The organism is Prevotella sp. lc2012, assembly GCF_900107065.1.
Lineage (GTDB): Bacteria > Bacteroidota > Bacteroidia > Bacteroidales > Bacteroidaceae > Prevotella.
Genome location: NZ_FNUF01000001.1, coordinates 173015 through 288357, shown reverse-complemented (window position 1 = coordinate 288357; position 115343 = coordinate 173015). Strand labels below are relative to the sequence as shown.

Below are 115343 nucleotides of genomic sequence, written 5' to 3'. Positions count from 1 at the left end.
TCAGAGCCTTATCGAGATTCCAGTTGGCATATGGCTGGTTACTCTGATAAATCTCCTTGTTGTAGATCAGACGCGCATAGTTAAAATACGCATCGTCTTTTTTGTCCGACACCTTGATAGCCCGTTCCATATCTTGTTCTGCACCAGAAAAGTCACCAGCAGCACTCTCCTGTTGAGCACGATAGATATATCCATCGGGAGCATTGGGAAACTGGCGGACGAAATCATTAATCATAGTAGCATACGAGAGCGAATCTGTATGTGAGGCTGCAAGGAAGAGTAGGAGCGTGGCTTCCTTCACATCCAGGGGCAGTTCTTTCTTGATATTGGTAAGACGAAGAGTAACATCGTTGAAGCTTAGACCGCTAATCTTCAGAGAGTCAACGAAACGAGCACTTACGGCATAACTCAGAGAGTCACCAACGGAAGCCGGCTGCTGCATCATACCGATTACCTCGCCGGCATCGTTGAGAAGTGGACAGCTGACCAGTCCATCCGACATAGTCATGGCCACCGTATAATATGCATTATTGTCTTGGAATATCTCCGCCTTACGAATCAGTCCATTACGGAGACTCTTCTGTTCTCGGTAGGGGAGTAGCCAAGCCTGACTGCCGACAGGTGCTACTGTCGCACTGACGATGAGTGGTTGTGTTTTACCATTAACCCGGAACTTGACGACATCATACATATCATTGGCTCCAAGGATGCCGACCACCTCCATCTCCTTTCCCTGAGCATCGATGATAACTGCTCGTGATGCACCCTTGAACGGGGTAAAGTTACTGATGGCCTCACCATTGGATCCAATAAAGAAGCCGTTAGTGCTAGCTATCAGTGAACCGTCAGCGGCAAAAGTCTTCAAGGTGAACACCGACCGAGAGGCTTTCTTCACCCAGGCAGGCTGAGCAACGGCCATAGTCAGTGAGATAAGACAGGTCATTAAAAGTAGTATTCGTTTCATTTTCATATAATCTTGTATGATATAATTCCTTAGTATATTATTGAGTAATCTATTCTATTGTCAGAGATGGAGCAGTTGACGAGCATTCTGCATGGCGGCCTCGGACACGTTACTACCGCTGAGCATCTGAGCAATCTCCGTGATACGCTCATCGGGCGACAACTCGGTCATCCGACTAGTGGTTCCCTCGCTCGTTTCTTCTTTCTCAACCCGATAGTGGGTGGTTCCCAAGGCAGCAATCTGCGGCAGGTGGGTGATGCTGATAACCTGACGACCATGATGTCCCATCTCTTGCATGATTTCCGCCATTTTCTCCGCCATCTTACCACTGACACCAGTGTCTATCTCGTCGAAGATGATGGTAGGAAGTTTGACGGCACCACTGATCATCGCCTTCAAAGCCAGCATGACACGGGCGATTTCGCCACCTGAAGCCACTTGTGAGACAGGCTGGAGTGGGGTGGAGGTGTTAGCACTAAAAAGGAAGGACACTTTATCCTGTCCATCGGGTCCTGGCTCGGTCGGAGTGTTGGTGATAGCAAAGCGTACATTCGGCATACCCAAAGATATGAGGCGTGTCTGTATCTCTTTCTCGATCTGTCGAGCTGTCCCTTCTCTTAGTTTGGTTAGTACAGCAGCCTCTTTCTCGACCTGTACCTGCCACTGATCCACCTGATGACGGAGGACAGCAAGTGCCTCGTCGCTGTTTTCAATACTATTAAGTTGCCGTTTCAGTTCATCACGTTTCCGGATCAATGCATCGATAGTCTCCACGTGGTATTTTTTCTCCAGATCGTAGAGACGATCGAGACGCGCGTTCACCGTGTCGAGTTCTGTTGGGTCGAAATCGACACTCTCCAGATGACTGCTGATATCCTGAGCAACATCCTTCATCTCAATATAGCTACTCTCGAGCCGTTGGATTAGCTCCGACACATCAGGGAAGACACGCTCGATGCCCTTCAAAGCATGAATGGCAGTACGTAAGGAGCCCGTAACTCCTGTTTCCTCAGCCGACAGCGCCCTATCTGTCTCATAGAGGGCTCCTTTAATCTCCTCAGCATGTGACATTGTCTCACTCTTCCGTTCCAGTTCTTCCATTTCTTCGGCCACAAGGTTGGCATCGGTGAGTTCCTGACACTGAAACTGAAGAAAGTCGAGGTTCTGTCGATTCTGCTCAATCGTCTCCTGCATGAGCGTGAGCTCTTTCCGTACCGTCTGGTACTGACGGAAGGTCCGACGGTATTGTGACAAGGCCTTGGCATCATCAGCGATGATATCGACCACACTGAGTTGGAAGTCCTGTTTATTAAGCAACAGATTCTGGTGTTGTGAATGTACGTCGACCAGTCGTTCGCCGAGTTCCTTCAGCATGGAGAGTTGTACGGGTGTGTCGTTGATAAAAGCACGACTCTTGCCAGCGGATGTCAACTCACGACGTACAATACAGTCATTCGGGTCGTAGTCGATATCGTTGTCAGTAAAAAAAGCCTGCATGTCATAGCGCGCGAGGTCGAAATGAGCCTCAATGACACAACGGTCGGCTTCTGGGCGCATGACCTTCGTGTCGGCACGCTGCCCAAGCAGTAGACCGATGGCGCCCAGGATGATGCTCTTACCTGCACCTGTCTCTCCTGTGATAACCGAAAAACCCTGATGCAGTTCAATATCGAGTTCATCGATTAACGCGAAGTTCTTGATATATAAATGTTTCAGCATATCAATCAGCTATCAATTCTTAATCTTTTCCCAACTACCGTTCTGTGAGGCATTGATACTCATCAAGAGGCCATAGATACGTTCTTTCTCTTTCTGGGTTCCTTTGCCTTGGTAGATGTTTACAAGTTCATCACGCTTGTAGTCGGTCCATATCTGCGGCAACATGCTCAGTGGCTTATTACTGCGTGCAGTCTTCAGTCCATCCTCCAGAGCCTGTGATATCTCCGTCCGTCCCCGTTCGGCATTGTTAGCCATCTCGTCAAGCCCTTTACGATAGTAATCGTACTGGAACTGTCGGAATGGACGCATAGCCTCGTCAAGATAGTCATTGATAATGGAAAAACGGTTGCGATTGTCCTCGAACGATTTCCAGCCAGGGAAAGCAAGGCTCTGTGCGTTGTTCACGAGATACATGCACCGCTGGAGTATATCCGTTCCGCCCATCGGAGCGAAACTGTCAAGGTCGAGGCCTATGATCAAGTAGGCATAGTAGGCGAGGAGAGCAGTCAGTTGGTTGTCAACCTGCTCGTCACTGAAGTTCAGCTGGTCGAACTGAGCGAAGGTAAAGTGGAAATTCTCGTCTTTATTATTATATAATGTAGAGGTGTATGAGGCATTGTAAACAGGACGGTTAGCCTGTATAAGAGCCGTACATTCGAAGCGGTTTTCCTCACGGATATATCTGTCGACAGTGATGTTCAAATTACATCGGATACGTTCGTTCTTCTGGAACTGCAGTTCTGTCCAATGGCGTTCGTTAATGAACTGTTCGATAGTCTGCCGGAGGTTGTCGAAGATATCCACATCGGTACCTTGTATCTGACTGTGGTTGATGTTCACCCTAACTTGCAACTCCTGGGCACTCACAGAACAAAATGACATATGACTTATGATAATGGATAAAGCGACCAGCACCTTTCTTACTGATAGAAATCCCTGTCGCATATTCATCATCATTATCTTTGGATCATTTATCATCTATTTATATACACTCCTGCAAATCATCTATCGAAGCGCCTGAGCCTCACGCAGACGAATACGAGTCAGGACCTGCTTGGTGTTGTATGTGAAGTCACCCGCAAGAATCCAACTGTAGTAGCCCGGATCAATATGCAGTACATCGGCCACAGGCACTCCTTTGTGCTTGCCGAAGTTAAATACCTCTGTGAGCCGTGGATTCCCGTCTTTGTCGAGTAGGGGCTTGCCATAGCGGTCTTTCATCTCGCCCCAGACTATACGTCCAGCAAAGTCGATATTGTTGTTCGTCTTCGAAAACGCAGCCAACTGTTCCATATCATTCTCCAGCACCTTCTCTGGGTCTTCATTAGCACCTGGCGCATACTTGTCGAGTTCTCCCATAAGCACACGATAGGTCGCCTCAGTGTCCTGATCGGCACGATGTGCCTCGAAGTCGTCCTCCATTTTCCGTCCACAATAGAACTTATAAGCGGCTGCAAGGTTTCTGCGCTCCATCTTATGAAAGATGGTCTGAACGTCAATCAGTCGGCATCTCGAGAAATCAAAGTCGATGCCTGCACGCAGGAATTCTTCTGCGAGTAGGGGAATATCGAAGTGATTAGAATTAAAACCAGCAAAATCGCAGCCCGTAAAGGTTGTTGCCAACCGCTGTCCTATTTGCTTAAATGCCGGTTTGTCTTTCACATCGTCATCACTGATGCCCGTGAGTGCCGCCACCTCTTCGGGGATGGGGCGCTCAGGATTCACCAGTTCATTGCCTCTTATCTCCTCACCATTCGGACAAACTTTAATATAGGATATCTGGATGATGCGGTCTTTCACCAAGTCAAGCCCGGTTGTCTCCAGATCGAAGATCACCAGTGGCTTAGTCAGATTCAGTCTCATGGATTCACGGTTGTCGATTAGTCGTTGATCAGCATCGGCATCATCAGCATCAGCACATCCTGGTTCTCTGGCTGCTCAGATGGCAGTACAAGACCTGCACGACTGGGGTCTGCCAATTGGATGATTACCTCGGGGCAATCGAAATTACTGAGAACCTCAATAAACGAGGAGCCCTTGAAGCCAATACTCATAGGCTGACCGTTGTATTCGCATGTCATACGCTCCGTAGCAGTCTTTGAGAAGTCGTAGTCCTCAGCGTCGAGTTGCAGGGTCGTACCTTCCACATGGAAGCGGATAAGATTGCTAGAGTCGTTGGCAAACGGCTGTACACGACGGAGTGCTGCCAGCAGTCCGAGACGATCGGTGCGGAGCTCATTGGGATTACTCTGTGGAATGACAGAGTTATAGTTGGGGTAGCGTCCCTCTATCAAGCGGCATTGGATGGTACCGTCGCCATAGCTCACTTCGGCGTTACGTTCGTCGAAGCGGATGATCACATCACCACCGTCCTTACCCAAGAGATTACGTAGGAGGTTAGCCGGCTTCTTCGGCAGAATAAAGGCAGCAGGCTGATCGCTCTTAATGGTATAAATCTTATTACGCACCAGTTTATGACCATCGCTGGCTACCACGGCGAGACAATCGGCCGTAAGGTCGAAGTATATACCGTTCATAACCGGGCGTAACTCGTCCTGCGCTGTTGCGAAGATACTACGGTTGATATTCTCTGCGAGTATGGCATTAGGCATGGTGATGGTGTGGGCGTATTCGCTCACAGGCTGTGCCATCGGGAACTCGTCTGCGCTCTCGATTGGGAGTGAGAACAGTCCATTCTGATATGAGATCTTTACGATATTCTGCTCTTGATTGACATCAAAGGTGATCGGCTGCTCTGAGAATCCTTTCACAGCCTCTAACAGGTCATGGTTGCCAATGGCAAAACGGCTGTTGCCATCGCTCTCTGTTAATTCCATTTGTGTTTTCATCACATTCTCACTATCTGACGCTGTCAGATAAAGTACATTGTCTGTGATCTCAAACACAAAGTCGCCCAAAATCGGCAGGGCGTTTTTACTGTTAATAACTTTAGAGAGTGCAGAGAGCTTGTTGCTCAGTGCGGTGCTTGATAATGTGAAACGCATAATTTTATAGTTATTTTGTTCTTAATTACAACTTATATAATTGAGCACAAAATTACAAAAAAACGTTGTAATCAACAAAATTTTTAGGAGAAAATGATGCGATTCAAACTATTTTTAGTAATTTCGCCACGTGAAAACGAAAAAATCAACAAATAAAAACAATTGAAATGGAATTAACAGGTAGAATTATCGCCGTGATGCCTGCCCAGAGTGGTGTGTCAGCACGTACAGGCAACTCATGGATGTCGCAAGATTATGTGATCGAGGTGCCCGGTCAGTATCCTAAAAAATGTCTCTTCAGGATCTTTGGTGAGGACCGCATTAAGCAGTTCAACATCCAACAGGGAGAGGATCTTACCGTGCAGTTCGATATCGATGCCCATGAGTTTAATGGACGTTGGTTCAATGATATCCGTGCTTATAACGTGATTCGTGGTCAAGTTCAACAGCCCGTAGCTGGTGCGCCTCAGGCTGCGCCGTTCCCGCCGACAGGGGCTACAGCACCGTTCCCGCCTGCACAAGAGCCCACTGGTGAGGGCAGTGCAGATGATCTGCCATTCTAATCTACAGAATAAAAATATGATGCGTGCTACGTTGGATACGAAACAAACGTAGCACGCATTTTTTTAGGAAGGAGTAGGCATTTCAATATCCATTATTTATCATAATGCCGATTCTAATCCAAAGAAGGTTTAGTCCGTACCTTCAAAAATTATATGCCGGGGAAAGTCCGAGTTTCCTCCGAGGAAAGTCCCACTTTGCTCCGAGGAAACCTCCAGAGTCAGCTATAGGATATCGCGATCGTCTAAAACTCGGAATTTTCTACGATAATGGCGGAGCGATTCCAAATCCAGTTCAAATGATGCAACATCTGCAGTGTTTTGTCTGCAAGCAGCCAGTGTCTTTCCAATTGGACTGATAATGGCACTCAATCCGCGATAATGTCCATCAGCATCGTCACCAACACGATTACACGCAATGACATAGGCCTGGTTTTCCATAGCTCTGGCGCGAGTCAGAATCTGCCAAGTATTCTGGCGTTTTTCTGACCAGCTGGCCCCAATAACAATCGCATCATAGTTCTGAGCATCTGAATAACGGCACCACACAGGAAAACGTAGGTCATAACATGTGAGCAACAACAGTCGGAATCCCTCGTATTCAACAACCGTTGGTGTCTCGCCTGCTGTATAGAACAGGTCTTCCTTGCCATATTTGAACAGATGGTGTTTATCATAATATTCAACTGAATGATTCTTACCATTCACAAAATAATGTCTGTTTCGATAGATTCCATCGGCAGTTCTGACGGCCATACTACCCACAATGGCACAATGTCGTTCCTTTGCCGTAGTACGCATCCATTCAAGAGAGGGACTCTCACCTTCATCCTCAGCAATACCTTGGGGTTCCGTGACAAATCCAGTGTTCCACATCTCTGGCAGAACATATAGATCACTGCTGGGGGCCTTTGCCATCAGTTGCTCTACCCTGCGGATATTCTCCGACGGACTCCCCCACTCGATGTCCAGTTGTATTACAGTCACTTTCATATTAAAACATCTTAGAGATAGAATTCAGCAGTCAGACGTTGATACCAATCACTCCTAACACATGGTGCTTCTTCAATAATTCCATCTTCTATATCTATTTCATTTTTAATGTGTTTTACAAATTCAATCATGCAACGCTTCGGTGCCTTACGAGGCGTTGTTTTGACCATACAGACACGACTTAGAAATAAGCCGTTTAAGTAGGCTGCCGTTTCAAGTGCAGAGCGACTATCTACGGGTATCACCACAGAAAACAGCCCCTCTGTAGTCAGTAGTCTGGCAACCCTCTGCATAAGTCCTTCGTAAGAGAGGCTAACAGTATGACGCGCAGTGGTACGTTGCTGGTCAGGACATGTCAGGGCATTTACGAAATACGGAGGATTACAGACGATAGCATCAAATTTTCCTTCGTCGTCGAACTGCAGAACATCAGCCTGCCGAATGGTTATCCGCTGTGCGAAAGGTGATTCCTCGACATTCTCCTGTGCCTGAGCAACGGCTTCGGCATCTATGTCGATCCCCATAACTGATGATTCAGGAAAACGTTGGGCCATCATCAAGGCAATCAGACCAGTACCAGTGCCAATATCAAGGATTCGACAACGTGGCATCGGCGTCTGTGCCCAGGAGCCAAGCAGTGTCCCGTCAGTACCCACTTTCATGGCACATCGCTGTTGACGAATTCGGAATTGTCGGAATTGAAAATAATCGTTCGACATTAAAGTTTCTTACAAATGCATCTTTTTCGCCACAAAGTTACGAATAATTTGTTAATTCTTAATCCTTCATTCTTCATTCTTAATTAATTTTAGTACCTTTGCACCCAAATTCGCTAATAGAATAAGATTAAACGAAACATGAGTAATCAGAATAAAAATTCGGCATTCCAGATGATTGCTGACATTGACGGAGATTTTCAGGATTTCTTTAACGTGAAAATGCCCGAGTCAGTTCCTATCTTGCCAGTCCGTAATCTGGTTCTTTTCCCTGGTGTTGTCTCTCCCATCCTGATTGGACGAGAGTCAAGCAAGAAACTCATCAGAAAAGCAGAGAAGAAAGGCCAGATTATCGGTGTGCTCAGTCAGCGTGACCCTGACGTAGAGACACCATTACAGGATGATCTTCATGAATATGGCGTTTATGGACGTGTTGTCAAGCAGTTGACACTCCCGAATGGAAACATTACAGCAATCGTACAGGCAATGGGACGCATGCGCCTGAATACGCTTGTGAAATCGCTCCCATACCTTGAAGGTGAGGTGGAGGCTGTTCCTGATATTGAACCCGAAAAGAACGACAGGGAGTTCAAAACTGCCATGGATAACCTCCGTGAACTGGTAGGAGAATACATCAATGTGACAGAGGAGATTCCTGACGAGGCTTCGTTTGCCATCAAAAATATCTCTAACGATTTCATGGCATTGAACTTCGTCTGTTGTAACATGCCATTCAGCATGAAGGAGAAAATGAACTTGCTGACGGCAGAGACGGTCAAGACGCGTCTTTTCGAGACGATGAAGATCATCAACCGTGAGATTAATCTCCAGAACCTCAAGGCAGATATCCGCAACAAGACGCGCGAAGATATTGATGAACAGCAGCGTAACTATTTCCTGCAGCAGCAGATTAAGAATATGCAGGCAGAAATGGGAACTGGGGAGTCGATGGAGAAGCGCGACCTGATAAAAAAAGCCGAAAATAAACGCTGGCCTTCAGAGGTGGCAAAAACCTTCTATAAAGAAGTCGACAAATTGGATAACCTCAATGCGCAGAGCCCGGAATTCAATGTGCAGTTGACCTATCTACAGACATTGGTCAGTCTACCGTGGGGGGAATACACTAAGGATGACCTGAACCTGCAGCGTGCTCAGAAAATTCTTGATCATGACCACTATGGCATGGAGAAAGTAAAAGAGCGTATCCTCGAGTATATGGCAGTACTGGCTCTGCGTGGCGATCTGAAGAGTCCCATCATCTGTCTGTACGGTCCTCCGGGCGTTGGAAAGACATCCCTGGGCAAGTCTATCGCCGCAGCTATGAAACGCAAGTATGTGCGTGTGTCTCTCGGCGGTCTCCATGACGAGGCAGAAATCCGTGGACACCGTCGTACATATATTGGCGCCATGCCTGGTCGAATCATCAAAAGCATTCAGAAAGCCGGCAGTTCTAATCCGGTGTTCATCCTGGACGAGATTGACAAAGTGACACAGATGACCCAGAATGGTGATCCTGCCAGTGCTCTTCTGGAAGTGCTTGACCCTGAGCAGAACAATGCTTTTCACGACAATTACCTCGATGTAGACTATGACCTGTCCAAGGTTCTCTTCATTGCTACGGCCAATAATCTCGGCACAATACCGCGTCCACTTCTTGACCGTATGGAGATTATCGAGGTGAGCGGCTATATTACAGAGGAGAAGATTGAGATTGCCAAGCGTCATCTCATCCCCCGTGAGTTGGAGAATACAGGCCTGAATCTCTCCAAGCCCAAACCGACATTCAACAAATCAGCCATTGAGATGATCATCGAGCGCTATACACGTGAGAGCGGTGTCCGTCAGTTGGAGAAGCAGATCGACAAGGCTCTTCGAAAGATTGCCTATAAACGACAGATGGAAGGTACCAACGATTATCAGAAAATCACTCCTAACGAGCTAGAGGGACTATTGGGTAAGCCCCCCTTCTACCGTGACATCTATCAGGGCAACGACTACGCTGGTGTGGTGACGGGACTGGCTTGGACTAGTGTGGGCGGCGAGATTCTCTTTATCGAGACTTCCCTATCAAAGGGCAAGGGATCAAAGCTGACACTGACGGGAAACCTCGGTGATGTGATGAAAGAGTCGGCCATTCTTGCACTGGAATATGTGAAGGCACATGCCGATCTCCTGAACATCGATTATCGGATCTTTGACAACTGGAATATCCATATCCATGTGCCAGAAGGTGCCACCCCGAAGGATGGTCCGTCGGCAGGTATCACAATCGCCACTTCTATCGCCTCTGCTCTCACCCAGCGCAAGGTACGAAAGAACACAGCCATGACAGGAGAGATCACCCTTCGTGGAAAGGTGTTGCCTGTAGGCGGTATCAAAGAGAAGATTCTTGCAGCCAAGCGTGCGGGTATCACTGATATCGTGATGTGTCGTGAGAATGAGAAAGATATCAATGAGATTCCCGATGTCTATCTGAAGGGGGTAACTTTCCACTATGTGGAGAATGTGCAAGATGTGTGGGACTTTGCCCTTACGAAGGAGATAGTGAAGCATCCGCTTGACTTCAGCATAAAGGAAGAAGAGAAGAAATGACATTTGAGGTTCAATACAGAGACAATGCGAGTGACGCTCGGGCTGGTCTGATACAGACCGCTCATGGTCCCATTCAGACTCCGATCTTTATGCCTGTCGGCACGGCAGGTACTGTCAAAGGTGTGCATTTCAGTGAATTACGCGATCAAGTTAAAGCGCAGATCATTCTAGGCAACACCTATCATCTCTATCTCCGTCCGGGATTGGATATTCTTAAGAAAGCAGGCGGTCTGCATCAGTTCAATACATGGGATCGTCCGATTCTCACCGACTCCGGTGGCTTTCAGGTTTTCTCCTTAACAGGCATCAGGAAACTCCGCGAAGAGGGATGTGAGTTCCGTAGTCATATTGACGGTTCGAAGCATTTCTTTACTCCGGAGAACGTGATGGACACCGAACGTGCCATTGGTGCAGATATCATGATGGCTTTTGATGAGTGTCCACCGGGACAAAGCGATTACCAGTATGCCAAGAACAGTCTCCACCTTACCCAGCGGTGGTTGGAACGCTGCGTGAAGCGTTTCCGTGAGACTGAACCATTATACGGTTATGAGCAGAGTCTATTCCCCATTGTTCAGGGATGTACGTATAAAGATCTCCGTCGTGAAGCGGCCAAACATGTGGCCGATATCGGGGCGGACGGAAACGCTATCGGCGGTCTGGCCGTTGGTGAGCCTACCGAGGTGATGTATGAGATGATTGAGGTGGTGAACGAGATTCTACCGAAAGACAAGCCTCGTTACTTGATGGGAGTGGGTACTCCACAGAATATCTTGGAGGGTATTGAGCGCGGTGTTGACATGTTCGACTGTGTGATGCCTACACGCAATGGGCGTAATGCCATGCTCTTTACTTATGAGGGAACCATGAACATGCGCAATAAGAAATGGGAAGATGATTTCTCACCAATCGACCCTGAAGGTTGTGAGATTGACCGCATTCATACAAAAGCCTACCTGCACCATCTTTTCAAGGCACAGGAGTTATTGGCCATGCAGATTGCTAGCATCCATAATCTCGCCTTCTATCTACGACTAGTCACAGATGCGCGTCAGCACATTATCGCAGGTGACTTCGTACAATGGAAACGTTCCGTTATCGAACAATTAGGGAAACGCAGATGAAAGAGCAATTAAAGACGATGACTGCCTATCTGAAAACGTTGTGGCAGAAGATACAAGAGCCACTACGGAAAGTGGTTTCTCCCTTACGCTTCCTGAACCCGAAGCTTTATCTGACTCGTCTCGACAGATACATCATTACGAAGTTTATTGGTACGTATGTCTATTCCATCATTCTGATTATCTCCATATCCATTGTCTTTGATTTCAATGAGAATCTATCGAAGTTTGCGACCTACGGAGCACCCGCAAAGGCAATCATCTTTGATTACTATGCCAATTTCGTACCCTACTTCGCTAATCTCTTCTCACCGTTGTTCGTTTTCATTTCCGTAATCTTCTTCACGTCGAAACTCGCAGGCAACAGTGAGATCATTGCGATGCTGGCTGCTGGTGTCAGCTTCAAGCGACTTCTTCGGCCCTATCTCTTCTCTGCAGCTCTTATTGCAGCAGTCAATTTCTACCTGGGGGCGTATGTTATCCCCAAAGGTAATCAGGTAAAGATGGAGTTTGAGTCAAAATACAAGAACAAGAGGCGAGTTACGTCAGCTAGTAATGTCCAGCTGATGGTTGGTCCTGGCGTTATCGCGTATCTACAACAGTATGATGACCGTTCCAAGACAGGCTATGGCTTCTCGCTCGACAAGTTTGAGAATAAAAAGCTAGTGAGTCATATGACCGCTTCATCTATCCGATATGACTCTATCAGTGACGAACGATACCACTGGAAGGCACAGAACTATAAGATTCGTACTTTGAAAGGATTACGTGAAGAGATTGTCTCTGGAATGGTGATGGACACGTTGATACAGATGGAGCCAATGGATTTGGTTTTCTCGAAAGGACAACAGGAGACTCTCACCTCAAATGAACTGCGAAAGTACATCTCCAAGCAGACGGAACGCGGATCGGGCAATGTCGTGCAGTATGAGGTCGAGTATCACAAACGAATAGCGACCTCTTTTGCCTCGTTTATCCTAACCGTTATCGGAGCCTCACTATCCAGTAGGAAAAGGAAAGGCGGCATGGGACTCTATCTGGGTATTGGACTGGCGCTATCATTCTCGTATATCCTCTTGCAGACTGTCAGTTCCACGTTTGCTATCAATGCCGACACGCCACCAATGTTGGCTGCATGGATACCTAATCTGTTGTATGTGTTCATTGCATACTTCTGCTATAGACAGTCGCCGAATTGATGAAAATGAAAGATTAAAGAATGAAATTTGAAGAAACATATTTGAACGATAATATTCTCGACGCGCTCTATGACATGCGCTTCGATGAAATGACGCCTATTCAGGAACGGTGCATCCCGGAAATCCTCGATGGATACGATGTATTGGGAGTTGCTCAGACGGGTACTGGTAAGACGGCGGCATATCTTCTACCAATTTTGTCACAACTTGACGATGGAGAATACCCCAAGGATGCCATCAATTGTATTATAATGTCACCGACCCGTGAGCTTGCCCAACAGATCGACCAGGCCATGCAGGGCTTCGGTTACTATCTTGACGGAGTGAGTAGTGTAGCTGTCTATGGCGGTAACGATGGCGGACGCTATGAACAGGAACTTAAAGGAATGCGTCTAGGTGCTGATATGCTCATCGCCACCCCAGGGCGATTGCTTAGTCATCTAAAGGTGGGAAATCTCGATCTGTCACGATGCTCATTCTTTGTGCTCGACGAAGCTGACCGTATGCTCGACATGGGCTTCATCGATGATATCATGAAGATTGTGAAGGAGTTGCCGGATTCTTGCCAGCGTATCATGTTCTCTGCAACAATGCCGCCTAAGATCCGTGAACTCGCTGTCACCCTGCTTAATGATCCTGTAGAGGTAAAGATTGCCGTTTCAAAGCCTGCAGAGAAGATTCAACAGTCAGCATATATCTGTTATGATCCCCAAAAGTTGAAGATTATCAACCATATTTTTAAGGCTGGTGACTTGAAACGTGTAATTATCTTCTCTGGTAAAAAGGAAAAAGTCAAAGAGATTGGACGGAGTCTGAAGCAGATGCATATCAACTGTGATCAAATGCACAGCGATCTGACTCAGCAGGAGCGTGATGAGGTGATGTACCGCTTCAAAGCTGGACAGACCGATGTATTGGTAGCTACCGATATTGTTGCCCGTGGTATAGATATCGATGATATCCGTATGGTCATTAACTATGATGTGCCGCATGATGCCGAGGATTACGTGCATCGTATCGGTCGTACTGCCCGTGCCGATCGCGACGGACAGGCCATTACATTTGTGAGTGACGTAGATATCTACCGTTTTCAGCAGATAGAGCATTTCTTAGGCAAGGAGGTTGAGAAGACTCCCCTGCCCGAAGGTCTCGGAGAGGGACCTGAATACGTGAAACGCGAGAAGAAGCGCTCGAACACTCGTCGACATGGTCGATGGCACAGTCGTGGGAATGGTAAGAACAGCCAAGGGAAGACAAAACAAGAAAAACCTGGGCAACGGAAAAATCACCGTCGACAGAAAAAGAATAATGGGGCGACCCCACAAGCCTGACAGTTAATACGATAGCAATATGTTTACACAGCCCATCGCAAAGATCAATCTCGGTCTTAACGTTGTTGAGAAGCGTCCTGACGGTTACCACAATCTGGAGACCGTTTTCTATCCTGTGCCAATTACTGACGGACTAGAGGTATTCCCGATGGATCCCCTTTTCCCCTCTACCGTTGAGTGTGATCTGAAAGTAACAAACATCCACATTGAGGGTGATGAGCAAAAGAATCTGGTGGTCAGGGCTTATAATATTCTGAAACAGGACTTCCCAAATCTTCCCCGTGTACATGCGCATCTCTATAAAGGTATACCGACTCAAGCAGGTATGGGAGGAGGTTCCAGTGACTGCGCGTTTATGATCACTCTGCTTAACAATCTGTTCGGACTTGGATTAACAGAAGAGCAGATGATTACCTACGCCACACGTCTGGGGGCTGACTGTCCCTTTTTTATCGTTAATCGTCCTTGTTATGCAGAGGGAATTGGAGAGAAACTACAGCCTATCAGTTTAGATCTGAGCGGATGGTACCTGGCTGTAGTCCGTCCTGCTATTCCCGTTCCTACGAAAGAAGCGTTCTCTTTGATCACCCCTACCCGTCCTGTCTGGAATTGCAAAGATATCGTCATGCAACCAATGGATACTTGGCGTGAAGTTCTTACCAATGACTTTGAGAAGAGTGTTTTTGCTCTTCATCCAGAGATAGGAGCTATCAAAGACTGTCTGTACGATATGGGAGCTGTTTATGCTGCTATGTCAGGTAGTGGTAGCAGTCTATTTGGCTTATTTCGCCAACCTGTCTGTCTTGATGTGTTTGATAAGAAGGACACGTTCAAAACCTGCATCCCTCTTTAAAACGTTGAATGGGCCCGCGATTCACATCGAGAGCCCATCACAACACAAACACAAAAAGCGACTCATAATAAGCCGCTATATTTTTATCTACTGGATACCATCTTTGCGTAGCTTCTCCTGCCATTTCCATGCACTTCTCAGCACCTCGTCAGTCGGAGTCTCCGCTTTCCAGCCCAGTACTTTATTCGCTTTATCGACATTACCCCATACCTGTTCGATGTCACCCTCACGGCGTGGAGCATACGTCCAGTTCACCTTCACACCGGTAGCTTTCTCAAAGCCCTCTACAACTTCGAGGGTGGAGAGGCCGCGACCCGTGCCGATGTTAAACACCTCAACAGCATCTGTTTCTGGTTCGTCAAGCACGCGTTCCATCGCTTTTACATGTGCTTTGGCGAGGTCAACGACATAAATATAGTCGCGAATACAGGTCTTATCTGGTGTGTTATAGTCATGACCAAAGATTTTCAGTTGCTCACGGATTCCCATGGCCGTCTGTGTCACAAACGGAATCAAATTCATAGGCACACCATTGGGTAGTTCACCGATGAGTGCTGAGGGATGAGCACCGATAGGATTGAAATATCTCAAGATGATGCTTTTGATAGGAGCACCAGAATGAATATAATCCTGAATAATCTCCTCGTTAATCTGCTTGGTGTTACCATAAGGTGACATGGCTTTCTGAATCGGTGCATCCTCTGTCACTGGCAGATTCTCCTGAGAAGGTTGCCCGTATACCGTACACGAACTGGAGAAGATAATACCTTTCACATGATATTTTGGCATCAGTTCCAACAGGTTGATCAGGGATGTCAAATTATTACGATAATAGAGCAACGGTTTTTCCACACTTTCACCAACAGCTTTAGAAGCAGCAAAATGAATGATGCCCTCTATCTTCGGATATTTCTTAAACACGTCCTCCAGCGCTTCCATGTCGCAGCAGTCTACTTTCTCGAAAGCAGGACGTATACCCGATATTTTCTCTATTCCATCGAGCACATTCTCGTTGGAATTGGAAAGATTATCGATAATCACGACCTCATACCCCGCTTCCTGCAGTTCTACTGTCGTATGACTTCCGATAAAGCCCGTCCCCCCAGTTACCAAAATTGTCTGTTTCATTATATTAAAGTTTTAGTCTGTTTTATTTACAATGATGCAAAGTTACAACATATTTCTCAGACGGGCAAACAAATGGTCCAAATATTTGCCAGAATGCACATGAGGTGCATCTTTATTCATTCCAAGCCGAAAAGTGTACGCAAGCCACCATCAACACCAGAGAATCCCATGAAAGCGAGACTCAGCAGACCGGCTAAGAGCATCACAATGGCCATGCCCTGCATCCCTTTGGGAACCTTAACAAGTTCCAATTGTTCCCGCATGCCAGCGAATACTATCAATGCCAGACCGAAACCGATAGCCGTGGAGAAGGCATAGACCACGCTCTGTAACAGAGAATAATCTTTCTGGATGACAAGGATAGCCACGCCAAGTACAGCACAGTTGGTTGTAATCAAGGGAAGGAAGATTCCAAGTGCCTGATATAGAGCCGGTGATACCTTTTTCAGTACAATCTCTACGATTTGCACAAGGGAAGCTATCACGAGGATAAAGGCTATGGTCTGGAGGTATTGCAGGCCAAAGGCCTCAAGTACATATTTATGTACGAGCCATGTGACAATAGAAGCCAGAGTTAACACAAAAGCGACTGCAACCGACATTCCTAGTGAGGTATCGATTTTCTTCGACACGCCAAGGAATGGGCATATGCCGAGGAACTGCGACAACACAATGTTGTTCACAAAAATGGCAGAGATGAAAATCAGTATATATTCCATTGATTTATACGTTTCTGAGTTTGTTGACAATCGCAATCAGGAAACCAAGAGTAATAAAGGCCCCTGGAGGTAATACGAAAAGGAGAATATGATAGGTTTCCGGCAACAAAGTCAATCCGAATATCGAACCTGCCCCCAATAACTCACGGAAAATACCAAGAAGAGTAAGGCCTATTGTGAAACCAAGTCCAATGCCGATACCGTCAAAGAGAGAGGCCATTGGTGAATTTTTGGCTGCAAAAGCCTCTGCCCGCCCGAGAATGATACAGTTGACAACGATTAATGGAATGAAAAGTCCTAGCGCAGCATCGATATCAGGCAGGAAAGCCTTAATTACCAGTTGTAGAATAGTCACAAAGGCCGCTATAACAACGATAAATACGGGAATTCGTACCTTGTCAGGTGTAATAGTCTTCATACAACTGATTACACAGTTGGTACAGATAAGCACAGCCATCGTGGCAAGTCCCATCGACAAACCGTTAATAGCAGAGGTTGTCGTAGCTAACGTGGGACACATACCGAGCATCAGGACGAATGTCGGATTCTCCTTAATAATGCCATTCTTGATGATACTGATATAGTTCATATTTATTCTACTTTTAACTTTCTATTCTTTCTTCGTAGCTCCTGTCTGTGCATCGATAGGAGTGTTCTTATATGCGTTATAAGCATTGTTGATAGCGAGCAGGAAAGCACGACTGGTAATGGTAGAGGCTGTTATGGCATCAATTTGCCCACCATCCTTCGAAACCGTCAGCGGTTCTATGGGTGTTATTCCTATAATATCACCCTTTTCTCCTTTCTGGAACCAATTGTCAGCCTTGGCGCCAAGTCCTGGGGTCTCAGCATGTTCGAGTAGCGTATAACCCAATATCTTCCCTTCGGGGTCGAAGCCGACGAGCACTTTCAGGTCTCCACCGAAGCCACCGACAGTACTCTCCACAGCAGCACCCAAGTCGTTTCCTCGGGCATCTCGGGTCTGATAGATGATATAAACACGCTCTTTACCCGTGGCATCATGCTGACAAACGGTATCGGTACGATCAACAGCAATATCGTCGCATACCATAACGGCCTTAATGCCATCAGACAATGCCTTAGCTTTTTGGGCATTGATCGGTCCTTCGGTGAGGTGGTTCACATAAGCGAGAATACCACCCATGATGACAGATATGCCTGTAAGTACGAGCACCATATTTAATAAAGATGATTCGAGTTTCTTCATATCGTTATCCTTTCTTTATTTTGCTGGCTCTTCACCGAAACGTTTGGGTTTTATATAATTATTAATGAGTGGTGTAAACGCATTCATAATCAAGATGGCAAACGACATTCCTTCAGGATAAGCTCCCCAATTACGGATGACAATGGTAAGGAAGCCTATCGCCACACCGTAATACAGTTGTCCTTTCGGCGTCATTGGCGAGGTGACATAGTCTGTTGCCATGAAGATAGCACCTAACAGCAGACCTCCAGACAAGATTACCGAGATAGGATCAGCATATGCAGGATCAGACAGATGCAGCAAACCTGCGAATATGAATACCGTTGCGATGATTGACACAGGAATGTGCCAAGTGATTATTTTCTTCCATAACATGAAGATCAAGCCTATAAGCAACGCCAGAGCACAGACCTCACCAAGTGAGCCTGCACCATAGGTGCAAGATGAAGGTAGACCAATCATCATATGCAGACTATCCGGCAACTTTTCCAACAAAGAGGCATCACCACTCTTGATAGCTTCTTTCATGATAGAAAGAGGTGTGGCGCCTGTCTCTGCATCTAAATAACGGCTCAATCGACCTGCTTGAGGCCATGATGTCATCTGAGCAGGAAAGGCTACCAACAAGGCTGCACGGCCCACGAGTGCTGGGTTGAAGATATTATTACCAAGACCTCCGAATGACATCTTAGCAACCCCGATAGCAAAAAGGGCACCGATGAGGATAATCCATATAGGGAGATTAGATGGTAAATTGAAGGCAAGAAGCAATCCTGTGAGAGCGGCAGACCCATCACATATCGTAAGTCTTTTCTGTTTCAAGACATATTTGCTAATAGCCCACTCTAAGAAGATACAAGCTGTAACACTCGTAGTCGTCACGATGACGGCTCCCAGACCAAAATATAAGAATGATACAAGGAGGGCGGGTATCAGTGCAATTATAACACCATACATGTTGCGTTCCACACTGTCTGTTCCGTGCGCATGTGGCGATAGAGAAACAATTAATCTACTCATTGAACATTGCTTTGAACATTGAACATTATTATTTTTGTGCCGCTCTAGAACGGATAATTCCCATGACAGTGCTCTTTCCCAAACGGATATGGTCGAGCAGAGGACGGTGCGCTGGACATGTGAACTGACACGAGCCACACTCAATACAACTGACGATATCCTCACGCTCACTGCGTTCCCAATTCTTGAGCTCAGATAATTTTGCAAGCAGATATGGTTCCAGTCCCATCGGACAGGCACCGACACACTTAGCGCAGCGGATACAGACCTGCGGTTCTTTCCGACGCGCATCTTCACCAGAGAGTATCGTTACAGAGTTTGTGCCCTTGCAGACAGGAACCTCAATAGATGTTAGCGCCTTTCCCATCATCGGACCACCGGCCAACAGTTTATTCTCGCCATCGGGCATACCACCACAGGTATCAATAAGATCTTTCATCGGAGTTCCCATTCTTACTAAATAATTGCCCGGGTTCCGGAGTCTCTTTCCTGTTACAGTTGTATAACGCTCTACGAGAGGCTTGTGTTTCATAACTGCCTCATAAACAGCATAGGATGTACCAACATTCTGAACAATTGCTCCAACATTGACAGGGATGGCTGGAGGCGCTGGAACCTGACGATGGATAACGGCATCCACAAGCTGTTTCTCACCACCTTGTGGATATCGCTGCTTCAGAGGAACAACTTCAACATCGTACTTCGACGATTGAACATTGAATTTTTGATTTACCTTCTGCGTTAGTAGTTTGATGGCTGCCGGTTTGTTGGTTTCAATACCAATATACCCCTTGGTCACCTTGGCTGCTATCATCAGCAACTCAAGTCCAACGAGAATTTCATCAGCTTTCTCCATCATCAGACGGTAATCAGCTGTAATATATGGTTCACACTCCACAGCATTTATAATCACGCATTCTGCTTTGGCTGTCGGCGGCGGCATCAGTTTGATGAAAGTCGGGAAACCTGCCCCACCCATACCCGTGACTCCAGCTGTCTTTATCATCTCTATAATCTTCTCTGATGTAAGCTCTGGATGATTCTCAACAGTTTCGAGCACGTCGCTACGATCAATCGATTCCTCCCACTCGTCACCTTCTACATTAATAATGATGACAGGCTTACGATAGCCTGTCGCATCAATGGCAGTGTCAATCTTATATACGGTACCACTGACAGACGAGTGAATGGGAGCAGAAACAAAACCTCCTGCCTCTGCAATCAATGTTCCAACCTTCACTTTGTCGCCTTTCTGGACCACAGGTTTGGCTGGTGCTCCAATATGTTGACTTAAAGGAAATATAGCCTGTTTTGGTAGACTAGCCACCTTTGTCACGGCATCATTCGTCAACTTGTTTTCCCCAGGATGAATACCCCCTATACTAAATGTTCTGATAGTCATACTTGATCCTCCTTTCCTGTGTTTGTCTCTGATTTAACCGGATTCTCTGTTTTGGGTTTCGTAGCGGGGAAATTAACGGTAGTGATAGCATGTGTCGGACAGACGGTCACACACTTCCTACACAGACGACACTTATTGAAGTCTATATAGCTAAGTTGGTCTTTTACCGTGATTGCACCGAAGGGACATTCCTTCTCGCACTTACCACAACCGATACAACTCACCTTACAAGCTTTCATGGATACAGCCCCCTTATCTTTGTTGACACAGGAAACAAATACCCTCCTACCCTTCGGCCCTTTCTTGCGTAACTCGATAATGCCTCTTGGACATGCCTTTACACAGGCACTACAAGAAGTACATTTCTCTTCATCGACTTCTGGAATACCGGTCTCAGGATTGATTTTGATGGCACCGAATTGACATGCCGCCACACAGTCGCCACAACCTAAACAGCCATAGCCACAAGCCGTTTCACCGGCACCACAAGCATGCATGGCGGTACAAGTACGCAGTCCACCATACTCAACGACATGCGCACGGTGCTCACAGGTTCCAAGACATCTTACAACAGCTACCATTGGTTCTGAATTGGCAATCGCCAGCCCCAACAGATCAGCCACTTTACCCATGATGTCTGTACCACCGACAGGACAAAACATGTTATCAATATTACCCTTATCGGCTCCCTTGACAAGTGCGTCGGCCATACCAGCACATCCGGGGAATCCACACCCTCCACAGTTTGCGCCTGGTAGAAGTTCGCTGACCTGCGCAATACGAGGATCCTCATAGACTGCAAATTTCTTGGAGGCGACATATAGAATAACTGCCGCTATGAGTCCTATTGCCCCAAGTACCATCACTGCAATTAAGATGATGTTTATCATGAATATGCTATTGTTTTAGTTGATTCGAATAATCAATATGGAAGGAAATATTCTGTTTAATACAATCACGACAGAAATACAAAACCAAATAATACAGTCCCAGAGCAAATAGTGCGGCTATGGCCGACGCACCTTCGTTGCCCGTAAACCATAAAACTCCTGTGAGCACACTTACAAGAATGAGAAAAGGTATGCCGAACCCCATCAGGAGTGCACGACTCGCCATCTTGCCGGAAGTATAAACGACGACGATATCCCCAGGCTTCAGACTGTTTATGTTGCTGACATCATAGACATCGACAACCTTCTCCTTTGAATCGGCTGCATTACAATGACTTGCGACGTGACATGCTGCGCATGAGGAAGTCTGTTGAATACGCACCCTCACGCATCCATTGCTAATGGAATCCACAATGCCAGAATGACTAACCCGGGTACTCATGAGTTCACAATTTGTAAAAGCATTTTTGCTATCTCTACTTTGCAAATGCAAAGATACGAAGAAAAAAAGAATATCAAGGTATGAATTAAGTTTTTTTTGAAAAAATGACCACAATCGTTTGTGGTTACAAAAGTTTTTTATACTTTTGCATTGATTAAAGAATTTATAAGCATGAAACCCAGTGAACAGACACTTCAGCAATTAGATCGTGCTATTCGGAAGATAGCAGACAAATTTCCTCCTGCAGATGAATACTCTCAGATGACAGATATTCATATCCGCGTGACGCAGGAGACTGGTGAAGTGACGGCTTTCAATGACGATGACGAGGAGATTACACGCTTTGTCATTGAACAGTGGATTGGCAATACCGACGATGATTTCTATGATCAGATTGCTTCAATCATACGCAGGAGTATTGAAGCAAACAAGGAAAATATAGAGAAAATGTCCATTCTTAAGCCTTTCTCTTTTGTATTGGAAGATGAGGACAAGGAATCGTTGGAGGAGTTGTATCTGGTTGACGACGAGGTGGTCATGATAAATCCCGAATTGATGGCTGGCTTGGATGAAGACTTGAATGACTTCATGGAGAAGTTATTGAAAGATTAGTCCAACTCACTTTTCTGCAATACGAATTTCCGGGTTTCATCGATATAATACACTTCTTCAAGTCTGGTCTTGTTTTTTGTCTTTGAGAAATCTATCAGATGAATCTGATAGTCACTTGTGATGGAAAAATACTGTATAAACTCTTCCTTCTCTATCTCCTCGTATTCTTCCGGATCCTGATCTTCTATCGCATATAGACAGAGTTTATCAACGGGGACGTAATCATCGTCCAGAGAATAAAGCCATATAGAGTATAAATTATCATACTCGTCTGAGGCTACTACCAACAGACGTGTACCAACGCTCTCTGGCAGCGTAATCGCTTTAGGATGTTCCCCGTCAAACTCCAATAATGAAACTATCTCAGAAGGTACGTCCTTGAAGTCTGGCAAGAAGCGGACATAATCCTCGGAATAACTGAGGGGCAGTGGTTGTAGGTTAAGACTGTCGTAAAACAGTTTTAAAGGATTGTCAGACTTCGTGAGGTCTATTCCTTGCAGAGCCAGACGTTCCTTAATCTCCACAGCCTTGATACTGTCGAGTTTGTGCTGTAACACCTCTGGCGACAGTCTTTTGCTTCCACAAGACAGGATCATCAAGAGTCCTGCCACTCCTACGAACCACTTCTTCATCTCTTTTCCTCCTTTCGCATGATTATAGCTTAATCTTCCTCTTTACCGCCTTACTCTCATTCTGGAGACGGTCTAACGCTGTGACCACATATACCCACTTCTCTTTCCCCTGTTGATATGGCAGTTTCAGGAAAGTCTTATCAGTGATGGCACAGATTTTGGAAGGATCGTCCGTATTGATGAACTCGCCCTTGGCAAAACGATAGACGACATATTTCTCCGCTTTGTCTTCCCAACCCGTACCCTTCGGTGCTGTCCAGAAAAGCACATAGTCACCATCAATCCATATAGGTTTCAGTTTTTTCACCTTTCCAGGAACTTTCCCGTCAATGAATGGCATGACAGGTTGTAAGGATGGGTATTTCCAGTATGCTGTACGCAAGGCCGTTCCATAGTTCCCGATATTATCAACAGCGGCCTTGGCATACCACAGTACTGTTCCTTTAATGTTAGGTAACTGACGATGGAGCGTCATCTTAGCTGGTAACTGATGGATATTGGGATTATTCTGATCGGCATATTTGACCGTACGCTCCACATCCTCTCCAATAATCAACGGACGGGCAGCAGCATGCTGGCTCCACCATTTGATCAATGTCTGATAATCGGCATTCTTATTACCTATCTCCCAATATAACTGTGGTACACAGTAGTCTAACCACCCGTTGTTAACCCACAAGAGGATATCTGCATAGAGATCATCATAATTCTGTGTTCCATTGGTGTTGCTTCCCACTGGAGAACTTTTCTTGTTCCGGTAAATACCGAAAGGAGAGATACCCACCTTCACCCATGGCTTAGTCTCGTGGACGGTCTTATAAAACTGTTCAATAAATAGGTTCACATTATATCGACGCCAATCATCCTGGTTCTTGATACCATTTGAGTACTCCATAAACAATTCATCATCTGGAATGGTCTCACCTTTTACTGGATAGGGATAAAAGTAATCATCCATATGAATACCATCGATATCATATCGAGATACGATGTCTTTTGCCACCTCACAGATATAATCCCGATTCTCAGGGATACCCGGATTCAAGACGAATAACTCATCGTAGGCGAAACAGCTCGTCGGCTTTCTCACTGCGATATGGTTAGATGCCAACTGTTTGGTGCTCTTCGTCTTCGCCCTATAGGGATTGATCCATGCATGGAGTTCCATGCCGCGTTTATGACTCTCATCAATCATCCACTGCAGAGGATCCCAATATGGTGATGGTGCGACGCCCTGTTTTCCTGTCAGGAAACGACTCCATGGCTCAATCTTACTGGCATAGAGCGCATCACATTCCGGTCGGACCTGGAAGATAATCACGTTCACACCATCTTTCTGCAGTTCATCCAATTGGTAGGTCAGCGTCTGCTGCATCTTCTCCTTACCCATTCCTTGGAATTGTCCATTAACACATTGTATCCAAGCTCCTCTAAACTCCCGCTTCTGCGCTCCTGCTGCCACAGTCATCAGAAATGCCATGGCCAACCATATCGTTTTTCTCATATCTTGTTTTATATTATTCTACATTCAAATACTCATATATCTCTTTGGTCCAATCTGCACCGTTCTCTGGACAGAAGGTGTGAATACCCATACTTTCAGCCACCTCTACGTTCCGAGGTCCATCGTCAAGGAATAAAGACTCTTCCGGAACAATCTGCTCCACATCTAACACATATTGAAAAAAAAGTCTGTCGGGCTTCATGGCTCCCACAAGGTAACTCAAGTAGCATGCATCCATATAATACGTGACAGCATGTCCTTCCCCATCAAAATCTGGCGACATCGCCCACGACATCATATATGGATTCGTGTTCGACAGCAGAATCAGACGATAGCCATCTGCGCGAAGACTCTTGAGCGCATCGAGGTTACGCCGTGGCACCTCCTTCGCATAGCCCAACCATGCATGGCGACAGTCTTCCCACGTCAGTTCATGTTTCACCATCCGACTCAATTCCAGACGAAATGTCTCGGCACTAATCTTACCATGTTCCAGATCTCCGAAAATACCCGCCTGTGTGTATGAATCCAACTGACGTGCAGCGTCTTTCAGACCTAGATCCCGAAACCGTTTGACAGCCTCGTCAGGATCCAAGGTCATGACAACTCCACCTAAGTCAAATATGATGTTTTTAATCATTCGAACAGATTTAGTTTGTTTTTTCTCGCCTCTTCCAATGTCAACAGTCTCTCCTGTTCCTGATGATACTCTTCTCGGAGATGTTGGTATCGCTCAGTCAATTCTTTCCCAACCTGTTGACCATCAGTCATCAGGCGCGATGCCACTAATGCATTCTGTGAGGCGTCTTTCATCCATACGACAGGACCGCCATAGACTGGGGCTATCTTCAGAGCAACATGCAGTTCGCTGGTCGTGGCACCTCCTATCATGATGGGGATATTCATACCGGCACGCTGCAGTTCGGTGGCGACATTGACCATCTCTTCCAGACTTGGTGTAATCAGTCCACTGAGTCCGACCATGTCAACATGCTCTTCCTTTGCTTTCCTGACAATCTGTTCTGCAGGCACCATCACGCCCATATCAATAATATCATAGTTATTGCAGGCCATAACCACTCCGACGATATTCTTACCAATATCATGGACGTCACCTTTTACTGTTGCCAAGAGAACTCGACCTGCACTCTTTCCGCTTTCCGCTTTTTCGGCTTCAATATATGGCTGAAGGATTCCGACCGCCTGTTTCATGGTTCGGGCAGTCTTAACAACCTGTGGCAGGAACATTTTACCTTCACCAAACAACTGCCCGACGGTATTCATACCGTTCATCAGTGGGCCTTCGATGATATCGACAGCATGAGGAAAGCATTTCAAGGCTTCATGCAAGTCTTCCTCCAGATAGTCGCCGATACCCTTAATCAACGCATAGGCAAGTCGTTCTTCCACAGGACGAGCAGTTCTGGATTCCTCCTGATGGCCGTTTACAGAACCATTATTATCCGTACCATCAGCCTGACGTCGTTTGTCTGCTTCTTCAGCAATCTTGGCAGCCAATTCTATCAGTCGCTCTGCCGCATCCTTCCGACGGTATAGAATAACATCCTCTATTATATCAAGCTGATCTTTAGGGATGTCTTCATACGTCACTCTGGTAGAGGGATTTACGATTCCGAAATCCATTCCTTTCTGAATAGCATGATAGAGGAAGACTGCATGCATGGCCTCACGGATGTAGTTGTTGCCGCGAAAGGAAAAAGAGAGGTTGCTCACACCACCGCTGACATGTGCTCCAGGCAGATTCCCATGAATCCAGTCAGTCGCTTTTATAAAGTCAGCCGCATAGGCATCATGTTCTTCCATGCCCGTTGCAACCGCTAACACATTCGGGTCGAAAATTATATCCAAAGGATTCATGCCGACTTTCTCCACCAGAAGATGATAGGCCCTCTCTGCTATTTCTATTCGTCGATCATAGGTCGTCGCCTGTCCTTGTTCGTCAAAGCACATAACCACGACAGCAGCTCCATAACGCATCACGTCACGTGCGTGCTCAATAAACTTATCTTCGCCTTCCTTCAGCGATATAGAGTTCACAATCGATTTTCCTTGCACGCACTTCAGACCTGCCCGGATAACGTCCCAGTCGGAAGAGTCGATCATGACAGGTACTCTGGCGATATCTGGTTCCGACGCAATCATATTGAGGAAATTAACCATCTCTGCTTTGGCGTCAAGCAGACCGTCATCCATATTGACATCTATCACAAGGGCCCCGTCAGCAACCTGTTTTCTGGCAATGCTGAGCGCCTCTTCATAACTCTTCTCCTTGATCAGGCGAAGGAATTTACGTGACCCCGCAACATTACAGCGTTCTCCGACATTCACGAATTGGACCTCTGGTGTTACGTCCAACAACTCCAGTCCTGAGAGCCACATTGTCTGCGGCTTTTCAACAGGTACATGGGGCTTCTTCCCTTTCACAAGAGGTACATACTGGGCGATAAACGTCTCGTCAGTACCACAGCAACCACCGATAATATTCACAAGACCTTCATCGACAAGCTCCCCCATCTTCGGTGCCATGGTCTCTGCTGTCTCATCGTAAAGTCCCATAGAATTGGGTAGTCCTGCATTCGGATATGCACTGATATAATACGGTGCTTTCTTGGCCAGTTCCCGTAGGAACGGCTTCATCTGCGTTGCACCAAAGGAACAGTTCAGGCCAATGGAGAAGATAGGATACGAACTGACACTGGCCAAGAAGGCTTCAAGCGTTTGGCCGCTAAGTGTACGACCGGCCAGGTCACTGACTGTAACGGAGAGCATGATAGGAAGTTTCACCTTCTTGGTCACCATAACTTGCTGAGCAACATCAATAGCCACTTTCGCGTTCAAGGTGTCGAAGATTGTTTCAATCAGCAGGGCATCCACCCCACCCTCAATAAGCGCTTCTATCTGTTCTTGGTATGCGACGAACAACTCATCGTACGTTAAATCTCTGGCAGCAGGATTACTGACATCTGGAGACATAGAACAGGTCTTGTTGGTCGGCCCGATGGAACCCGCCACAAATCGTGGCTTTTCCTTCGTTGAGAACTCGTCAGCCACTGCCCTAGCAATCCTCGCCCCTTCATACGCCATGTCATGCGCAGCCTCTTCAAGACCATAATCTGCCTGAGATATACGTTGACTGCTGAAGGTATTGGTGGCAATGATATCCGCACCTGCCAGCAGATACTGGCGATGGATATCCTCGATGATATCCGGCCGTGTCAACGACAACATGTCGTTGTTGCCTTTCATCTGTCCGACGGCATCTTTAAAACGGTCTCCACGGAAATCACTTTCCGTAAGTCCGTATGTCTGTATCTTCGTACCCATCGCCCCATCGAGGATGAGTATGCGATCCTGAATGATGTCGTTCAGTCCTTTCACGGCTTAATATCTTTTCATTACGCGGTCTATCTCCCGACGGTCTTCCTTTTCTTTGAGTGTCTGACGCTTGTCATACTCTTTCTTACCCTTACATAAGGCGATATCCATCTTGGCGCGTCCTTTCTCGTCGATGAAAACCAATAGTGGTACGATGGTGTATCCTGTCTGTTTGGTGGCGCTGGACAGACTGCGTATCTCTTTCTTCGTCAACAGGAGTTTCCTGTCACGTTTCATCTCATGATTATTATACGACCCATAAAAATAAGGGCTGATACTCATCCCTTTCACCCATAGTTCACCATTGATAACGACACAATAGGTATCTACGAGACTTGCCTTTCCTAAACGGATAGACTTGATCTCCGTTCCTGTCAGTACAATACCGGCCGTATAGGTCTCTATGAAGAAATATTCAAACGAAGCTTTCTTATTTCGGATTTGTACAGGACTTTTCTTTCTGAGCTGTTCTTGTTCTTTATTCATTGAATAGTCGCAAAATTCTCCAGATGATCGTCTACATAATGGGCGATATCCTCCGTCCATTCCTCTTCATGTTCTATGAAAAGGTCGTCGAGGTCGTCGAATTCCGGGAAACGCTCAAAGAGCGCCATGAACGCCTCTTCGTCACAGTCTTTCTCTATCTCGTCCCTGTATTTCAACCAAAGGGTATGGGCATCGTAGATAAGCTTCGACAGTCCACGGAGCTCCCAAAGACGCAAGGCCTTGGCAAAGGGGTTCTTAAAGATAAACGGACCGTAACCGTTATGGATTAGTTGTATGAAACCACCATCCATCAACTCTTCATGCAGGACCTCCCACGACAACAACGTGATCTGGTCTGCATTCAACTCGCCCATATTTTCTGCTGTCAGCTCTCCACCGATAGTCTCGTGGATAGCGTCCGTAAAAACCTTCAAGAAGGCATCCATACCCTCCTGGGCTGCTTGCTGCAAGTCTGCGTCTTTAACAATTACCTCTTTCATATTCTCTTATATGAGTTCGTATATACCTGTCGGTGTCTTCCGACGAAGAACCTCCAGATTGAAATCCTTCCCGGGGATGATACCATAACTCCGGAGGATCGTCTCTACGGTCTTTCTAGCCAACTCCGGGTGGTTGTTCTCTTCACTGAGATGGCAAAGCCATACATGTCGGAGCCCTTCTGTTATATTCTCAGCCAGAGCATGACCACAGTCAGTATTCGAGAGATGACCGCTTCCACTGAGTATCCGTTTCTTAAGATACTCCGGATAGGGTCCATTCTTCAGCATCTCAATATCATGGTTGGCCTCGATGACCAAATAGTTTGCTCTAGAGATGGCCTCCTTGATATCTTCTGTGACACTGCCCATATCTGTAATAATCACAAACGTCACGCCCTCGACCTGAATCTCATATCCCACATTCTCACTGGCATCATGCGGCACAGGAAAGGATCTTACTAAGAACTCACCTACCTGCACTGGCTTGTTGGTCTCCATAACCATCTTCATATCTTCCGCCACTTTTCGTTGTACACAATAGTTATGGTCAATACCTTGATGTACGAGGCGTGTGGCATAGACAGGTACATGATAGTCATGACTAAACGAGCCTACGGACTTAATATGATCTGCGTGATCGTGTGTCACGAAGATATGTCGTACGCTGTTCAGGCTGATGCCATATTCTCTGAATTGCTTCTTCAGTGTGCGTATCCCTACGCCGATATCTATAATAAGTCCGTCTGTGGCGGTGCTCAGGTAATAGCAATTACCACTGCTGCCGCTTCCAAACGATATAAATCTTAACATGTCTATTTGATATTTTCGTGCAAAGGTACGAATAAAATAATAATTAAGAATTAAGATTTTGAAATTAATACCGTACCTTGTTATTTTTTAACGCTTAGAATGGCAGTCCTACGGCGAAATGGAAGGCCAGATCACGACTTAGATCAGGATGGATGAGTGGATAGTGGGCCTCCTCTTCCGTCCGATATGCCGGGTTAATGGCTTTCATACCGAGATCAAAGCGTAGAATAAAATAGTCAAAATTCAGGCGTAATCCCATACCATAACTCACAGCCATATCATTAACCAGACTACGCAACGTCAACTGTCCTCCAGGCTGTTCGTCGTACCGTCTTAACGTCCATATGTTTCCCGCATCAGCGAAGATGGCACCATTGAATTTCCAGAACAGTCGGGTACGATATTCCAGGTTGATGTCCAGTTTCATATCACCCGTCTGGGTAATGAAATTGATACGTCCGTCTTTATCTTTGTAGCTTCCCGGTCCAAGACTTCTCACGCTCCATCCTCTCACGCTATTTGCGCCACCTGAGAAATAGCGTTTCTCAAAAGGAAGAACCTTACTGTTTCCATAAGGATATGCAATACCCCATCCGAGATGGAAGACAAGTTGGTCACGGAAGCCTGCAGCAAGCAGATTCTTGGTGAGGTCAATGTCAGCCTTTACATACTGGGCATAGGCAATATCAAAGACCCGGTATTGACCATATTCATTTTTGGAGCCACCGAACATGCCTGACGTGAGATTCAAGAGGTTGCCTGCGGTTTCCACATGAGTCTTAAAAGCCAGTCTACGGTTATTATAAGTATACCCAAAGCCCATCCGCATGATAAACAGATCCTCATAGTTATAACGGAGGATCACATTGGAGTTTGAGGTATTCTCCAGGTATTCATTTCTAAAGGTCTCACTGATCCACGGCATAAACACATAGTTCAGATCCACCAGATCGAAGCGATAACTGTCGTTATGGTGTTGGGGTTTCCATTGATAATGCCACCCTGCCGACAAGACTCTGCGGTGGAACTCTGGACGATCCTGAGAGTCAAAGAGCAACGTCACCTCACTCGTGGCTATAATCCGACGACGCACATCCGAACTCAGGAACGGGAAGATAAACCGGGGGAACGACAGTCTGCTCTCTGCACTGTATTCGATAAAATCCTGATTACGGTAGCCCTCCAATCCACGAATCGCCTCATAGGCGCCACGTATCTGCATACTGAATGTCTCTGAGCCACGGAACAGGTTTTTGTTCTGATAGGTCAACGAGGCCGCAGCACCGAAGTCTCCTGCCGTATTTGTTCCTTCCGGTTGGAAACTGACGGTGGACGGTTTGTTGGTCTGTATCAGAATCCTTGTATCAAGTTGTCGGGTGTCAGCAACCGGTTCGAAACTGATGTTCGTATACCTGACAGCGCCAAGTCGTCCAAAATGGTTATATGTATTCTGCAGGGCTTCAGCGGAATAGGGCTCTCCTTCTTTTAGGAAAGTGTTTTCGCGAAGAACATGACTACGCAGATGTATCACACTGTCTGCGGCATTCCCGCTCTGATAGATAATGTTTCGTATGCTGTAGCTACTATGCAGGGTGTCAGGCATGTCGGGACGCTGATACGGGTGGAGCACCATGGTCAGATTAACCCTGTGATGTTCAGCATCTCTGCTGGCCCGGTAGGTAATAAACTCCTTATGAAACCGGAAGTATCCTCTATTCTGGAGGAACGATGTAATCTGTGAACGTTCGGTATTCAGGGCCTCCGTGCTGAACTGCATGCCAGTATGAAGGGTCGGCTTTCTGTCGATGAGGAGCTTGCTGATGACAGAATCACGGATATCAACATCAAATGTCCCGATATGATGAGGGGTGTTGGGATGAAGCACATAATAGGCATCTGCTTTCTTCTTTTTCTTATGTGTGAAGAGCTCTACCTGTGCGTCAAGATATCCCTTGTTCTGCAATGCCAACTTCAGATCCTCACATGTCAGACGTGCCTGTATGCTATCATACAGTACAGGAGGCTCACCCATCGCTCGTAAGGTACGGTTCAACCATGAACTATCCCTGCCTGCCATGGAATAGACTCCCAAGGGGATCCTGAAGGTAGAGAACCAACGGGAGTTCGTCTTCTGCCTGACATAATCTTTCAACTGTGTGGTACTGATATCCTTGTACTTCCCGTCGGCCACCACCTTCACATGGTTCAGCAGATAAGCGTCTTCTGGAAGGTCACGCGTAACCGAACAGGCACTTATCAGCAATGTGCCTGTAACCAAGGAAACATTTCTCCATAATCGGGACATCTTCATCAGCACGGTCATTTTGAATTGCAAAAATACAAAAAACTCTTAATTCATGAATCTAAATTCTTGATAAATTGTTATCTTTGCCACGGAATTAACGACTTTTGGGAAAATGATCAGTAAAAACCAGTTCAAATACATCCGATTACTCGAACAAAAGAAATACCGTCGTCGCGAAGGTCTGTTTGTAGCCGAGGGTACAAAGACCGTTGACGATCTTATGCAACGCACTCAACCAAGGATGGTCTTCGCAACAGAAGAGTACCTTCAGGTCCGTCCTCATCTATTCAAGACGGAGGGCGAGATCGTAAAAGTTACTGACGACGAACTGCGTCGTCTCAGTTTCCAACAACACCCTCAACAGGTTCTTGCACTTTTCCCCATACCCGACGTAAAAGCATCAAAGACCCCTTCCGGTCTGTCATTAGCCCTTGATGGCGTACAGGATCCCGGCAATCTGGGCACCATCATACGTATCGCCGACTGGTTCGGTATCGACACGATATACTGCAGCGAAGAGACTGTTGACGCCTGGAACCCCAAGGTTGTACAGGCTACGATGGGAAGTATCGCCCGAGTGAACATCATATATACTGATCTCCCCGTCTTCCTGGATTCCCTGCCCCACGACTTCCCTGTCTACGGTACGTTCCTCGACGGAGAGAACATATACACGCAACCCCTCTCCCGTGAAGGACTTATCATCATGGGAAATGAAGGCAACGGAATCTCTGATGATGTCCGTCGACGTGTCAGTCACCGACTGCTCATCCCGGATTTCCACCAAGGAGGCACAGCCGACAGTCTGAATGTCGCTATCGCCACAGCCATCACCTGTTCTGAGTTCAGGCGGAGGTTATAATAAAGAAAAGGATTATTGGCTACCTATTCGCTGTAGGCCTTCACACCAATGGTCTCCTGAGAACCGATGGTCATCTGACGAAGGTCATAATAAGAGCCGTTGTAGATATTGAAGTCTACACTACCTTTGATACCTGGCAACCGCCCTGCATCGGTATGCTGCCAGAATTTCCATGGTCCCTGATATTCCAAAGAATCAACATAATAATGGGCTATCCAATATGGATACTGGTTGAAGATGGAATCGCTGAGGTAACGTTTCTTGAACTTATAATAAGTATAGATAATAGGCTTGACCTGATAATGTTTTTCCACAAGTTGAAGCCATAGAAGCACGGAATTCTTGAACTCCTCGTCAGTCTGCTCCTTGGGTTTATGCTCTACATCCAGCACTGGGGGCAGATCACCATTCTCTAGTTTCACCGTACTCATAAAATGATAAGCCTGTTGCTCTGCCGGTGTATGCACACTATAGAAGTGATAGGCACCTCGTGTAAAGCCATTCTCACGTGCCTGATAGAAATTATCACGGAAATTCTCATCGGTCTGAGTAGCCCCTTCCGTTGCTTTGATCATGACAAAACGGATCGGACATCTGTTAATGCTTCCATTGTCCTTCAGTTCGCCCCAGTCTATGCGTCCCTGATGATGGGAGATGTCAATGCCATGTATCTCATAACCTTCCGGATATGACACGTCGCCATAGAGCGCACGCCAACGGAAGCCAAAAGGACTGACAAAGAAATAGTAAAAAAACCAGATATAGGCCAAAACAATAGTCACACCGCCAACCCACCAGGCCCATCCTGGTAGTTTCTGGAGCATACGTATCAGAAGACTCGGTCGTCTTCTCCTGCCGGGACCATGATATGTCCGTGTCGTGCCTACTCCTTTCCGGCGAACTACTCTCCTTTTTACCATTTCAGAAAAACAATTAAGGATTAACAATTATGATGACCCTGACAAGCATTGTATTTGTTTTCGCCTGCAAAGCATATCATAATTATTAACCCTTAATCTTTCAACTTATTTATTTAGCCTGCTCAAGCGCCAGGGTTCTGGTAGGCTGGTCGCAGACCTCTGTGGGTCCCCAGTACTGGATTGGGCCCGGATAGATATAAGCCGTATTCTTAGCCCAATCATCACGCTGAGCTGCGAAGGTCTTGAAGGGAGCTCCATCGAGTTCCACAAGAGCCTTTCTGATTACGGGCTTCATCTCACCATTACGGCGCTCCATGTTCATCATCATGGTGATGGGCACACCACCGGCGATCCACTGCTCTGCGGGTGCAGTCGTGTTCTTGACGATAGCCATGTAACCGGTCTTACCGTTGGCAATCAACTGAGCGGCACTCGTTCCGAGAGCATAGCAGTAGTCTGCGTCGAAGTTAGAAGGAGCAGCGCAACGACCCTCATAACCGAAGAAGTGATGCTGGGCAGCGAACTTACCGCTATACTGACCGGCCTTCTTCATCTTCTCCATCTTCACAGCCACCATCGTAGAGAGGAGCTTCTCTGTCTCGATCAGACTCACCTGCACGTTTCCGTGGGGGTCACGGTCGAGAGCCAGCTGACGAGCAACACTTGTGGGCAGTGAGTTGAAGACTGCCAGGTTCTCCTCTGTCAGGTGACTCTTGGCAAAGTCGATCTGCTCAGAACGACCCAGATCCTTTGCCTCAGGCATTGCAAGCACATCATTGAGCTGAGCAATCAGCTTCTTGATAGCAGGAATGAACTCGATAACACCCTCAGGGATAATGACAGTACCGAAGTTGTTACCATCGGCTGCACGTACAGCTACGGCATTGGCGATATAATCTACGACATCGTCAAGACTCATGTTCTTCTGCTCGATCTCCTCGGAAATCAGACAGATATTCGGCTGTGTCTGCAGAGCGCACTCAAGAGCGATGTGAGAAGCCGAACGGCCCATCACCTTGATGAAGTGCCAGTATTTACGGGCAGAGTTACAGTCACGCTCGATATTACCGATCAACTCTGAATAGGTCTTGCAGGCAGTATCGAAACCAAAGGATGTTTCAATCTGTTCGTTCTTCAGGTCACCATCGATCGTCTTCGGGCAACCGATGACCTGTACGCCATACTGCTTGGCAGCATAGTACTCAGCGAGTACACAAGCGTTCGTGTTAGAGTCGTCACCACCGATAATGACAATAGCCTTGATGTCGAGCTCACGGATAATCTCCAAACCCTTCTCGAACTGATCAACCTTCTCCAATTTTGTACGACCAGAGCCGATCATGTCGAAACCACCGGTATTGCGGTACTCATCGATAATTTCCTTGGTGAGCTCCATATAGTTGTGATCTACCAGACCGCCAGGACCGAGAATGAAACCGAAGAGACGGTTCTCAGGGTTCAGCTTCTTGATCTGATCAAAGAGACCAGTAATGACGTTGTGTCCGCCAGGAGCCTGACCTCCTGAGAGGATGATACCTACGTTCATCTTCTTGGTGTTTGCCTCTGTAGCAGGCTCGAACTCAACGATCGGCATACCATAGGTGTTGGGGAACAACTTCTTGATTTCCTCCTGATCACCTACGCTCTGCGTCGGTTGGCCTTCTTTGATTTTTACAGCACCCTGAAGAGCCTTCGGCAGCTTCGGCTGATAGGCGGCTCTCGCAATCTGCAATGCACTTTTTTCCATAATTCTGATAACTTTATTTATTGATAAAAACGTTCACCTAATATACCTATTCTTTTATTTAGCGATGCAAAATTAGTTGATTTTTGGCAGAAACACAAAAGAAAAAGTAGTAAAATCGCCTTTTTAATATTTTTTGAGAGTGAAAGACTTGCCATCTCAGAAAAAATGTCTATCTTTGCTTACTGAATATGTCAAAAACAATAAGGAGGATTTGAATTATGGCAAATAAAAGAACGCTAAAGAAATGTATTAATTTGATCTGTGAAGACCTGTTTGCCGAAAGTGTGGCAGTATCATTGTATGGTCCTGAAAATGATAAGGAAAATGCAGAAGCCGTGCTTTCCTCCATCGTGAAGATGGAAGATCATTACATCAAGAGGATATCGCATCCTGAGCCTGGGATTCCCGCCAAGAAATACTATAAGGATCTGCGGGAGAAATTCAGTTCTCAGGTCAATGAGATTCTAGACCAGATCAACTCATAGAAGAGTCATAAAAGGAAAAACGAACAATGTGGAAAAATTTTTGTAATTGGCTATTATACAAGCGAATGGGGTGGACGGCAGAAGTAACAGAAGACCACCCCGATAAGTTTATTATCTGTCTGGCGCCGCATACCAGTAACTGGGATTTTCTAATCGGTCAGCTCTATATCGGAGCCAAAGGCATGCAAAGCAATTTCCTGATGAAGAAAGAATGGTTTTTCTGGCCCTTCGGTATTCTCTTCAGGAGGATGGGTGGCATACCTGTCCACAGACAGAAGCATACCAGTATGACCGACAGCATGGCAGAAACGGCCAAGGCTGCCAAGACGTTTCATCTGTGTATCACGCCGGAGGGAACGCGCGCCAAGAACTACGAATGGAAGAAAGGTTTTTATTTTATCGCATTGAAAGCCGGTCTTCCCATCCTATTGTATGGTATAGACTATGAGAAGAAGCATATACAGTGTACTAAGACGATCATCCCTTCGGGTGATTTGGAAACTGATATGCGTGAGATCAAACTCTATTTCAAGGATTTCAAAGGTAAGAAACCGGAGAATTTCACCATTGGGGAGGTATAGTATGAGGAAAACCGTAGCCATCTGTCTGACACTGTTCCTACTCTTCTCTGCCGACACGCTGCGGGCTGCTAAGAAAGCACAGAAGTCCCTCGATCCCCAAAAGGAACTGAAAGACAAGATCAACAGGTATCTTAGTAGCTACCGTTCTGATGGACAGCGCGTACGCTCTGCCTCGCGGTTGCAGACCCTTCTGATTAATGACTCACTATCAACCATCGAGGTGATTGCCGACAATCATTTCGGTGAACGGGTGTTTACGCCCCAGTCTGTGGAACAGATCTATTCAAGCATCGGAAGCCTGTTGCCCGACAGCTGCCGGAGCTACGGCCTCACCGTGAAGACTGGTGGCCGTGATATCCGTGACCTTGTGTCCAATCGCCTGCGACGTGATCCTGACGAGAAACGGATGTGGGGTGATATCGACTACCAAGGGCGTCCTTGGGTCAGCAATGCATCCCTGCCCTATCGGGTGACGAATGGTCTGCAGAACCGGCATCTGTCCCTCTGGGCCAGTCATGGCCGTTATTTCCACACAAGAGACAGTGTATGGAAATGGCAGCGCCCATCCCTGTTCGGTACCCGGGAGGATCTGTTTACACAGACCATCGTCGTGCCCTACCTCATCCCGATGCTTGAGAAGTCCGGAGCCATCGTGTTCACACCACGTGAACGGGACTGGCAGCGCCATGAGGTCATCGTCGACAACGACATGCCCCAGACGAGATGGTCGTCCTATCAGGAGAGAGACGGTAGTCATGCATGGCAGCAGAGCGACTCCGTCGGATTTGCCTTTCATCAAGGGAACTACATAGATGGTGAGAATCCCTTCCTGGCCGGAACAGCACGACAAGCAGAGACCGTTGAGCACCGCCGCAACCAGAGTCTGGTCTCTTATATCCCTACGATTCCTGAGGCAGGACGATATGCTGTCTATGTCAGTTACCAGACCGTGGCAGAGAGCATCGACGATGCGCATTATACCGTATGGCACCAAGGCGTGCCCACCGAGTTCCGGGTCAACCAGCAGATGGGAGGTTCGACATGGGTCTATCTCGGAACCTTCGATTTCGATGAAGGACGTAATGAACAGAACTGTGTTGTTCTGAGTAATCAGAGCCGAAGTCGTGGCATCGTCACGACCGATGCAGTCCGCTTTGGCGGAGGCATGGGTAATATCCGGCGCGGCTATACCACCAGCGGTCTTCCTCGTTGTCTGGAGGGCGCCCGTTATTACGGTCAGTGGGCAGGCATGCCATATTCGATATATTCCTCGAAGAACGGTGAAGACGACTATGGCGATGATATCAATGTACGCTCACACATGACGAATCTGTTGGCTGGTGGTTCCTGTTATATGCCCGACACCACAGGGCGACATGTACCCATCGAACTGGCCCTTGCTGTACACAGTGATGCCGGTTATACCCGTGACGGCAGTCATACGGGTACGCTTGCGATCTGTACGACCTATCTGAATGACAGTATTCTCGGAACCGGTATGTCGAGACTGGCTTCCCGCGACCTCGCCGACGAACTGCTGGTATCGGTGTCGAACGATATCAGGAAAAAATATGCGAACTGGCAGATGCGTGAGCTCTTCGACCGCAACTATTCTGAGACCCGTTGTCCGGAGATGCCGAGTGCCATCCTCGAGACGATGTCGCACCAGAACTTCGCCGACATGCGTTACGGTCAGGATCCGAACTTCCGTTTCGACCTGGCACGTAGCATCTACAAGGCGTTGCTCCGTTATATCTCGCGCATGCACCAGACCACCTATACCGTGACTCCTCTCACTCCTAATAAAGTTCGTGCCGAACTTACGGGGAAAGGTGAGGTCAGGTTGTCATGGGCAGCTGTAGACGACCCGACTGAGCCTTCTGCAAAACCGTCTGGTTACATCGTCTATACAGCCATCGGCAAGGGAGGCTTTGACAACGGGCACTATATCCAAGGACTACAGACCAGTTATACGATAGAGATCATGCCGGGTGAGTTGTATTCGTTCCGGGTGGCTGCCGTCAATGCCGGTGGTGAGAGTTTCCCGAGTGAGGTCGTCTCGGCCTGTGACGTACCAGAGGCCCAGAAGACGGTGCTGATCGTCAACGGCTTCCATCGGTTGTCTGCTCCGTTTGTGAGAGACAATGCGGCCGAACAGGGTTTCGATCTGGAGGAGGATCCTGGTGTGACCTACGGCAGGACTGCCGGATGGCTGGGTTACCAGACCTGTTTCAACAAAGCCACCATAGGCCGGGAAAGCAAAGACGGTCTGGGTTATACGAACGACAGTCTGCAGGGACAGTTTATCGCCGGTAACGACTTCGACTATATCCGTACACACGCCGAGGCCATCGCAGCAACACAGCGATACAGTATCGCAAGTTGTTCTGCTGAAGCACTGGAGACCAATGAGGTGTATCCAACCCAATATAACATGTTGGACCTGATACTCGGACTGGAGCGAAACGATGGCTACTCTCTTCGTCACTATCAGGCCTTTTCGCCGATGCTGAAAGAGCATCTGCGGATCTTCGTCTCTCATGGCGGGGCCCTTCTCGTCAGTGGCTCCTATGTTGGGTCGGACATGCAGATGCCTGCCGACCGCCGTTTCCTGGAAGATGTGCTGAAATGCTATGGTGAGGGCGTGAACAGAGACAGTCTGCAGCGCGACACGATCGCCGGCCTCGGTACGACCTTCGAGTTCTACCGTCATCTCAACGAGACGCATTATGCCGCCACGCATCCTGATATCCTGCAGCCTGTGGCTCCGGCCTATTCCGCCATGGTCTATGCCGATGACTACAGTGCCTGTGTGGCCTACGACGGATCCGACTACAAGGCCATGACACTCGGCTTCCCCTTTGAGTGCATCAAGTCGGAACAGAAGCGGCTGATGCTGATGAGGGGTATCTTGAGATTCCTATTACAATCATTATAAACTACAAAACCGTAATGACATGAAAATTCAAGCCAATTCATCCGGTACCCGGAGTATCGAAGTGACAGAGACCCATCTGCAGACCATCGAGAAGTATCAACTTTTCCGCGACCTGATCGACTCTAACGGTTATGTTGACGAGCCCGTTCTTGATAAGCTCCGTCTGAATAGCCGTTCACTACTAGAGGGTGATGCCGGTAAAGATAAGGATCTGCTCGACCTCTGTCTCGACGTGATCTATCACCCGAATATGAAAGCATATGGTCTCCAGCAACTGGTGCTGCTATACATCAACTGGAAGAACCAGACAAACGATGACCTGGGGATGACCGCAAGGGCTGTTCAAGGTACCCCGTTCAATTAAATAACGAGACATGGAATACAGGCTGACGGACTTTCTGCCAACGACAAAAAAAGAACTCGACCTCCGTGGATGGACTGAGGTCGACGTGATTCTCTTTTCAGGAGATGCTTATATCGACCACCCCTCATTCGGTGCGGCCGTCATCGGACGTACCTTGGAGGCTGGCGGGTATAAGGTGGCTATCGTCCCGCAGCCTGACTGGCATGGTGACTTCCGTGACTTCAAGAAACTGGGACGGCCACGCCTCTTCTTCGGTATCGCACCGGGATGCATGGACTCGATGGTCAACAAATATACGGCCAACCGACGCCTTCGTTCTGAAGATGCCTATAGTCCAGACGGAAGGCACGACATGCGACCGGAATACCCGACCATCGTCTACTCTAAGATCCTCAAACAGCTCTATCCCGACGTACCTGTCGTCCTTGGTGGCATCGAGGCCTCTCTGCGCCGTCTCACCCACTATGACTACTGGAAGGATAAGCTCCAGCCGTGTATCCTCTGTGATGCCGGTGCCGACATCCTGATATATGGCATGGGTGAGAAGCCCATCCTGGAACTGGCCCGACAACTGGCGGAAGGCCGTTCCATCCATGATATACGTGACATCCCACAGACAGTCTTCCTATCCCGAAAGGACGAGATTCCGGGAGGTATACGCGACAACGATCTGGTGCTGCATAGTCATGAGGAATGTGTTCGCAACAAACGGGCACAGGCTGAGAACTTCCGTCATATCGAGGAACAGTCGAACATGATGCATGCACAGCGCCTGCTGCAAGAGGTCAACGGACAATATGCGGTGGTCAACCCACCCTATCCGCCGATGACCACCGAGGAGCTCGACGCCTCGTTCGACCTGCCATACACCCGTCAGCCCCACCCGAAATACAAAGGCAAGCGTATCCCGGCCTACGACATGATCAAGCACAGCGTGAACATCCATCGCGGATGCTTTGGCGGCTGCGCCTTCTGTACCATCTCCGCCCATCAGGGGAAGTTCATCTCGTGCCGCTCGAAGGAGAGCATCCTGAAAGAGGTGAGACAGGTCACGCAGATGCCCGACTTCAAGGGTTATCTCTCCGACCTCGGAGGACCGTCGGCCAATATGTACGGTATGGCAGGTAAGAACAAGAAAGCCTGCGAGAAGTGCAAACGTCCGAGTTGTATCCATCCGCAGGTGTGTCCGAACCTCGACACGAACCACTCCCGTCTGCTCGATGTCTATCACGCCGTAGATGCCATCCCGGGTATCAAACGGAGCTTCATCGGTAGTGGCGTACGATACGACCTGCTGCTACACCGCAGTAAGGACGAGGAAGCCAACCGCGCCGCCCTGCAATATACCAGAGAACTGATCAGCCGCCATGTGAGTGGTCGCCTGAAGGTGGCACCGGAGCATACCAGTGAACGGGTGCTCTACCTGATGCGTAAGCCCTCGTTCAAGCAGTTCTATGAGTTCAAACGTCAGTTCGACCGCATCAACCGTGAAGAGAACCTCCGCGAGCAGATCATACCCTACTTCATCAGTTCGCATCCTGGTTGTCAGGAGGAGGACATGGCAGAGCTGGCGGTCATCACCAAACAACTGGACTTCCATCTGGAACAGGTACAGGACTTCACGCCTACGCCGATGACCAATGCCACAGAGACCTGGTATACGGGATATGACCCCTATACGCTCGAGAAGGTCTTCAGTGCGAAGACACCTAAAGAGAAACTGGCTCAGCGGCAGTATTTCTTCTGGTACAAACCGGAAGAGCGTCGGAATATCGAACAGAGCCTGCGCAGGATCGGTCGTCCCGACCTGATCAAGCAGTTGTATGCAGGCTCATGCCCCTTCGAGCAGCGTCCTCCGAAAACGAACCGCCCGCAAGAGAGCCATAAGACAAGACCTTACCCGCAAGACAACCGTAACTCGAAGCCTTATCCGGAGAAGAACCGTAAGGACAAACGAGGACGGGATCGCCGTCGCCCCTGACAACAGGTCGCCTTTTTTTGACATTTCAAGTGGGAAAAGTGCACTATTCTCTGCATTCGCTGCTTGAAAATTTGGCGGATTCCGAAAAAATGTCTAACTTTGCAGCCGATTTGTTGGTTCGGTAGCTCAGCTGGATAGAGCAACTGCCTTCTAAGCAGTAGGTCTTGGGTTCGAGCCCCAACCGAATCACATCACAAATTTATATCTGAATGCAAATCCCTGATACTCCTATGAGCGTCAGGGATTTTGTTATTGTTTTTACGACAAGATCATATCCTCTCATCATGTATGCACCGTCATCTATTTATGTCAGATAATACGTCTTCAGGATGTGCCATAGGCTTCCGTAAAAGTAAAACAAGTTGTTTTGGTGTGTTAGAGACCGTCTCTATGAATCACACAAGGCATCTCCACGACAGTAAAACAACTTGTTTTACTTTTTGACTTGACGTTTCTTTATCTGGAAAAGCCTATCTCCAACAATATAACAGATGTCTGTTATGACTAAGACAAAAGGGACCTGCCTCACGGTAAGTCCCTTAATTAAAACTAAACAAATACTTTATGAACTCATGTTGAGAGAGTTTTCTGCGTGCAAAGGTAAGTAGAAATAAGAAATGCTACAATACCTAAAAATGATGTTTTATCCGAAGACAAAACGTAAGGACTCATAGAACTGTATGAGAAGAATGTAAAGGACAAACAGGACGGCTCCCCTCTCGATACCGAAAGACATGGCATGGATGATGGATGAGAGGGATTTCAGGCGTCCAGACACCACCCCGTAGGTGATGGAAAACACGCAGATACCGAAAGCAATGATGGGGACAAGACTGCGACTGAAGGCCGACGGGAAGAGATTACCCGTTGCCGAGAGGAGGATGGCATGAGGCGGGAATGTCAATAACGCAATCAAGCCCAGGTAGATCAGAAGGGAGACGGTGGCCACCCTGAGGGCCAGACGGTCGCGGTAGTTACGCTGCCAAGCCGTCAGACCACTCTTCTGCAGACTGCCGATGGCTATCAGCGCCAGCAACAGCCATACGAGCATCGGTGATGCGATGACACTGGTGAAAGAGCCGAAGAACCAGCGTATGCCTTCCGATGACAGGAGGGAGCGTATCCCCTCTGTCATGGTCGTGGAGAGGATCCACGAGAGAATGATCAGTAAGGCCTCGGCACACAACAGCACAGAGGCGATCACCCCTACCCCCTCCTTGGTCAGGAAAGACATATATCGCTCGTACCTACTCTTCATCAGGCTCCAGGTTATCGATATCAAGGATACGTAACTCAAGGGCACGTACGACCAGACGCGTCGCATTGATGCCACTACTGCCCTCTGGGAAGAGCTTCTGGATCAGTTCGTTCTGACGTTTCTCAAGACTCTTCACTCCAAAAGGCATGCCACGCAGGTTGGTGATCTGCTCCTTGGTGTAGCCAAGGGCGAGATGGCGCAGGAAGCGTTCGTCATACTCGTCGATCTCATAATTGACGAGAGCCTCCTGTTTCACGAGTTGTCCACTGACGGCAGCCTTGAAGCGCTCCACGATCTTCTCGAGGATCGGCTCGTTGAACACCAGTTGCTTACCGTCCATCACGGCGTTCACATCGCGGCGGGTGAGCAGCTCTCCTGTCTTCAGGATCACACCGTCGGCACCGGCATCAAGCACGTCGACCCACAACTTCTCATTGAGGATCTCACCAGTGAAGATCAGCACCTTGACATCGGGATGCAACTCCTTGGTATGCCGACAGATCTCCACGCCGATGGTTGTCGAACCACCCAGACCCAGATCCAGAAGCAGGAGGTCGGGTTTCTGCTGTTTGATTAGTCGCCAATATGCTTGTTCGTTCTCTGCCGTTCCGATGACCTCTGCCTCAGGGATATCATTACGAATGATGCCTAACGTTCCCTTGAGTTCAAGAGGCACGTCCTCAACGATTATTACTTTGAAGTTTTCCATACGCTTGGTAATGTTATTATCATATTTGTTGTTCCATTGATTATGGTGGCATAGATACCACAACCACGACGGTTAGTTGCCTCACCGTGGTCTCTGACAATCTGCCGACATAGCAGATAAGGGATATGCTCCTTGGAAGGGGCGAACAGCAGGGATACCTGTTCCTCTGTCATCTCCAGGGCCGGCATCGGGATCAGCACATCGATATAGGCCTTCTCCTTCTGGCGGAACGACATGTCGAGCTTCTTCTGTCCCGACTGTTTCCTGAGGATATCAAAGAGATAACGTATCAGGGTCTCATCCCCGAGGATCCTCACCTCCTCACGACCGTCGTCCGCAGGAGCGAGGACGATGGGCTTTAGATGGAGCTTGGTACGTTCTACCTGTCGGGTGGCCTGCAGACTGAGTACGCCATACAACTCACGGTAATAGTCGGTCACCTCGCACAGAGAGTCGTTATCGCCTACCTCCAGTAATTGCTGGATCCTACTGGGATAATACATCGTCTCATGCTTCAGAGTCGAGAGACAGTTGTCCAATACCGCGTTGGAGACATGCAGGTTGTTATCCTCCTGCTCCGCCTTCCGGAGCTCATCGCCCAGCAGTTCCAGGTCCGTCTGGCGTTGCTGCTCTTTCAGGAAACGGTCGTAGAGACGATGACGGTAGTACAACAGGTAATAGGCAGGCACGATAGACACTAGCATCAGAATAAGCAGGATGATGGCGATGGTCTTGTTCGTCTGCGACTGCTGCATGGTACGGCAATAGTCACCGAGCGTGTTATCTGCCGACATCTCCTTGAACAGCTGCGTGTAGATACGGTTGTTATAGGCATAGAGCTGCCACTGATGCAGGGCGAGCGCCGCCACGGCACTCTCATTACGGATATCCAGAATGATATTGTAGTTGATGTCCAGACTGTCGTGGAACCACTTGATCTCCGGTGCGAGCATCGACAGGTTCCCCATCTCTCGCATCAGATAGCGGCCATGGGGCTCCAGCTGACGATAATGCTTATTCAGATAGTAGCGGCACGAGTCGGCAAAAAACAAGGTCCGTTCATAGGTGCCGTTGATATTGGAAAAATAGGCGGAATCGGCATAGGCACTGGCCCGTGTCATTGTCTCGTCCATCGCAAAGATGTCTGACGCCTGCGCCCGGGTAACTCCAGATACCCAAAGACCAACAAACAGCAACCAATAGCCGACAGAACGCATGACACCTTTCGGCAGACGGAAGAACAGGCGACTGCCCTTGCCCAGTGTGCTGGTCGCATCAATGGCACAGACAGAGAAGAGCTGGCTCACCTTACGATATTTCTCAATGATACCCTTGCAGTTGAGCAGTCCGAAGCCATGCTCCTCCACAATCTTATGGTCGAAGAGATGACTAAGCTGTTCTTCGCTCATTCCTGCACCGGTATCCTCGACGGAGATTTCCACATACTGCTGATCCAGAACGGCAGACAGGCGGATCTGACCACCCTTGTCCGTGAACTTACGGGCATTGTCGGCCAACGTGTTCAGCATGAAGAGCGTCAGCACCCTGTCGGCCTTGACCACAGCGTCTGTCGGCTCTACCATCAGCTCCACACCTTTCATCTGAAAGGCGGTACGACTCTTACTGATCATATCAAAGAGGGTCTGTAAGGGGAAGCTCTCGATCTTCAGACTCAGTTCTCCCTGCCTGAGCTGGATCCAGTGAGTGAGCACATCGTTATAATCCTCGATCTGATCGGTCAGCTCACGGATATAATCGACATTCCCACCATGGGGTGCCTTTAACTCATGGATAATACGGTCTATAAAGGGAGTCACACTGTTGACCAGCGAGATCTTGGCCCGCTGCTCCAGGTTACGCCGCTCACTGGTCTCCAACCGGAGCAGTTGGGCGTTCAACTCTTCTTGTTTCTGGTCAAAGAGATCGTCGGGTTGGTCCTCCTGACTGTGCCTTTTGTTCATGTGATTGAACAGCCAGAGGAAGAAAAGCAACAGGACGATCGCGATCACCACGGCAACCAGCATCATATTCAACTGGGTGACGGTCTTCTCCAACAGACTAGCTCGAGCTTCTAACTGCCGGTCCTGACGGGTGGTCTCCTGCAGGTCGAGGTAGAGATTTCGGTTGTAGTCGCTCTGTTGTTTATCGTCTATAGCGGCATAAGCCACACTCATCTGCTCACGGATACTCGCCACCAGGTCGGGTGCCTGGTTGATGATCGTATCGGAAAGAGCCTGCTCAAGATTGTTGAGTGCCGACTCATAATCACCCGTCTGTCGGTAACAGGAGGCCAGCGTTCGGTAGGCGCCGGCAATCTGGTATACATCTCCGTATGTCTCGAAAATATAAAGCGCGTTCTCCGCCAGGACACCCGGCAGGTCCTCGTCGGCAACATTCTCTGGATTGATGAACTTCGACGCCGGCAGGTTATCAGCTATCAGCTGTTGCCGGTCGTGCGGATCGGTCAGATGCTCAGAGAGAGCCTCAAGGGCATTAGCGGCAAAATAGGGATAGTTGCCCTTACGTGCCAACAGAAGACAACGCATGAGATGATCGAACTCCTGTTGGTTGATCTCCTTCTGTGTTCCTTCTGTGATGATGCCGCCGGCACCGACATTATAGAGATAGTTCAGGTATTGAGCCGTGTCTTTCTGTACCTCATCGGGGTTAATGGCATACAAGGCCTCGATGGACTGTTCTTCCAGTCCTACATAATAGTAGTACGTCGAGTTGACAATAGCAAACTCCGTCTCGGCATAGAGCATCCGCTGACGGTCATGCTCAGAGAGCTGATCCCACTCCTCATGGATACGACGCACCGCATGGTCGGCCCTCTCACGGAACTCATGGAACTCACGGTTCCTGGAACGACGCTGACAAAGACGCATCTGCTGCACATAGGCAATCAGTATCTCAATCTGATTGTCGGTCATCTTTGGTACCTCCGTCAGCAGTCGCTCCGCCTCGTCATACTGCATCCTGACAATATGGACGAAAGCCAGATTGTTCATGGCTTCGGCCTTGCCGGCATGATAGCCATCGGCTTCATGATAGGCGCGCCGGGCATACGACTCCGTGGAGTCGGCATCCCGATAGTGATAAGCATAGGAGATATCATTCAGCCTGTCTATCGCCCGTCTGTCTGTGCGAGAACATGCTGAAAAGAGAATGACTGAGAGAACGATTAGCCAGAGTCTCATAGTTAGAAACACCCCTTCCACCGACTTCTGTTGACAGACAGTCAGGCGGAAGGGGTATATGGATTATGCACGAGCCTTTGCTACGTAGCCAAGAGCCTCACGACACTTGTCGGTGACATACTGCCAGTCGCCGGCTTTCACCTTGTCTGAGGGGAAGAGTTTTGAGCCCATGCCTACACAGAACACGCCGGCCTTGAACCATTTAGTCAGGTTCTCCTCGTCGGGCGACACACCACCGGTCACCATGATCTTCGACCACGGCATCGGAGCCTTGAGCCCCTTCACCATGTTCGGACCAACGACATCACCAGGGAACACCTTTGTCAGGTCACATCCCAGTTCCTGTGCCTTACCGATCTCGCTGACTGTCATGCAGCCCGGGCAGTAAGGTACCAGACGACGATTGCAGACGGGAGCAATGTCGGGGTTGAACAGGGGACCTACGACGAAGCAGGCGCCTAACTGTAGATAAAGAGCAGCGGTCGGGGCATCGACCACCGAACCGATACCCAGGGCCAGTTCAGGACATTCTTTGTCGGCCCACTTCACCAGTTCACCAAATACCTCCTGGGCGAAGTCGCCACGGTTGGTAAACTCAAAGGCGCGGACACCACCCTCATAACAGGCCTTGACCACATTCTTACATGTCTCCAGATCCTTATGATAGAATACGGGAACCATACCCGTGTCACCGATCTTCTTCAGGACGGCTATCTTATCAAACTTTGCCATAATATGACTCGCTTTTTTATCTTTGTACTCGACCATTAGCACTACCACCGGCAAGCGCCTCTACCTCGTCAATGCTGACCTGATTAAAGTCACCATTGATCGTATGCTTCAGAGCTGAGGCTGCCACAGCGAACTCCAGAGCCTCGCCCTGTGTCTTCTTCGTCAGCAGACCGTGGATAAGACCACCAGAGAAGGAATCACCACCACCCACACGGTCGATGATCGGATTGATCTCGTAACGCTTACTCTGATAGAACTCCTTACCATCATAGATCAGAGCCTTCCAACCATTATAGGTGGCACTGTAGCTCTCGCGGAGTGTAGACACCACATACTTGAAGCCGAACTCCTGCATCATCTGCTTGAAGATACCCTCATAACCTGCTGCATCAGTCTGACCGCCTTCCACGTCGGCATCGGGCTTGAAACCGAGACAGAGCTCTGCATCTTCCTCGTTGCCGATACATACATCCACATACTTCATCAACGGACGCATGACGGAGATAGCCTTCTCCGAGGTCCACAGCTTCTTGCGGAAGTTCAGGTCTACAGACACCGTAACGCCATGGCGTTTAGCAGCCTCACAGGCCAGCTTCGTCAACTCTGCGGCCTTGTCGGAGATGGCTGGGGTGATACCACTCCAATGGAACCACGCTGCACCTTCCATTATCTTGTCAAAATCAAAGTCGGCAGGAGAAGCCTCTGCAATGGCAGAATGGGCACGGTCATAGATCACCTTAGACGGACGCATCGAGGCTCCTGTCTCGGCATAGTATAGCCCGATACGGTCACCACCACGAGCAATATATTCTGTGTTCACCCCATAACGACGCAGAGCGTTCAAAGCAATCTGTCCGATCTCGTGCTTGGGAAGCTTGGATACATAATATGCATCATGTCCGTAATTGGCTACAGAGACTGCCACGTTTGCCTCACCGCCACCTGGAATAATCCGGAAAGACTCACTCTGAATGAAACGGTCATTGCCCTGGGGCGACAGGCGAAGCATAATCTCGCCCAATGTTACAATTTTAGCCATTGTTTTTGATTTAATGATAGATTTAACTTGTTAATTTCGTTTGCGAGGACAAAGGTAAGGACATTTTTCCAAACTACCAAATGTTTAGTATGAAAATACTTACGGAAACGTTTTCTGACAGATTATTTAAAAAAGTAGTGCATATTCTCAGATTTTCTTTGTACCTTTGCCCCAAAAAGGGTGAAATATGCCAAAGGAGAATATAACCATTAAGGACATTGCCGCTAGAGCGGGTGTCTCAACAGGAACAGTGGACCGTGTGCTACACAACCGTCCCAACGTCAGTAAGTCGTCTCTCGAGAAGGTCAACAAGGCCTTGGCAGAGATGGACTACCGTCCCAATATGTATGCCTCTGCCCTCGCCTACAACAAGACCTACGACTTCTATATCGTACTGCCCAAGCACGAACAGGAGGCTTATTGGGACGAGATAGAGGAAGGGGCCCAGGCATGTACTGATTTCCGCCGTGATTTCGGTATCTCACTGAAGTTCGTCTATTACGAGCGCTTCAACCACCAGTCGTTCACGAAGATGGCCCGTGAGCTCTTCACGGCTAAGATCGACGGGGTGATCATCGTGCCCTCCACGCTCGAACAGACCTCTCGTTTCACCCAAAAGCTCATGGAGCGTAAGATTCCTTATGTGTTGCTCGACTCCTATATGCCCGACCTCAAGCCCTTGGCCTTCTTCGGACAAGACTCATTTGCCAGCGGCTATTTCGCAGCGCGGATGCTGATGCTCATCGCCTCCAAGGAAAAGGAGATCGCCATCGTCAAGCAGACACGCGACGGAAACGTGGGATCCAAGCAGCAGGCTAACCGGGAGACAGGCTTCCGTCACTATATGGTGGATCACTTCCCTGAGATCAAGATCTCGGAAGTAGACTTGCCGCTTGACGAGGAGCGCAAGGAATACGACACCATCCTGGAGAAATTCTTCAAGGCTCATCCTCAGATTCACCATTGTATCACCTTCAACTCAAAGGCACACCTCGTCGGGGAATTCCTCCAGAGAAGCAACCGTCGGGATATCCAAATCATGGGCTACGATATGGTGCATAAGAACGAGGAGTGTGTTCGACAAGGCAGCATTTCGTTCCTCATCGCACAGCACGCCTACCAACAGGGATATGCCAGCGTGAACGCTCTCTTCGAGGCTATCGTGATGAAGCGCGCTGTCACACCGGTCAACTATATGCCTATCGAGATTCTGACAAAGGAGAATGTGGCCTTCTATCGTAGGACGGCCATATAATCCAGACTGACCTCACGCATGGAATTAACTACTTATATAAAAATTAATCAGGCAGACAGCGTCGTCGTGTGTCTGCAAGACAAAAGAAAAGGGGCTATCATCGAGGTAGATGGGCGACAGATAGTTGTCAACCAAGATACACCTGCCGGACACAAGATACTCATCAACGATGTGTCTAAGGGACAGAATATCATCAAATACGGGTACCCCATCGGACACGCGATGGTTGATCTGAAGGCGGGCGACTGGGTCAATGAGACTAACCTGAAGACCAACTTATCCGGCAAACTTGAATACACATACTCCCCTACAAACGAGCAACTTAATATCAAAAAAGACAACCGTACCTTTAAGGGCTATCTAAGAAGGAACGGTGATGTAGGTGTGCGTAATGAGATATGGGTCGTGCCGACGGTCGGATGTGTCAATGGGATTGCCGAGCGACTTGTTCAGGAACTAAGACGTGAAACCTGTGGCGAAGGGGTTGACGCCATCTATGCATGGCATCATAACTACGGTTGTTCCCAACTGTCCGACGATCACGAGAACACCCGGAAGGTGCTCCGTGATATCTGTCTGCACCCCAATGCCGGTGCCGTCCTGGTGCTCAGTCTGGGATGCGAGAACAACCAGCCTGACGACTTCATGGCGATGCTGGGCGACTATGACCAGGATCGTATCAAACTGCTCGTCACCCAGAAGGTGGAGGATGAGATGGAGGCAGGCATGGATATCCTGCGGGCACTCTATGAGACAGTCCGCCAGGATCAGCGCGTGACCGTACCAGTCAGCAGACTACGGGTCGGTCTGAAATGCGGTGGCTCCGACGGATTCTCTGGTATCACGGCCAATCCCCTTATAGGTGAGTTCAGCGACTGGCTGGTAGCACAGGGAGGCACATCCGTCCTGACAGAGGTGCCTGAGATGTTCGGGGCTGAGACCATTCTTATGAACCGTTGTCGTACTAAAGAGCTCTTCGAGCAGACGGTCTCGATGGTCAACAACTTCAAAGACTATTTCCTTTCGCACGGCGAACCGGTCGGCGAGAATCCGAGTCCGGGGAATAAGGCCGGTGGCATATCAACCCTCGAGGATAAGGCGTTGGGATGTACGCAGAAATGTGGAAAAGCACCTGTGAATGGTGTCCTAGAGTATGGCGATCGTCTGCAGCACGACGGTCTGAACCTGCTCTCGGCTCCAGGCAACGATCTGGTGGCTGCCACGGCACTCGCCGCCAGCGGATGCCATCTGATACTCTTCACAACAGGACGTGGCACTCCCTTCGGTACTTTTGTGCCAACCATGAAGATCGCCACGAACCCCGACCTGGCACGCCGGAAAGCGGGATGGGTCGATTTCTCTGCCGGTCAGCTATTAGAAGGACGCTCCATGCAGGAACTCGTTCAGGAGTTCATCGACAAGGTGATCCGTGTGGCCAACGGCGAACTGTCGAAGAACGAGCAGAATGACTACCGTGAGATTGCCATCTTCAAGAGTGGCGTAACATTATAAGACAACAAAACAAAAGACAACATAACTAGACTTGAGATCACAAACATGAAAAAAGGACTTGTCGCATTATCACCACTAATGGTGTTTGTCGCCTTCTATCTGGTCACCAGCATCATCGCTGGCGACTTCTATAAAGTACCTATCACCGTAGCATTCATGGTATCGAGCATCTATGCCATCGCCGTCTTAGGCGGGAAACCGCTGATGTCACGAATCAACGCCTTCAGTCGGGGAGCCGCCACGGAACAGATGATGCTGATGATCTGGATCTTCATCCTGGCCGGCGCCTTTGCTCACTCTGCAAAGGCCATGGGCTGTATCGACGCGACGGTCAACCTAACCCTCAGTCTGTTGCCACCACAGATGATCCTGGCCGGTCTATTTCTCGCCGCCTGCTTCGTATCACTCTCCATCGGTACCAGCGTGGGTACGATAGCGGCCTTGGTACCTATCGCGGCCGGTATTGCCTCGGAGACTGGCACCGACGTGGCACTGATGACAGCCATCATCGTCGGTGGCTCGTTCTTCGGCGACAACCTCTCTTTCATATCTGACACAACCATTGTGGCCACACAGACACAGGGCTGCCGACTAAGCGATAAGTTCCGTGTCAATGCCTTCCTGGTGTTTCCTGCGGCCATCCTGATTCTTGGTATTTACCTGTTGATTGGACTTCACGTGAGTGCCCCACAGCACATCCCGCAAGTGGAATGGGTGAAGGTTCTCCCCTATCTGGTCGTTCTGGTAACTGCCATCTCCGGCATGAATGTCATGGCCGTACTGACTTTGGGTACCCTACTAACTGGTGGTATTGGCATCCTAACGCACTCCTTCGATCTGTACGGATGGATGGGGGCTATGGGCGACGGCATCCTCTCAATGGGTGAGCTGATCATCGTCACAATGATGGCCGGAGGCATCTTGGAACTAGTCAGGCAACAAGGAGGTATCGATTTCGTGATTCGCCAACTGACCCGTCATGTCAATGGTAAACGGGGAGCAGAACTGAGCATCGCTGCCTTGGTGGCACTGGTCGACGTGTGTACGGCAAACAACACGGTAGCTATTCTAACCGTTGGTGGTATCGCCAAACAGATTGGCGACCGTTATGGCGTCGACAACAAGAAATGCGCCTCTATCCTCGACACCTTCTCCTGTGTCATGCAGGGGTTCATCCCCTATGGTGCACAGATACTGATAGCTGCCGGTCTGGCGACACTAAACCCCATCGCAATCATTCCCTATCTCTATTACCCCTTCGCCTTGGGAGTGGTAGCGATCATGGCTATTCTCTTCCGCTATCCTAAAAGATATTCATAGTCATGGACATCATACAGCGAAACCTTTTCAGATTATTGAGGAGCGGCGTCTTCCATACGACAGAAGAGATAGAACCGATGTCTGTCTGCAAATGGGAACGTGTGTACCAGTTATCTTTCCTGCATGATATCATCCCTTACTGTTATCAAGGACTGCTCCGCTGCAAGGATCAGTTCTTCCTACATCTAACAGAGAAACAATGGGCCGAATGGAAGACGACTGCAGAGAAGACTGTCAAACAACCGGTGACGAACGAACAAGAAGAGGACAGTTTCCTGCGACCTGACCATCTCACCAACCCGCTTCTGAACAGTCGACTACAGCGGATACTCGACAATGAGGATTCCGACATCGCCACACGCCGCCTGTTACTGAAGATGATCAGGGTGATTCGTCATATCCTGAATGAAGGACTGCCCATCCGGCAACTGCTGGAGTTGGGCATCTACCTGCGGCAGCATCATCAAGAGATGGATTACGAAATGTTAGGAAGATGGATTGATGACCTCCGCCTGACACAGATGGTACAACTGGAAGGTGAGTTCCTGATACGGTTCTTTGGGTTTGAACAGCACGAACTGCCTTTCCTACAAGAAGGAAAGGATATTCAAGTGGAGAAGATCGCGAAAGAACTGGTGGATTTTGCGAATACCCGTTCAAAGGACTGGTATTTTATGCAAGGCAATGAAAATATCTTCGTACACAGTAACACCTCAGCCATCTTCAGTCATATACGCCGTTCCGCACGATATTTCCATTACTACCCTTCTGAGAGTGTCACCAATTTCTTCTCATCATTCCTGCACTCTCTATCACACATCGAGGAATAAGTACGTTGGCTACAATCCGACGATGACTCAGTGGATATACCGGATATCCCGCAGACTATGAAATCCCATAAAACGACTCTTATCCACAAAACCATTGATACCGAAGATCCGTCCCTTACTAGTGTATTGCCACATCGTGATATCTCTGTTGTCGGCCAAGACTGGTTCCTCCTCGGTATACATGGCAATCATCAGTTTATAATCGTCGATCTTTCCGAGCAGATGCTTATTGTAGAAGTTCCGGAACGTGTAGAGCAAAGGCTGCTGACAGTAGGTCCTTTCAACCATCCCCAGAAACTTGAACAGTGAGTCGCAGAAGATGTCCGTCGGCAGACCACCTGTCGTCTCTATGTCTATCATCGGTATCAGGTCTTGTTCACTTGGCAGGCACTGGGTCTTGAAGTTCTCCAGCTGCTGCTGCAATGGGGCCTTCGGACGGAAGAAATGATAGGAGCCAACCTTCAGACCGTAACGATGGGCCAGTTCGATATTACGTTCATACCGTTCATCAATCCGGTCGCCCCCCTCCGTAGCCTTCAGATAGACATACGCCAACTTGGTATTCTCGCCAACCGTCTCCCAGAACACCTGGCCCTGATAATGCGACAGATCGATACCATGAACATGCTCACAGGTATCCTCACACAGGATCATAGGCTGATCGTCCTGCGGCATATTCACCGGTCGAAGTCTTGCGATACGCTTGACGGGTCTGTGTCTCCTACCTTTCTTAACCACTCGGTGGGTTTTGTGTCGACCATGTAGCTTCCTACTTCTTGAACGGTGGGCAGACACCTCCCCTACGGTCATCAAAGCAATTAGTAATACCAATAATATAGAGAGTTTCTTCATGATGTTCTGGTTTTGCGGGGGCAAAATTACAAATATACGAGTGAAACACAAAAGAAAAAAACATTTTTCAATGGCATTTCACTCGTATTAACAACCCTACTCTGTAATCTTAATGGCAACAGCCTTAAGTTGCTGCCAACCGGCACGGTCTGTGAGACGCACCATGAAATGGTAATCACCGGGATCAATGTCAGCAGGGATGGGTATATCTATCTTGGCATCGTACTGTCTCAGTCCTGTCGGAATGGCAAAATCCTGATTGTAGACCCACGGCTTGACCGGTTGTTTCAAAGCATCCATCGGACACTCTACCGATGAGGTGCTATGTGTGTGATGATCGAAGTTGTTGTGAATCTCGATATTGTAGGTACCAAGTTCCGTATCATCGGTGAAAAAGTAGTTGAAGGGGATGCTCCCACCACGCTGATAGACCTGACAGTCGATAGGATTAGCGGTGATTCCCTGATCGGTAATGATGGGTTGAGACATGTCCTTTGCCTCGTCATCGTCTGAACTGCTGCACGCACAGAGTGCGCACAGCAGTGAGAGTGATATTACAGTTTTCTTCATTTTTATTTTGGATTATTCGTCGTCGTCATCTTCCTCCTCAGTGATACTCTTCTTGGAGGTGGTGGTGAGTCCCTGTCCATCGGTGACGCTCATCTCCAGGATATCACCTTCCTCAACATTCTTGTCTGCAATATCCATGTGAACATGGAATCCGTCGATATTCAGTACTCCGATATACTTGCTATCTGTAACAGCCTGGCTTGCCTTGACGGTACCGTTTTGCCCGGTAATGGTCAACAGGATAGATGCTGTACGGCCTTTGGCCACCACGTCTGCCTGCACACAGAGTACGTCATCCTCGATATTTGCCTCGTTGATGGTGATCTCTGGAGCAGGCAACTTATCGTCGTCATCGTCGCAAGCGGTAAAACTGAGAGAGAGAACACACAGGAGAGCCATCATCAGGCTCATATATATATACTTTTTCATAATTGTCTTTTTGTTTTTAATACATTATCATTATTCTAGAACTCCACCCCTATCATCATCGAGAAGTTACGTCCCGGCTCGGGCACATCTATCAGCCGATAATAGCTGGTGTGGTCGAAGTAACGCTTATTCAACAGGTTGTCTGCATGAAGCGCAATCTTCAGGACACTACCACCCAACGGGAATTGCTTTCCTGCCGAGAAATTTAGTGTCCAATGCCCGTCTGTGGGCTTTTCCGGTGGTACAATCTCATTCTGTTTTCCAACGACATGGGCGTTCAGACTTGCAAAGCCCTTACCATGATAGTCGAAGGAGTACTTGATGGTTGCATCAGTCGACCATGGTGTAGAGAACGGCAAGGTATAGCCTTTCTTCTCTCCCGACTTCTGTTCGGCATACAGATACTCGCCTTTCAGTTCCGCCTCCCAATGGGATGTTATCATCCAGTTCATCTGCGCTTCCACACCATAGCGCAGCACCTCGGCCTGCATATAGTGATAGAGTTGCAGTCCCTCGACATACTGTGCCGTCGGGTTCAGATAGATGTAGTTCGGGAAGTAGTTCAGATAAGGATCCACCTGCACACACAACACCTCATTGTCCCAATGCAAACCAAGGTCGACCTGATACGACTCTTCAGGCGCCAAATCGCTATTGCCTCGCTCATAGCGGAAGATATGATAGTTGATACCATCAGCGCCCAACTCCTTCGGAATAGGTACTCGGAAACTCTTTCCGATATTTGCCTTGAGCACCCAACCACCGGTGGCGTAGTTCACACCTGCCGACCACGTGACACTGTTGAAGTGCCGACGGAGGTTGGCAGAACGCTGTACGTAGGCCGAGTCGCCATCGAACGTAGGCGTCAGAAACCAGTCATTGTAACTATCAATATGTGTATAGGCATGATCATATCGAATGCCTGCATTCAGCTTCAGACGCTCATTCACGGTATAACGGTCAAAGGCATAGGCGCCCAAACTCAACGTCGAGAAATCTGGGATGATGAATCCCCAACCTGCACGACGATTATACTGATATTCGCCGTTGATGCCGGTACTCAACTCATGATGCTCTCCTAATGTCAGGCGCAGTCCCAGATTAGCCGTGTAAGTGCTCTTGTTGAAGCGACGCTCCAACGGACTGTCAGGTTTGGGCATATAACCATGACTGACAGGCTCCGACCGTTCCTCACGCAGGTTGTTCTGATACGCGAGTTTGGCCTCTACCATCAAAGACTCACTACGCCATGTCGTATGACTAAGTACCTTCAGATGGTTCACCCACTGATAAGGTAGATCGATATCCCGACGATGACGGTCGTAGTCGATATCACTTAACCGTACTTCCAGTCCATGAGCATTGGCGAAGAAGCCGCTCTTCGAATATGAGTCAGACACGCGTATGTCGGTGTGGAAGTTATAACCAGCATAGCCCAACATCACACTCCCATCACGCTCCAGACCTGCGGTGTTACGCAACCGCCTATCCTTCAGCTTAATATAATAGGAGTAATACTGGATACTATCCGTCGGCACCTGATAGTCGGCATAGTCGATGAGCGTCATGATGGCACGGTAGAACCATTTGCCAGACCGTCCACCAACCTTCGCCGACAGCCCCAACTGTTCGTTATTAGAACGACCGAACAGTTGAACTGCTCCTTCCGTCTTCTTGGTCGGTATATGATTGGCGTAGAGGTTCAACACGCCACCGATGGCATCACTGCCATAGAGCAGTGCTGCCGGTCCCTTAATGACCTCTGCACGGTCCACGGCAAACTGGTCGATCTCAAGTCCGTGGTCGTCGCCCCATTGTTGGCCCTCATGTTTGATACCATCCTCGGTAACAGCTAACCGGTTGAAGCCCAAGCCACGAATAGTTGGCTTCGACTGCCCGGAACCTATGGCCATCGCCTTGATGCCTGGGACACCTTCGAGTGTCTGCATCAGACTTCCTGCAAAATTCTGCTGCAGATAATCATGGCTGATCTGCACAGCCGACTGCGACGTACGCATCTGGAAGTCACGCTGCCGTTGACCAGTCACAGTCACCCCGTCAAGGGCAATTGTGCTGTCGGCCGGTGCACAGGTCCACATAGCCGCAGCCAATAAAGCTATGATCATATTGGTTGTTTATTTGAAAAAATGAGATTGTACCTTATTCTTTCAAACAAACGGAGGAGCACGAAGGCTAACCACACCGCACACCCGAGGGGTGTATCGGCATATGAAACTGGCAAACGTCTGTTCGCCATATTTATTAATAAACAGCACGACCACCGTTGTAGCTGTCAGCATAGACAACGTCAGGAACTGACAGAGCACACACTGGTGCATCTGTCCATCATACTGCGTCATGTGCCCGCCGCAGTGATGATGCACGCAGGCAGCACATGCCGTATCTGTGGTCTGGGTGGTCTCGTGAATATGGAGAGACGACAAAACAACCATTGGCAGGAACGCTGCCAACAGTATCCAAGATGCAATATATCGCTTCATCCTCAGATTCACGCTTGCAAAGGTACAAATAAGCGAGAGAAAAACCAAATTTATTTGAGTTTTTTCCGAGCAGAAGCACTCTTAACGAAGTTCTAAATTATGAAAAGTTGAGCATAAAAAGAGAAACATGTTTCTTTTTTTTGCCGAGACGGAGTATTTATTAATTAATATTACTACCTTTGCAGAAAAATAATGAAATATGCGTAAATGTCTATTCATATTGTTTGGCTCATGCCTCTTCATTGCCTGTCATCATCATAACGATTATCCTGTCGATGAACAGTCAGAGCGTACCGTTCTTGTATATATGGCAGCAGAGAATAATCTCAACTCGTTTGCCGCAAGTGATTTGGAAGAGATGAAAACCGGTTCAAAATCGCTTGACAAACGACATAATCTCATCGTCTATGTCGATCAGGCCGAGACCACCCCTCCATATATCGCAAGAATCAAGAATGGTGTTCTTGTCGACTCCGTCAGTATGGAAGAGAGTTTCACAGCTGATCCTGCCGTAATGGAGAAAGTTCTGTCCTATACCAGACAGACCTATCCAGCCGCTTCTTACGGACTGGTACTCTGGGGACATGCATCGGGCTGGCTTGTCAGCAACGACTCCATCCCCTATGCCGCCAGTCGTGCCTACGGCGGAGACACGGGCAGAAATACCTCATCAAGTTCCGGCAAATATTGGATGAATATTCCGTCGATGAGTCGGGCTATTGCCAGAGCCATGGGCGACAAGGCCCTAAAGTTCGTGTTTGCCGACTGTTGTAATTTCAGTTGTGTGGAAGTGGCCTATGAGTTGCGTCACGTGACGGACTATGTGATCGGTTCGCCGGCAGAAATTCCCGATAAAGGGGCTCCGTATGACATAATCGTACCCGATCTGTTCAATTCCAACGAGCTATTCTACCGCACTTTGACAGACCATTATTATAACTATTATCTGGAAGAATACAAGAGCAATTCCAATAAGTATTACAACTATATCCCTGGCGACCTGAAAGGTTATAGTGTCCCGCTGTCAACCTTTAAAACGTCCGAGTTGGAAGAGTTGGCACAGGCTACAGCAACCATCCTTCATACAATAGCAGACAGACTGGATGTGCAAGAACAGAGCCCTCTTGACTTTGATGCTATGACCTATTATGGCGTCTACAGTAACAACCGCTATGCGTATGACATGCGACAGATGCTGTTAGAGAATACAGCGGATAAAGACTTTAACGTGTGGAAAAAAGTCTTCGAGAAGGCCGTTCCCTACGCCATTTTCTCTGCACGCTGGATGACAAACAGTTCCTTGCTAAGTGCGAACATGGAACAATTCGATATAAAAGCATCTGAGAATGGATGCGTCAGCATGTTCTTCCCAAGAAACACCTACCGATTGACCTCTCCTATATGGAACACCACCATCCAGAGCTATCAATGGAACAATGTCATCAGGTGGCAACAGTACGGATGGTAGACTATAGAAAGACTACGCTTCTGCAGAATCGTGGATAATGACTTTCACCTTTGAGATACGATGACCATCGAGTTCCGTTACCTCAAAGGTAAAATTCTTATAGTCTATACGCTCATGAAGGTCTGGAAAATCGCCCTTGATCTCCAAGAGCAATCCAGCCAGTGAGTCGGCATCGCCCTCCACCTCCTCGAAAGTCTCATCGTCGATATCCAAGATCTTAAATAGGTCACTCAGCAACGTCTTACCTTCGAAGATATAGGTATTGGCATTCAACCGTACATAACTTTTCTCCTCGTCGTCGTACTCGTCGTTAATCTCACCGACGATCTCTTCAAGTACATCCTCAAGGGTGATGATACCACTGGTACCGCCAAACTCATCGACCACAATAGCAATATGCACCTTGTTCTCTTGAAACTCACGAAGCAAATCATCGATCTTCTTTGTCTCAGGAACGAAATAAGGTGGCCTGATGAGCGACTGCCAACGAAAAGAGGCAGGCTTCGACAGATGAGGCAATAGGTCCTTGATATATAAGATGCCACGGATATTATCGATAGAGCCCTGATAGACAGGGATACGGGAGTAATTGTTCTCCACGATACACTTCAGAACATCAGAGAAAGAAGACCTAAAATCCAAATCCACCACATCCTGACGACTTGTCATCACCTCTTTGGCTGTCTCGTCACCAAAGCGAACAATACCCTCAAGCATATTCTTCTCTCCTCTCAATTCATTCTCATCGGTCAACTCGAGTGCTTGCTCCAAATCGTCGACACTCAACACATGACTCTCCTTCTGAACCACTTTCTCTGCCAACATACCCGAGCGAATCAGTATTGATGATAAAGGATAGAATAGTTTGCGAAGATGAATAATCCCACTAGCAGAGAAACGACAGAATGCCAAAGCATGCTGACCGGCATAGACCTTCGGCATAATCTCACCGAAAAGCAAGAGAAGGAATGTCAATAGGACCGTTATCACCAGGAACTGCAACCAATAGGCAATACCAAAATCAATGACATGATCAAAGAAATAGTTACAGAGCATGATGATGGTAACATTGACCAAATTGTTGGTAATGAGAATGGTAGCTAGTGTACGCTCTGAATCTGCGCGCAGAGCGCTAATCTGCTTATCATGCTCATTTTTCTCCTCGTCAAGGTCGTTTAGATCCTTTGGAGATAATGAAAAGAAGGCAATCTCTGAACCTGAGGCATAACCAGAGAATACGAGAAGCAGACAGGCCAACAATCCTGCCACGACTGCTCCCATGGTGGGTTCTAGAAAATGAACTTCACTGAGTATCTGTTGAAGATAATCCATGCTTAGAATGGCAGATCCTTCTCAGGATGATTGTCAGGCTGGGGCGCCTCCATAGACTCATTCACCGTGGCACCTGTTGCTGTGGCAGGTTTCGGACTTAACAGCTCAATATTGTCGGCCCATATCTCAGTCACGAAACGACGCTGCCCCTGCTTATCATCATACGAAGTGTAGCGAACACGACCCTCAACATAAAGTTTGTCTCCTTTATGTACATATTTCTCAACAATCTCAGCCAGCCGACGCCACAGAATCACATTATGCCAGTCGGTATGATCCGGCACTTGCGTTCCGTTCTGAAGTGTATAACCACGCTCCGTCGTTGCCAAACGCAAACGGGCAACAGCGACCCCCTGATCAACATAACGTACTTCAGGATCCTGACCAACATTACCAATAAGCATTACCTTATTCATAGACTCCTCCTTTCTTAATTATGCTCGTGCCTTTCCAAGATAACGGAACTTGAAATTCTTTCCTTTCGCAGAAGGGAACTGACTACGTTCGTCGACACGGTCACGAAGATGCTCGATGATACGCTCATAGCAGTCCATGCCAGAATTGGCCTTCAGTTGAGCGACAAATTGCGTATCACGGTACTGAAACTTACCTGTTCCAGGTATCAAAAGTACACGCTTGAAATCGAGCATGCCTTCATACCATCCCGGTCTGATCTCATTCAGTCGTGCCACTGCTGACGTCACAGGTTTCGCTGGTACACCATCACTGGCAGAATGCACAGCCTTCTTATCTTTGAAATCCTGCATGGTAGCAGCCTCCGTCTTTATAATGATAAAATAGACACGGGGATGAATCTTATATCTTTTAGGATAGAACACATCACTCGCAGCATATTCACGGATATCTGCCTCTAACATGGGGTCCATTTCTATCTCGTCAATGGAACGTAGGAAATCGATAGCTTCATCAACTGTGGAAACTAACGTTTCACGGTCAAAATATCTTAAATATAAATTCATCTAAAATTGTTGTTTTCCTAATATAAGAGCGGAAAACGGGACTCGGACCCGCGACCCCAACCTTGGCAAGGTTGTGCTCTACCAACTGAGCTATTTCCGCCTGTCTGCGACAGTCAAGATTTTCGGCGGCACCTCTGTATAAAAGTAAGTTCTATACGGTCGGCTTGCGCGAAAATTCTGCCATGTGAAGAGGAGGAGACTCGAACTCCCACGTCGCAATTGACACTACCCCCTCAAAGTAGCGCGTCTACCAATTCCGCCACCTCTCCAACAAACACGTTGAATAAAAAGAGTGCCCAGAACAGGACTCGAACCTGCACGCCTCGCGGCACACGCACCTGAAACGTGCGCGTCTACCAATTCCGCCACCTGGGCATTTTTACATTAAAGCCAATCTCTAATGCCTCTTTTTGTTCAAGATGTGAGCGGAAAACGGGACTCGGACCCGCGACCCCAACCTTGGCAAGGTTGTGCTCTACCAACTGAGCTATTTCCGCTTATTTTCTTCTGAAAACAATCAGCATTCTCAACAGCGCTTCAGCATAAAAACTTATTGTTCTGCTCTCGGCTTGCGGGAGAATTCCGCGCTTTCTAAAAGGCATTTCTCTAAATGCGAGTGCAAAGGTAATGCTTTTTTCGGAACTGGCAAAACTTTTCAGACATTTTTTTCTAAAAAAGTTCTAATCCATCCGATTTTTGTAATCCTGATAGCCAAACTCACGCAAAATCTCCAACTTCCCGTCCATATGAAGCATAGCAATGGCCGGATGAGAAATGCCATTAAACATATTTGTCTTCACCGTTGTATAATGAATCATATCTTCAAATATCACCTCTTCACCGATCTGCAACTCATGATTAAACTGCCAGAATCCCATATAGTCGCCACTCAGACAACTGTTGCCACCTAATCTATAGAGATGGCGGTTGGCTGTCGATGATAGTGTATTGTCATCAACGTGGATGGCATAGCGGACATCAGGGAAATAAGGCATCTCGAGACAGTCGGGCATATGACAAGTGAAACTGACATCCAAAATGGCGGTCCTGATACCTTTATCCTCCACGACATCCACCACATGAGATACCAGAGGTCCGGTCTGCCATGCGAAAGCACTGCCAGGTTCCAGTATCACCTTCAGCCACGGATAGCGTTCATGGAAACCGCGCATCAAAGAGATTAACCGTTCCACATCATAATCCCGACGTGTCATCAGGTGGCCACCTCCGAAATTAATCCATTTCAACTGAGGGAACCAACGCGAGAACTTCTCTTCGATATGTACCAGCGTGCGCTCGAATACATCTGCCCCACTCTCACAATGGCAGTGACAATGAAACCCATCAATGTCCGTCGGTAGACGCTCAGGCAACTTATCCGCGGTAACACCGAAACGTGTCCCAGGTGCACAGGGATTATACAACATGGTGCCCACTTCAGAATACTCTGGGTTAATACGGAGACCAAGCGACACATCCTTGACACGGTGATGGTAGCGCTCATACTGTGAGAGCGAATTGAAAGTCAGATGCGAAGAGCGACGTGCAATCTCATCAATCTCATCATCCGTATAAGCTGGCGAAAAGGTATGAGCAGGTGCCCCGAATTCCTCATATGCCAAACGAGCTTCCGAGAGTGAGCTTGCCGTGGTGGCATGAATATACTCACGAATAATTGGGAACGTCTTCCACAAGGCAAAAGCCTTAAAGGCTAGGATAATCTCTATATCTGCTTTCGCCGCAACACCAGCGATAAGCTTGAGATTGCGGCGAAGTTTCGTTTCTTCTATTATATAAATAGGTGTGGACATTATTCTTTCTTTAGTGGGATAAGAACATTGAACGTACTCCCCTGTCCTTCGACGGATTCTACTGTACACATACCACCATTCTTCTGGGCAAAGTCCTGACACAACAGAAGTCCGAGACCGGACCCCTCCTCACCACCGGTACCATAGGTTGTCTCACCCTTACGGAAAATCGAATCAAGACGGTTAGCTGCGATACCAACACCATGATCCCGTACGCTCACCTTGGCATAATCACCTTCCTGCCGAACTACGATGTCGATAGAAGAGTCCTCTGGGGAGAACTTAATAGCATTGGAAATAAAATTCCGGACTACGGTCTTCAACATATCATTGTCGGCCCTGACCACCAGATGTGTGTCCGACCCTTGCAGGTTCAGTTTGATTCGCTTGGTTTGTGCGATTATCTCGAAGATATCGACAACTCCAGGAATGATGTCGTTTAAGTCAAGATCTTGTTCAACAACGTTCAGTCGACCGGTCTGACTCTTCGTCCACTTCAGAAGGTTATCCAAGAGATCATGCACCTCCTCCGACTCTCTATTGGCCTTGTCCAGCAACTCATACAATTCCGGTCCAACAAGTTCCGGTGTCGTGGAGGCAACTACCAAGTTCAGTACCATACGTATACTGGCCATAGGTGAACGTAGATCATGCGCAATGACAGAATACATCTTGTCACGGTTGTTAAGCGTAGCACGAAGTTCTTCGTTCTGATGTTCGATGATACGCTTTGCAGCCACAAGTGATATCTGCTGTGTGACACGCATGACCAGCTCCTCCTTATTGAACGGCTTTGTCAGAAAGTCACTTGCACCCACCTGGAAACCATGCACAAGGTCTGTCGGCGTGTTCAGTGCCGTCAGGAAGATAATAGGTATATCCTTAGTTTCCTCGTCTTTCTTCAGGATAACAGCAGTATCAAAACCACTGATGTCTGGCATCATCACATCCAGAAGAATCAAGTCCGGATGCTCTTTCTTGGCCATCTCAATGCACATGTTTCCATTATTGGCCGTACAGACTTGGAATTTCTCATTCGTCAATAGGATCTTTAGCAGCAGCACGTTACTGACTACATCGTCGACGATAAGTATTTTATACTCACTACGGTTGATTTTAGACTCTAAGCTTTCTCCAGCATCCATTTTGGGTCAGTATTACATATGTGTTTGCAAAAATAATGCAATAATTTGACATAGCCAAATTATTGCACTATTTTTTCGTCTTTTGTATATCTGCTATTTATACTCAGCCCACGACTTGATGCCGATTTCGTCAAGATTAATAGTACAGAATGCATTGATGAACGCGCTGGCCAGTCGACTGTTTGTAATCAACGGAACATTCAGGTCGATAGCAGCACGACGGATCTTGTATCCATTCGTTAACTCACCTTCCGATAGGTTCTTCGGAACATTGACCACCATGTCGATCTCGTGTTGATGAAGCATATCCAGCGCCTGTGGCTGTTTGTCGGGCTCTGAAGGCCAGAACACCATGGTATTCTCTACACCATTATCCGACAGGTACCTCGATGTACCACCTGTAGCGTAAAGCTTATAGCCATGACTAACCAGCATCCGTGCGGCATCAAGCATATCAGCTTTCTGTTTGGCTGTTCCTGTGGAAAGGAGAACACTCTTCTTAGGGATACGATGTCCGACAGACAGCATGGCCTTCAACAAGGCCGTGCTTGAGTTGTCGCCTAAGCAACCTACCTCACCCGTCGAAGCCATGTCAACGCCCAACACGGGGTCGGCCTTTTGCAGACGGTTGAATGAGAACTGACTAGCCTTGATACCCACATAGTCGAGATCAAACAGGTTCTTATGAGGTTTCTCCACCGGCAGTCCCAGCATCACCTTCGTGGCCAGGTCGATCAGATTGAGCTTTAGCACCTTCGAAACGAAGGGGAAGGATCGTGAGGCACGAAGGTTACACTCGATAACCAGGATATCGTTCTCCCTCGCCATATATTGGATATTGAAAGGACCATTGATATGGAGTGCCTTTGCAATCTGTCGACTGATACGTTTAATGCGGCGTACTGTCTCCACATAGAGCTTCTGCGGAGGGAACTGGATGGTGGCGTCACCAGAATGGACACCGGCAAACTCAATATGCTCGGAGATGGCATAGGCCAGAATCTCACCATCCTTTGCCACGGCATCCATCTCAATCTCCTTGGCATTCTCAATGAACTTCGACACCACGACAGGATGATCCTCTGAGACATTGGCTGCCAGTTTTAGGAAATGTCCCAGTTCTTCTTTATTCGAACAGACATTCATGGCGGCGCCGGAGAGCACATACGACGGACGAACCAGTACCGGGAAACCGACTCTGTTCACAAACTGGTCGATATCCTCCATGGAGGTCAGGGCACTCCACTCTGGTTGATTGACCCCAATCTCATTAAGCATCTGCGAGAATTTAGCGCGATCCTCGGCACCGTCAATATCCTGTGCACTCGTACCAAGGATGGGCACATGCTGCTCATCCAGATAAATCGCAAGGTTATTGGGAATCTGACCACCTGTCGAGACAATCACACCATACGGCTCTTCCATATCGATGATATCCAGCACCCTTTCAAAAGTAAGTTCATCGAAATACAGGCGGTCACACATATCATAGTCGGTAGAGACAGTCTCCGGATTATAGTTAATCATGACAGAGCGCCAGCCTTCTCTTCTGATGGTATTAAGAGCCTGCACCCCACACCAGTCGAACTCTACTGAGGAACCGATACGATAGGCACCGCTTCCCAACACAATGATACTCTTCTTGTCTTTCTCATACTGGATATCGCTGGCCACGCCAGAATAGGTGACATACAGATAGTTAGTCTGTGCCGGGTATTCGGCTGCCAAAGTATCGATCTGCTTTACAACGGGTAGGATACCAAACTGCTTCCTACGGTTACGCACCAGCAACGACGCACGGTGCATGTTTTCGTTCTCTTTCTCTAGACCGATGGCACGAGCAATCTGGAAGTCAGTAAAGCCATAGACTTTCGCTTCATGGAGCAGATCTTTCTCAAGCGTGTTGATATTCTGTTTCTTCAGTTGCTCATCGATATCGATGATATGTTTCAACTTCTGCAGGAACCACTTGTCGATCTTCGTCAACTCATGAATCTTATCGATATCATATTCCGGCAAGTGCATGGCCTTCGAGATGATAAACACACGCTTATCTGTTGGCTCACGCAAGGCCGCATCAATATCCGGTATCTGCAACTCTTTATTCTCCACAAAACCATGCATGCCCTGTCCGATCATACGGAGACCTTTTTGTATAGCTTCCTCGAAGGTTCTACCGATGGCCATCACCTCACCGACCGACTTCATGGATGAGCCGAGTTCCTTGTCTACACCACGGAACTTAGAAAGATCCCAACGTGGGATCTTACACACCACATAGTCGAGGGCGGGCTCGAAGAAAGCCGTTGTCGTCTTCGTTACGGAATTCTTCAACTCAAAGAGTCCGTATCCCATACCAAGTTTGGCAGCTACGAAAGCTAAAGGATAGCCTGTCGCCTTCGATGCCAATGCAGAAGAGCGCGACAGACGTGCGTTGACCTCAATGACGCGGTAGTCCTCCGAACTTGGGTCGAAGGCATACTGTACATTACACTCTCCAACGATACCAATATGACGGATGATCTTGATGGCCAAAGCACGAAGCTTATGATATTCAGAATTGGTCAACGTCTGCGACGGAGCCACCACGATCGACTCACCCGTATGGATACCGAGCGGGTCGAAGTTCTCCATATTACAAACGGTGATACAGTTGTCGTAACGGTCACGAACCACCTCATACTCGATTTCCTTCCAACCCTTCAGCGATTTCTCCACAAGCACCTGTGGCGAGAAGGCAAAGGCTTTTTCGGCCAGACGATTCAACTCTTCTTCGTTGTCGCAGAATCCACTGCCAAGTCCGCCGAGGGCATAAGCCGCACGAAGGATCACAGGATAGCCCAGTTCCTTGGCGGCCCTGCGTGCCTGTTCGATCGTCTCACAAGCCTCACTCTTGATAGTCTTCACCCCTATCTCATCGAGCTTCTTCACGAAGAGTTCACGGTCCTCCGTATCCATAATGGCCTGTACCGGTGTTCCCAGCACCTTAACACCGTACTTCTCCAGCACCCCACTCTTATACAGTTCCACACCGCAGTTCAGAGCCGTCTGTCCACCGAATGCCAGCAGGATGCCGTCGGGACGCTCCTTCTGGATGACACGCTCCACGAAGTAGGGCTGTACCGGGAGGAAATAGATCTCATCGGCTACTCCTTCCGAGGTCTGCACGGTGGCGATGTTCGGATTAATGAGAACCGTTTTTACGCCCTCCTCTCTCAATGCTTTCAGTGCTTGTGATCCGGAGTAGTCGAACTCACCAGCCTCACCGATCTTCAATGCGCCTGAGCCAAGCAACAGGACTTTCTGTATATTCTCGTATCTCATAATGTTTCAATAAAACGGTCGAACATAAATTCTGTATCTACTGGACCCGAACAAGCCTCGGGGTGGAACTGACTAGAGAACCAAGGATGCGACAGATGGCGTATTCCCTCGTTACTACCATCGTTCATATTCACGAAGAGCTCTCTCCAGTCGTTACCAAGTGTCGATGCATCAACAGCATAACCATGATTCTGTGAGGTAACATAGCAGCGGTTCGTGCCCACTTCACGTACAGGTTGGTTATGTGAACGATGACCATATTTCAGTTTGTAGATTGTGGCACCACCAGCCTTGGCAAGCAATTGGTTGCCCATGCAAATACCACAGATAGGCTTACGTGAGAGAGACATCTGTTTCTTTAGTATATCCACGGCATCGACACACATATCAGGGTCACCAGGACCATTGGCCAGGAAGAGACCATCGAAGTCCATATCGGTATAGTCGTAGTTCCACGGTACACGAACGACCTCTACACCTCGGTTGATCAAGCAACGGATGATATTGTTCTTCACGCCACAGTCAACGAGCACCACTTTCCGACCGGCTCCCTCATTATAGCGAATGATGTCCTTGCACGATACACGCTCTACCCAGTTGATGCTACCATAGTCTGCGAACTCCTGAGAAATCGGTGAATCCGCGAACTCCAGACGTCCCATCATAACGCCATGCTCCCTGAGCACCTTCGTCAACTGTCGAGTGTCTATGCCCGTGACACCAGGCACCTTCTCCCGTTTCAGCCAGTCAGCCAGACTCTCCGAGGCATTCCAGTGTGAATACTCCTCGCTATAATCGCTCACAATGATAGCAGAAGCATAGATTCTGTCGCTCTCCATAAAGGTAGCAATGCCATTAGATTCCGTGGTAAAGGGAGGCACTCCATAGTTGCCTACCAACGGATAAGTCAGCGTCATCAGCTGTCCTGCGTAGCTGGGGTCCGTCAGACTTTCCGGATAGCCCATCATCGCCGTGTTAAACACCACCTCTCCAGATACGGGCGCCTCATAACCGAAGCTCTTCCCGTGAAATTTTGTTCCGTCCGACAGGACGAGTGTTACATCTCTCATAACGTAAGTATCATTTTCTATAAAAAAGGCGAAACGTTAAAAAACGAATCGCCCTTGTTTCTATTCTACTGTCACCGACTTTGCCAGATTTCTTGGTTGGTCGACATCTTTTCCTTTACAAACAGCAACATGATATGCCAACAGCTGTAGGGGGATTGTAGCCACCAACGGTTCCAGACACTCCAGGACGTCGGGTAGCTCTATGACCTCGTCGGCAATCTTGGAGATGGTATCGTCGCCCTTCGACACAAGGGCGATAACCCTACCCTGACGAGCCTTGATCTCCTGAATGTTCGACAGCACTTTCTCGTACATCGCATTATGTGTGGCTATCACAACCACCGGCATATCCGAATCGATCAGTGCAATCGGTCCATGTTTCATCTCAGCAGCGGGATAGCCCTCCGCATGGATATAAGAAATTTCCTTTAACTTCAACGCACCTTCCAATGCCACCGGATAACTGAATCCGCGTCCGAGATAGAGGAAGTTATGTGCGTAAGTAAAGGTACGCGCAAGATCTGCTACCTTCTCGTTGGTCTTCAAGACCTCCCGTATCTTATCAGGAATCTCACTGAGTCCCTTGACTATTTTCAAGTATTCCTCACGTTTGACTGTCCCCTTGGCCTCTGCCAAAGCCAGAGCGATCATCGTCAGGACGGTCACCTGTCCCGTGAAAGCCTTAGTCGATGCGACACCGATTTCTGGTCCCACGTGTATATAGGTACCCGTATCTGTTGCTCTGGGAATAGAAGAGCCAATTGCATTACATACGCCATAGATGAAGGCCCCCCGCTCCTTGGCAAGCTGCACAGCCGCCAATGTGTCAGCCGTCTCACCGCTCTGCGAGATAGCTATTACAACATCATCTTTATTGACAACAGGATTCCTGTACCTGAATTCACTGGCATACTCCACCTCAACGGGGATACGGACCAGTGTCTCAAACATCTGCTTACCAATTAGTCCTGCATGCCATGAAGTACCGCAGGCCACAATCACAACACGCTTAGCGTTCAACAACTGACGACGGTAATCAATTAGTGCAGATAGTGTTACATGATTTGCCTCAACATTAACACGACCTCTCATACAGTTCGTCAAGCACTCCGGCTGCTCGAAGATCTCTTTCAGCATAAAATGCGGGTAACCACCTTTCTCTATCTGTCCGAGATCAATATCAACCGTCTTCACGGTCAATTCTTGTTCTTCACCAAGAATGCTGACAACATGCAACTCCTCGCCACGACGTATCACCGCGATATTACCGTCCTCGAGATATACTACCTTATCGGTATACTCAACAATTGGACTAGCATCTGAACCGAGGAAGAATTCATCGTCACCGATACCAACCACCAGTGGACTCTGTTTCCGAGCGGCGATAATCTGATCAGGATCACGTTTGTCGAGGATGGCGATGGCATAGGCGCCAATCACCTGATAGAGTGCCACTTGGACGGCAGTGAGCAGATCCAGTTGCTTATGTTCCTTGATATACTCAATCAGTTGTACGAGCACTTCTGTATCAGTGTCCGACACGAACTGAACGCCCTTGGCCTTCAACTTCTCTTTCAGTTCGGCATAGTTTTCGATGATGCCATTATGAATGATGGCCAAGTTATGACTCTCTGAATAGTGTGGATGAGCATTGACAGAAGAAGGCTCACCATGGGTAGCCCAACGAGTATGGGCAATACCGACGGTACCACTCACATTCTTGTCACTACAATATTCAACTAAAGCGTCGACTTTTCCTTTCGTCTTACAGACATTCAGTTTACCGTCGTTGTTGATCAGCGCCACACCGGCACTATCGTAGCCGCGATATTCTAATCTCCTAAGACCTTTAATCAATATAGGAAAGGCATCCTTCTTCCCGATGTATCCTACGATTCCACACATAATATCACTCTAACAATATGCTGTTTGTGTTATTTTGGCTGCAAAATTACAAAAAATGTCGCACAAACACAAATTTTTATAGACTTTTGTTAGCAAAAACACGAAAAAAGTAACAAAACGCCATTAAGTAGATAAAAAGAAAGACCCATCTGGCAAACCAGATGAGTCTTTGCGGTGCGTACGAGATTCGAACTCGTGACCTCCTGCGTGACAGGCAGGCATTCTAACCTACTGAACTAACGCACCAGAGTGCTGTGTTCTTTTGAAAAGTGCGGTGCGTACGAGATTCGAACTCGTGACCTCCTGCGTGACAGGCAGGCATTCTAACCTACTGAACTAACGCACCAGAAAGCACTCTTTCTTATTAGCGGGTGCAAAGGTATGAATAAAATCCGAATTGACAAAACATTTTTCGGATTTTTTTCTCTTTCAACCGGAAAAAAACTAAAAAACGAGTTGCATCATCCTAGCATCACCATATTCAGCACCATCATACAGCCAGTCGTGTATCAGGACTGACTCCTGATAGCCCATCTTACGGAACAAACAGAGAGAGGCTTCATTCCTGACATCCACAAAGGCATATAGCTGATGTAGATGGAGCACTTTCAAGGCATACTCGGAGAGTTGGCGGAGCGTACTGGCCGCATATCCCTGTCGTCGGTGAGCATTCAGGATGATTAGTCCTACTTCCGCCCGACGGTTAGCAGGATCGAAGTTGACGATGTCAACAATACCGACTACCTCACCTTTCTCGTTTTCGATCATCATCCTGACCTGACGGTCCACATAGATATCATCCGAGGCGTTGGCTACATAGTCGTGCAACGTATATCTGGAATACGGTACGTTACTGGTACCAACATTCCATAGTCTTACATCGTTCTCTATCCGGTAGAGCAGATCCAGATCTTCCGGTTCGATGGCCCGCAGGCGGATGATTGGTTCTTTACAATTCATAAATGTAGTTTTTTTCGGAGAATATCTGTCAATGCGATGGCCGCACGGAAATAGATGGCCATTTTCACTGGGACGGTATAGAAGATACTGAGGTGTCCGTAATGCTTCCGGAAGAAGATGAGCATGGCCTGATAAAAGATATGTACATAACGAAAGTCTGACTTCTGTGTCGACTTCCCCTTATAATGGATGATATCATACGGCAGATACCAGTTTTCCCATTTTCCTTTCAGCAGACGGTACGACAGATCTATATCCTCGCCATACATAAAGAAATCCTCGTCAAGGAGTCCCACCTCGTCAAGTGCCTGTCGGCGCAACATACAGAAAGCGCCACTGATCACCTCAATCCGTCCCGGTTCATCCCACGATAGATCACTCATATAATAACGTCTCGTCAATCCCAACATCTTCAGACACGATACCCAGGGCGTCGGCAGGGCACGTCGTGACTCCGGGGCAACCGTCCCGTCACCAAGACGCATCCTCACCCCTGCTCCACCAGCCTTCGGGTGACTGTCCATGAAGTTGATGACACCCTGCAGTGTACCATCTCCGACGACGGTATCAGGATTCAGCAACAAAACATACTCCCCAACAGTCTGGCGGATGGCGATATTATTCGCTTTCGAGAAACCGAGGTTCTCCGTGTTCGTGATCAGTCGCACCCACGGGTAATCTCGCCGTACCATCTCCACGCTATCGTCCTGCGAGGCGTTGTCTACGACAAACACCTCTCCACCGATCTCCTCGAGAGACCGCCGTATACTATCCAGACACTGTCTGAGATAGTCGCGCACGTTGTAGTTGACGATGACGACGCTCAGTTTCATTCTTCGGTCTCAGCGATACAGCGGTTCAGACTGGGATAGACAAACGGCAGGCAGAGCAACTGGATGATGGCCATATAACCGAATGCCGGGTTCATGAACATATAATAGAAGAAGGTATTAGAGAGCATCGGCAACTCCAACAATGCCAGTCGCATCAATCCCCACTTGAGAAGAGCGGGCGCCTTCTGTGTCACCAGCTCGTTATGGATGCACTTGAACTTAAACAACCGTAGGGCGAGTACCACACCTGCCAGTGAAGCCAGTTCCAGTACAGTCAGCGCGAAGAACTCGTCCTGTTTCTTGTCGGCCATACTACCGGCCTCCAGGACATTCGTCTCGTAGATCACCACACACAGTAGTGACAATGTCAGGATGGTGATAAACACCACCATCAGAATCCTCTGGGTCTTTTTCATGTCTATTTCTCTTCAAATAATATACGATTGGTAATGGAGCGTCCGAGCGTGACCTCATCGGTATACTCCAGTTCGTTGCCGACAGAGACACCCCGTGCTATCACACTGATCTTCACGCCATAGCCGGCCAACTTACGGTATAAGTAAAAGTTGGTGGTATCACCCTCCATCGTCGGACTCAAGGCAAGAATCACTTCCTGCACGCCACCATCCTTCACCCGTTGTACCAGCGACTCCACCTCAATATCACTCGGTCCAATGCCATCCATCGGTGAGATGATGCCTCCCAGCACATGGTATAAGCCATTGAACTGTAGGGTATTCTCAATGGCCATCACGTCCTGGATATTCTCTACGACACAGATGAGCGATGCATCACGACGCGGATCAGAGCAAATCGGACAGGTGTCCGTGTCACTGATATTATGACAAGTGTGACAGTATTTCACCTCACGCTTCAGAAGTCTGACGGCCTCGGCAAACTGTTCCACGTCAGCATCGTCCTGACGGAGCATCCATAACACCAACCGGAGCGCAGTCTTGCGCCCGATACCAGGTAGTTTGGCAAATTCCGATACTGCCCTCTCCAACAGTTGCGACGGATATTGTTGTTGTATCATTTCTTTTTCTTTATCTTTTTTATTTCGCTTGACTTGTCCAAGAAGGGCTATTTCTCTATCTCACTCAGTTCCAACCACCGCATAGACTTCTCGTCGAGCTCTTCCTTCAGCAACGGCAGTCGTTTGCTTTTCTCTGTCAGTTCCTCTACAGAGAGCGTCCCACTACAGAGCGCCTCTTCCAACTGATGCTGTTCCTGCTCCAAAGCAGCTATCTCCTTCTCGAGCTGTTCGAACTCCCGTTTCTCCTTGAAACTCATCCTACGCCTCTCTTGGACCTGACCGTCTCTGCGCCCCTTCTGTTCCTTGACAGGAGTCGACACTTTCTGCTGTGCCATCTCCTGAGGTTGTAAGACCTGCCATTGGCGGTATTGGGTATAGTTGCCGGGGAAGTCCTGGATGTCACCTTCTCCTTTGAACACCAGCAGATGATCCACCACCTTGTCCATGAAATAACGGTCATGACTGACCACGATCACACAACCGGGGAAGTCCTGCAGGTATTCCTCCAGTATCTGAAGCGTCACGATATCAAGATCGTTCGTCGGCTCGTCAAGCACCAGGAAGTTCGGATTTCTCATCAGCACCGTACAGAGATAAAGCTTGCGCCTTTCACCGCCCGAGAGCTTATAGACGTAATTATGCTGCTGTTCGGGGGTGAACAGGAAATACTGCAAGAACTGCGAAGCCGTCAGGTGCTTACCGCCTCCCATGTCTATGTATTCGGCGATATCCTTCACCACGTCGATCACCTTCTGTTCGTTATCGAACTGCAATCCCTCCTGTGAGAAATAGCCGAAGCGCACGGTATCGCCGATATCGAACTTACCACTGTCAGGCGGAACCATTCCCAGAAGCATTTTGATGAATGTCGACTTTCCCGTGCCGTTGTTACCGATGATGCCCATCTTCTCGAAGCGTGAGAAATTATAGTAGAAATCCTTCAGGATTACCAGCGGCTCCCTCTGTCCCTCCTTGTCAGGACGAGGCGGAAATATCTTACTCACATACTGGCACTCGAAGATCTTCGAACCAATATAAACGTTGCGTGATTTCAGTCGCAGCTGTCGTTCCTCCATCCGCTGCTTAGCCACCTTCTCCAGTTCGTAGAAGGCTTCCTCACGGTAACGCGCCTTATGCCCTCGGGCCTGCGGCATACGTCGCATCCACTCCAGTTCCGTCCGGTACAGGTTGTTGGCCCGGGCGATCTCCGCCCGACGGTTGTCGATACGCTCCTGTCGTTTTTCCAGATAATAGCTGTAGTTACCGCGGTAGGTATAGATGGTGCGGTCATCGAGTTCTAGGATTACCGAACAGACCCTGTCCAGGAAGAAACGATCATGAGTCACCATCAGCAGTGTTTTATTGCCTCGGTTCAGAAAACCCTCCAGCCACTCAATCATCTCCAGATCAAGATGGTTGGTCGGCTCGTCAAGGATGAGCAGGTCGGGCTCGGTGATAAGCACGTTGGCCAGTGCCACACGTTTCTGCTGACCGCCACTAAGCTGTCCCATGGGCTGTTGCAGGTCGCGGATCTTCAGTTGTGTCAGGATCTGCTTAGCCTTCAGTACCTTCTCCGGATCACCCTGGTGATTGAAGCATGCATCGAGCACGCTCTCTGTCGGGTCGAAGGCGGGTGTCTGTTCCAACATACCCACTTTCAGGTCGCGCCGGAAGATAATCTCACCAGAGTCATAACCTTCCTTACCAGAGAGTATGGAAAGGAGAGTCGACTTTCCCGTACCGTTCTTCGCTATCAGTCCCACTTTCTGTCCCTCGGCAACGGAAAAGCTGATGTTCTCAAAAAGCACCAGTGAACCGAACGACTTCGTCAACTGTTGTACGTCAAGGTATGGTGTATCTTTCGCCATATTCTTTGCATCGGTGGTTCTTCGACAAGTTCAGGAACCGTATTCCAGAGGCACCCCCTGAGCTTGTCGAAGGACTAGCCCTTCAGTTCTTTATTAATGTTTTCAATATAATCCAGGATCTCGTCGCGGCCTTGTTTCTTCTCTGCCGACGTAACGAACATCGGAGGCATCTCCTCCCAGGTCTCGCTCAGCACCTTCTTATAGGCCTCCACGTTCTGACTCACTTTTGTTGCCGACAACTTGTCGGCCTTGGTGAAGACAATGGCAAAAGGAACGCTGCTGGCCCCAAGCCACTGGATAAAGTCCAAGTCAATCTTCTGCGCCTCCAGTCGGATGTCCACCAACAGGAACACGTTCACCAACTGTTCCCGTTGCAAGATATAACCATTGATCATCTGATCCAGTTTCTGCACTTCTTTCTTCGATCGTTTGGCATATCCATAACCGGGCAGGTCGACGAGATACCATTCATTATTGATGATGAAATGATTAATCAGCATGGTCTTACCGGGCGTTGCTGAGGTCTTAGCCAGTTTCTTGTTGTTCGTCAACATATTAATCAGGCTCGACTTCCCCACATTCGACCGACCGATAAATGCGTACTCAGGCTTCGTGTCCTTAGGACACATCGACTCCATGGGAGCACTCAGTGTGAATTCGGCTTTTTTGATTTCCATACTTCTTTATTTTTTGCCGACAAAGGTACGAATAAGTGAGCGAAATGCAAAAGGAAAACTTGTTTTTCTTTTCATTTCCGAACGCAAGTACTTTAGACACAACGTGTCAGAGGTACGAATAGAGAAAGGAGATGCAATTTTTTAAAAGAAAATTTGGTGAATTCGGAAATAATCCGTACCTTTGCATCGTTTTCATAACAACGCTTCCGTTCGTGAAGCGTTTCCCAATCTCAATATTTAAATTCCCAATCAGAATTTATACCCATATTAGTATATGTATACGAAAGAAGAATTAGAATCAATGGAGATAACCCAGTTGATGGATATCGCCAACCAATTAGGTATTAAAGTATCACAGGACAGTGCGTTAGATGATGTCATCTATGCCATCATCGACAAGGCCGCTGAAAACAGCGCCAGCTCTGAGCCTGCAGAAGACTCTCCCAAGAGGAAGAGAACCCGTATTGTCAAGAAAGACTCCAATCATGTATATTCCGTGAAAGGTAAGGACGGTGAGAATCTGGATGCCAAGAACAAACGCATCCCGAAGAAGGCTGAGAGTCCTTCTTTGTTCAGCGATGCCCCCGTCAGCGCACCCGCTCCGGAGGCCGCTGCTCCGGTCGCAGAAGAGGAGCCCGCCAAGACCCCTAAGCGTCGTGGCAGGAAGTCGAAGGCTGAACTTGAGAAGGAGGCTGCTGCTAAGGCTGCTGTAGAGGCTGTATCTCCGGATATTGCCACCGGCACACCAGAGATCGGTGGAATCACCGACGTGGTTCCCGAGGCTGCTGATTTCGCTGCCGGCGAGCAGGAGGATCCAGAGACCGCCAACCGCATTGCCGAGTTGCAGGAGAAGATGAGCCATCATGAGGAACTGCCGAAGTCGGATGCCATGGAATATAGCGACGATGACATCTGGGAAGGTGATCCGGGCGACGGTACCGATTTCATCACCGTGCTCGACATCCCCATCGAGGATCAGGCAGCCATCCCGACGCTCGACATGTTCGACCGTCCTGTCGTCCAGCAGCAGAACGACGACCCCATTATCTCTAAGTCACAGAGTGCGCCGAAGTACGACTTCTCCGATATCATCACTGGTAACGGTGTTCTGGAGTGCCTGTCCGACGGCTATGGTTTCCTCCGTAGCTCCGACTATAACTATCTGTCGTCGCCCGACGATATCTATGTGTCTCAGCAGCAGATTAAGAAATACGGTCTGAAGACCGGTGACGTGGTAGAATGCACCGTCCGTCCTCCTCACGACAGTGAGAAGTATTTCGCCCTCTCTACGGTGAAACTCATCAACGGCCGTGAGCCGTCTGAAGTGCGCGACCGTGTGGCCTTCGAGCACCTCACCCCACTCTTCCCCGACGAGAAGTTCACCCTCTGTGGCGATAAGGGTACCACCAATCCGAGCGTACGTATTGTCGACCTCTTCTCACCGATCGGTAAAGGTCAGCGTGCCCTGATCGTGGCCCAGCCCAAGACCGGTAAGACCATCCTCATGAAGGATATCGCCAATGCCATCGCTGCCAACCATCCCGAGGCTTATATCATGATGCTGCTCATCGACGAGCGTCCTGAGGAGGTTACCGACATGGCCCGCACCGTCGATGCCGAGGTTATCGCCTCTACCTTCGACGAGCCAGCCGACCGTCATGTGAAGATCGCCGGTATCGTACTCGAGAAAGCCAAGCGCATGGTAGAGTGCGGTCACGATGTGGTCATCTTCCTCGACTCTATCACTCGTCTGGCCCGCGCCTATAACACCGTGGCCCCTGCCTCTGGTAAGGTGCTCACCGGTGGTGTCGACGCCAACGCCCTGCAGAAGCCCAAGCGCTTCTTCGGTGCTGCCCGTAATATCGAGGGAGGCGGTTCGCTCACGATCATCGCCACAGCCCTGGTAGATACCGGTTCTAAGATGGACGAGGTGATCTTCGAGGAGTTCAAGGGTACAGGTAACTCCGAGATCCAGCTTAACCGTTCACTCTCCAACAAGCGTATCTTCCCGGCTATCGACCTGGTACAGTCGTCTACACGCCGCGACGATCTGTTGCACGACGACACCACGCTCAACCGCATGTGGATCATCCGCAAGTTCATTGCCGAGATGAACCCCATCGAGGCCATGAACACCATCCGCGACCGACTGGTCACCACGCGGAACAACGAGGAGTTCCTCCTCTCGATGAACGGATAATCAATATAAAAAGTCACATCTCACAAGATGTGACTTTTTTCTTTCCTTACCTTTCCCCTTACTTCCTTTCTATGGCACGAGATTCGAGGAACTGACGGAAAGCCTGCAAGTAACCGTCAGGCACATGTATCACCTCGTCACCGATATAGATACAGTCGTTACGGTCTACCTTCCGGATCTTATCGACAGCGACGATATACGACCGGTGAACACGGAGAAATCTGTCTTTAGGCAACATATCCTCTACAGCTTTCATCGTCAGATGAGTGACCAGCGGTCTGGGCAGGTTGTCGAGACAGAAAAGCACATAGTCTTTCATCCCATTCACATAGACGATCTGCTCTATAGGAATGTTCCTCCATTCACCATCCACACGGATGAAGATGGTATTGGGATGCTGTGGTGTGGACTGAGCCGTTGCCTGAGACATGTCGAGTGCCTTTCGTGCCTTTTCTACTGAAGCCAAGAACTTATTGTATCTGACAGGCTTCAATAGGAAGTCGAGCGCATTCACCTCGTAGCTCTCAAAAGCATACTCCTTGAAAGCAGTAGTAAACACCACACGCGTATCCTCAGGCAAAATATGAGCCAGTTCCATACCGTCGATGTTGGGCATCTGAATGTCGAGGAACAACAATTCCGGCTTCTGTGCCTTGATCGCGTTGATGGCCGTGATGGAGTCTGTATACGAAGCCATCAGTTGCAGCTCAGGCGTCCTCTCTACGTAAGACTCCAGCAGGCGCACTGCCAAGGGCTCGTCATCGACAATCATGCAGGTTATTGGTCTCATAGTTGCAGCGTGATCTTAACATGATAGATATTCTCCGGCGTGATGGTCTGCTCCCACTGGTAGCGCCCCTGATACAGCAGGTCCAGACGACGGCGCGTGTTCTCCAGTCCGATACCCGAACCACTGCGGTCTTTGGTTGGCTTGGGATTGTTGGTATTATCGCAGGAGAAGACAAGCGTGTCGCCTTTCTGCACCAGACTGATCTTGATGACCGCCGGTGCATTACTGTTCATGCCATGCTTGAAAGCGTTCTCGACAAGTGAGATGAAGAGCAGCGGAGCCACCTCCAAGCTGCCATCCTCCATCTCTATTTCTTCGCCGACAGTCGTCATCTCATTGGTGCGTAGCTTCATCAGGTCGATATAATTACGCATAAACTCCACCTCCCCCTCCAGCGGCACCTTCGGCTTATTGGTCTCATACATCGCATAGCGCAGCAGGTCGCTCAGCTGCATCACGGCATCCTGGGCCTCGTCGGCATCGATATGCGTCAGACTTGAGATGTTATTGAGGGTATTAAAGAGGAAATGCGGATTGATCTGGTTTTTCAGCCATGCCAGTTCAGCCTCCACCTCCTTTTGCTTCTTCTCAGTCTGCCGTATCACATAATGGATGGTCAAGGCCATGAATATGGCCAGCAGGTTGATCAGCAATGATATGATCATAAACGAGATAAAGCCGGCACGGGCAATCTCGGGCAGGTTGCTGATATCATAGAACAGAATCGGCGAGTTGAGGACAACCACCAACAGCACGTTGGCAAGACCAAATAGCAGGTAGTGCTGGCGGAACCAGAGCCATCGAGAAAACAGATAGAAATTCACCAGGTAGACAACCACGATAGGAGCCAGGAAGTAGAACGAAATCGAAAGCGCGTCGAACACCTGCTTAGAGTCCCTGCTAGTGATGAAGCTGACAAGCCCTGGCGATAGCACGATCAGCGAAAGCAGCAGGACCTGCGCCATAAACAGCCATATGTCTTTCTTCTGTATTCTTCTCATTTGTCTGCAAAGATAATTATTCTTTCCGAATTACCAAAATCTCTCCCACATATTCTTTACGTAGGAGAGACGAAAACACTTAAGTATGAATCCATTAGGATCATTGTGGCATTATCTGCATCTCCTGCACCCGCACCATCGTATTCTTCGCTGTCAGATCGAACATCTTCTCGTACTTCTCATACTGCTTCTCAGTCAACAACTGCTTCATCGTCTCCTTATGCTTAGCTTCAATCTTCTCCCATGCCCCTGTAGGATCCTGCGCCTGGAAGAGCGATGCTAACGAGACTCTAAGTTGTTCGATGGCTGTCATCACGGGCTTAATCTGATCTGTTGTGAGCTCGAGATAAGAAGCCATGCGGTCAAAGACCTCCGGACTTTCGTGACTGAACTGCTGTTGTGCACTGGCACTCATTGCCATCATAACCATTGCCACGAGGGCTAAAATCTTCTTTTTCATATTCTCCTTTGCTTTATAAGTTAATAACATGTTTCGTCTTCCGACCTGTTATTGTCTTCCGACGATGCAAAGGTATGAAGTACATCTTCTGCCACAAAATCAGTTTCGACGTTTGCCCCTCTGCGTTTCGACGTTTCAGTTATAATGTATCATCTAACCAAACGACAAGATCCCTTGGCAGGGTAATGACTTTCAACCGTTTATACCAGATGTGTGCTGATCCTTCAACATGCTTCGGGGTATGACCACTGATGATATAATGGCTGGCGGTATATTCGTCCATCATGTCTAAGAACACCTTCTTGATACGCGAGCATTTCTCGTTGATGGCATTATCAAGTGGGTTCACCAGATGTGCTATGCTCTCCAGCACTTTCTCTTTATCCATCATCTTCGCCGTTGCCATATAGTACCGCGTTAGTTCCTCACGATAATCATCCAACCTCTTAAATTCTATACCCTCCGGATGGGCCAAGAACAAAAGATATACGGCCTTATGCACCGGCTGTAGTTCGACTTCTTGATGATCGTAGTCAACAAGAAAGAACCTGTAATCCCTCGTGATCAGCAAACGACTTAGCTTGGCCTTCGCGGCCTCGATGCGCAACTCCTCCAACAGCGGTGCACCTATAGCTCGCAATAGCAGATCATGACGCCCTGCCTTTCTCAGTTGGTCGGCAATGACCTTCATTTGCTCGGCAAGTTCTTCTGGAGTATGACGCGGTGCATCCATCATTCTGTCACGTCCTTCATGATATCATTAAGCCACGTCATCCACTTTGTGATGATCGTTGGCTGTTTTATCTCATTCCCATCAGACTCCACCTTCGCAGAAGAGTCCGTCTCCTCGATTTGAACATCTTTCTCCATATCAGGCTCTGGGTCAGGAGCCGTTCCGACCTCAAAGGGCAATTCAGGGGTAAGAACCTCGATAACCTTCTTCCTGACAGGCTTATAAAGCTTATGGATCAAGTCCTCATAGAAATCATCCTCGTCACGGTGAACATCCTGCATCACCTCAGAGCGAAGCTCATCCTCCAAGCCCGTTGCAAGAATGGTCACCTTCGCATCCTCACCAAGAGAATCATCGGTAGCCGTTCCCCAGATAACATCTATATTCGGGTCTAACTGGTCGAAGAAATCATCTATCTCCTGGAGTTCCCGAACGAAGATGGGATGGTCATTGCTGGCATATATATTAAAGAGGATGCGTTTGGCCCGTCCGATATCATTGCCATAAAGCAACGGAGAGTCAAGAGCATCCAATATGGCTTTTTCTACACGGTGCTCTCCACTGGCACGTCCCATCGCCATGATAGCCCCACCACCATCCTTCATGGTGGTCTCCACATCACGGAAGTCACTCTTGATACCACCATCGCTTGGCATGACGATCAGTTCCGAGATACCTTTCACGGCATCCATCAGGATATGGTCTGCCCGTTGGAAAGCATCCTTCACAGACAGTTCAGAATCAGCATACACATCACAAAGGCGTTCGTTATTGACGATCAGTAATGCGTCCACGTTCTTGCGCAGTTCTTCCACACCCTTGAGTGCCTTGATGATCTTGCGCTTCTTCTCAAAGAAGAAAGGGATCGTCACCACGCCAACCGTCAACAGTCCCATCTCCTTAGCCACGCCAGCCACCACTGGTGCCGCACCAGTACCGGTGCCACCACCCATACCAGCCGTGACGAACACCATTTTCGTCCCGTCGTCCAACAGTTTCCGGATATCCTCTATATTACCTTCTGCCTCCGTCTTTCCGGTTTCCGGGTTGGCACCCGCACCAAGACCAGATGTTCCCAACATCAGTTTCACGGGTACTGGCGAACGGGAAAGCGACTGACTGTCTGTATTACAAACAGCATACGTCACACCCTCCACACCCTCATTATACATGTTTCGGACAGCGTTACATCCACCGCCGCCGACACCTATCACCTTGATGATGCCCTGCATCTTATCCTTGACAGAGCCAAAATCCAACAGTTTATTTTGATCTTCTCCCATACTTCATGAGTTTGCCGACAAAGGTACGAAACAAATTCCAATCCTCAAAATCTTCGCAAGGCTTGTGAGAGTTGAAAAAAAACTTTCAGTCTATGATTACAAGCTTTTGTCATGAAAAAGTGCCTAAAAAAGTGTTCGACTGAAGTTGCGAACCAGGAAAATCAAGGGGGCTTTTTAGTTACTTTTTGGCCCTATTATGGTGCACTTAGGAGCTCTTCTGGGTGGGGGTGCCTTCTAACAGGCAAAGAGATAGGCTCCACGACGGTAAGGAATGGCACTTACGAGTGAAAGGGATGATCTCTATACCCTATAAGGGATTATCTCTTTCACTCGTAAAGCCTATCTGAATGACTCATAGGGCCTATCTCTTCGAACGAAAGATGCCACCTCTTTCACATATTGCCTTAACACGCTCATTATCAAACAAATACAGAAATACGCCAAAACTCACGTATATGAGGGTCGTCGGACGTTTCCTGACTGCCACGAGAGTTATGAGAGGTCGTTTGTCAAAATAAAACAAACCAGCGAAAAGAGATATTTCCCCAAATGTGACCGTTGTTTGAAAAGAAAATGGTATCTTTGCAACCGACAAGAAGTAACTGTACGACCATGATATTCTATTTCTCCGGTACTGGTAATACACGATGGGTGGCCGAGCAGATCGGCCAGGCTCTAAAAGAAGAACTGTTGTTTATCCCGGACATGATCCGTGAGCAACGGTATTCGTTCACGCTCCACGAGGGTGAGCGTATCGGCTTCTGTTTCCCGACACACGGTTGGCAGCCACCAAGGATCGTGCGCGACTTCATCAGGAGCCTGCGCTTCAGCGAGAGACCGTCGGCCGATGCCCATTTCTGTTGGGCCCTGACGACATGCGGCGACAATATGGGTGAGGCGATGACCATCCTGAACAAGGAACTGGCGGCGAACCCCCATCTGCGCGATGCCGAGGGTCGGTCGCTCACGGCCGAGACGCAGTTCTCTGTGATCATGCCGGAATCGTATGTCTGTCTGCCGTTCATGTATACCGACACCGAGGAGAAAGAGGCCATGAAGATCGAGAACGCCCAGCGACAGCTGCACCATATCATCAGCATACTGAAAGACCAGAAGCGCGGCATCGTGGAGCTGGAGAAAGGGGCCACTCCCCGACTCTACTCGTACGTGATCGGCGGTTACTTCAACCGACGGATGATCACGGACAGGAAGTTCACCGTGGATGCCGACAAGTGCATCGGCTGCGGCAAGTGCAAGAAGGTGTGTCCTGTGGAAAATATAGAAGGTACACCCCCCGTATGGCTACATAACGGAAAGTGTACCTGTTGTCTGGCATGCTACCACCACTGTCCCGTGCATGCCGTCAACTACGGCAAGATCACCAGGAAGCGGGGACAGTATTTCTTTGGCCATTAGCCTTTAATAGACCCGGGGACCGAAGATCGTGGTGCCGATACGCACCATCGTACTACGGGTGTCCAGGGCAATGAGATAGTCGTCGCTCATGCCCCATGAGCGTTCGCAGAAGGCCTCGTCATCCGCAAAATATTTCGCTTTGACCTCGTCGAAGAAGTCGGCGGCCGTCTGCATCTCACGACGTATCTGCTGCTGGTCGTCCACGAACGAGGCCATCATCATCAGTCCACAGATCTGCACATGCTTCATCTCGCGCCACTCACCGTCTTCGAGCAGCTCGCGACAAGCGTCGAGGGTGAGTCCGTACTTCGTGGACTCCTCGGCGATATGCAGTTCCAGAAGTACCTTGATGACCCGGTCGCAACGCTCCGCCTGACGGTTAATCTCTTTCAGGAGCTTCAATGAGTCAACAGCCTCGACCATTGACACATACGGTGCGATATATTTCACCTTATTGGTCTGCAGATGACCGATAAAATGCCACTCGATATCCTTGGGCAACTGTTCGTGCTTCTGACGGAGTTCCTGTTCATGGCTCTCGCCGAAAACACGCTGTCCCTCCTCATAAGCCGCCTCAATATATTCGTTGGGGTGGTACTTGGAAATTGCCACAAGGCGTACACCCTGTGGCAATGTGTCTAGAATCTGATGCAAATGACCTTTTACGTCGTAGTCCATCTTATTGCTCGTATTCCGGTTTGTCGTCTTTTTTATCACTCTTCTTATACTCGAAGACATCCATCAGCGTGGTCTCAGCAACAGAGGCGATGACATAGTCGATCATCGTGCCACCCATCACCTCGTCGATATTCTTCACAGCCCCGTTGAACGAGCCTGCCTGCACCAGATAGGTGACGCTGGAGCGCTTCTCCTTCTCGGTCTTCTCGTCGATGGTGATAAACTGTATCTTGGCCTTATACCATTTGTCGGCCATATCGGAGTCATCGAAGAAGATCTCCTTATAGGCAGCCTTCTTGATATCGGCCACGTCGAACTCTCCGCTGATATATGAGGACATCTCCTCGATAATACGCTCTTCGGCCTCACTGAAGCTCAGGGCGTCAACCACATAACTCTCGTTTACTTTTTTCTGCAAGCCGTCCTCCATCACCTTCTCGTAACGGATCTTGCACTCAAACCAATTTGCTGTTCTGCTTCTCATTTTGTAATTGATGTTTTTCTCTATTCTTTGAATCTCTATTTCTTGTTATCACCGGGCACTCTCCTGGCAGACGACTCCTGTTCGTCTTTCTGCTTCTTGATACCCATATAATCCTTGTCGAGCGCCTCACGTTTCTTCTGCGTGATCTGTTCGATGATCTCTGAGGCCACACGCTGCGTATGCTCGGAGCTGAGTCCGGAGAGCTCCATCAGCTCCTTCTGTTTCTTCGCGAGCTCCTCCGTCATCCACGAGTTTTTGGCGGCAAAGGCATTGGCTGAGCCACTCATGTTCGACGGGGTATAGACACTTGAGATGATGGCATCGGCAGCCTTGGAGAACTGCTTACGGAAGATGGCCTCCGCCTTGGCATTATACTCACGCATCTTGCCTTCGCTATAGCCCAGTGAGTCGTTCTTGAGCTGTTCCTTCACGACGATACCAGCCAAGGCTGCCGAGTCGGCATCGGCACCAATACCCAACAGGGCCTCCATGTCCTCCTCGAGCATCTCGTCGGGGATGGGCTCATCGACAGGCTGCACGTACTCCACCGGATCGGGACTGGGCAACAGGTAGAAGAACAAGCCAACGATGATCAGGGCAACACTCAGGGCAACAGCCGCCATCACACCGGAACGGCGCATGTTACGACGGGTGTTGATCGCATGGCGCATCGCCTCGACAGTGGCATAGCGCTTCTCGGGATCCTCTGCCGTGGCTTTCTCCACGACACCCTTCAGTTCCATGGGCAGGCCCGACGACTCATAGAGCCAGGCGATGAACTTTCCAAGGGAATACACATCGGTACGTGCATCGATGGCACCACCCTCGAACACCTCGGGGGCCACATAATCCTCGACACCGTCGTACAGCACATCCTGATCCAGTCGCTGGTAGAACGAACCATGACAGAGCAAGCATACCTGCTGGTCTTTCTTCCGTACCAGGATATTCGACGGGGCGTAACAGACGTGATAGATCTCCTGCTCATGCAAAAGGGCAGTCAGATCAAACAGGTCGCGCAGCGTACCACTGATAAAGTCTTTCCTGGCAACGACCGAGGGTTCCTCGTTCAACAGCTGCTCCATGGTGATGAAATGACCCACCTCGACGGCAATGGCATAGATGCCGCCCTCACCGACGTTCGGCGTAAAACGGAGCTGCCCTGCATGGGCGATCTTCTCCACAGCCTCACACTCACGCTTCACACAACTGCTGAAAGCGATGTTGTCAGCCACATCATCATGAAACTCCACGAAATTAGAATACTTCCCGTCGATAAGACGCTTGTAGAAATAGCCATAGGGCAAGCGCACCTTCGTGGTCTTACGAATGTCACGTGTGTTTAATAATTCCTCGAAATTCATCGTACAGAATTGTCTTTTGTTTGATTTTGTCGGGCAAAAGTACATATAAAATCTGAGAAACACAAATTTTTGAAGACAGATTGCAGAGATTTACGATAAATTGTGTTACCTTTGCAGCGACTTTTACATATAAGATAAAAGCTAGAAGCGAAATAAAAACTAAAGAAGATGCCTGAAATTTCAGTACGCGGCCTTGAGATGCCCGAGTCACCTATCAGGAAACTCGCCCCTCTGGCCGTTGCCGCCAAGAAAAGAGGAACAAAGGTGTATCACCTGAACATCGGTCAACCAGACCTGCCCACACCGCAGGTAGGACTTGATGCACTCAAGCAGATCGACCGTGAGATTCTGGAATACTCACCGTCGCAAGGCTATCAGAGCTACCGCGAGAAACTGGTGGACTATTACGCCAAGTACAATATCAATGTCACCGCTGATGACATCATCATCACCTCAGGAGGAAGTGAGGCGGTACTCTTCGCCTTCCTGTCCTGTCTGAACCCGGGCGATGAGATCATCGTGCCAGAACCAGCATATGCCAACTATATGGCCTTCGCCATCTCGGCGGGTGCCAAGATCCGTACCATCGCCACCACCATCGAGGAAGGTTTCTCGTTGCCGAAGGTGGAGAAGTTCGAGGAGCTGATCAACGAGCGCACCCGTGCCATCATGATCTGCAACCCGAACAACCCGACAGGTTATCTCTATACCCGCCGCGAGATGAACCAGATCCGTGATCTGGTCAAGAAATACGATCTGTACCTCTTCTCCGATGAGGTGTACCGCGAATATATCTACACAGGATCACCCTATATCTCGGCCTGCCATCTGGAAGGTATCGAGCAGAACGTGATCCTGATCGACTCCGTATCGAAACGCTATTCTGAGTGCGGCATCCGCATCGGTGCGCTGATCACGAAGAACGCAGAGGTCAGAAAGGCCGTGATGAAGTTCTGTCAGGCCCGCCTCTCTCCTCCCCTCATCGGACAGATTGTCGCTGAGGCTTCTTTGGATGCTCCAGAGGAATATTACCGTGATGTGTACGATGAGTATGTGGAACGTCGAAAATGCCTGATCGACGGTCTGAACCGCATCCCCGGTGTCTATTCGCCGATCCCCATGGGTGCTTTCTATACTGTGGCAAAGCTACCCGTCGACGATGCCGAGGCTTTCTGTCGCTGGTGTCTGTCAGAGTTCGAGTACGAGGGCGAGACGGTGATGATGGCTCCTGCCGCAGGCTTCTATACCACTCCCGGTGCCGGCATCAATCAGGTACGTATCGCCTACGTGCTGAAGAAGAAAGATCTGGAGCGGGCACTCGTCGTTCTGCGGAAGGCACTGGAGGCCTATCCGGGAAGAACAGAGGATGCTGGTTATTAGTCTTTGCTGATGACCGTTAGCTGTTCGACATGAACCTACCCTTATTCATAGCCAGGCGCATATACAGTGACGAGGGCGACAAACGGAAAGTGAGTCGTCCGGCTATCCGTATCGCTACCGTCGGTGTAGCCATCGGACTGGCCGTCATGATCGTCACGGTATCCGTCATCCTGGGCTTCAAGCATACCATACGCGACAAGGTAGTAGGTTTCGGCGGTCACATACAGGTACACAATATCCTCAGCTACAACACATCCGACCCTTATGTCATCTGTGCCGACGACAGTGTCATGAACGTCCTTCAGCATATTGAAGGTGTCAGGCATGCTGAACGGTACTCTTATACCCAAGGACTCCTGAAGACCAACGACGACTTCCTGGGTATCGTGTTCAAGGGCATCGGACAAGAATACGACACACAGTTCCTGAAATCCAATCTGGTCTCGGGCGACATCCCACAGTTCTGCGACTCGACCAGCCGCTACCAACTGCTGCTCTCAAAGATGATTGCCGACAAGTTGAGACTGAAGAGCGGAGATAAGGTGTTCGCCTATTTCTTCGACGGCGATGATGTGAGGACACGCAGATACACGGTATGCGGCATCTACCAGACCAACATGACGCGCTTCGACGAGAACCTGTGCTTCACGGACCTATATACTGTCAACCGCATCAACGGTTGGGAGAAAGACATCTGCTCGGGCATCGAGGTCAGCGTGGACAATCTGGAGACGCTGAACCAGACAGAAGACCGATTCATCGAACAGGTGAACCGTAGCAGCGACCGCATCGGTAACACCTTCACCACACAAACCATCTACGAGGTGTACCCTCAGGTATTCTCTTGGCTGGAACTGCTCGACATCAACGTCTGGATCATCCTGTTCCTGATGGTGTGCGTGGCAGGCTTCACGATGATCAGCGGTCTGCTCATCATCATCCTCGAACGCACGCAGATGATCGGTATCCTCAAGGCGGTAGGTGCCAGGAACGACACCATCAGACATACCTTCCTCTGGTTCTCCGTCTTCATCATCGGACAGGGACTGTTCTGGGGTAATATAATAGGTGTCGGCATCGTACTGTTACAAAACTATACAGGCATCATCGCCCTGGATCCGCAGACCTATTATGTCAGTAAGGCGCCCATGGAACTGAACATCCTTCTGATATTGCTCATCAACGTCGCCACCCTACTGATATGCGTGTTCGTGCTCATCGCTCCGAGCTATCTGATCTCTCATATCCACCCGGCCAAATCGATGAGATACGAATAATACTTGTTCTATTCATCACCTATTTTGCTTTTTTTCTCCTACCGACTAAAATATTGCACATTTTTTTTTGAAATGTGCAGATAATTGTATACCTTTGCACAAAATTTCAAAATTTGTGCAATTTCAATGGAAAACTTTAGCAGTTTTAATGCATATATACAAAGAGCAATCATAGACAACTGGAATCAGGATGCGTTGACAGACTATCAGGGTATTACCCTCCAATTTCACGATGTAGCACGTAAAATCGAAAAATTACATATTCTCTTTGAGAACAGCGGTGTTCAGAAAGGTGATAAGATCGCTATCTGCGGACGTAACTCAGCCCATTGGGCCGTCGCCTTCCTTGCCACACTCACCTACGGTGCCGTCGCCGTGCCTATCCTGCACGAGTTCAACGGAGAACAGATCCAGAATATCGTCAACCATTCCGAGTCAAAGTTGTTGTTCATCGGCGACTTTGCCGTGAAGACCATTGACCCAGAGGCGATGCCGTCACTGGAGGCCATCATCAATATCCCCGACTTCTCACTGATGATCTCTCGCTCGGAGAAGGTCACCTATGCCCGTGAACATCTGAACATGATGTTCGGCAGTAAGTACCCGAGAGCCTTCCGTGCAGAGCATGTGAGCTACCATGTGGATGAGGCCGAGGAACTGGCACTGATCAACTATACCAGTGGTACCACAGGCTTCTCAAAGGGTGTCATGCTGCCTTATTGCACACTGTGGGGAAACATCGAGTTTGTGATACGTGTGCTGGGCAAGAACGTGAAGCGGGGCGATAACATGCTCAGCATTCTGCCCATGGCTCACATGTATGGTATGGCCATCGAGTTCCTGTTCGGATTCTGCAACGGCTGTCACCTGTTCTTCCTGACCCGTCTGCCGTCACCGGCCATCATCGCAGAGGCCTTTGCCACAGTGAAGCCGTCAGTCATCATCACTGTGCCGCTGATTATCGAGAAGATCATCCGTAAAAAGGTGTTCCCGAAGATACAAGACAACCGCGTCAGACTGCTGCTCGCCATGCCGGTGGTCAGCAAGAAAGTCAAGAAACATATCTGTCAGGAGGTGTATAATGCCTTCGGCGGCAACCTCTATGAGGTCATCGTCGGTGGTGCGCCCTTATCAAAAGAGGTGGAGGAGTTCCTCCTCTCCATCGGCTTCCCCATCACCGTCGGTTACGGTACGACCGAATGTGCGCCTCTGATCTCGTTCAGCGACTATAAGGAATTCATCAGCGGTTCATGTGGTACACCTGTTGACCGTATGGAGGTGCGCATCCTAAGCAACGATCCACAGAACATTCCCGGTGAGATTGTTACCCGAGGTACGAACCTCATGACTGGCTACTTCAAGAACCAGGAGGCTACGGATGCCGCCATCGACGAAGAGGGCTGGTATCACACCGGTGACCTCGGAACGATGTCGGAAGACGGACATATCTTCATCCGGGGACGTATCAAGAACATGCTGCTCGGCGCCAATGGACAGAACGTGTATCCCGAGGAGATCGAGGATAAGCTCAACGCGATGGTCATGGTATCTGAGAGTCTTGTCATACAGCGTGGCGACAAGCTAGTGGCACTGGTCTATCCCGACAAAGACGAGGTGGTCAGCTTCAGCAAGAAGGAACTGGCGAACATCATGGAGCAGAACCGTCAGGAGCTGAACAATACGCTACCTGTCTACAGCCGTATCTCTGCTATTGAACTCCAAGAACAGGAGTTTGAGAAGACACCAAAGAAGAGTATCAAACGCTACCTATATAAGAATAACTAATCACATATGGAACAAATACCTAGCTTCAACGCTCTCATCCAGAAGAGTATCATCGACAATTGGGATCGTGACGCACTGACCGACTTCAAAGGACAGACGCTACAGTTCCATGATGTAGCAAGAAAAATCGAGAAACTACACATTCTCTTTGAAAACAGTGGCATCCAGAAGGGCGACAAGATCGCGCTCTGCGGCCGTAACTCCTCACAATGGGCTGTGGCCTTCATCGCCACGCTCACCTATGGAGCCGTGGCTGTGCCTATCCTACATGAGTTCAATGCCGAGCAGATTCATAATATCGTGAACCACTCGGAGGCCAGACTGCTGTTCGTGGGCGACCATGTGGCGACGATCATTGATCCGCAGGCCATGCCAACTCTGGAGGGTATCATCAACAACCCCGACTATTCACTGATGATCAGTCGTACGGATAAGCTGACTTATGCACGTGAGCATCTGAACGAACTCTATGGAAAGAAATTCCCGAAATATTTCCGCAAGCAGCATGTCAGCTATTACGTAGAACAGAGTCCCGAGGAACTGGCGGTGATCAACTACACCTCCGGTACTACCGGGTTCTCCAAGGGTGTGATGATTCCTTACCGTGCCCTCTGGTCGAACTACGCCTTCGCTGTCAACGTGCTTGGAAAGCAGCTCAAGCCTGGTGACCGTATCATATCCATGCTGCCGATGGCTCACATGTACGGCATGGCCTTCGAGTTCCTCTTCGAGTTCAACTACGGCTGTCATGTCTACTATCTGAACCGTATCCCCTCGCCTGCCATCATTGCACAGGCGTTGGCAGAGATCAAGCCGGTCATCGTCATCGCCGTACCGCTGATCATTGAGAAGATCATCCGCAAGAAGGTGTTCCCGAAGATCCAGAACAACCGCATGCGCCTGCTGCTGCAGATGCCGGTTATCTCCAAGAAGGTGCGCGAAAAGATCTGTCAAGAAGTGCTCAAGGCCTTTGGCGGAAGACTGTATGAGGTCATCATCGGCGGCGCTGCCCTGAACCAAGAGGTGGAACAGTTCTTGAAACGGATAGACTTCCCCTATACCGTCGGTTACGGTGCTACGGAGTGTGCTCCGATTATCTGCTACCGTGACTGGAAGACCTTTGCGCCCGGCTCTTGCGGGCGTGCAGCCCTGCATCAGGAGGTGAGGATTGCATCGCCCGACCCACAGCGTGTGCCTGGTGAGATCCTGACGAAAGGACCGAACGTGATGCTGGGTTATTACAAGAACCCGGAAGCTACGGCCGAGACCATCGACCGTGACGGATGGTACCACACGGGAGATCTTGGCACCATGGATGCCGACGGAAACGTGTTCATCAACGGTCGTTCGAAGAACATGCTGCTTGGTCCAAACGGTCAGAACATCTATCCCGAGGAGATCGAGGATAAGCTGAACTCTATGACCATGGTCATAGAGAGTATCGTCGTACAGAGAGACAACAAACTGGTGGCTCTCGTACATCCTGACATGGAAGAAGCCAAGAATATGGGATTCTCAGAGGAAGATCTCAAGAATATTATGGAACAGAACCGTAATGGATTGAACGAGATGATTCCCGCCTACGAGAAGATCACCGAGATCGAGATTCACGAACAGGAGTTTGAAAAGACACCGAAGAGGTCTATCAAACGTTACCTCTACAAGTAAAGACAAGCACTTTCAATACATGAATAAATGCCTTCCGAATGGAGGGCATTTATTATTCGTACCAATAATAATACCAATAGGTGCCCCGATAGTGCTCCTCGACCTTCCCCTTCCGCTCTGTCTGGCTGGGATAACGTTTCTCCAGTTCCTGGAGATTATCGTAGTCTTCATCCATCACAGGATGGTGGTAGACCACCACCGGCTTTGAACGCAGACGGGAATAAAGGGTGAGCGCCTCACGGTAATGCTTGGGAAGACTGTCGTTGACCGTGTAATAGTCTTGAATATCCTTGGCAAAACGGTCCAGGTCCTTGTCAATCAGCTCGCCACAGAGCAGATAATCGGCCAGCACCTTCCGAGGGACGGAATCCCTCCGCTGCAATAGTTTCAGATAACGTACCGGCTCTATCTGTCCAACAGGACGAGCCCCCAAGAACCGATAGAGACTGTCGACAGGACAGACCAACATCTTGGTTTTCCCATTAGAAGGGAGCATCAGACTGCTACTGCCTGCGACCGGATACTCAAAGAGATGCTCTCCCAAACCATCTGTCCGTGCCAGCGCATACATACGGAGCATGAACAGATGATCGTCGCTCTCCAGCGATTTCTTACCCACCGCCAAGGCGTGCCCATAGTTGCCCTGAGACATGAGGTTCTCCATCTTCATACGATAATGGAACACCGCATCAGTATTCCCAATCCATGCCACCCACATCATCATCAACGACATCGTCAGCATGTTGATCCACATCGGACGGGAGAACAGAGAGTAAGGAGTATCATCCTCGAACTCCTGTAGCTTGAGGGCTATACAGACAACGAAGACCCATACGATAAAGGCAACCAGCATCACATGCCACGATGCCACGATATCAACACCGGTATCCAACTTCTGTCCTATATCGGTCAACATCGATAACAACAGCATCGATGGCGCATAGGTCAACGCATGTCCAAGGCGCTTCAGACGAGCTATCCTGTATACCAGAAGCTGGACAAGATAGAGCGTTATGGTCGTGATAACCGCTCCCCAGAAACGATGATAATGGGTCACGCCACCACTCAGCACATGTTGGGTCATCGTCAGGATGTCGGTCTGGAAGAAGTATAGCCAGGCAAACGAGAAGACGATGAAGACCACAGCGCACATCACACGGACGGAGATGGGGTTACTGCCTTTTGAAGAGCGATTATAATTCATAGATTCCTTGCAAACATTACACCTTCTTCAACACCACGGCAGAACGTGCCGGGATATAGAGCTTCAGCCATTCCTTATGCTCATTCACATAAAGAGGATCATAGTTTGTGAAGTGGGTGATCGTGTCATCGGCAAACCCATTGCCTCCAAATGCCTTGGCATCGGTGTTCAGAACCACCTCGTATGATCCTGTCGGAACCAGGAAGCCATAGTCGGTATAGGAACGCGTGGGTGAGAAGTTGAAGACAAAGACAAGATCACCACGCATGAAGCAGAGCACCTGATCACCATCGTCGTGCCAGATCTCTGCCACAGGCTTATCCTGGAAATTACGGACAGACTTGATGACCTTCAGCATCTCACGGTCGAAATCGCCAAGCCAGTGATAACAGAGATCCTTGTTATCCACGAGGTTCCACTGCCGACGGGCATACTTATGCGACCAGCCATTGCCTTCACGCGGGAAGTCTATCCATTCCGGATGACCGAACTCATTACCCATGAAGTTCAGATATCCGCCATTGATGGCGGCCACCGTCACCAATCGGATCATCTTATGCAGGGCGATGCCGCGCTGGGCGATATCATTCACATCCTTCTTTGCAAAGTGCCAGTACATATCGGCATCAACCAATCGGAAGATAATCGTCTTATCACCCACAAGGGCCTGATCATGACTCTCGCAGTATGAGATGGTCTTCTCGTCGGGACGACGGTTCTTGACCTCCCAGAAGATGGAGCATACGTTGATATCCTCATCGCGCACCTCCTTGATGGTCTTAATCCAGTAGTCAGGGATATTCATGGCCATACGGTAGTCAAAACCATAGCCGCCATCCTCAAACTTGGCGGCCAGTCCGGGCATACCCGATACCTCCTCCGCAATCGTGATGGCATGAGGGTTCACCTCATGGATGAGTTTGTTGGCCAATGTCAGATAACAGATGGCGTTATCGTCTTCATGACCGTTGAAATAGTCGCCATAGCCCCCGAAAGCCTCACCAAGTCCATGCGAGTAGTAAAGCATGGAGGTGACACCGTCGAAGCGGAAGCCATCGAACTTAAACTCGTCGAGCCAGTACTTGCAGTTGGATAGCAGGAAATGGAGCACCTCATCCTTACCGTAGTCGAAACAGAGCGAGTCCCAGGCGGGATGCTCATGACGGTCACCGGGATAAAAGAACTGGTTCGGATCACCGGCCAGGTTTCCGAGTCCCTCGACCTCGTTCTTCACGGCATGGGAGTGAACGATGTCCATGATGACAGCAATACCGTTCTTATGAGCTGTATCAATAAGTTCCTTCAGCTCCTCTGGTGTACCGAAACGGCTGGATGGAGCGAAGAACGACGAGACATGATAGCCGAACGACCCGTAATAGGGATGCTCCTGAATGGCCATCACCTGGATACAGTTATAACCATCCTTGATGATTCGCGGCAGTACATTATCCTTGAACTCGGTATATGTACCTACCTTCTCGGCATCCTGTCCCATTCCGACATGACACTCGTAAATGAGCAGCGGGTTCTTCTTGGGCTTGAAGTTCTGCTTCTTGAACTCATACCTTTTCTCAGGATTCCAGACCTGGGCAGAGAAGATTTTCGTTTGTTCATCCTGTACGACACGACGGCACCAAGCCGGGATACGCTCGCCTTCCCCTCCGTTCCACTTGACCTTCATCTTATAAAGATCACCGTGCTTCAGAGCTTTCTCCGATAGCTTCAGTTCCCAGTTACCTGTACCCTCGATACGCTTACAACGGTATTTCTCGTTCTCTGTCCAGTTGTTGAAGTCACCAATCAGATAGATAGCTGTCGCATTCGGTGCCCACTCACGGAACACCCAACCTCTTGACAGTTTATGAAGTCCATAATAAAGATGTCCTGTTGCAAAGTCGGAGATCTTCTTCTTGCCATTCTGCGTCAACTGGTTCAGTTTCCATAACGCATGGTCGTGACGACCGCGGATGGCCTCTTCATACGGCTCCAGCCAGGGGTCGTTCTGCACAAGACCGATATGTGCGACTTCCTTGACGACAGTTTTTTTAGCCTTCTCTTTCTTCGTAGCCATAGTCAATAAGTTTTAACCTTAAAGATTGCTTTCTTGATCTCTGCATTTTCAGAGATACAGGGCGCATGACCATCCTGCGGAAAGAAGATAACCATCTGTCCTGGTTTCAGTGTCACATACGTCTGAGGCTTCACCTCCCCATATAAGACAAGATCCTTTTCGGCATTATATTCCCTCTCTGGCAGATCCTGAAGCGGAGAATAGCCGTAAGTCTCCTCGCACGAGAGCGGAATCTGGATATCAATCATCTCCACATGCGTCTCTAAAACAGCAGCCTCCTCTGTCCTACCATTCGCAACAGCAAGGTTCAGGAACAGATCATCACCTTTGATCGGGTACTTCCCCACCTCAAGGGCATGGAGATCATGGGTCTTAAGAAAACCTATCACATCGGCAAACAACGGATTCAATACCACATATTTGCCCAGATTGTCAAGCGTATCAATGATCATAACGAAAGATATTTAGTAGTTTATCGAAGCTGACGATGCCCACGGGTATAAGAGCCCTGAGCCGTGATATTTCCATTGCGGTCTTTCTCAACGAAGTTGCCATCACGTTTATCGTCAACATATGTTCCCTCGAAACGGTTACCGTCCTTATCCTCCTCAATAGCAGCGCCATGACGCTTGCCATCCTTATACTGGCCCTTAAACTTCGAACCGTCAGAGAAACGGATCACACACTCACCATGGGGCTGTCCTTTCCGGAACGAGCCTTCAATCACGTCACCGCCTTTCTTGGTGAGTTTACCCTTTCCTTCCTGTTTGTCTGCCTTCCACTGGCCGACATAGGTATCGCCATTCTTCCAAGCGAAGGTGCCTTGTCCTTGTTTGTCACCTTTATAGAACTGTCCGGTATACTTGTCGCCATTGGCATACTTAAAGACACCAGTACCAGTACGTGCGCCATGCTCGTAGTCGCCCTCGTATACATCACCGTTCTGGAACTTGTATACGCCACGACCGTTCATCTCGTCATTAAGCCATTGACCAACATACACATCGCCGTCGGCATATTTGAATGTCCCCTTTCCCGAGCGCATATTATCTTTCCAGTCGCCGTCATAGGAAGAGCCATCCCCCCAGTCGTAGAAACCTCGACCGTTCTTCTTATCGTTCAGCCAATCGCCTTTATAGTAAGCGCCGCTAGCGAATGTATACTGACCCTTTCCCGAACGCTGATCCTGTCGCCAGTCTCCCTCATATCTATCGCCATTGAAGTAGTACATCACCCCATGACCATGCTGATAATCACGAAACCAAAGACCATCATATTTGTTATTATTGGAAAAATAATATACACCTCTGCCGTGCTGTTGATCCTGGAACCATTCACCTTCATATTTCTCTCCATCGAAAAAGGTGTAGATGCCATAACCCTGACGTTTGCCTTTCACATACTCGCCCTCATAGCAATTGCCATCCTTATAAACTGCCTTGCCCTTACCATGAGGCTTACCCATTACCATCTCTCCTTGATACTGTCCTCCGTCCTTCGTTACAGCCGAGCCAAGCGTAATCTTCTGAGCTCCTGCAACTACGGGCAACACCATCATATATATACAGATAATACTCTTTTTCACAACCACAGAATCCATATTAATCATTTTGCAAATTTATGTATTTTTCCGGAGACCGCCAAATTTCATTGTTGATTATTAACGTTTATTGCCGAATATTTATTACCTTTGCCGACGTTATGAAATTTTTCGCTATTATCCCTGCCCGCTACGCTTCGACGCGCTTTCCGGGCAAACCGCTTGCCATGTTGGGCGGTAAGACTGTGATACAGAGAGTATACGAGCAAGTAAAGAATGTGCTCGACGATGCTTATGTGGCCACTGACGACGAACGGATATATGCCGCTGTAGAGTCCTTTGGAGGAAAGGTGGTCATGACAAGAACAGACCATCAAAGCGGTACCGACCGCATTCAAGAGGCAGTAGAGAAGATTACCTCACCAGAATATATGGGAGAGGCAGGGAAGCAGAATGTGCCTGATGTCATCATTAATGTACAAGGCGACGAGCCTTTCATCCAACCCTCACAGATAGAGACCCTGATGCGTCTCTTCGATGAACCGGAGACACAGATCGGCACATTAGGAAAGCCCTTTGAATCAATAGAGGCTATTGAAAACCCGAACTCTCCGAAGATTATTACAGACAATCGTGGTTTCGCCCTATACTTCAGTAGAAGTGTTATTCCATATATCAGAGGTAAGGAGCGCGAGGAATGGTTCGGACAGTATCCTTTCTTAAAACATCTTGGTATCTATGCCTACCGGCGTGAGGTACTGGCAGAGATTACGAAACTGCCCCAGAGCAGTCTGGAGAAAGCAGAGAGTCTGGAGCAGTTGCGCTGGCTTCAAAATGGTTATCGTATCCGCGTAGGACTAACAGACGTCGAGACCGTCGGCATTGACACGCCCGAAGATCTGCGTCGTGCAGAGGCCTTTATCTAAATCAGGCATTGCGCATCTGTCGAAGTAGCTCCTTCTGTCGCTCAGAAAGCTGTTGCGGCAGTTTTACCTGATATGTTATAATCAAGTCGCCAAAGGTACCATCTCCTCGGTCATACCCCTTGCCACGAAGACGGACCTTTGTACCCGGCTGCGTCTCGGGTTTGATTTTCATCTTCACCTTCTGTCCATTTGACAGGGTTATCACCACCTCACCGCCCAACAGAGCTGTATAGAGGTCGATGGAGACCGTCGCGTTCATCTCACCGGAGTGGGCACGATGGCTACCTCCTCCTGAGAAGCCTGAGAAGGCATTTCCGCCACCTCCAGAAAAGCCCTGGAAGCCACCGAAACCGCCTCCCTGCTGTCCTTTCCGACCAAAGAGTGTCTCAAAGAAATCGCTGAAGCCTCCTCCGCCAGAGAAACTGGAGAAGTCAAAGCCTCCAAACGGATTACCGCCACCGGCACCACCACCATAACCACCAAACTGCTCAGCCTGTTTCCACTGCTGACCATACTGGTCATATTTGGCACGTTTCGCCGGATCACCGATGACATCATAGGCCTCCGTCAAAGCCTGGAACTTCGCCTTTGCCTTAGGATCATCGGGATGCAGATCCGGATGGAACTGCTTGGCACGCTTCAAATATGCCTTCTTGACATCCTTCTGCGGGATATTCTTGTCAACACCTAATATTTTGTAATAATCAATAAATGCCATATCTCTTATCTCCTTCTCTATTTTACACTATACAGCAAACAGCAAAAAGTATGCCTAAAAAGGATATTTTATTTGGCGGTATCGGATTTCTTTCGTAATTTTGCAACTAAATTTATGAGTATGAAGAAAGTCTTATTGATAGCCGCCATGGTTGCATCCGTACTTCCCACCCTGGGACAAGCAACGAAGACCGTTCGTCTGAAAGTTGTTGAGACCAGTGATGTCCACGGTCATTTTTTCCCTTATGACTTCATGGAGAGAAAAGCACTTAAAGGGACTCTAGTACGGGTGAACACCTATGTAGAGAAACAGCGTAAGCAATACGGGAAAGACCACTTGTTACTGATTGATAACGGTGATATCCTCCAAGGACAGCCATGCGTATATTGGTCGAACTACGTGATGCCGGAGAACGTGAACCTTGCCGCACGAGTCATCAACTACATGCAATATGATGCTGAGACCGTCGGCAACCATGACATTGAACCTGGTCACAAGGTCTACGACAAGTGGATTCGTGAGGTACGCTGTCCACTGTTGGGAGCGAACATCATCAAGACCGGCTCTGATAAGAGTGCAAATCCCAAAAACATCTATAATGGGCTACAGCCCTACTCCATTCATTACGTTGACGGTGTAAAGATTGCCGTCATCGGTATGCTGACACCGGCCATCCCGAACTGGTTGAATGAGAGCACATACAAAGGAATTGAATTCGAGGAGATGGTCTCTTGTGCCAAGAAATGGGTCAAATACCTGAAGGATGTTGAACGCCCAGACCTTATCTTCGGTCTTTTCCATTCTGGTAAGGATGGCGGCATCGTAACGCCAGACTATGAGGAGAATGCGACGGCTGCCGTTGCCCGTGAGGTCCCCGGCTTTGACATCATCTTCTTCGGGCACGACCATCAGGTACACAACGAGTGGATCACCAACAAAGAAGGCCAACAGGTTCTTATTATTGACCCCTCCTGTTGGGCACAGAATATTGCGGAAGCGGACATTGAACTGACATATGAGAAAGGTAGACTTGTCAAGAAGAACATTTCCGGGGAGATTGTCAGCGTCAGAGACGAGGAAGTAGATGAACAGATGGTCGACTATTTCCAGAAAGATATCGATGCGGTGAAGGAGTACGTCAGTCAGAAAATCGGCTCTTTTGAGACACCAGTCTATACGCGCGACTGTTACTTCGGCAACTCGGCCTTTACCGACCTGATTCATAACTTGCAGTTACAGATCACCAAGGCTGACATATCGTTCAATGCTCCACTCTCATTCAACACGACCATCAAGGCTGGTGAAGTTACCATGGCAGATATGTTTAAATTGTATCGTTTCGAGAATCTTCTTTTCGTGCTCAAGATGACGGGAGAAGAGATACGCAAACATCTGGAGTACAGCTATGACATGTGGACAAATACCATGAAGAGTCCCGACGATCATGCGCTTCGTCTCAACGATGCATCAAAGGACGATCAGCAGCGCACAGGGTTCCAGTACTACACCTTCAACTTCGATTCCGCCTGCGGAATCGACTATGAGGTTGATCTGACCAAGCCCGACGGAGAGAAGGTTCGTATCCTTCGTATGTCGAACGGCGAGCCCTTTGACGAGAAAAAATGGTATCGTGTTGCCATGAACAGTTACCGTGCTAACGGCGGTGGAGAACTGCTGACCCACGGAGCGGGTATTCCCAAAGACTCCATCGAGGCACGTGTCATCTATCATTCTGACCGCGACCAGCGCCATTATCTCACAGAGGAGATCAGACGGATGGGAAATGTCAATCCCAAACCAAACCACAATTGGAAATTCGTACCAGAGGAATGGGTGAAGCCCGCCTTAGAGCGTGACCGTATCATCCTTTTCGGAAAATAACAAATATCACCAACGATGGAGAAACTTTATTTCGTATTCTGTAAAGACGAACTCTTACTAAAGAAAACAGTAGACAATTCCTATACAATCCCTCGTGGCGAAGAACCACCAACGGATGTAAAGCCATGGACAAACACACTTAGCATCACTCCCATGAGTGACGGTACAGAGGTGATGACCTATCGTATCGAGGAACCTGTCACAGACCAGGAAGGCTACGAGATGTGCGGTCTTCGTAAGAGCTACTATAAGCTCCCCAAAGAATTATACCTAAAGGCCGGAAAATGCCAGGAGCTGCTTTATTGGGATCAGAACACTAAATTCTGTGGCGTATGCGGTGCTCCGATGAAGATGGCCACGGATATCTCGAAGAAATGTACAGAATGCGGAAAAGAAGTGTGGCCGCAACTGGCCACTGCGGTTATCGTACTGATACATCGAGGCGATGAGGTCCTTCTCGTCAGAGCCAAGAACTTCAGAACAGACTTCTATGGTCTGGTAGCAGGCTTCGTGGAGACAGGTGAGACATTGGAAGAGGCTGTCGCCCGGGAAGCATTCGAGGAGACTGGCGTCACAATCTCTAATATCCGTTATTTTGCCTCGCAACCATGGCCATACCCCTGTGGACTCATGGTAGGCTTCAACGCCGACTATGTCGGTGGGGAGATTCACCTGCAAGAGAGTGAGATTGCCAAAGGGGGATGGTTCAGAAAAGACAACCTGCCCACGATTCCGGAAAAGCTATCTATAGCTCGTAAGCTTCTGGACGCCTGGATTGAAGGGAAATAAACAAAAAAATAAGAAAGGAGAGCCTGACCGCTCTCCTTTTTTAATATTCTACTGTGCGCATCGTCATCTGACCCATGTAATTGACAAGCGTCTCTATCATATAACAACTTGCCCCATCCGGAATACAGAGAGTGGCATAGAAATGAAGTCCTTTGGCATCTGCATGGCCATACTCCATCTTACCAAGTATTGCTTCCTTTAAGAAACTCGCCGGCACCATCTTGCTATACATTTGTTTACGGAAATCCTGAGAGAAGAGTTTCCTTGTACCTTGGAACACGCTGACATGCATGATGTTGTCATAATAGACGTTCTCTACCTCCATACCATCGTCGTTAAAGACATGTCTCGTCACCTTATATTTTGTCGGATTAACAGCAATATACCAATGGTATCGTTCACCATTAAACACAACCACTGAGTCTGTCTTAACCTGATGCGTATAGATCATAGCTTCCGGAGTGTCGTGTACAAACTCTGAGACATCTGTCTGATTCTCACTCTTCCTGAGTTTCATCACGTCACCGTTCTGATTGATAAACCAGAACACGTTCGGAGTTTGTTTCACGATACCATATTTTGTTCCGGATGCAAGTTCCAGCGAATCACCAACAATCCGGAAATAGGCAGGCATACTTGTCGAGTCTGCATAAAAGATCGTGTCACCTTTCACTCGAAAAGAAAGGTCCTCACTCTCCTCTTCGACCCAGATGCCCTGCAACAAGGCCTTCGCCTCCTGGTCTTCCGGAACAGAACCAGACTTTCCACCATGACGACCACAAGCCGTCATAAAGGCTACCAATACTAATATGATAATCTGTCTGTTCATTTTCCAATACAATGGTACTCGAAACCATTCTCCTCTAGCTCTTCTGTGTCAAAGATGTTTCTACCATCGATGACAAGCGGACGTCTCATCGCTTTCTTGATGACACCCCATCCCGGCAGACGGAACTCCTTCCACTCTGTGAGCAACAATAACGCATCGGCATCAAGGACGACATCATACATATCGGCGGAATATGTCACGACATCGCCAATACGACGCCTGCACTCATTCATGGCGATCGGATCATAGACGCGGACCCTACAGCCTGCATCCAACAACTTTCCTATCATCACCAAGGCTGTTGACTCACGCATATCGTCAGTCTCTGGTTTGAACGAGAGTCCCCACATGGCAATGGTCTTACCTTTAAGGGCCTCCTCACTTCCGAAAGCCTTTACAAGCTTTTCATAAAGCACGCCCTTTTGTCTCTCATTGACACGTTCAACAGCCTTGAGGACTTCCATGGAATAGCCGTTCTGATCGGCCGTCTTGATAAGTGCCTTTACATCTTTCGGGAAACAACTGCCACCATAGCCACAGCCAGCATACAGGAATTTCCGTCCGATACGAGTATCAGAGCCAATACCGGCACGCACCATATTCACATCCGCCCCCACTCGTTCGCAGAGGTTCGCAATATCATTCATGAACGAGATACGTGTAGCCAACATAGAGTTCGCTGCATACTTGGTCATCTCGGCAGAAGGGATATCCATGAATATCACACGGAAATTGTTGATCAGGAACGGCTTATAGAGCTTTGAAAGCACTTTCTTGGCATGTTCACTCTCCACACCTACCACCACACGATCGGGCGACATGAAATCCTTGATGGCATTTCCCTCTTTTAAGAACTCTGGATTAGAAGCAACGTCAAACTCAATATTCATACCACGTTTCTTCAACTCGTCCTCAATAGTCTGACGCACCTTCTTGGCTGTACCAACCGGCACCGTCGACTTAGTGACCACCACCACATATTTTTTCAGGTTCTCTCCTATAGTCTTGGCTACCTGTAACACATATTTCAAATCGGCACTTCCATCTTCGTCTGGAGGTGTACCAACAGCAGAGAAGACAATCTCCACGTCATCAAGCACAGACGCCAAGTCTGTCGTGAACTTCAGACGTCCTGCTACTACATTCTTCTTAACAAGTTCATCCAGTCCTGGTTCGTAGATAGGAATATCTCCGTTCTTCAGTCGCTCAATCTTCTGCTCGTCGACATCAACACAGGTAACATTCGCACCCGTATCCGCAAAACATGTTCCAGATACCAGTCCGACATAACCAGTCCCTACAATTGCTATATTCATCTTGTCAATAAATAGTTGTCAGTCAAACATTTCTGCATCTTTAAACGAGGGAAGCTTTAAATCCTTCTCACTCGTGATAACCTTCATCTGGGCAACGGGCCATTCTATGTTCAGATCCGTATCATCCCATCTGACTCCGGCCTCTGTCTGGGGAGAATAAGGAGCATCCACCTTATATACAAAGATGGCCTCATCACTTAAAACCAGGAAGCCATGCGCGAAGCCACGAGGTATAAACAGCTGACGTTTATTCTCTTCACTCAACTCAACCATGACATGGCGACCGAACGTAGGACTTGATCGTCGAAGATCTACCGCGACATCTATCACTTTACCTTTGACTACACGCACCAGTTTTGCCTGAGAAGTAGTCCCTTTCTGATAGTGAAGACCACGAAGAACACCGTATGATGATTTCGACTCATTCTCCTGTATAAAGTCTACCTTTCCTACATATTTATTGAACTCCTCCTGCTTCCATGCCTCCATAAAATAGCCGCGGCCATCCTTAATTACCATCGGCTCTATGATACAGACATCCTTAATCTCCGTATTAATGTATTTCATGAGTTCGTATTTTGCTGCAAAGATAATGGAAAAAAATTATTTTGCACACATTTTAAGTTTCTTTTATTTGTTTATATCACAAAAAACGCGTATCTTTGCACTCGTGATAGAGCTAGAAAGGCATATTGAAATACTTCTGCTGAATAACGACTGTGTCATCGTTCCCAACCTCGGAGGATTCATGACACATCATATTGATGCACGCTATGACGAAGGAGACTACACGTTTCTTCCGCCATTACGTACGCTTGGATTCAACCCACAGCTGAAGATCAACGATTCCCTATTGGCGCAGTCCTATGTTGAAGCATACGACATCAGCTATCCTGAAGCATTACAGCGCATTGAAGACGAGGTCAACGAATTAAGAATGCATCTTCAAAACGAGGGAACATACGAGCTGAATGATATTGGTACGCTCTCTCTCAATGAAGATGGGAAATACATGTTTACCCCTTGTGAGGCCGGCATTCTGACTCCGACCCTTTACGGCCTGGGAGCTTTTGAATTCCACAAAATAGGGGAAAGTACGCCAAATATTGTTCCGTCTCTTGAACAGCAGATCGGAAAAGATGAACCTACGAGCCATGAAACGACTGCAAGAATCATTCCCGTTGACGACGTTCAAGAAACGGCGGTCGAGGAGGACGATGATGATGATGTGGTAAAGATCAAATTCTCATGGATACGCAATGCGGTGGCTATTGCCGCTGTTCTGATTGCCGTTTTTCTGGTTGCACTACCCACAGGCAAGACAGAGATGATGACGCGCACCATTAGCAATCTGAATAACAGTCTGCTTTTTGGCATGATGACAAAGGACACAAACACCAGTTCTATCGAAATCAAGAAGTCCGACATCATAAAGCCCACAACGAAAACGGGGACTTGTTCCAACAGCACTTCCATAAGACCTGACGCAAAGACAGAATGCGACAACAAAGAGGTCGTTAGTGAAAAGAAAACCGGTTATTGTATTGTATTGGCCAGCTGCGTTACACAGCAGAACGCTAAAATCTTTGTAGAAGAATTACAGAAAAAAGGCTATAACGATACAGAAGTATATACCCATCGCAATATAACTCGCGTTATTCTGGGGCATTACGAGACACAAAACGAGGCTTATAATGCCCTAAAGAGAATCCACAAGAACGAAGAACTTGCGGAGGCTTGGGTATACAAATTCCAGGAGAGGCCATGAAACGAGTACGCTGTCCGAAATGTGACCATTACATTACTTTCGATGAGAGTAAGTATTCGAGTGGACAATCATTGGTTTTCAAGTGTCCAGAATGCGGAAAGGAATTCGGCATTCGAATCGGCGTATCCAAGCTTCGTGACCGTCAAAAGGACGAACAGCCTGATGAGCAGGCCAACGAGGAAGGCTGCGGTTCTATTGTCATTATTGAGAATGTTTTCCATTTCAAACAAGTCATCCCACTCCACATGGGAAGCAATGTTATTGGAAGATATCAAAAGGGGAACCGTGCCAATGCCGTTTTCGAGACTGTAGACCCCAGCGTTGACCTCAACCACTGCACCATTACTGTCGGACGCAACAAAAAAGGGAAGCTAACATATACCCTACAAGACAACAACAGCAATACTGGTACCTTTGTCGATAATGTTGAACTTGCTCCGCGCGAGCGACGCGTCATCGAAGACGGATGCTTATTCACCATCGGGGCGACCAGCATCATTTTACGAGGTGCAGACAGCAAAGACGAATAAAAATACACTATTTCCGAAGAAAATGAACCTTTAGTTGCAATTTCTTCCATTTATGTCACGTTTTACCATTATTTTTCGTAACTTTGCGCCTTGATATTTCAATGAACAAAGATATAGATGGAAACAACTGCGATTTTGCTGCTTCACTGCCCTGACCAACAGGGTATCATCACTGAGGTGACCAAGTTTATTACAGACAACAAGGGTAATATCGTATACCTGGATCAGTATGTTGACAAGCAGGACGGCATGTTCTTCATGCGTATAGAATGGGAGCTGGAAGGCTTCATGATTCCACGTGACAAGATATATGATTATATCACCACGCTCTATGCGCAGCGCTACAAGATGAAGTTCAGTCTATATTACAGTGACAAACGGCCACGCATGGCCATCTTTGTCAGCAAAATGAGCCACTGTCTATATGATCTGCTGGCACGTTGGAAAGCTGGAGAGTTTGCCTGTGATATTCCGTGCATCATATCAAATCATGAGGACCTGCGGTATGTGGCGGATCAGTTCGGTATTCCTTATTATGTCTGGAGTATCAAGAAAGACCATTCCAACAAGGCCGAAGTGGAAAAAGCAGAAATGGACCTCCTGAAGAAGGAAGACATCTCGTTTATTGTCCTGGCTCGTTATATGCAGATTATCTCGGATGATATGATTGCGGCATATCCACACCACATCATCAACATCCATCACTCGTTCCTACCCGCCTTCATCGGTGCAAAACCCTACCATCAGGCATGGGAACGTGGTGTAAAGATTATCGGAGCAACAAGCCACTACGTAACGGCAGAACTTGATGCCGGTCCCATCATTGAACAAGATGTGACACGCATCACGCACAAAGACACCCCAGAAAGTCTTGTCCTGAAAGGCAAGGACCTGGAGAAGATCGTATTGTCGCATGCCGTATCAAAGCATATCCAACGTAAGATCCTCACCTATAAGAACAAAACCATTATCTTCAGTTGATCGTCCATAATCATGCAGGTAGCAATCGTAAAATATAATGCAGGAAACATCTATTCTGTGGTGAATGCTCTCCGCAGAATGGGTATCGAACCTGTACTCACTGACGACGCAGAAGCCCTCAAGAAAGCCGACCGGGTACTGTTCCCTGGACAAGGACATGCAGCAGAGGCTATGGAGTACTTGAAAGCAAGGGGCCTTGACAAAGTGATCCGAGATCTTAAGCAACCCGTCTTTGGCATCTGCGTTGGGCAACAGTTGCTTTGCAAACACTCAGAAGAAGGAGACGTAGATTGTATCGGGATCTTCGATGCTGAGGTAAAACGATTCAAACCGCAGAAACATGAAGAAAAAGTTCCGTGTATGGGTTGGAACAGTTTGAGTCTTCCTCACTCCTTTCAAGAAAAGAACGATGTGGATCCGCTATATAAAGGCATACTTTCTCCTGTCTCGTTTAAGGAGCATGAGAACGCCCCGTATGTCTATTTCGTTCACAGCTATTATGTACCGTTGTGTCGTGAGACCATTGCGATAGCAGACTACATCCAACCCTATAGTGCTTCCATGCACAAGGACAATTTCTACACCTGCCAATTCCACCCCGAGAAAAGTGGTGTTATAGGTGAACGGATACTGAGGAATTTCCTCGAGATAAATGATGAACGTAAATAGTCTTTTTAGAAGAATGAACGCTATAGAACTGATACCTGCCATAGATATCATCAACGGACAATGCGTCCGACTGACGAAAGGCGACTACAATCAAAAGACCATCTATCACAACTCTCCCGCTGAGGTTGCCAAAGAATTTGAGGGTCTGGGATTCAAACGCCTGCATGTGGTAGACCTTGATGGAGCCAAATCGAAGCATGTCGTTAACGATGGCGTACTGAAAGCCATCACGACACAGACTCAGATGACCGTAGATTTTGGAGGAGGTATTAAAACCGATGAGGATATCCAGAAAGCATTCGCATCAGGCGCGTCAATGGTGACCATCGGCTCCATCGCCGTCACTCGGCCAGATCTGTTCATGGGTTGGTTGGAGAGATACGGAGCAGAACACATCATACTGGGAGCTGATGTACGTCATGGTAAGGTAAGCATTAACGGTTGGAAAGAGGATTCTGACGAGGACCTGCTTCCCTTCCTCCAGAAATATGTTGATGCAGGTATACGAAACGTATTGTGTACGGAGATTTCCAAAGACGGAACGTTGACCGGACCAGCAATCGACTTGTATAAGCAGGTCATGGACGCATACCCACAGCTACATCTGATAGCTAGTGGCGGTGTTTCTTCTATTAATGACATCAAAGCCCTCCATGCGGCCGGCATCCCTGCCGTCGTCTTTGGAAAGGCAATCTATGAAGGTAAGATAAATCTCAGGGAACTATGGGACTGGCAAAACGAATCATACCCTGTTTAGACGTAAAGGACGGAGAGACTGTCAAAGGCACGAACTTCGTGAACCTGCGCTCAGCCGGTGATCCTGTCGAGCTCGGGAAGGCCTATAGTGAGCAAGGAGCCGACGAGTTGGTGTTCCTTGACATTACAGCCTCTTTCGAGGGACGCAAGACCTTTACAGAGATGGTGACTCGTGTAGCACAAGAGATAAACATACCTTTCACTGTCGGCGGAGGCATCAACGAATTGGAAGATGTCGAGCGACTGTTATATGCCGGCGCTGATAAAGTAAGCGTCAACAGCGCTGCGATCCGTCAACCACAACTCATTGACAAGATTACCAACCGATTCGGTTCACAAGTCTGCGTCTGTGCTATTGACGCGAGATACGACGAAGACGGTTGGCATTGCTACCTTAAGGGGGGGCGTGAACGTACAGAACGAGGTCTCTTTGAATGGGCACATGAGGTCCAGGAGCGCGGTGCAGGAGAGATCCTCTTTACAAGTATGGATCATGATGGCGTCAAAGCCGGTTATGCCAATCAGGCACTCCGGGAGTTGGCCGACAATCTCTCTATTCCCATCATTGCCAGTGGTGGAGCCGGGAAGAAAGAACATTTCCGTGATACATTCATTGAGGGACATTCCGATGCTGCTCTTGCAGCTAGTGTCTTCCATTTCGGGGAAATCCCCATCCCAGAACTTAAATTATATCTAAGAAACGAAGGAATAAACGTACGTATATGATTATAGATTTTGAAAAAAGCGGTGGACTTGTCCCCGCCATCATACAAGATGCGGTCACTAAGAATGTGCTGATGCTTGGTTACATGAACCAAGAAGCATATGAGAAGACTATGGCCACAAAGAAGGTGACTTTCTGGAGCCGTTCACGTAATTGTCTGTGGACAAAAGGTGAAACCAGCGGTAACTTTCTGAACCTCGTGAGTATAAATGTAGACTGTGACAACGATACCCTCCTCGTAAAAGTGATTCCTGATGGACCGACCTGTCATACTGGTACAGATACCTGCTGGGGGGAAGAGAACACCAGTAATCCCCTACTCTTCCTTACGGAGCTTCAGGACTTCATCAACCGTCGCCACGAAGAGATGCCAGAAGGCAGTTACACGACCAAACTCTTTAAGGACGGCATCAAACGTATATCACAGAAGGTCGGTGAGGAAGCGTTGGAAGCTGTCATCGAAGCATGCACAGGCACAAACGAGCAATTAAGCTATGAGGTGTCAGACATGCTCTATCACCTGATTGTACTCCTAACCAGTAAAGGCATGCGTATCGAGGATATCGCAGCAGAACTCCAGAAACGCCATGATCCTAACTGGGATAAGAAGCGTCGTGAAGCTAAGGCCCAAGGAACAATGAAATAAAGGCCGTAAACCGGATAGTGGAATGTGAATGCAAGACAGATATGCTGATCAGTTATAAGAATGTAAGTATCTACCAGCACCAGGGCGTCCAAGTGCTGAGCAACGTGAACCTACAGGTAGACAACGGTGAGTTTGTCTACATCATTGGACGTGTAGGGTCAGGTAAAAGCACATTACTTAGTACGTTGTACTGTGAACTTGATATTGACGAGGCAGAAGAAGCGACCGTACTTGGCTATGACCTGAAGACGATTCGTCGTAAGGAGATACCCGCCCTGCGCAAAGATCTCGGTATCGTTTTTCAGGACTTTCAGCTATTAAGTGACCGTACGATATATAAAAACCTCCATTTCGTACTAAAAGCTACGGGATGGAAAGACAAAGAAGAGATTGACCAGCGTATTCACGAAGTGCTGACAGAGATAGGACTTTCTGATAAACATGATAAGATGCCCAACGAATTATCCGGTGGGGAACAACAACGCATTGCCATTGCCCGTGCTATTCTCAATCGTCCGAAACTCATTATCGCTGATGAACCAACTGGGAATCTGGACAAAGACACTGCAGACGACATCATGCAGTTACTCTATAACATATCAAAAAGTGGCACTGCCGTTGTTATGTCAACACATAACATCTCACTCTTGAGCAAATATCCGGGAAAAGCTTTCCAGTGCCAGGATGGCAGAATGGAACAGGTGACCATAAGAAAGGCGTAGAATTCAATTAAAAAATCAAAGCATATGAAAGTGATGAAATTCGGCGGAACATCCGTCGGCACCCCACAAAGGATGAAAGAAGTGACCGAACTGGTCACAAAGTCTGGCGACCCCGTTTTCGTGGTACTCTCCGCCATGTCGGGCACCACTAACTCTCTCGTTGAGATCTCCGACTATCTTTACAAAAAGAATCCTGATGGAGCCAATGAGGTTATCAACCGTCTTGAGCAGAAATATGCCAAGCATGTAGACGAACTCTACAGCAAAGAAGAAACAAAGACCGTGACACGCGAGTTCCTACGTGGTGAGTTCGACTATCTTCGTTCGTTCACGAAAGAGCTCTTCACCAGCTTCGAGGAGAAAAGCATCATTGCACAGGGTGAGATGATGTCGACAAACATGGTCGTGAACTACATGAAAGAGCAAGGAATCAATGCCGTACTGCTTAATGCTCTTGATTTTATGCGTACAGACAAGAATTCCGAGCCAGATCCTGTTTATATCAAAGAGAAGCTCAATGCCATTCTTGAAGAGAACGACGGTGCACAAGTATACCTGACACAAGGCTTCATTTGTCGTAATGCATATGGAGAGGTTGACAACCTGCAGCGTGGAGGTAGCGATTACACGGCATCACTTATCGGTGCAGCCATTAATGCCGAAGAGATCCAGATATGGACTGATATTGACGGTATGCATAATAATGATCCACGTGTGGTTGACAAAACCGAGCCTGTTCATCAGCTTCATTTTGAAGAGGCTGCTGAGTTGGCTTACTTCGGCGCAAAGATCCTTCACCCCACCTGTGTTCAACCAGCCAAATATGCAGGTATTCCCGTACGTCTGCTTAACACCATGGATCCGGATGCAGAAGGAACGACCATCAGTAACGCTACAGAATACGGAAAGATCAAGGCTGTTGCCGCCAAGGACAACATCACAGCGATAAAAATCAAGTCGTCGCGTATGCTGCTTGCCACCGGCTTCCTTCGTAAGGTCTTTGAGATTTTCGAGAGCTACCAGACCCCTATTGACATGGTTTGTACATCTGAGGTTGGTGTATCCATGAGCATAGACAACTCTGCCCATCTGGGAGAGATTGTTGACGAACTGAAGAAATATGGAACAGTGACCGTAGATACGAATATGTGTATCATCTGTGTCGTAGGAGATCTCGACTGGTCAAACATCGGCTTCGAGGCATTAGCTCTTGATGCCATGAAAGACGTCCCCGTCCGTATGGTCAGCTATGGAGGATCTAATTACAACATCTCATTCCTGATCCGCGAAGAAGATAAAAAACGCGCTTTGCAGAACTTAAGCGACACTATTTTCAACAAATAATATTCCACACAACCAAACACAAAACGAACAGAGAGGAAAAGAATATGGCAAAAGGTATATTTCCCGTAGAAAAGATGCAGTCGATAGAGACGCCTTTCTACTATTACGACACGGAAGTGTTGCGTCAGACATTGCGCGCCATTAACGAGGAAGCCAATAAACATAAGGGATTTGTTGTACACTACGCCATAAAGGCAAATGCGAACCCAAAAATTCTCCGCTTTATCCGTGAAGCCGGACTGGGAGCAGATTGCGTCAGTGGCGGTGAGATCGTTGCCTCTATCAAATCCGGATTCCCCAGTAACAAGATTGTCTTTGCCGGTGTAGGTAAGAGCGATTGGGAGATAAATATAGGCCTCGACAACAACATCTTCTGCTTTAATGTAGAGAGTATTCCGGAGTTGGAAGTCATCAACTCGTTAGCTGCCGCAAAAGGAAAGATTGCACCCGTAGCCTTTAGACTCAATCCGAATGTTGGAGCACACACCCATGCGAACATCACGACAGGTCTGGCAGAAAACAAGTTCGGTATTGCCATGCGAGACATGGAAACGGTGATTGCAGAAGCAGAGAAACTGAGTAATGTCAAGTTCGTCGGCCTACACTTTCATATCGGATCACAGATTTTGGACATGGGCGATTTCGAAGCCCTCTGCAACCGTATAAATGAGTTACAGGACCAGTTGGAAAACCACCACATTCATGTCGAGCATATCAATGTTGGAGGAGGACTTGGTGTCGACTACGCACATCCGAACCGTGTTCCCATTCCTGATTTCAAAGCATACTTCGATACATATGCCAAGAAACTGAAACTCCGTTCGTGGCAAACACTACACTTTGAATTGGGGCGTGCCGTGGTTGCACAATGTGGCTCACTTATCACGCGCACATTATATGTAAAAGAAGGTGCTGTCAAAAAGTTTGCTATCGTTGATGCCGGTTTCACAGACCTCATCCGTCCTGCGCTATATCAGGCATATCACAAAATAGAGAATATCTCCAGTGAAGAGCCAATGAGCAGCTATGACGTTGTAGGTCCCATCTGTGAGTCAACCGACGTTTTTGCCAAACAAATAGACTTAAACCAGACAAAACGTGGAGATCTGTTGGCAATTCGCTCTGCTGGAGCATATGGAGAAATCATGGCATCACAGTACAATTGTCGTAGACTACCTATAGGATACACTAGTGACGAGTTGTAAGAACAAGATAATAATACAGACAAAATGAGTCGTTGTTTCTCCATTATAATGACTGTCTATGACCAGGCTTATGAACTGGAAGAGAACCTGCCTGCCTTTCTCACGCAGGTCTACGAGCCTGGATATGAAGTGATCGTTGTCGACGAGTCGTCGACCGACAATACCGAGGATGTATTGAAGCTCGCGAAGAACAACTATCCACAGCTCTACACCACCTTCCTTCCACGTCCTAACAGGCTCGTGTCTCGCCCGAAGCTGTCCTTCACTATTGGCGTAAAAGCCGCTAAGAACGAATGGATTATCATTGCCGACATCAAGAAGAAGCCAGCGGCACCTGACGTGCTTCAGGCCATCGAGAACTCGATGAGCGACAATGCCGTACTATATCTCGGCTACCTTACAGGCAAAGGTTTGCGTCTACAACCATTTGATGATGTAACAGAAGTTCATCGACAGATTGTCAAAGCGGAGCGTAAGAAGAGTAACGGTCATCAGGGGAAGCACATGAGATATATACGGGGAAAATACGACTTTATCATTGTGCACAAGGACTATGCGCATGATCTTCTAAAGTTCTTTGAAGAAAAACCTAGTCGTCTACAACTCTTGGGACTACGCTTAAGTATTCTGTGGCAGAACCTCTGCAAGCGATCCTCGACAACCCTTCTCACAATAGAGTGAATATCATCAAGGGAGGAAGGATAGAGCATGAAAATCCTGCACGTCTATCAAAAAAACGAAGAACTCATTCAGCGGCATGTCACCATGCTGAAAGACGGCATGCGACAGAACGTGACTGTACAGGTTGCAGACAATCTTGTAACCTTCCGGCAGTTGCTTCATGAGGTACATCCCGACATCGTGCATGTTCATGGTTGTTGGCAAGGTTTCTTGTTACGTGCAGCAAATAGCGCATACCATTCCGGCGCTCGTATCGTCATAACGCTCCACGGCCAACTGGAATCCTGGAATGTCAGTCAGCAAAAACTGCAGGATAAAATGGGAAGGGCTCTTTTCGAACAGAAAAAAACAATTGAGCGCGCCTATGCCGTTATCTGCTTAGGGAAGCTTGAACACTCCTACTTTGAGAAACTGGAGTGGAATCACCGCATTGAAGATATCCGTAATGCTGTTATCACAAATTCCATTACACCTGCGGAAATGTGTGCAAAGACGTATGCAGTTTATCAGAAGGTCATCGACTCCAACACGTTGGAACAAATGGACAACGCTAGTATCGAGGCACTGCATACAATTATCAAAACGAGTATTATGGGTGATCGTCGGTGGTGCCGTAAAAACGAAGCTATCACTCATCCACAGAATATAGACTGGCGTCGTCTGCTTATCTATGCTGAGCATGAAAATATCCGCAACTACGTTGACTATGGTATAAGTATTCTCGGTCTTTCGATACCCATTATTGACACTACGAACATCTGCGCCTACTTTCCAGAAGGCTACACACGCCCACAAAGCATAAAACAGATCATCGGTGACTATCAAGGTGACGAAAATGATTATTTGATACGAATGATCAGACAGATAGAAAGGAAGCCACAACTTCTCCACCTGATTGAGATA

The 115343-nt window shown here is 48.3% G+C and carries 103 protein-coding genes, 7 tRNA genes and 1 pseudogene (2 of these 111 running past the window's edge); 40 read left to right on the top strand and 71 right to left on the bottom strand.

Annotated elements, in window-relative coordinates; translation table 11 throughout:
- The 5 genes from BLU99_RS01295 to dnaN all read right to left on the bottom strand — a co-directional run.
- Nucleotides 1-964 carry the 5' portion of a hypothetical protein gene (locus BLU99_RS01295; RefSeq protein WP_144006066.1) on the bottom strand. Its footprint begins 695 nt before the window's first position, so 964 of the gene's 1659 nt are visible here — the first part of the coding sequence; its start codon is at nucleotides 962-964; its stop codon lies beyond the left edge, outside the window.
- A 60-nt stretch (nucleotides 965-1024) separates the two neighbouring features.
- The gene (gene recN, locus BLU99_RS01290) at nucleotides 1025-2683 is read right to left on the bottom strand and encodes a DNA repair protein RecN (protein ID WP_091899368.1); all 1659 of its coding nucleotides are present in this window, start codon (nucleotides 2681-2683) and stop codon (nucleotides 1025-1027) included.
- A gap of 12 nt (nucleotides 2684-2695) precedes the next feature.
- Entirely contained in the window at nucleotides 2696-3565 is an 870-nt protein-coding gene (locus tag BLU99_RS01285; RefSeq protein WP_091899912.1) for a type IX secretion system protein PorD, read from the bottom strand.
- Nucleotides 3566-3688: 123 nt separating this feature from the next.
- Complete coding sequence (locus BLU99_RS01280; protein WP_091899367.1) at nucleotides 3689-4546, bottom strand: 3'-5' exonuclease; 858 nt, start codon at nucleotides 4544-4546, stop codon at nucleotides 3689-3691.
- 17 nt (nucleotides 4547-4563) lie between these two features.
- Nucleotides 4564-5688 carry a DNA polymerase III subunit beta gene (gene dnaN / locus BLU99_RS01275; protein WP_091899366.1) on the bottom strand — a complete coding sequence of 375 codons (1125 nt, stop codon included), beginning with the start codon at nucleotides 5686-5688 and terminating at the stop codon, nucleotides 4564-4566.
- 167 nt (nucleotides 5689-5855) lie between these two features.
- Between dnaN and BLU99_RS01270 the strand changes: the two genes are divergently transcribed.
- Nucleotides 5856-6251 (top strand): DUF3127 domain-containing protein, encoded by a 396-nt coding sequence (locus tag BLU99_RS01270; RefSeq protein WP_091899365.1) that lies wholly within the window; start codon nucleotides 5856-5858, stop codon nucleotides 6249-6251.
- A 222-nt stretch (nucleotides 6252-6473) separates the two neighbouring features.
- Here BLU99_RS01270 and BLU99_RS01265 read toward each other — a convergent pair whose 3' ends face one another.
- Both BLU99_RS01265 and BLU99_RS01260 read right to left on the bottom strand, forming a co-directional pair.
- Entirely contained in the window at nucleotides 6474-7241 is a 768-nt protein-coding gene (locus BLU99_RS01265; protein WP_091899364.1) for a nitrilase-related carbon-nitrogen hydrolase, read from the bottom strand.
- An 11-nt stretch (nucleotides 7242-7252) separates the two neighbouring features.
- Nucleotides 7253-7960, bottom strand: a complete 708-nt coding sequence (locus tag BLU99_RS01260) for a tRNA1(Val) (adenine(37)-N6)-methyltransferase (RefSeq protein WP_091899363.1) — start codon at nucleotides 7958-7960, stop codon at nucleotides 7253-7255.
- A gap of 138 nt (nucleotides 7961-8098) precedes the next feature.
- On the opposite strand from BLU99_RS01260, the gene lon reads away from it, so the two are divergent.
- From lon to ispE, 5 genes and pseudogenes are all read left to right on the top strand, one after another.
- Nucleotides 8099-10549 (top strand): endopeptidase La, encoded by a 2451-nt coding sequence (gene lon, locus BLU99_RS01255; RefSeq protein WP_091899362.1) that lies wholly within the window; start codon nucleotides 8099-8101, stop codon nucleotides 10547-10549.
- Nucleotides 10546-11673 carry a tRNA guanosine(34) transglycosylase Tgt gene (gene tgt, locus BLU99_RS01250; RefSeq protein WP_091899361.1) on the top strand — a complete coding sequence of 376 codons (1128 nt, stop codon included), beginning with the start codon at nucleotides 10546-10548 and terminating at the stop codon, nucleotides 11671-11673. Before lon ends, tgt begins: the two co-directional genes overlap by 4 nt.
- Nucleotides 11670-12869, top strand: a complete 1200-nt coding sequence (locus BLU99_RS01245; protein WP_255397403.1) for an LptF/LptG family permease — start codon at nucleotides 11670-11672, stop codon at nucleotides 12867-12869. Before tgt ends, BLU99_RS01245 begins: the two co-directional genes overlap by 4 nt.
- Before the next feature lie 20 nt (nucleotides 12870-12889).
- Nucleotides 12890-14038, top strand: a pseudogene (locus BLU99_RS01240) (DEAD/DEAH box helicase); the annotation flags it as partial.
- 181 nt (nucleotides 14039-14219) lie between these two features.
- Nucleotides 14220-15053 (top strand): 4-(cytidine 5'-diphospho)-2-C-methyl-D-erythritol kinase, encoded by an 834-nt coding sequence (ispE, locus tag BLU99_RS01235; RefSeq protein ID WP_091899358.1) that lies wholly within the window; start codon nucleotides 14220-14222, stop codon nucleotides 15051-15053.
- An 87-nt stretch (nucleotides 15054-15140) separates the two neighbouring features.
- On the opposite strand, the gene galE is transcribed toward ispE, so the two are convergent.
- The 8 genes from galE to BLU99_RS01195 form a co-directional block, all read right to left on the bottom strand.
- Nucleotides 15141-16181: a UDP-glucose 4-epimerase GalE gene (gene galE / locus BLU99_RS01230; protein ID WP_091899357.1), complete on the bottom strand. Its 1041-nt coding sequence runs from the start codon at nucleotides 16179-16181 to the stop codon at nucleotides 15141-15143.
- Between the two features lie 116 nt (nucleotides 16182-16297).
- Entirely contained in the window at nucleotides 16298-16900 is a 603-nt protein-coding gene (gene rsxA, locus BLU99_RS01225) for an electron transport complex subunit RsxA (RefSeq protein ID WP_091899356.1), read from the bottom strand.
- Nucleotides 16901-16904: 4 nt separating this feature from the next.
- Entirely contained in the window at nucleotides 16905-17489 is a 585-nt protein-coding gene (rsxE, locus tag BLU99_RS01220) for an electron transport complex subunit RsxE (protein ID WP_091899355.1), read from the bottom strand.
- A gap of 21 nt (nucleotides 17490-17510) precedes the next feature.
- Nucleotides 17511-18128: an RnfABCDGE type electron transport complex subunit G gene (locus BLU99_RS01215; RefSeq protein WP_091899354.1), complete on the bottom strand. Its 618-nt coding sequence runs from the start codon at nucleotides 18126-18128 to the stop codon at nucleotides 17511-17513.
- Between the two features lie 15 nt (nucleotides 18129-18143).
- Nucleotides 18144-19148 carry an RnfABCDGE type electron transport complex subunit D gene (locus BLU99_RS01210; RefSeq protein ID WP_091899353.1) on the bottom strand — a complete coding sequence of 335 codons (1005 nt, stop codon included), beginning with the start codon at nucleotides 19146-19148 and terminating at the stop codon, nucleotides 18144-18146.
- 28 nt (nucleotides 19149-19176) lie between these two features.
- Nucleotides 19177-20550, bottom strand: coding sequence for an electron transport complex subunit RsxC (rsxC, locus tag BLU99_RS01205; protein ID WP_091899352.1), 1374 nt, complete (start codon nucleotides 20548-20550; stop codon nucleotides 19177-19179).
- Nucleotides 20547-21437, bottom strand: a complete 891-nt coding sequence (locus tag BLU99_RS01200) for a Fe-S cluster domain-containing protein (protein WP_091899911.1) — start codon at nucleotides 21435-21437, stop codon at nucleotides 20547-20549. Before BLU99_RS01200 ends, rsxC begins: the two co-directional genes overlap by 4 nt.
- 10 nt (nucleotides 21438-21447) lie before the next feature.
- The gene (locus tag BLU99_RS01195; RefSeq protein WP_091899910.1) at nucleotides 21448-21882 is read right to left on the bottom strand and encodes a SoxR reducing system RseC family protein; all 435 of its coding nucleotides are present in this window, start codon (nucleotides 21880-21882) and stop codon (nucleotides 21448-21450) included.
- Nucleotides 21883-22053: 171 nt separating this feature from the next.
- On the opposite strand from BLU99_RS01195, the gene BLU99_RS01190 reads away from it, so the two are divergent.
- Nucleotides 22054-22494, top strand: a complete 441-nt coding sequence (locus BLU99_RS01190; protein ID WP_091899351.1) for a hypothetical protein — start codon at nucleotides 22054-22056, stop codon at nucleotides 22492-22494.
- Here the strand turns inward: BLU99_RS01190 and BLU99_RS01185 are convergent.
- The 8 genes from BLU99_RS01185 to BLU99_RS01150 form a co-directional block, all read right to left on the bottom strand.
- The gene (locus tag BLU99_RS01185; protein ID WP_091899350.1) at nucleotides 22491-23126 is read right to left on the bottom strand and encodes a hypothetical protein; all 636 of its coding nucleotides are present in this window, start codon (nucleotides 23124-23126) and stop codon (nucleotides 22491-22493) included. The genes BLU99_RS01190 and BLU99_RS01185 overlap by 4 nt on opposite strands.
- A 22-nt stretch (nucleotides 23127-23148) precedes the next feature.
- Nucleotides 23149-24630 (bottom strand): glycoside hydrolase family 10-like protein, encoded by a 1482-nt coding sequence (locus BLU99_RS01180; protein ID WP_091899349.1) that lies wholly within the window; start codon nucleotides 24628-24630, stop codon nucleotides 23149-23151.
- Nucleotides 24631-24643: 13 nt separating this feature from the next.
- Complete coding sequence (locus BLU99_RS01175) at nucleotides 24644-25270, bottom strand: HAD family hydrolase (protein ID WP_091899348.1); 627 nt, start codon at nucleotides 25268-25270, stop codon at nucleotides 24644-24646.
- Nucleotides 25267-27975, bottom strand: a complete 2709-nt coding sequence (gene metH, locus BLU99_RS01170; RefSeq protein WP_369807695.1) for a methionine synthase — start codon at nucleotides 27973-27975, stop codon at nucleotides 25267-25269. Before metH ends, BLU99_RS01175 begins: the two co-directional genes overlap by 4 nt.
- Nucleotides 27976-28032: 57 nt before the next feature.
- Nucleotides 28033-28512, bottom strand: a complete 480-nt coding sequence (smpB, locus tag BLU99_RS01165) for an SsrA-binding protein SmpB (protein ID WP_091899346.1) — start codon at nucleotides 28510-28512, stop codon at nucleotides 28033-28035.
- Complete coding sequence (locus tag BLU99_RS01160) at nucleotides 28509-29012, bottom strand: DMP19 family protein (RefSeq protein WP_091899345.1); 504 nt, start codon at nucleotides 29010-29012, stop codon at nucleotides 28509-28511. Before BLU99_RS01160 ends, smpB begins: the two co-directional genes overlap by 4 nt.
- 6 nt (nucleotides 29013-29018) lie before the next feature.
- The gene (locus BLU99_RS01155) at nucleotides 29019-29822 is read right to left on the bottom strand and encodes an MBL fold metallo-hydrolase (protein WP_091899344.1); all 804 of its coding nucleotides are present in this window, start codon (nucleotides 29820-29822) and stop codon (nucleotides 29019-29021) included.
- A gap of 94 nt (nucleotides 29823-29916) precedes the next feature.
- Nucleotides 29917-32127, bottom strand: coding sequence for a translocation and assembly module lipoprotein TamL (locus BLU99_RS01150; protein ID WP_255397402.1), 2211 nt, complete (start codon nucleotides 32125-32127; stop codon nucleotides 29917-29919).
- Nucleotides 32128-32239: 112 nt separating this feature from the next.
- On the opposite strand from BLU99_RS01150, the gene BLU99_RS01145 reads away from it, so the two are divergent.
- Nucleotides 32240-32989, top strand: a complete 750-nt coding sequence (locus tag BLU99_RS01145; protein ID WP_091899342.1) for an RNA methyltransferase — start codon at nucleotides 32240-32242, stop codon at nucleotides 32987-32989.
- A 23-nt stretch (nucleotides 32990-33012) separates the two neighbouring features.
- Here the strand turns inward: BLU99_RS01145 and BLU99_RS01140 are convergent, their stop codons facing one another.
- Nucleotides 33013-33909, bottom strand: coding sequence for a glycoside hydrolase family 25 protein (locus BLU99_RS01140; RefSeq protein WP_091899341.1), 897 nt, complete (start codon nucleotides 33907-33909; stop codon nucleotides 33013-33015).
- A gap of 109 nt (nucleotides 33910-34018) precedes the next feature.
- Complete coding sequence (locus BLU99_RS01135) at nucleotides 34019-35656, bottom strand: diphosphate--fructose-6-phosphate 1-phosphotransferase (protein ID WP_091899340.1); 1638 nt, start codon at nucleotides 35654-35656, stop codon at nucleotides 34019-34021.
- A gap of 284 nt (nucleotides 35657-35940) precedes the next feature.
- Between BLU99_RS01135 and BLU99_RS01130 the strand changes: the two genes are divergently transcribed.
- The 6 genes from BLU99_RS01130 to BLU99_RS01105 all read left to right on the top strand — a co-directional run bounded on the left by BLU99_RS01130 (nucleotide 35941) and on the right by BLU99_RS01105 (nucleotide 42194).
- Nucleotides 35941-36141 carry a hypothetical protein gene (locus BLU99_RS01130; protein ID WP_369807683.1) on the top strand — a complete coding sequence of 67 codons (201 nt, stop codon included), beginning with the start codon at nucleotides 35941-35943 and terminating at the stop codon, nucleotides 36139-36141.
- 26 nt (nucleotides 36142-36167) lie between these two features.
- On the top strand, nucleotides 36168-36722 hold the full coding sequence (locus tag BLU99_RS01125) for a 1-acyl-sn-glycerol-3-phosphate acyltransferase (protein WP_091899338.1): 555 nt from the start codon (nucleotides 36168-36170) through the stop codon (nucleotides 36720-36722).
- Nucleotide 36723: 1 nt separating this feature from the next.
- Nucleotides 36724-39660: a golvesin C-terminal-like domain-containing protein gene (locus BLU99_RS01120; protein ID WP_091899337.1), complete on the top strand. Its 2937-nt coding sequence runs from the start codon at nucleotides 36724-36726 to the stop codon at nucleotides 39658-39660.
- Nucleotides 39661-39679: 19 nt separating this feature from the next.
- On the top strand, nucleotides 39680-40024 hold the full coding sequence (locus tag BLU99_RS01115; protein WP_091899336.1) for a hypothetical protein: 345 nt from the start codon (nucleotides 39680-39682) through the stop codon (nucleotides 40022-40024).
- A 10-nt stretch (nucleotides 40025-40034) separates the two neighbouring features.
- The gene (locus BLU99_RS01110; RefSeq protein ID WP_091899335.1) at nucleotides 40035-42005 is read left to right on the top strand and encodes a YgiQ family radical SAM protein; all 1971 of its coding nucleotides are present in this window, start codon (nucleotides 40035-40037) and stop codon (nucleotides 42003-42005) included.
- Between the two features lie 115 nt (nucleotides 42006-42120).
- Nucleotides 42121-42194, top strand: a tRNA-Arg gene (locus tag BLU99_RS01105).
- A gap of 454 nt (nucleotides 42195-42648) precedes the next feature.
- On the opposite strand, the gene BLU99_RS01100 is transcribed toward BLU99_RS01105, so the two are convergent.
- From BLU99_RS01100 to BLU99_RS01080, 5 genes are all read right to left on the bottom strand, one after another.
- The gene (locus BLU99_RS01100) at nucleotides 42649-43263 is read right to left on the bottom strand and encodes an AbgT family transporter (RefSeq protein ID WP_255397400.1); all 615 of its coding nucleotides are present in this window, start codon (nucleotides 43261-43263) and stop codon (nucleotides 42649-42651) included.
- The gene (locus BLU99_RS01095; protein WP_091899333.1) at nucleotides 43253-43972 is read right to left on the bottom strand and encodes a DUF5932 domain-containing protein; all 720 of its coding nucleotides are present in this window, start codon (nucleotides 43970-43972) and stop codon (nucleotides 43253-43255) included. Before BLU99_RS01095 ends, BLU99_RS01100 begins: the two co-directional genes overlap by 11 nt.
- On the bottom strand, nucleotides 43954-47172 hold the full coding sequence (locus tag BLU99_RS01090; protein WP_091899332.1) for an ATP-binding protein: 3219 nt from the start codon (nucleotides 47170-47172) through the stop codon (nucleotides 43954-43956). Before BLU99_RS01090 ends, BLU99_RS01095 begins: the two co-directional genes overlap by 19 nt.
- Nucleotides 47173-47235: 63 nt before the next feature.
- Nucleotides 47236-47904 carry a bifunctional 4-hydroxy-2-oxoglutarate aldolase/2-dehydro-3-deoxy-phosphogluconate aldolase gene (locus BLU99_RS01085; protein ID WP_091899909.1) on the bottom strand — a complete coding sequence of 223 codons (669 nt, stop codon included), beginning with the start codon at nucleotides 47902-47904 and terminating at the stop codon, nucleotides 47236-47238.
- Between the two features lie 16 nt (nucleotides 47905-47920).
- Nucleotides 47921-48943 (bottom strand): sugar kinase, encoded by a 1023-nt coding sequence (locus tag BLU99_RS01080; protein ID WP_091899331.1) that lies wholly within the window; start codon nucleotides 48941-48943, stop codon nucleotides 47921-47923.
- A gap of 187 nt (nucleotides 48944-49130) precedes the next feature.
- On the opposite strand from BLU99_RS01080, the gene BLU99_RS01075 reads away from it, so the two are divergent.
- From BLU99_RS01075 to BLU99_RS01060, 4 genes are read left to right on the top strand one after another with little or no spacing between them, the layout of a single operon-like run.
- A complete protein-coding gene (locus tag BLU99_RS01075) occupies nucleotides 49131-50198 on the top strand; it encodes a LacI family DNA-binding transcriptional regulator (RefSeq protein WP_091899330.1) in 1068 nt (355 codons plus the stop codon).
- An 18-nt stretch (nucleotides 50199-50216) separates the two neighbouring features.
- Complete coding sequence (locus BLU99_RS01070; RefSeq protein ID WP_091899329.1) at nucleotides 50217-51710, top strand: UxaA family hydrolase; 1494 nt, start codon at nucleotides 50217-50219, stop codon at nucleotides 51708-51710.
- 36 nt (nucleotides 51711-51746) lie between these two features.
- On the top strand, nucleotides 51747-53030 hold the full coding sequence (locus tag BLU99_RS01065) for a Na+/H+ antiporter NhaC family protein (RefSeq protein ID WP_091899328.1): 1284 nt from the start codon (nucleotides 51747-51749) through the stop codon (nucleotides 53028-53030).
- A gap of 2 nt (nucleotides 53031-53032) precedes the next feature.
- Nucleotides 53033-53860 (top strand): hypothetical protein, encoded by an 828-nt coding sequence (locus tag BLU99_RS01060; protein ID WP_091899327.1) that lies wholly within the window; start codon nucleotides 53033-53035, stop codon nucleotides 53858-53860.
- A 27-nt stretch (nucleotides 53861-53887) separates the two neighbouring features.
- Here the strand turns inward: BLU99_RS01060 and BLU99_RS01055 are convergent, their stop codons facing one another.
- The 5 genes from BLU99_RS01055 to BLU99_RS01035 form a co-directional block, all read right to left on the bottom strand.
- Complete coding sequence (locus BLU99_RS01055; protein ID WP_255397436.1) at nucleotides 53888-54535, bottom strand: glycoside hydrolase family 25 protein; 648 nt, start codon at nucleotides 54533-54535, stop codon at nucleotides 53888-53890.
- Nucleotides 54536-54808: 273 nt separating this feature from the next.
- The gene (locus BLU99_RS01050; protein WP_091899326.1) at nucleotides 54809-55282 is read right to left on the bottom strand and encodes a DUF4625 domain-containing protein; all 474 of its coding nucleotides are present in this window, start codon (nucleotides 55280-55282) and stop codon (nucleotides 54809-54811) included.
- A gap of 12 nt (nucleotides 55283-55294) precedes the next feature.
- A complete protein-coding gene (locus tag BLU99_RS01045; protein ID WP_091899325.1) occupies nucleotides 55295-55711 on the bottom strand; it encodes a hypothetical protein in 417 nt (138 codons plus the stop codon).
- Nucleotides 55712-55746: 35 nt separating this feature from the next.
- Entirely contained in the window at nucleotides 55747-57837 is a 2091-nt protein-coding gene (locus BLU99_RS01040; RefSeq protein ID WP_091899324.1) for a TonB-dependent receptor, read from the bottom strand.
- A 42-nt stretch (nucleotides 57838-57879) separates the two neighbouring features.
- A complete protein-coding gene (locus tag BLU99_RS01035) occupies nucleotides 57880-58212 on the bottom strand; it encodes a hypothetical protein (protein ID WP_091899323.1) in 333 nt (110 codons plus the stop codon).
- A 199-nt stretch (nucleotides 58213-58411) separates the two neighbouring features.
- Here BLU99_RS01035 and BLU99_RS01030 point away from each other — a divergent pair, with 199 nt between their 5' ends.
- Nucleotides 58412-59680 (top strand): clostripain-related cysteine peptidase, encoded by a 1269-nt coding sequence (locus BLU99_RS01030; protein WP_091899322.1) that lies wholly within the window; start codon nucleotides 58412-58414, stop codon nucleotides 59678-59680.
- Between the two features lie 12 nt (nucleotides 59681-59692).
- Here the strand turns inward: BLU99_RS01030 and gldE are convergent, their stop codons facing one another.
- The 20 genes from gldE to yihA form a co-directional block, all read right to left on the bottom strand.
- On the bottom strand, nucleotides 59693-61012 hold the full coding sequence (gene gldE, locus BLU99_RS01025) for a gliding motility-associated protein GldE (protein WP_091899321.1): 1320 nt from the start codon (nucleotides 61010-61012) through the stop codon (nucleotides 59693-59695).
- Nucleotides 61013-61014: 2 nt separating this feature from the next.
- Nucleotides 61015-61428: a single-stranded DNA-binding protein gene (locus BLU99_RS01020; RefSeq protein ID WP_091899320.1), complete on the bottom strand. Its 414-nt coding sequence runs from the start codon at nucleotides 61426-61428 to the stop codon at nucleotides 61015-61017.
- An 18-nt stretch (nucleotides 61429-61446) separates the two neighbouring features.
- Nucleotides 61447-61992 (bottom strand): hypothetical protein, encoded by a 546-nt coding sequence (locus BLU99_RS01015; protein WP_091899319.1) that lies wholly within the window; start codon nucleotides 61990-61992, stop codon nucleotides 61447-61449.
- A gap of 27 nt (nucleotides 61993-62019) precedes the next feature.
- Nucleotides 62020-62092, bottom strand: a tRNA-Gly gene (locus tag BLU99_RS01010).
- A gap of 85 nt (nucleotides 62093-62177) precedes the next feature.
- A tRNA-Leu gene (locus BLU99_RS01005) sits at nucleotides 62178-62261 on the bottom strand.
- 24 nt (nucleotides 62262-62285) lie between these two features.
- Nucleotides 62286-62367: transfer RNA gene (locus tag BLU99_RS01000), tRNA-Leu, on the bottom strand.
- Between the two features lie 49 nt (nucleotides 62368-62416).
- Nucleotides 62417-62489, bottom strand: a tRNA-Gly gene (locus tag BLU99_RS00995).
- A 183-nt stretch (nucleotides 62490-62672) separates the two neighbouring features.
- Nucleotides 62673-63860, bottom strand: a complete 1188-nt coding sequence (gene nspC / locus BLU99_RS00990) for a carboxynorspermidine decarboxylase (RefSeq protein ID WP_176771031.1) — start codon at nucleotides 63858-63860, stop codon at nucleotides 62673-62675.
- Entirely contained in the window at nucleotides 63803-64948 is a 1146-nt protein-coding gene (locus tag BLU99_RS00985; protein ID WP_091899317.1) for a hybrid sensor histidine kinase/response regulator, read from the bottom strand. The genes nspC and BLU99_RS00985 overlap by 58 nt, the downstream gene beginning before the upstream one ends.
- A 93-nt stretch (nucleotides 64949-65041) precedes the next feature.
- A complete protein-coding gene (gene carB, locus BLU99_RS00980) occupies nucleotides 65042-68272 on the bottom strand; it encodes a carbamoyl-phosphate synthase (glutamine-hydrolyzing) large subunit (protein WP_091899316.1) in 3231 nt (1076 codons plus the stop codon).
- On the bottom strand, nucleotides 68269-69342 hold the full coding sequence (gene carA / locus BLU99_RS00975) for a glutamine-hydrolyzing carbamoyl-phosphate synthase small subunit (RefSeq protein ID WP_091899315.1): 1074 nt from the start codon (nucleotides 69340-69342) through the stop codon (nucleotides 68269-68271). The genes carB and carA overlap by 4 nt, the downstream gene beginning before the upstream one ends.
- A 60-nt stretch (nucleotides 69343-69402) precedes the next feature.
- On the bottom strand, nucleotides 69403-71247 hold the full coding sequence (gene glmS / locus BLU99_RS00970) for a glutamine--fructose-6-phosphate transaminase (isomerizing) (protein ID WP_091899314.1): 1845 nt from the start codon (nucleotides 71245-71247) through the stop codon (nucleotides 69403-69405).
- A 172-nt stretch (nucleotides 71248-71419) separates the two neighbouring features.
- Nucleotides 71420-71493 (bottom strand) — tRNA-Asp (locus BLU99_RS00965).
- Nucleotides 71494-71519: 26 nt separating this feature from the next.
- Nucleotides 71520-71593: transfer RNA gene (locus BLU99_RS00960), tRNA-Asp, on the bottom strand.
- A 98-nt stretch (nucleotides 71594-71691) separates the two neighbouring features.
- A complete protein-coding gene (locus BLU99_RS00955; RefSeq protein ID WP_091899313.1) occupies nucleotides 71692-72207 on the bottom strand; it encodes a GNAT family N-acetyltransferase in 516 nt (171 codons plus the stop codon).
- Entirely contained in the window at nucleotides 72204-73040 is an 837-nt protein-coding gene (locus tag BLU99_RS00950) for a glycosyltransferase family 2 protein (RefSeq protein ID WP_091899312.1), read from the bottom strand. Before BLU99_RS00950 ends, BLU99_RS00955 begins: the two co-directional genes overlap by 4 nt.
- Complete coding sequence (locus tag BLU99_RS00945) at nucleotides 73037-73456, bottom strand: hypothetical protein (RefSeq protein ID WP_255397399.1); 420 nt, start codon at nucleotides 73454-73456, stop codon at nucleotides 73037-73039. The genes BLU99_RS00950 and BLU99_RS00945 overlap by 4 nt, the downstream gene beginning before the upstream one ends.
- Nucleotides 73457-73458: 2 nt before the next feature.
- Entirely contained in the window at nucleotides 73459-74076 is a 618-nt protein-coding gene (gene recR, locus BLU99_RS00940; RefSeq protein ID WP_369807682.1) for a recombination mediator RecR, read from the bottom strand.
- A 47-nt stretch (nucleotides 74077-74123) separates the two neighbouring features.
- Nucleotides 74124-75944 carry a ribosomal protection-like ABC-F family protein gene (gene abc-f / locus BLU99_RS00935; RefSeq protein WP_091899311.1) on the bottom strand — a complete coding sequence of 607 codons (1821 nt, stop codon included), beginning with the start codon at nucleotides 75942-75944 and terminating at the stop codon, nucleotides 74124-74126.
- A gap of 74 nt (nucleotides 75945-76018) precedes the next feature.
- Nucleotides 76019-76621, bottom strand: a complete 603-nt coding sequence (yihA, locus tag BLU99_RS00930; protein WP_091899310.1) for a ribosome biogenesis GTP-binding protein YihA/YsxC — start codon at nucleotides 76619-76621, stop codon at nucleotides 76019-76021.
- A gap of 274 nt (nucleotides 76622-76895) precedes the next feature.
- Between yihA and rho the strand changes: the two genes are divergently transcribed.
- On the top strand, nucleotides 76896-78821 hold the full coding sequence (rho, locus tag BLU99_RS00925; RefSeq protein WP_091899309.1) for a transcription termination factor Rho: 1926 nt from the start codon (nucleotides 76896-76898) through the stop codon (nucleotides 78819-78821).
- 58 nt (nucleotides 78822-78879) lie between these two features.
- Here rho and BLU99_RS00920 read toward each other — a convergent pair whose 3' ends face one another.
- From BLU99_RS00920 to ftsZ, 5 genes are all read right to left on the bottom strand, one after another.
- The gene (locus BLU99_RS00920; RefSeq protein ID WP_091899308.1) at nucleotides 78880-79611 is read right to left on the bottom strand and encodes a LytR/AlgR family response regulator transcription factor; all 732 of its coding nucleotides are present in this window, start codon (nucleotides 79609-79611) and stop codon (nucleotides 78880-78882) included.
- Entirely contained in the window at nucleotides 79608-80612 is a 1005-nt protein-coding gene (locus BLU99_RS00915) for a sensor histidine kinase (RefSeq protein ID WP_091899307.1), read from the bottom strand. The genes BLU99_RS00920 and BLU99_RS00915 overlap by 4 nt, the downstream gene beginning before the upstream one ends.
- A 100-nt stretch (nucleotides 80613-80712) precedes the next feature.
- Nucleotides 80713-81072, bottom strand: a complete 360-nt coding sequence (locus BLU99_RS00910) for a hypothetical protein (RefSeq protein ID WP_091899306.1) — start codon at nucleotides 81070-81072, stop codon at nucleotides 80713-80715.
- Between the two features lie 139 nt (nucleotides 81073-81211).
- The gene (locus BLU99_RS00905; protein ID WP_369807681.1) at nucleotides 81212-81808 is read right to left on the bottom strand and encodes a hypothetical protein; all 597 of its coding nucleotides are present in this window, start codon (nucleotides 81806-81808) and stop codon (nucleotides 81212-81214) included.
- Complete coding sequence (gene ftsZ / locus BLU99_RS00900) at nucleotides 81805-83088, bottom strand: cell division protein FtsZ (RefSeq protein ID WP_091899305.1); 1284 nt, start codon at nucleotides 83086-83088, stop codon at nucleotides 81805-81807. The genes BLU99_RS00905 and ftsZ overlap by 4 nt, the downstream gene beginning before the upstream one ends.
- A 573-nt stretch (nucleotides 83089-83661) precedes the next feature.
- Here ftsZ and BLU99_RS00895 point away from each other — a divergent pair.
- Entirely contained in the window at nucleotides 83662-84504 is an 843-nt protein-coding gene (locus BLU99_RS00895) for an EFR1 family ferrodoxin (RefSeq protein WP_091899304.1), read from the top strand.
- Nucleotides 84505-84507: 3 nt separating this feature from the next.
- On the opposite strand, the gene BLU99_RS00890 is transcribed toward BLU99_RS00895, so the two are convergent.
- From BLU99_RS00890 to BLU99_RS00880, 3 genes are read right to left on the bottom strand one after another with little or no spacing between them, the layout of a single operon-like run.
- Nucleotides 84508-85182 carry a YggS family pyridoxal phosphate-dependent enzyme gene (locus tag BLU99_RS00890; protein WP_091899303.1) on the bottom strand — a complete coding sequence of 225 codons (675 nt, stop codon included), beginning with the start codon at nucleotides 85180-85182 and terminating at the stop codon, nucleotides 84508-84510.
- A 1-nt stretch (nucleotide 85183) separates the two neighbouring features.
- On the bottom strand, nucleotides 85184-85666 hold the full coding sequence (locus tag BLU99_RS00885; RefSeq protein WP_091899302.1) for a DUF4494 domain-containing protein: 483 nt from the start codon (nucleotides 85664-85666) through the stop codon (nucleotides 85184-85186).
- A 35-nt stretch (nucleotides 85667-85701) separates the two neighbouring features.
- Complete coding sequence (locus BLU99_RS00880; protein WP_091899301.1) at nucleotides 85702-87030, bottom strand: serine/threonine-protein kinase; 1329 nt, start codon at nucleotides 87028-87030, stop codon at nucleotides 85702-85704.
- A gap of 168 nt (nucleotides 87031-87198) precedes the next feature.
- Here BLU99_RS00880 and BLU99_RS00875 point away from each other — a divergent pair, with 168 nt between their 5' ends.
- From BLU99_RS00875 to BLU99_RS00860, 4 genes are all read left to right on the top strand, one after another.
- A complete protein-coding gene (locus BLU99_RS00875; protein WP_091899300.1) occupies nucleotides 87199-88410 on the top strand; it encodes a pyridoxal phosphate-dependent aminotransferase in 1212 nt (403 codons plus the stop codon).
- Between the two features lie 29 nt (nucleotides 88411-88439).
- Nucleotides 88440-89687 carry an ABC transporter permease gene (locus BLU99_RS00870; RefSeq protein ID WP_091899299.1) on the top strand — a complete coding sequence of 416 codons (1248 nt, stop codon included), beginning with the start codon at nucleotides 88440-88442 and terminating at the stop codon, nucleotides 89685-89687.
- Nucleotides 89688-89813: 126 nt separating this feature from the next.
- Nucleotides 89814-91472, top strand: coding sequence for an AMP-binding protein (locus BLU99_RS00865; RefSeq protein WP_091899298.1), 1659 nt, complete (start codon nucleotides 89814-89816; stop codon nucleotides 91470-91472).
- 6 nt (nucleotides 91473-91478) lie between these two features.
- On the top strand, nucleotides 91479-93140 hold the full coding sequence (locus BLU99_RS00860) for an AMP-binding protein (protein ID WP_091899297.1): 1662 nt from the start codon (nucleotides 91479-91481) through the stop codon (nucleotides 93138-93140).
- Between the two features lie 52 nt (nucleotides 93141-93192).
- Here BLU99_RS00860 and BLU99_RS00855 read toward each other — a convergent pair whose 3' ends face one another.
- The 4 genes from BLU99_RS00855 to BLU99_RS00840 are packed head-to-tail and all read right to left on the bottom strand — an operon-like array spanning nucleotide 93193 to nucleotide 98000.
- Nucleotides 93193-94344 carry a DUF6057 family protein gene (locus tag BLU99_RS00855; protein ID WP_091899296.1) on the bottom strand — a complete coding sequence of 384 codons (1152 nt, stop codon included), beginning with the start codon at nucleotides 94342-94344 and terminating at the stop codon, nucleotides 93193-93195.
- 16 nt (nucleotides 94345-94360) lie between these two features.
- Nucleotides 94361-96415 (bottom strand): alpha amylase C-terminal domain-containing protein, encoded by a 2055-nt coding sequence (locus tag BLU99_RS00850; protein ID WP_091899295.1) that lies wholly within the window; start codon nucleotides 96413-96415, stop codon nucleotides 94361-94363.
- Between the two features lie 2 nt (nucleotides 96416-96417).
- Entirely contained in the window at nucleotides 96418-96867 is a 450-nt protein-coding gene (locus BLU99_RS00845) for a NanQ anomerase/TabA/YiaL family protein (protein WP_091899294.1), read from the bottom strand.
- Nucleotides 96868-96887: 20 nt separating this feature from the next.
- Nucleotides 96888-98000: an MORN repeat-containing protein gene (locus tag BLU99_RS00840; protein WP_255397398.1), complete on the bottom strand. Its 1113-nt coding sequence runs from the start codon at nucleotides 97998-98000 to the stop codon at nucleotides 96888-96890.
- Nucleotides 98001-98116: 116 nt separating this feature from the next.
- On the opposite strand from BLU99_RS00840, the gene kdsB reads away from it, so the two are divergent.
- Complete coding sequence (kdsB, locus tag BLU99_RS00835; protein ID WP_091899293.1) at nucleotides 98117-98881, top strand: 3-deoxy-manno-octulosonate cytidylyltransferase; 765 nt, start codon at nucleotides 98117-98119, stop codon at nucleotides 98879-98881.
- A 1-nt stretch (nucleotide 98882) separates the two neighbouring features.
- Here kdsB and BLU99_RS00830 read toward each other — a convergent pair whose 3' ends face one another.
- Complete coding sequence (locus BLU99_RS00830) at nucleotides 98883-99599, bottom strand: DnaJ domain-containing protein (protein WP_091899292.1); 717 nt, start codon at nucleotides 99597-99599, stop codon at nucleotides 98883-98885.
- A 120-nt stretch (nucleotides 99600-99719) separates the two neighbouring features.
- On the opposite strand from BLU99_RS00830, the gene BLU99_RS00825 reads away from it, so the two are divergent.
- Together BLU99_RS00825 and nudC are read left to right on the top strand one after the other, a co-directional pair.
- Nucleotides 99720-101480 carry a bifunctional metallophosphatase/5'-nucleotidase gene (locus BLU99_RS00825; protein ID WP_091899903.1) on the top strand — a complete coding sequence of 587 codons (1761 nt, stop codon included), beginning with the start codon at nucleotides 99720-99722 and terminating at the stop codon, nucleotides 101478-101480.
- 15 nt (nucleotides 101481-101495) lie between these two features.
- Nucleotides 101496-102269, top strand: coding sequence for an NAD(+) diphosphatase (gene nudC, locus BLU99_RS00820; RefSeq protein ID WP_091899291.1), 774 nt, complete (start codon nucleotides 101496-101498; stop codon nucleotides 102267-102269).
- A gap of 40 nt (nucleotides 102270-102309) precedes the next feature.
- On the opposite strand, the gene BLU99_RS00815 is transcribed toward nudC, so the two are convergent.
- From BLU99_RS00815 to rfbC, 3 genes are read right to left on the bottom strand one after another with little or no spacing between them, the layout of a single operon-like run.
- Nucleotides 102310-103098, bottom strand: coding sequence for a DUF4738 domain-containing protein (locus tag BLU99_RS00815; protein ID WP_091899290.1), 789 nt, complete (start codon nucleotides 103096-103098; stop codon nucleotides 102310-102312).
- Nucleotides 103095-104414, bottom strand: coding sequence for a UDP-glucose dehydrogenase family protein (locus tag BLU99_RS00810; protein ID WP_091899289.1), 1320 nt, complete (start codon nucleotides 104412-104414; stop codon nucleotides 103095-103097). Before BLU99_RS00810 ends, BLU99_RS00815 begins: the two co-directional genes overlap by 4 nt.
- An 18-nt stretch (nucleotides 104415-104432) precedes the next feature.
- Complete coding sequence (gene rfbC / locus BLU99_RS00805) at nucleotides 104433-104981, bottom strand: dTDP-4-dehydrorhamnose 3,5-epimerase (RefSeq protein WP_091899288.1); 549 nt, start codon at nucleotides 104979-104981, stop codon at nucleotides 104433-104435.
- Between the two features lie 25 nt (nucleotides 104982-105006).
- Here rfbC and BLU99_RS00800 point away from each other — a divergent pair, with 25 nt between their 5' ends.
- The 12 genes from BLU99_RS00800 to BLU99_RS00745 all read left to right on the top strand — a co-directional run.
- Entirely contained in the window at nucleotides 105007-106182 is a 1176-nt protein-coding gene (locus BLU99_RS00800; RefSeq protein ID WP_091899902.1) for an HU domain-containing protein, read from the top strand.
- Nucleotides 106179-106712 carry an FHA domain-containing protein gene (locus BLU99_RS00795; RefSeq protein ID WP_091899287.1) on the top strand — a complete coding sequence of 178 codons (534 nt, stop codon included), beginning with the start codon at nucleotides 106179-106181 and terminating at the stop codon, nucleotides 106710-106712. Before BLU99_RS00800 ends, BLU99_RS00795 begins: the two co-directional genes overlap by 4 nt.
- A 117-nt stretch (nucleotides 106713-106829) precedes the next feature.
- Entirely contained in the window at nucleotides 106830-107693 is an 864-nt protein-coding gene (gene purU, locus BLU99_RS00790) for a formyltetrahydrofolate deformylase (RefSeq protein WP_091899286.1), read from the top strand.
- 12 nt (nucleotides 107694-107705) lie between these two features.
- On the top strand, nucleotides 107706-108362 hold the full coding sequence (gene hisH / locus BLU99_RS00785; protein ID WP_091899285.1) for an imidazole glycerol phosphate synthase subunit HisH: 657 nt from the start codon (nucleotides 107706-107708) through the stop codon (nucleotides 108360-108362).
- 13 nt (nucleotides 108363-108375) lie between these two features.
- A complete protein-coding gene (hisA, locus tag BLU99_RS00780) occupies nucleotides 108376-109119 on the top strand; it encodes a 1-(5-phosphoribosyl)-5-[(5-phosphoribosylamino)methylideneamino]imidazole-4-carboxamide isomerase (RefSeq protein ID WP_091899284.1) in 744 nt (247 codons plus the stop codon).
- On the top strand, nucleotides 109086-109844 hold the full coding sequence (gene hisF, locus BLU99_RS00775) for an imidazole glycerol phosphate synthase subunit HisF (RefSeq protein ID WP_091899283.1): 759 nt from the start codon (nucleotides 109086-109088) through the stop codon (nucleotides 109842-109844). Before hisA ends, hisF begins: the two co-directional genes overlap by 34 nt.
- Nucleotides 109841-110488: a bifunctional phosphoribosyl-AMP cyclohydrolase/phosphoribosyl-ATP diphosphatase HisIE gene (gene hisIE / locus BLU99_RS00770; RefSeq protein WP_091899282.1), complete on the top strand. Its 648-nt coding sequence runs from the start codon at nucleotides 109841-109843 to the stop codon at nucleotides 110486-110488. Before hisF ends, hisIE begins: the two co-directional genes overlap by 4 nt.
- Before the next feature lie 41 nt (nucleotides 110489-110529).
- On the top strand, nucleotides 110530-111210 hold the full coding sequence (locus BLU99_RS00765; RefSeq protein ID WP_091899281.1) for a cell division ATP-binding protein FtsE: 681 nt from the start codon (nucleotides 110530-110532) through the stop codon (nucleotides 111208-111210).
- A gap of 24 nt (nucleotides 111211-111234) precedes the next feature.
- A complete protein-coding gene (locus BLU99_RS00760; RefSeq protein WP_091899280.1) occupies nucleotides 111235-112554 on the top strand; it encodes an aspartate kinase in 1320 nt (439 codons plus the stop codon).
- 44 nt (nucleotides 112555-112598) lie between these two features.
- On the top strand, nucleotides 112599-113759 hold the full coding sequence (gene lysA / locus BLU99_RS00755) for a diaminopimelate decarboxylase (RefSeq protein ID WP_091899279.1): 1161 nt from the start codon (nucleotides 112599-112601) through the stop codon (nucleotides 113757-113759).
- Between the two features lie 24 nt (nucleotides 113760-113783).
- Nucleotides 113784-114440 carry a glycosyltransferase family 2 protein gene (locus tag BLU99_RS00750; RefSeq protein ID WP_091899278.1) on the top strand — a complete coding sequence of 219 codons (657 nt, stop codon included), beginning with the start codon at nucleotides 113784-113786 and terminating at the stop codon, nucleotides 114438-114440.
- A 27-nt stretch (nucleotides 114441-114467) separates the two neighbouring features.
- A protein-coding gene (locus tag BLU99_RS00745; RefSeq protein WP_091899277.1) for a glycosyltransferase crosses the window boundary here: on the top strand, nucleotides 114468-115343 show its 5' portion. Its footprint extends 207 nt past the window's final position; 876 of the gene's 1083 nt are visible here — the first part of the coding sequence; the start codon lies at nucleotides 114468-114470; its stop codon lies beyond the right edge, outside the window.

Excerpts from the sequence above, each read along its gene's own strand:
- BLU99_RS00760 (WP_091899280.1), top strand. The coding sequence starts at position 111,235 with ATGAAAGTGATGAAATTCGGCGGAACATCCGTCGGCACCCCACAAAGG.
- BLU99_RS01090 (WP_091899332.1), bottom strand. The coding sequence starts at position 47,172 with ATGAGACTCTGGCTAATCGTTCTCTCAGTCATTCTCTTTTCAGCATGT.
- purU (WP_091899286.1), top strand. The coding sequence starts at position 106,830 with ATGGAAACAACTGCGATTTTGCTGCTTCACTGCCCTGACCAACAGGGT.
- BLU99_RS00875 (WP_091899300.1), top strand. The coding sequence starts at position 87,199 with ATGCCTGAAATTTCAGTACGCGGCCTTGAGATGCCCGAGTCACCTATC.
- BLU99_RS00825 (WP_091899903.1), top strand. The coding sequence starts at position 99,720 with ATGAAGAAAGTCTTATTGATAGCCGCCATGGTTGCATCCGTACTTCCC.
- dnaN (WP_091899366.1), bottom strand. The coding sequence starts at position 5,688 with ATGCGTTTCACATTATCAAGCACCGCACTGAGCAACAAGCTCTCTGCA.
- BLU99_RS01260 (WP_091899363.1), bottom strand. The coding sequence starts at position 7,960 with ATGTCGAACGATTATTTTCAATTCCGACAATTCCGAATTCGTCAACAG.
- BLU99_RS01100 (WP_255397400.1), bottom strand. The coding sequence starts at position 43,263 with ATGAAGAGTAGGTACGAGCGATATATGTCTTTCCTGACCAAGGAGGGG.
- nudC (WP_091899291.1), top strand. The coding sequence starts at position 101,496 with ATGGAGAAACTTTATTTCGTATTCTGTAAAGACGAACTCTTACTAAAG.
- rsxC (WP_091899352.1), bottom strand. The coding sequence starts at position 20,550 with ATGACTATCAGAACATTTAGTATAGGGGGTATTCATCCTGGGGAAAAC.
- BLU99_RS00955 (WP_091899313.1), bottom strand. The coding sequence starts at position 72,207 with ATGAATTGTAAAGAACCAATCATCCGCCTGCGGGCCATCGAACCGGAA.
- yihA (WP_091899310.1), bottom strand. The coding sequence starts at position 76,621 with ATGGAAATCAAAAAAGCCGAATTCACACTGAGTGCTCCCATGGAGTCG.
- BLU99_RS01050 (WP_091899326.1), bottom strand. The coding sequence starts at position 55,282 with ATGAAGAAAACTGTAATATCACTCTCACTGCTGTGCGCACTCTGTGCG.
- BLU99_RS01160 (WP_091899345.1), bottom strand. The coding sequence starts at position 29,012 with ATGAAAGAGGTAATTGTTAAAGACGCAGACTTGCAGCAAGCAGCCCAG.
- BLU99_RS00860 (WP_091899297.1), top strand. The coding sequence starts at position 91,479 with ATGGAACAAATACCTAGCTTCAACGCTCTCATCCAGAAGAGTATCATC.
- BLU99_RS00920 (WP_091899308.1), bottom strand. The coding sequence starts at position 79,611 with ATGAGACCAATAACCTGCATGATTGTCGATGACGAGCCCTTGGCAGTG.
- recR (WP_369807682.1), bottom strand. The coding sequence starts at position 74,076 with ATGATACAACAACAATATCCGTCGCAACTGTTGGAGAGGGCAGTATCG.
- BLU99_RS01080 (WP_091899331.1), bottom strand. The coding sequence starts at position 48,943 with ATGGCTAAAATTGTAACATTGGGCGAGATTATGCTTCGCCTGTCGCCC.
- BLU99_RS01150 (WP_255397402.1), bottom strand. The coding sequence starts at position 32,127 with ATGTCCCGATTATGGAGAAATGTTTCCTTGGTTACAGGCACATTGCTG.
- BLU99_RS00915 (WP_091899307.1), bottom strand. The coding sequence starts at position 80,612 with ATGAGAAGAATACAGAAGAAAGACATATGGCTGTTTATGGCGCAGGTC.
- BLU99_RS01285 (WP_091899912.1), bottom strand. The coding sequence starts at position 3,565 with ATGTCATTTTGTTCTGTGAGTGCCCAGGAGTTGCAAGTTAGGGTGAAC.
- BLU99_RS01195 (WP_091899910.1), bottom strand. The coding sequence starts at position 21,882 with ATGAGTACCCGGGTTAGTCATTCTGGCATTGTGGATTCCATTAGCAAT.
- gldE (WP_091899321.1), bottom strand. The coding sequence starts at position 61,012 with ATGGATTATCTTCAACAGATACTCAGTGAAGTTCATTTTCTAGAACCC.
- galE (WP_091899357.1), bottom strand. The coding sequence starts at position 16,181 with ATGAAACAGACAATTTTGGTAACTGGGGGGACGGGCTTTATCGGAAGT.
- BLU99_RS00815 (WP_091899290.1), bottom strand. The coding sequence starts at position 103,098 with ATGAACAGACAGATTATCATATTAGTATTGGTAGCCTTTATGACGGCT.
- BLU99_RS01045 (WP_091899325.1), bottom strand. The coding sequence starts at position 55,711 with ATGAAAAAGTATATATATATGAGCCTGATGATGGCTCTCCTGTGTGTT.
- BLU99_RS00750 (WP_091899278.1), top strand. The coding sequence starts at position 113,784 with ATGAGTCGTTGTTTCTCCATTATAATGACTGTCTATGACCAGGCTTAT.
- abc-f (WP_091899311.1), bottom strand. The coding sequence starts at position 75,944 with ATGGCGAAAGATACACCATACCTTGACGTACAACAGTTGACGAAGTCG.
- hisA (WP_091899284.1), top strand. The coding sequence starts at position 108,376 with ATGAACGCTATAGAACTGATACCTGCCATAGATATCATCAACGGACAA.
- kdsB (WP_091899293.1), top strand. The coding sequence starts at position 98,117 with ATGAAATTTTTCGCTATTATCCCTGCCCGCTACGCTTCGACGCGCTTT.
- BLU99_RS01280 (WP_091899367.1), bottom strand. The coding sequence starts at position 4,546 with ATGAGACTGAATCTGACTAAGCCACTGGTGATCTTCGATCTGGAGACA.
- BLU99_RS00845 (WP_091899294.1), bottom strand. The coding sequence starts at position 96,867 with ATGATCATTGATACGCTTGACAATCTGGGCAAATATGTGGTATTGAAT.
- hisIE (WP_091899282.1), top strand. The coding sequence starts at position 109,841 with ATGATTATAGATTTTGAAAAAAGCGGTGGACTTGTCCCCGCCATCATA.
- BLU99_RS01155 (WP_091899344.1), bottom strand. The coding sequence starts at position 29,822 with ATGTTAAGATTTATATCGTTTGGAAGCGGCAGCAGTGGTAATTGCTAT.
- BLU99_RS01140 (WP_091899341.1), bottom strand. The coding sequence starts at position 33,909 with ATGGTAAAAAGGAGAGTAGTTCGCCGGAAAGGAGTAGGCACGACACGG.
- recN (WP_091899368.1), bottom strand. The coding sequence starts at position 2,683 with ATGCTGAAACATTTATATATCAAGAACTTCGCGTTAATCGATGAACTC.
- smpB (WP_091899346.1), bottom strand. The coding sequence starts at position 28,512 with ATGAATAAAGAACAAGAACAGCTCAGAAAGAAAAGTCCTGTACAAATC.
- BLU99_RS01175 (WP_091899348.1), bottom strand. The coding sequence starts at position 25,270 with ATGATTAAAAACATCATATTTGACTTAGGTGGAGTTGTCATGACCTTG.
- ftsZ (WP_091899305.1), bottom strand. The coding sequence starts at position 83,088 with ATGGGAGAAGATCAAAATAAACTGTTGGATTTTGGCTCTGTCAAGGAT.
- BLU99_RS01245 (WP_255397403.1), top strand. The coding sequence starts at position 11,670 with ATGAAAGAGCAATTAAAGACGATGACTGCCTATCTGAAAACGTTGTGG.
- BLU99_RS01190 (WP_091899351.1), top strand. The coding sequence starts at position 22,054 with ATGAAACCCAGTGAACAGACACTTCAGCAATTAGATCGTGCTATTCGG.
- BLU99_RS00985 (WP_091899317.1), bottom strand. The coding sequence starts at position 64,948 with ATGGATGCTGGAGAAAGCTTAGAGTCTAAAATCAACCGTAGTGAGTAT.
- BLU99_RS01030 (WP_091899322.1), top strand. The coding sequence starts at position 58,412 with ATGCGTAAATGTCTATTCATATTGTTTGGCTCATGCCTCTTCATTGCC.
- BLU99_RS01095 (WP_091899333.1), bottom strand. The coding sequence starts at position 43,972 with ATGGAAAACTTCAAAGTAATAATCGTTGAGGACGTGCCTCTTGAACTC.
- BLU99_RS01115 (WP_091899336.1), top strand. The coding sequence starts at position 39,680 with ATGAAAATTCAAGCCAATTCATCCGGTACCCGGAGTATCGAAGTGACA.
- BLU99_RS01135 (WP_091899340.1), bottom strand. The coding sequence starts at position 35,656 with ATGGAAAAAAGTGCATTGCAGATTGCGAGAGCCGCCTATCAGCCGAAG.
- carA (WP_091899315.1), bottom strand. The coding sequence starts at position 69,342 with ATGAGAGATGTAACACTCGTCCTGTCGGACGGAACAAAATTTCACGGG.
- BLU99_RS01110 (WP_091899335.1), top strand. The coding sequence starts at position 40,035 with ATGGAATACAGGCTGACGGACTTTCTGCCAACGACAAAAAAAGAACTC.
- BLU99_RS00870 (WP_091899299.1), top strand. The coding sequence starts at position 88,440 with ATGAACCTACCCTTATTCATAGCCAGGCGCATATACAGTGACGAGGGC.
- carB (WP_091899316.1), bottom strand. The coding sequence starts at position 68,272 with ATGAGATACGAGAATATACAGAAAGTCCTGTTGCTTGGCTCAGGCGCA.
- BLU99_RS00850 (WP_091899295.1), bottom strand. The coding sequence starts at position 96,415 with ATGGCTACGAAGAAAGAGAAGGCTAAAAAAACTGTCGTCAAGGAAGTC.
- BLU99_RS00765 (WP_091899281.1), top strand. The coding sequence starts at position 110,530 with ATGCTGATCAGTTATAAGAATGTAAGTATCTACCAGCACCAGGGCGTC.
- BLU99_RS01060 (WP_091899327.1), top strand. The coding sequence starts at position 53,033 with ATGGACATCATACAGCGAAACCTTTTCAGATTATTGAGGAGCGGCGTC.
- BLU99_RS00945 (WP_255397399.1), bottom strand. The coding sequence starts at position 73,456 with ATGAAAAAGACCCAGAGGATTCTGATGGTGGTGTTTATCACCATCCTG.
- BLU99_RS00830 (WP_091899292.1), bottom strand. The coding sequence starts at position 99,599 with ATGGCATTTATTGATTATTACAAAATATTAGGTGTTGACAAGAATATC.
- BLU99_RS01085 (WP_091899909.1), bottom strand. The coding sequence starts at position 47,904 with ATGGCAAAGTTTGATAAGATAGCCGTCCTGAAGAAGATCGGTGACACG.
- BLU99_RS00895 (WP_091899304.1), top strand. The coding sequence starts at position 83,662 with ATGGTATCTTTGCAACCGACAAGAAGTAACTGTACGACCATGATATTC.
- BLU99_RS00905 (WP_369807681.1), bottom strand. The coding sequence starts at position 81,808 with ATGATGGATGCACCGCGTCATACTCCAGAAGAACTTGCCGAGCAAATG.
- BLU99_RS00795 (WP_091899287.1), top strand. The coding sequence starts at position 106,179 with ATGAAACGAGTACGCTGTCCGAAATGTGACCATTACATTACTTTCGAT.
- BLU99_RS01075 (WP_091899330.1), top strand. The coding sequence starts at position 49,131 with ATGCCAAAGGAGAATATAACCATTAAGGACATTGCCGCTAGAGCGGGT.
- BLU99_RS01145 (WP_091899342.1), top strand. The coding sequence starts at position 32,240 with ATGATCAGTAAAAACCAGTTCAAATACATCCGATTACTCGAACAAAAG.
- BLU99_RS01215 (WP_091899354.1), bottom strand. The coding sequence starts at position 18,128 with ATGAAGAAACTCGAATCATCTTTATTAAATATGGTGCTCGTACTTACA.
- BLU99_RS00810 (WP_091899289.1), bottom strand. The coding sequence starts at position 104,414 with ATGAATATAGCAATTGTAGGGACTGGTTATGTCGGACTGGTATCTGGA.
- BLU99_RS01125 (WP_091899338.1), top strand. The coding sequence starts at position 36,168 with ATGTGGAAAAATTTTTGTAATTGGCTATTATACAAGCGAATGGGGTGG.
- BLU99_RS01070 (WP_091899329.1), top strand. The coding sequence starts at position 50,217 with ATGGAATTAACTACTTATATAAAAATTAATCAGGCAGACAGCGTCGTC.
- BLU99_RS01035 (WP_091899323.1), bottom strand. The coding sequence starts at position 58,212 with ATGAAGCGATATATTGCATCTTGGATACTGTTGGCAGCGTTCCTGCCA.
- lysA (WP_091899279.1), top strand. The coding sequence starts at position 112,599 with ATGGCAAAAGGTATATTTCCCGTAGAAAAGATGCAGTCGATAGAGACG.
- BLU99_RS00800 (WP_091899902.1), top strand. The coding sequence starts at position 105,007 with ATGGAAAAAAATTATTTTGCACACATTTTAAGTTTCTTTTATTTGTTT.
- lon (WP_091899362.1), top strand. The coding sequence starts at position 8,099 with ATGAGTAATCAGAATAAAAATTCGGCATTCCAGATGATTGCTGACATT.
- hisH (WP_091899285.1), top strand. The coding sequence starts at position 107,706 with ATGCAGGTAGCAATCGTAAAATATAATGCAGGAAACATCTATTCTGTG.
- hisF (WP_091899283.1), top strand. The coding sequence starts at position 109,086 with ATGGGACTGGCAAAACGAATCATACCCTGTTTAGACGTAAAGGACGGA.
- BLU99_RS01020 (WP_091899320.1), bottom strand. The coding sequence starts at position 61,428 with ATGAATAAGGTAATGCTTATTGGTAATGTTGGTCAGGATCCTGAAGTA.
- metH (WP_369807695.1), bottom strand. The coding sequence starts at position 27,975 with ATGGGTACGAAGATACAGACATACGGACTTACGGAAAGTGATTTCCGT.
- rsxA (WP_091899356.1), bottom strand. The coding sequence starts at position 16,900 with ATGGAATATATACTGATTTTCATCTCTGCCATTTTTGTGAACAACATT.
- glmS (WP_091899314.1), bottom strand. The coding sequence starts at position 71,247 with ATGTGTGGAATCGTAGGATACATCGGGAAGAAGGATGCCTTTCCTATA.
- rfbC (WP_091899288.1), bottom strand. The coding sequence starts at position 104,981 with ATGAAATACATTAATACGGAGATTAAGGATGTCTGTATCATAGAGCCG.
- BLU99_RS00950 (WP_091899312.1), bottom strand. The coding sequence starts at position 73,040 with ATGAAACTGAGCGTCGTCATCGTCAACTACAACGTGCGCGACTATCTC.
- BLU99_RS00910 (WP_091899306.1), bottom strand. The coding sequence starts at position 81,072 with ATGAAAAAGAAGATTTTAGCCCTCGTGGCAATGGTTATGATGGCAATG.
- BLU99_RS01265 (WP_091899364.1), bottom strand. The coding sequence starts at position 7,241 with ATGAAAGTGACTGTAATACAACTGGACATCGAGTGGGGGAGTCCGTCG.
- BLU99_RS01120 (WP_091899337.1), top strand. The coding sequence starts at position 36,724 with ATGAGGAAAACCGTAGCCATCTGTCTGACACTGTTCCTACTCTTCTCT.
- ispE (WP_091899358.1), top strand. The coding sequence starts at position 14,220 with ATGTTTACACAGCCCATCGCAAAGATCAATCTCGGTCTTAACGTTGTT.
- BLU99_RS01270 (WP_091899365.1), top strand. The coding sequence starts at position 5,856 with ATGGAATTAACAGGTAGAATTATCGCCGTGATGCCTGCCCAGAGTGGT.
- BLU99_RS01055 (WP_255397436.1), bottom strand. The coding sequence starts at position 54,535 with ATGCCGCAGGACGATCAGCCTATGATCCTGTGTGAGGATACCTGTGAG.
- BLU99_RS00890 (WP_091899303.1), bottom strand. The coding sequence starts at position 85,182 with ATGGACTACGACGTAAAAGGTCATTTGCATCAGATTCTAGACACATTG.
- rsxE (WP_091899355.1), bottom strand. The coding sequence starts at position 17,489 with ATGAACTATATCAGTATCATCAAGAATGGCATTATTAAGGAGAATCCG.
- BLU99_RS01210 (WP_091899353.1), bottom strand. The coding sequence starts at position 19,148 with ATGAGTAGATTAATTGTTTCTCTATCGCCACATGCGCACGGAACAGAC.
- BLU99_RS00855 (WP_091899296.1), bottom strand. The coding sequence starts at position 94,344 with ATGAATTATAATCGCTCTTCAAAAGGCAGTAACCCCATCTCCGTCCGT.
- rho (WP_091899309.1), top strand. The coding sequence starts at position 76,896 with ATGTATACGAAAGAAGAATTAGAATCAATGGAGATAACCCAGTTGATG.
- BLU99_RS00880 (WP_091899301.1), bottom strand. The coding sequence starts at position 87,030 with ATGAATTTCGAGGAATTATTAAACACACGTGACATTCGTAAGACCACG.
- BLU99_RS01185 (WP_091899350.1), bottom strand. The coding sequence starts at position 23,126 with ATGAAGAAGTGGTTCGTAGGAGTGGCAGGACTCTTGATGATCCTGTCT.
- BLU99_RS01015 (WP_091899319.1), bottom strand. The coding sequence starts at position 61,992 with ATGAATTTATATTTAAGATATTTTGACCGTGAAACGTTAGTTTCCACA.
- tgt (WP_091899361.1), top strand. The coding sequence starts at position 10,546 with ATGACATTTGAGGTTCAATACAGAGACAATGCGAGTGACGCTCGGGCT.
- BLU99_RS00885 (WP_091899302.1), bottom strand. The coding sequence starts at position 85,666 with ATGAGAAGCAGAACAGCAAATTGGTTTGAGTGCAAGATCCGTTACGAG.
- BLU99_RS01040 (WP_091899324.1), bottom strand. The coding sequence starts at position 57,837 with ATGATCATAGCTTTATTGGCTGCGGCTATGTGGACCTGTGCACCGGCC.
- BLU99_RS00865 (WP_091899298.1), top strand. The coding sequence starts at position 89,814 with ATGGAAAACTTTAGCAGTTTTAATGCATATATACAAAGAGCAATCATA.
- BLU99_RS01180 (WP_091899349.1), bottom strand. The coding sequence starts at position 24,630 with ATGAGAAAAACGATATGGTTGGCCATGGCATTTCTGATGACTGTGGCA.